The organism is Streptomyces mangrovisoli (assembly GCF_000974985.2).
GTDB classification, from domain to species: domain Bacteria; phylum Actinomycetota; class Actinomycetes; order Streptomycetales; family Streptomycetaceae; genus Streptomyces; species Streptomyces mangrovisoli.
This window is the reverse complement of record NZ_LAVA02000010.1, coordinates 57,672-155,172: the sequence shown is the minus strand read 5'-3', so window position 1 is coordinate 155,172 and position 97,501 is coordinate 57,672. Positions and strand designations below refer to the sequence as shown.

Here is a 97,501-nt window from a genome sequence, read left to right as displayed (position 1 = left end):
GGCGAGATCTTCGGCCTGCTCGGCCCGAACGGCGCAGGCAAGTCCACCCTGGTCCGCCAGCTGACCGGCCTGATGCGCCCCGATCGCGGCAGCGTGGAGATCCTCGGCCACGACATCGTGCGCCACCCCGAGCGCGCCGCCCGCCTCCTCGCCTACCTCGGCCAGGAGTCCAGCGCCCTCGACGAGCTGACCGTCTCCCTCGCCGCCGAGACGACCGGGCGGCTGCGCGGCCTGCACGCCCGGCAGGCGCGCGCCGAGCGCGACGCCGTACTCGACGAGCTGGGCCTCGCCCCGATCGCCGCCCGCCCCCTGCGCAAGCTCTCCGGCGGCCAGCGCCGGCTGGCCTGCCTCGCCGCCGCGCTGGTCGGCGAGCGGCCGCTGCTGGTCCTCGACGAGCCCACCACCGGCATGGACCCCGTGGCCCGCCGCGCGGTGTGGTCCGCCGTCGACCGGCGCCGGGCCGAGCGCGGCACCACCGTGCTGCTCGTCACCCACAACGTCATCGAGGCCGAGACCGTCCTCGACCGGGTCGCCGTCCTCGACCGCGGCCGGGTGATCGCCTGCGACACCCCGGCCGGCCTCAAGGAACGGGTGGCCGGCGAGGTCCGCGTCGAGCTGGTGTGGCGCGAGCGGCCCCCGCTGGAGGTGCCCGAGGTCGCCGTGCTGCGCGAGCGGGCCGTGGAGTCCGGCCGCCGCTGGACGCTGCGGCTCGCGCCCGAGGAGGCCCGCGCGGCCGTCGCCACGGTCACCGGCGGCGCCGCCTTCGCCGCCCTCGACGACTTCACGCTCGCCACCCCCAGCCTGGAGGACGTCTATCTGGCGCTCGGCGGCGACGGACGCGGACTGGTGAAGGCATGAGCGCAGACCCCGTCCGGTACGTACAGGAATCCGTAGGGCACGAGACCGCTGCCGGAGCGAGAAGGAGCAGCCCGAGGTGAGTGTCGTATCCGCCGATGCCCGGCCGGGCGGCGCGCCGGCCACCGCGCCGGTGCGCGCGCAGGCCGCGCCGCTCGCGCCACGCGCCCGGCTGTGGCCCTCGCTGGCCGCGGTCTACCGCGCCCAGCTCTCCCGCGCCCGGGTGGCCCGCATCCCGCTGCTGTTCGTCGCGACCTTCCAGTCCGTCGGCATCCTGATCATGATGCGTGGCGTGGTGGACGCGGGCGGCGACGACGCCCGCTACGTCGTGGCCGGCTCGTCGGTGCTCGTGGTGGCCTACGTCGGCCTGAACCTGCTGGCCCAGTACTTCGGCCAGCTGCGCGGCAGCGGCGGCCTCGACCACTACGCGACGCTGCCCGTGCCGCCGGCCGCCGTGGTGCTCGGCGCGGCGGGGGCCTACGCCTCCTTCACCGTGCCCGGCACCCTGGTGACCGCCGCGTTCGGCGGGATCCTGTTCGGGCTGCCGCTGGCGAACCTGTGGGTGCTCGCCGCGGTGATCCCGCTGGCCGGCGCCGCGCTCGCCGGGCTCGGCGCCGCGCTCGGCCTGCTCGCGCCGCGCCCCGAGCTCGCCACCCTGCTGGGCCAGCTGGGCATGTCGGCGGCGCTGCTGCTCGGCGTGCTGCCCGCCGACCGGATGCCCGGCGTCGTACGGCTGCTGCGCGACCTGCTGCCGTCGACGTACGGCGTGGAGGCGTTCGCGCGGACCTTCGGGTCGCACCCGGACTGGGCGCTGGTCGCCGGTGACCTGGCCGTCTGCGCCGGGGTCGGGGTGGTCTCGCTGGCCGTGGCGGCGTGGGCGTACCGCCGGGCCGCGGTCCGGTGACGCGCCGCACAGACACGCCTGGCACGATGTCAGGGTGACCGCTCCGCTGACTCCGCCCCCGCCGCCGCACGAATCGTCCGAGAACGACGCCAAGGCGTGGCCGACCGCACCCGCCGGGTACGCGTACCCGGCCGCCGCCCACGACGCCGTGCACGAACAGGACGGTCCCGGGATGAAGACCGAAGTGCGGGAGGCCGTCGTCGTCACGGTGGCGCTGGCGCTGTGCGGGGTGCTGCTCGGGCTGCTGTGGCAGTGGCTGGCGCCGCAGGTGCCGCTGGTCGGCGACGTCTCCGGCAAGAACTGGGTCGTCTACCTCAAGGACAGCGAGGGCGAGCAGGCGATCGGTGTGGACGGCACGTTCACGCTGCTGGCGCTGGCCTTCGGCGCGGTGAGCGCCGTGGTGGTGTTCCTGGTGCGCCGGCGCGGCGGTGTGCCGCTCGCGGTCGCGCTGGCGGTCGGCGGCCTGCTCGGCTCGCTGGTGGCGTGGAAGCTCGGGGTGTCGCTCGGCCCCGCCAAGGACGTCCTCGCGCACGCCAAGGAGGTCGGCAAGGGCGTGACCTTCGCGGCGCCGCTCAAGCTCGGCGCGAAGGGGGCGCTGCTGGCCTGGTCGGTGGCCGCGCTGCTGGTGCACCTCGGCCTGACCGCGCTGTTCGGCCCGCGGGACCCGGAACCGGCCTACGACTACGGCCCGCACGACTCGCACGGTCCGTACACCCCCCACGACGGCACCCAGGGCACCCACGGATCCGAGGGCCCGCAGGGCCCGCAGGGGCCGTACGGAGCGCCCCCGGCCTGACCGGGGACGCTCCCCCCGACGGGGTGTCGGTCACGCGGGACGGCGGCCGTGGTTGGAACGGCCCTTCCTGATGCGCCACTTGCGCTTGCGGGTTCGCTTCGACATGCCCCTTCTGCTTAGTCCAGGAAGGGCCACCCGTCGAGGGGTCGCGCAACAGAGCCGAGGCGTCGTCCGGCAGGGCCGAGGCGTCGTCCGGCAGGGCCGAGGCGTCGCCCGGCATGGCCGGGGCGGCACACGGCAGAGCCGGGGCGGCCCGCGGCGAAGGCGTCAGCCGCGCCCGATCGGCGCCCGTACCGCCCCCGTCAGCCGCGCCAGGTCGTCCGGGGCCAGTTCGACCTCCAGCCCCCGCCGCCCCGCCGAGACGCAGATCGTCGCGTGGGCGGCGGCCGAGGCGTCCAGGACCGTCGGCAGCTTCTTGCGCTGGCCGAGCGGGGAGATGCCACCGCGGACATAGCCCGTGGTGCGCTCCGCGAGCGCCGGGTCCGCCATGGCCGCCCGCTTGCCGCCGACCGCCGAGGCCAGCGCCTTCAGGTCCAGCGAACCCGCCACCGGGACCACCGCCACCGTCAGCGTGCCGTCCACGTCGGCCACCAGCGTCTTGAAGACGCGGTCCGGGGACACGCCCATCGCCTCGGCGGCCTCCTCGCCGTACGACGGATGCGCGGGATCGTGGTCGTAGGAGTGGACCGTGTACGTCACCCCCGCCGCGGTCAGCGCGACGGTGGCGGGCGTGCCGCCCTGCTGCTGTTGCTTCTTCTTCGCCATGCGGGCCGTTTCCCCCGGGATTTGCGTGGAGTGCGTGGGCGGCGCGAGGTGCGCCGGGCGGGTCAGTTGAGGCTCGTCGGGCCGCGGGTCAGATCCGGTGCGGGCAGCGAGGGCAGCCGGCGGATGACGGCGGCCTCGGAGCGCAGCAGCTTCAGCTCGTCGCGCAGCCGGGAGGCGGTGTCCGGGGCCTGGAGCAGCCGCTGCTTGGTCGGCGTGTCGAGCACCATCGCCGCGGCGACCAGGTACGACACCACGGACGGCTCGTCGGGCAGGTCCGCCGAGGTCGACAACGACCGCTCCCGGGCGCCCGCGAGGCGCTTCTGGTACTGCCGGAACGCCCGCAGCACGCCCTCCGCCAGCGCCCCGGCCTCGTCCCCGGGTTCCTCCGCCAGCTCCTCCAGTTCGGCCGTCAGGAAGGCACCGGTGGCGTCGACGGACAGCAGCCGCACCCGGGTCGTCCCGGTGGCCAGCACCTCGAAGGTGCCGTCGGAGCGCTCCCGGATGGTCGCCGCGTCGGCGATGCACCCCACGGAGTGGAACGTCTTGGCCGGGTCGGCGCCGAAGCCGGCCGCGGGGCCGCGCTGCGGCAGGGCCGTCTGGTCGGGCATCCCGGGCGCGCTGGGCGCGACCTCGTGGCCGTCGCGGATCGCCACGACGGCGAACCGCCGCGGCTCGTCCTCCGGGGCCTTCGCCAGGGTGCGCATCATCGCGCGGTAGCGCTCCTCGAAGACGTTCAGCGGCAGCACGAGCCCCGGGAACAGCACGGAGTTCAGCGGGAAGAGGGGGAGACGGACGGTGGTCACGGCGCAAAAGCCTAATGGTCCACGGAGCGTGCGCGTCCGGTCCGCCCGCCCCACGCCCCCGTCCGCACGCCCGGCGCACCGGTCGCGGTGGCCGCGCGGATCTGGTCGCGCACGTGCAGGAAGTGGGCGAGCGGGTCCGCCGCCAGCCGGTCCCACGGGAAGGAGGTGACGTACGGGCCGATGAGGTCGAGCTGCGCGAGCGCGTCGCTCCAGCGGCCCAGCCGTACGAGGACGTACATGAGCTCGTTCCTGGCCTCGGCGGGCCAGGGGGAGGCCGCGGCGAAGCGCGCGGAGAACGCGACGGCCCGGTCGGCGGCCGCGTCGAGCCGCTCCCGCGCCACTTCGGCGCCACAGCCGTCGGAGAGGTACCCGAAGGCCGCGTGCGCCGGGAGGGCCTGGACCAGGGAGTCGGCGGGGGCGTCCTGGGCGGCCCGCTCGGCGAAGTCGAAGCACTCGCGGTGGGAGCCCTGCCAGGAGGCGGCCAGGTAGTGCAGCGCGGCCGCGTGGCAGCCGTAGTGGTGCGGGGCGCGCCGTACGGCCGCCTCCCACAGCTCGCCGAAGTACTTGTGGCCGGCGCGCGCCCCGCGGGCGTGGGTGAGGGCGACCCGCCACGGCACCGGGTCGCGCGCGTCGAGCTGGGCCGCGGCCGTGATCAGCGGGCTGACGCCGCGCAGCAGTTCGGCGCGGGCCGGCGAGGTCCAGGCGTGGTCGACCGCCAGCTGCGCCTCGACGAGCAGTCCGTCGGGGTCGTGCGGGTCGGCGGCCCGCCAGGTCTCGAACCACTCGCCCCGCGACCGGGCGAACGCGGCGAGCCGGACCACGTACCGGTCGCGGTGTTCCCAGTCGGCGGTGGCCCGGGTGAGGGCCAGCAGGGCGGCGGCGGGCTCGAACTCGCCCCGTCCGGCCGCGACGAGCGCGGGGCCGAGACGGTCGTCGGGCGCGTCGAGCAGCACCTCGTCCGCCGGGGCTCCGGCGGCGGGGCGCGTAGGAGTGCTTCTCATCCGCGACGCGCGGATGAACGGGGGGAGCAGCGCCATGGTGCCGCTTATTGAAAGACCGCAGGTGGCGGCGGCGCTAGTGTCCCCGGGCAACGAATCGAAAGTTGTACGGCCGCGGGTCAAGGACCGGTAAAAGGTGATCGTTCAACAACTGTGTGTCGCCTCCGGTCTGCCACCCTGCGCCCCGCCCGGTCGGCCCCGCCCCGCCCGGTGGGCCCCGCTCACCCCCTCCGCAGCAGCCGTGTCGCCCCCGCCGCCACCGTCGTGGCCAGGATCCAGCCCAGCAGGACCATCGCCGCCGACAGCCACTGCCAGCCGCCGCGCAGCTGCCACTGGCCCACCTGGCCCAGGTCTATGACCGGCAGCAGCAGGTCCAGGGTGTAGAGCGCCGGGTTCCACACGGGGTGCACGGTGTTCACCGGGGGATGCCCGGCGTGCGCGAAGGCGAGCGAGCCCGCGGCCCACAGCACCGCCATCCACACGGCGGCGCGGCCCGGCCGGTAGCCGTACGCCACCGTCCAGTCCTGCACGTACCCCCACACCTTGGCGGCCGGCGGCAGGCTCTCCCGGCGGCGGCGCTGCTTGGCGAGCAGCACCTCGCGGGCGTCCTCGTCCTCGCCCGCGCCGCGCAGCACGGCGGCGAGGCGCTCGTACGGCTCCGGGTTGTACTCCGCGGTCGCGGCCGTCACCCAGCCCAGCCGTTCGGTCAGCGGGAACGGGCCCTGCGGCACGAGGTTCTCGTAGACGAAGCCGCCCATGTGCAGATTGCCCGGCGCCGGCCACGCGCTCGCCCGGTCGACCAGGTTGGCGATCCGCGCGCCCGAGAGCACCACCTTGCCGCGCAGCGGCCGGTCCCCGAGGAAGCGCAGCTCGGGAGCCTGCACCCGGCGCAGCGACAGCTCCTGCTCGTCGGTGAGCACGAACCGGGCCCGCTCCAGGTCCACCGCGTCCCCGAACCGGCCGTCGTCGAGGCGCACCCCGCCCTGCGCCTCGAACCGCTGCACCCGGGTCCCGCGGGCCGGCGTGGTCCCGCTCAGCCAGGGCCCGCCGACGCCCGCCGGGGTCAGGTACAGCGTGCGTTCCACGGTCAGCTGGGGCGCGTTCAGCGCGAGCCGCCCGGCCGGGTTGACCAGCCGGGCCCCGCGCAGGCTCAGCGACACGCCGACCTTCGCGCTGCGCAGGCTCAGCTCGCCGTACGACTCCAGCAGCTCCGCCTGGAGGTCCTGGCCGACCAGCATCCCGTCGGCGGCGATGGAGCGCCCGGTGCGGTCGCGGTGCACGACGGCCTCGTTCAGCATCAGGTCGGTGCCGATGTGCGCGTCGGTCAGCCGGACGCCGTTGTGGAACCGGCAGCGCGGCAGATGGAGATCGCCCTCGGTGTGCACGCGGGCGGCCTCCAGGCGCGGCACCGAGCAGTTCACCATCCGCATGGTCGCGAACCGGGCCTCCGGCACCAGCACCTCCTGCTCGAACCGGCAGGACTTCATCTCGACGTACGGCGCCACCGTGCCGCCCGCCACGTCCAGCGAGCCCATGACCTGCACACCGACCAGCTTCAGCGAGGCGACCCGGCCGGCCAGCGCGGGCGGCCCGTCCAGCAGCAGCCACGCGATGATCCGCGCCCGCACGGCCCGCTCGGGGCCCCAGGGGTGCCCGCCGTGCGGATCGTCCACCTCCGCGTCGCCGCAGCGCAGGTCGTACACGGTGCCGTTGCGGAACGCCTGCCACATCCCGGCCTCGGCGGCGGTCAGGTCGTCCGGCAGATCGCCGCCCCGTACGCCGGTCTCCTCGGTCACACCCGTGCCCCCTTCCCCGGTGTCCCCGGCTACTCGCCGGTCGCTCGCGCGTCCACCCGTTGATGCCCGCTGGGTGACGCCCGGAACACAGGACGTGAAGGGGATCTTCCGGGTTCCGGCCACGTTCTGTATCAGCCATTGATACGCGCGAACGGCGCCCGGCGCGGGTCTGAGAGAATTGGGTACGTGATCTCCCGAATCGATCTGCGCGGCGACGCCCTCCCGGAGGGTCCCGCCCTGCGCGACCTGCTGCCCCGAGCCGAGTTCGACGTACAGGCCGCACTGGAGAAGGTGCGTCCGATCTGCGAGGCCGTACATCATCGGGGAGACGCGGCACTGATCGACTTCGCGGAGAAGTTCGACGGCGTACGGCTGGAATCCGTGCGCGTCCCGGCCGAGGCGCTCGCCGACGCCCTGGAGCGGCTCGACCCGGCCGTGCGCGCGGCCCTGGAGGAGTCGATCCGCCGCGCCCGCCTGGTCCACCGCGCCCAGCGCCGCAGCGACCACACCACGCAGGTGGTGCCCGGCGGCACGGTCACCGAGAAGTGGGTCCCGGTCGAGCGCGTCGGGCTGTACGCGCCGGGCGGTCGCTCGGTCTACCCGTCCTCCGTGATCATGAACGTGGTGCCCGCGCAGGAGGCCGGCGTCGGCTCGATCGCGCTCGCCTCCCCGGCCCAGGCCGCGTTCGACGGCCTGCCGCACCCGACGATCCTCGCCGCCTGCGCCCTGCTCGGCGTCGACGAGGTGTACGCGGCGGGCGGCGCGACCGCCGTCGCGATGTTCGCCTACGGCACCGAGTCCTGCGCCCCCGCCAACATGGTCACCGGCCCCGGCAACATCTGGGTCGCGGCCGCCAAGCGCTACTTCACCGGCCGGATCGGCATCGACGCCGAGGCGGGCCCGACCGAGATCGCGGTCCTCGCCGACGACACGGCCGACCCGGTGCACGTCGCCGCCGACCTGATCAGCCAGGCCGAGCACGACCCGCTGGCGGCGGCCGTGCTGGTCACCGACTCGGTCGCGCTGGCCGACGCGGTCGAGAAGGAGCTGGAGCCGCAGATCACGGCCACCAAGCACATCGACGACCGGATCCGCCCGGCCCTGGCCGGCCGGCAGTCCGCGATCGTCCTCGTCGACGGCGTCGACGAGGGCCTCAGGGTGGTCGACGCGTACGGCGCCGAGCACCTGGAGATCCAGACCGCCGACGCGGCCGCGGTCGCGGACCGGGTGCGGAACGCGGGCGCGATCTTCATCGGCCCCTGGGCGCCGGTCTCCCTCGGCGACTACGCGGCGGGCTCCAACCACGTGCTGCCCACCGGCGGTTGCGCCTGCCACTCCTCGGGCCTGTCGGTCCAGTCCTTCCTGCGCGGCATCCACGTCGTCGACTACACGAAGGACGCGCTGGCCGAGGTCGCGCACCACGTGGTCACGCTGGCCGAGGCGGAGGACCTGCCCGCGCACGGCGCGGCGATCAAGGCGAGGTTCGGGTGGAAGGTGCCGGCGAGCAAGTGAACTTCGGAATCGACGACCTGCCCGTCCGGGACGAACTGCGCGGCAAGTCCCCATACGGTGCCCCCCAGTTGGACGTGCCCGTCCGGCTGAACACCAACGAGAACCCCTACCCGCTGCCGGAACCGCTCGTCGAGCGGATCGCCGAGCGGGTCCGCGAGGCGGCCCGGAACCTCAACCGCTACCCGGACCGCGACGCGGTCGAGCTGCGCACCCGGCTCGCCGAGTACCTGACGGACACCTCCGGGTACGAGGTCGGCGTCGCCAACGTGTGGGCGGCCAACGGCTCCAACGAGGTCCTCCAGCAGCTGCTCCAGACCTTCGGCGGTCCCGGCCGCACCGCGATCGGCTTCGAGCCGTCGTACTCGATGCACGCGCTCATCGCGCGCGGCACCGGCACCGGGTGGATCTCGGGGCCGCGGCACGAGGACTTCACGATCGACCTCGCGGCCGCCGAGCGCGCGATCGCCGAGAACCGGCCCGACGTCGTCTTCGTGACGACCCCCAACAACCCCACGGGCAACGCGGTCCCGCCCGAGACGGTGCTCGCGCTGTACGAGGCGGCGCAGGCGGCGGGCCCCTCGATGGTGATCGTGGACGAGGCCTACATCGAGTTCAGCCACGGCGACTCGCTGCTGCCGCTGCTCGACGGCCGCCCGAACCTGGTGATCTCCCGCACCATGTCCAAGGCGTTCGGCGCCGCCGGCCTCCGGCTCGGCTACCTCGCCGCGCACCCGGCCGTGGTGGACGCCGTACAGCTGGTGCGGCTGCCGTACCACCTGTCGGCCGTGACCCAGGCGACCGCCCTGGCCGCCCTGGAGCACACCGGCACGCTGCTCGGCTATGTCGAGCAGCTGAAGGCCGAGCGGGACCGCCTGGTGAGCGAACTGCGCGCGGGCGGCTTCGAGGTCGTCGAGTCCGACGCGAACTTCGTGCAGTTCGGCCGCTTCGACGACGCCCACAAGGCCTGGCAGCGGATCCTCGACCGGGGCGTCCTGGTCCGGGACAACGGCATCCCGGGGTGGCTGCGCGTCAGCGCCGGCACCCCCGAGGAGAACGACGCGTTCCTCGACGCGGTACGTGACGTGAAGTGTTTCGTGGGGGACGGCCCCACACCCCCGAAGGAGCAGAGCGCATGAACCGCGTGGGACGCGTGGAGCGGGTGACCAAGGAGACGTCGGTGCTCGTCGAGATCGATCTCGACGGCAGCGGCAAGGTCGACGTGTCGACCGGGGTCGGTTTCTACGACCACATGCTCGACCAGCTCGGCCGGCACGGTCTGTTCGACCTGACCGTGAAGACCGAGGGCGATCTCCACATCGACTCGCACCACACCATCGAGGACACCGCCCTCGCCCTCGGCGCCGCCTTCAAGCAGGCGCTCGGCGACAAGGTCGGCATCTACCGCTTCGGCAACTGCACCGTCCCGCTGGACGAGTCGCTCGCCCAGGTGACCGTCGACCTCTCCGGCCGCCCCTACCTCGTGCACACCGAGCCCGAGAACATGGCGCCGATGATCGGCGAGTACGACACCACCATGACCCGGCACATCCTGGAGTCGTTCGTCGCCCAGGCCCAGATCGCGCTGCACGTCCACGTGCCCTACGGCCGCAACGCGCACCACATCGTGGAGTGCCAGTTCAAGGCGCTGGCCCGAGCGCTCCGTTACGCCAGCGAGCGGGACCCGCGCGCCGCCGGCATCCTCCCCTCCACGAAGGGCGCGCTGTAACCCCATGAACGGACTGTCCACCGTCCTCATCGTCGTCGGGCTCTTCCTCCTCGGCGGCATCATCTCCTTCGTCAAGCAGAAGATGCCCCGCGGCCTCATCGTGCTGCTCTCGCTCAGCGCCGCGTTCTGCCTCGTGGCCGGCGTGATGCGGCTGCAGGTGTGGAGTTGACCGCGCGCAAGCGCGTGGTCGTCTTCGACTACGGCTTCGGGAACGTCCGTTCCGCCGAGCGCGCCCTCGCGCGCACGGGAGCCGAGGTCGAGATCACCCGCGACTTCGACACCGCGATGAACGCCGACGGGCTGCTCGTGCCCGGCGTGGGCGCGTTCGCCGCCTGCATGACCGGGCTGCGCGAGGCCCGCGGCGACTGGATCATCGACCGTCGGCTCTCCGGCGGCCGCCCCGTGATGGGCATCTGCGTCGGCATGCAGATCCTCTTCGCCCGCGGCATCGAGCACGGCGTGGAGAGCGAGGGCCTCGACGAGTGGCCCGGCTCGGTCGAGCCGCTCCAGGCCGAGATCGTGCCCCACATGGGCTGGAACACCGTGGACGCCCCCGCCGACTCGGAGCTGTTCGCCGGCCTCGACGCCGACGCGCGGTTCTACTTCGTGCACTCCTACGCCGTCCACGAGTGGGCCCTTCAGACGCTGAACCCCGTGATCGCGGCCCCCAAGGTGACCTGGGCGACGCACGGCAAGCCCTTCGTCGCCGCGGTGGAGAACGGCGCCCTGTGCGCCACCCAGTTCCACCCCGAGAAGTCCGGCGACGCCGGTGCCCAGCTCCTGACCAACTGGATCGGAACCCTGTAGACCATGGCCAAGCTCGAACTGCTCCCCGCCGTCGACGTCCGAGACGGCCAGGCCGTACGCCTCGTGCACGGCGAGTCCGGCACCGAGACCTCCTACGGCTCCCCGCTGGAGGCCGCGCTCGCCTGGCAGCGCTCCGGCGCCGAGTGGCTGCACCTGGTCGACCTCGACGCCGCGTTCGGCACCGGCGACAACCGCGACCTGATCGCCGAGGTCGCCGGCGCGATGGACATCAAGGTCGAGCTGTCCGGCGGCATCCGCGACGACGAGACCCTCGCCGCCGCCCTCGCCACCGGCTGCACCCGCGTCAACCTCGGCACCGCCGCCCTGGAGACCCCCGAGTGGGTCGCCAAGGTCATCGCCGAGCACGGTGACAAGATCGCCGTCGGTCTCGACGTCCGCGGCACCACCCTGCGCGGCCGCGGCTGGACCCGGGACGGCGGCGACCTCTACGAGACGCTGGACCGCCTGAACAAGGAGGGCTGCGCCCGCTACGTCGTCACCGACATCGCCAAGGACGGCACCCTCCAGGGCCCCAACCTGGAGCTGCTGCGCGGCGTCTGCGCGGCCACCGACCGCCCGGTCGTGGCCTCCGGCGGCGTCTCCTCGCTCGACGACCTGCGCGCCATCGCCGAGCTGGTCCCGCTCGGTGTCGAGGGCTCGATCGTCGGGAAGGCCCTGTACGCCAAGGCGTTCACCCTGGAAGAGGCACTGGAGGCTGTGGCCCGGTGAGCGGCGTACGACGTGTGAGTACGGGCGCGCCCTGGGAGGAGCAGTTCGGCTACTCCCGCGCGGTGGAACTGCCCAGCGGGCTGGTGCTGGTCTCGGGCTGCACCTCCGTCGTGGACGGAGAGATCGTCGGGGGCGGCCCGTACGAGCAGGCGGTGAACTCCTTCAACGTCGCGCTGGGCGCGCTCGGACAACTGGGCCTCGGCCGCGACGACGTCGTGCGGACCCGCATGTACATCACCCACGCACGGGACGTGGAGGAGGTCGGGCGCGCCCACAAGGAGCTGTTCGACACCGTCCGGCCCGCCGCAACCATGATCATCGTCTCCGGTTTCGTCGACCCCAGCCTGGTCGTCGAGATCGAGGTGGAGGCGTTCCGAGGAGTGCCCGCATGACCCTGGCCGTACGAGTCATCCCCTGCCTGGACGTGGACAACGGGCGGGTCGTCAAGGGCGTCAACTTCCAGAACCTGCGCGACGCGGGCGACCCCGTCGAGATGGCCAAGGTCTACGACGCCGAGGGCGCCGACGAGTTGACGTTCCTCGACATCACGGCGTCCTCCGGCGACCGCGAGACGACCTACGACGTGGTGCGCCGCACCGCCGAGCAGGTCTTCATCCCGCTGACCGTCGGCGGCGGCGTCCGTACCGCCGAGGACGTGGACAAGCTGCTGCGGGCCGGCGCGGACAAGGTCGGCGTGAACACGGCGGCGATCGCCCGCCCCGAGCTGATCCAGGAGATCGCCGAGCGCTTCGGCCGGCAGGTGCTGGTGCTGTCCGTGGACGCGCGGCGCACGCCGGCCGGGAGCTTCGAGGTGACCACCCACGGCGGCCGCCGCGGCACCGGCATCGACGCCGTCGAGTGGGCGCACCGGGCCGCCGAACTGGGCGCGGGCGAGATCCTGCTCAACTCGATGGACGCGGACGGCACCAAGGACGGCTACGACCTGGAGATGATCGCGGCCGTCCGCAAGCACGTCACGGTCCCCGTCATCGCCTCCGGCGGCGCGGGCAGCCTGGCGCACTTCCCCCCGGCGGTGGCGGCGGGCGCGGACGCGGTCCTCGCCGCGTCGGTCTTCCACTTCGGCGACCTGCGCATCGGCGAGGTCAAGCAGACGCTGCGGGGGGCCGGCCACCCGGTCAGGTGACGGGCGCCCTTTCAGGGGCGCAACGACCATCGCGCAACGAATCTTGCGCAACGAATATTGCGCAATTTTTCTTGCGCATCTAGGGTCGGCGTGTGACCCCACCCGTGCCCCCGGACGAGATGCGCATCACCGACCTCGGAACGCTGAAGGCGTTCGCGCACCCACTGCGCCTCACGCTGTACCGGGCCCTGCACGTGGCCCGCACGGCGACCGCCTCCCAGCTCGCCGGACAGGTCGGCGAGGCGGTGTCGCTGGTCAGCTACCACCTGCGCAAGCTCGCCGAGCACGGCCTGATCGAGGAGGCCGCACCGCAGAGCGGCGACGGCCGCGAGCGCTGGTGGCGGCCCGCCGCCGAGGGCCTCACCGTGCGCTACGAGGACCTCAAGGGCGCCCCCGAACTGGTCGCCGCCCAGGGCGCGCTCACCCGCATCCTGCTGGAGCAGCGGGCCGCGCTCTACCGCCGTCACCTCGACGAGTCCGCGACCTGGAGCGACGACTGGCGCTCGGCCGGCTTCGACGCCGAGTACCTGCCGCGCCTGACCGCGCCCGAACTCGCCGACCTCCAGCGCGAGCTGGACGCACTGATCAGGAAGTACCAGGCCCTGGGCCGGTCCGCCGAGGCCGCGGGCGACACCCGGGGCCGCGAGAACGTCGCGATCCACCTGTACGGATTCCCGTTCCGCACCCGAGAGGACCGACAGCCGTGACCGCCACGCTCATACCCTCCGCCGCCACGGCCGACCGCCCCGCCCACCGCGACGGCAACGTCCTGCGCTGGCTCGCCGCCTACACCTCCTCGATGATCGGCGACAACGTCTACTACATCGCCCTCTCCTGGGCGGCCGTCCAGGCGGGCACGCCCTCCCAGGCCGGTCTCGTCCTGTCCGTCAGCGCCGTGCCGCGGGCCGTGCTGCTGCTCGGCGGGGGAGTGGTCGCCGACCGCTTCGGGCCACGCCGGGTCGTCATCGGCAGCGACACCGTGCGCTGCGCCGCCGTCCTCGCCGTCGCCGCGCTGCTCTTCACCACCCGGCCCGGCCTGTGGCCGCTGGCCCTGCTCGCCCTCGTCTTCGGCACCGTCGACGCCGTCTTCCTGCCCGCCGTCGGCGCCCTGCCCCCGCGGATCACCGGCAAGACGCAGCTGGCCCGCGTCCAGGGGATGCGCGGCCTCGCGATCCGCGCCGCCAACGTGATCGGCGCGCCGCTGGGCGGCCTGGCCGTCGCCCTGGGCGGCGCCGCGTCCGCCTTCGCCGCGGCCGGCCTGCTGATCGCGGTGTCGGTGCCACTGCTGGTGTCCGTACGGATGCGCGACCTGCCCGCGGACCCGGCCCCCGTGCGGATGCGCGACCTGCCTGCCGAGGACCCGGCCCCCGCGTGCGTGCGTGACCTGCCCGACGAGGACACCGCCTCCGGCGCAGCGGGCGGGCGCAGCGCCTGGCAGGACCTCAAGGACGGGCTGCGCCACATCCGCGCCCATCGCGTGCTCGCCCCGCTCATGCTCGTCATCGCCCTCGGCGACCTCGGCTTCGTCGGCCCGCTCAACGTCGGGCTGACCCTGCTGGCCGACGAACGGGGCTGGGGCGCGGCCGGCATGGGCTGGGTGCTCGCCGGGTTCGGGACGGGCGCCGGCCTCGCCGCGCTGCTGCTCACCGTCCGCGGCCGGCTGCCGCACGCCGGACGGGTGGCCGGCTGCGCCATCGTCGCCGGCTGTATGGCCATCGCCGCCCTCGCCCGGGTGCCCGCGCTGACCGCCGCCGTCGGTGTCGCGGTCCTCGTCGGCCTGCTCGCCGGACTCAGCGGCGTGCTCTGCGGGGCGCTGCTCCAGACCCTGACCGAGCCCGCCTACCTCGGCCGGGTCACCGCCGTCTCCAGCCTGGTCAGCCTCGGCCTGACCCCGCTGAGCATGCCGCTGTGCGCCGCCGCGATCGGCGCGTGGGGCACCGGGCCGGTCTTCGCGGTCAGCGCGGCGGTGTGCGGCCTCGGCGGTGTCGTGGCGCTCGCCGTACCGGGACTCCGGCAGGCGGAGCTGCCCACCTGAGAACGGCCCGGCCGGGGCCCGCGGACACCGCCCTCAGATCCCCAGCTGCTTCGCCTCGTGCAGCTTCGCGATGGCGGTCTCGTCGCCGTCCAGATGCACCTTCGCGGCGCTCTGCCGGCCGTGGACGAAGACCAGCAGCTCGGACGGCTCGCCCGTCACGGTGACGACCGGGGCCCCGCGATGGGCCACCGCCGTCTGGCCGTCGGGACGGCGCAGCACCATGCCCGTCGGCGCGCCCCGGCCCATCAGCTTCGCGGTGCGCTCCAGCCGCGACCACAGGGCGTCCTGGAACACCGGGTCGAGCTCGCGCGGCGTCCACTCCGGCTGCGCGCGGCGGACGTCCTCGGTGTGGACGTAGAACTCCACCGTGTTGGACATCTCGTCCACCTGCTTGAGGTTGAACGGCGAGAAGCGCGGCGGCCCCGTCCGGATCAGCTGCACGAGCTCCTCGTACGGCTTCGCGGCGAACTCCGCCAGGACCCGGTCGAGCCGGGACGCCAGCTGCTTGATCAGGATGCCGCCGGCCGCGTCGGGCCGCCGTTCGCGCACCACCACGTGCGCCGCGAGCTGGCGGGTCTGCCAGCCGTCGCAGAGGGTCGGGGCGTCGGGGCCCGCGGTCTCCAAGATGTCGGCGAGCAGAAGCCGTTCACGCTGGGCGAAGGTCGACATGCGTGAAGCCTACGACCGTCGCGCCGGGTCCGGACAGTGGACGTGGCCCGGGCGTGCCGCCCGCGCGCGGCACAATGGCGCCATGACCCGTACGCCCCCGCCCAGCGCCCTCGCCCCCGAGATCGCCGCGCGCCTCAAGCGCAGCCCCGACGGACTCGTCCCCGCGATCGCCCAGCAGTACGACACCGGTGAGGTGCTGATGCTGGGCTGGATGGACGACGAGGCGCTGCACCGCACGCTGACGACCGGCCGCTGCACCTACTGGTCGCGCAGCCGCCGGGAGTACTGGGTCAAGGGCGACACATCCGGCCACTTCCAGTGGGTGAAGTCCGTCGCCCTCGACTGCGACGCGGACACCGTGCTCGTCAAGGTCGACCAGGTCGGCGCCGCGTGCCACACCGGCGCCCGCACCTGCTTCGACGAGGACGTGCTGCTGAAGGACGGCGCCGATTCGGGCGCGCCGCACCAGGATCAGTAGGGTCAGCGGCCATGGACCTCGAGACGTTCCGCAAGCTGGCCACCGACCGGCGGGTCATCCCGGTCACCCGCAAGCTCCTCGCCGACGGCGACACCCCGGTCGCCCTCTACCGCAAGCTCGCCGCCGAGCGCCCCGGCACCTTCCTGCTGGAGTCCGCGGAGAACGGACGCTCCTGGTCCCGCTACTCGTTCGTCGGGGTCCGCTCCGCCGCGACCCTCACCGAGCGCGACGGCGCCGCCCACTGGCTGGGCACCCCGCCGGTCGGCGTCCCCGTGGAGGGCGATCCGCTGGCCGCCCTGCGGGCCACCATCGAGGCCCTGCACACCCCGCACCAGGAGGGCCTGCCGCCGTTCACCGGCGGCATGGTCGGCTACCTCGGCTACGACATCGTGCGCCGCCTGGAGAAGATCGGCCCGGGCGAGCGCGACGACCTGCGGCTGCCCGAGCTGACCATGCTCCTCACCAGCGACCTCGCCGTGATGGACCACTGGGAGGGCTCCGTCCTGCTGATCGCCAACGCGATCAACCACAACGACCTGGAGACCGGCGTCGACGAGGCCCACGCCGACGCCGTGGCCCGGCTCGACGCGATGGAGGCCGACCTCACCCGGCCGGTCGCCCAGCCGCCCGCCCACCTGCCGCCGTCCGAGCTGCCCGCGTACACCGCGCTGTGGGGCGGCCCCGACTACCAGGCGGCCGTCGAGGACGTGAAGGAGCGCATCCGGGCCGGCGAGGCGTTCCAGGTCGTGCCCTCCCAGCGGTTCGAGACGCCGTGCACCGCGAGCGCGCTGGACGTCTACCGGGTGCTGCGGGCCACCAACCCGTCGCCGTACATGTACCTCTTCCGCTTCGACGGGTTCGACGTCGTCGGCTCCAGCCCCGAGGCGCTGGTGAAGGTCGAGGACGGGCGGGCGATGGTCCACCCCATCGCGGGCACCCGGCACCGCGGGGCGACCCCGCAGGAGGACCAGGCCCTCGCCGACGAGCTGCTCGCCGACCCCAAGGAGCGCGCCGAGCACCTCATGCTGGTCGACCTCGGCCGCAACGACCTGGGCCGGGTCTGCGAGCCGGGCTCCGTCGAGGTCGTCGACTTCATGTCCGTCGAGCGCTACTCGCACGTGATGCACATCGTCTCGACCGTGACCGGCCGGGTCGCCGCCGGCCGCACCGCCTTCGACGTGCTGACCGCCTGCTTCCCGGCCGGCACCCTCTCCGGCGCCCCGAAGCCCCGCGCGATGCAGATCATCGACGAGCTGGAGCCCTCCCGCCGCGGCCTGTACGGCGGCTGCGTCGGCTACCTCGACTTCGCGGGCGACTCCGACACCGCCATCGCCATCCGCACCGCCCTGCTGCGCGACGGCACGGCCTACGTGCAGGCCGGCGCGGGCGTGGTCGCCGACTCCGACCCGGTCGCCGAGGACAACGAGTGCCGCAACAAGGCCGCCGCCGTCCTGCGCGCGGTGCACACCGCGAACCGGCTCAACTCCTAGCCACTCTCAGGGATCTCCCAGGATTCCCCCAGGGCGCGGCCAGGGCACTCCCAGGGTTCGCCCCGGTGAGTGCCCGGCGGCCCGGCGGTGAACGGGCGGCGCGGCGGGCGTGACCAGATGGAGACATGCCCCGATTGACGTTTCACCGCTCGCGCAAGCGATAGTGGAGTACGTGACTGCTGTTCCTCACCCCCGTTCCGAAGCCGCGGACCCCGCCCGGTCCGGCCGCCGGAGTCTCGCCGTAGCCCTGCTCTTCGGGGCGCTCGGCGCGGCCGTCGCGCTGCTGGCGACCCGGCAGCGCTGGTCCGCCGGCACCGCGACGGTGGCCGGCGGCGCGTTCCCCCTCACCGCCAAGGGCAGCGACGTCACCGGCGTCCCCGCGGCCCTCGCGATAGTGGGCCTCGCCGCGCTGGTCGCCGTCTTCGCCGTCCGCCGCGCCGGGCGCTTCCTCGTCGCCGCGCTGCTCGCGCTCTCCGGCGCGGGCACCGTCGCCGCCGCGCTGCTCGGCGCCTCCGACAGTTCCGCGCTCGACGACCAGGCCGCCAAGGCCACCGGCGACACCTCCGCGAGCGTCGAGTCGCTCACCCACACCGGCTGGCCGTACGTCGCCGCCGTGGGCGGGCTGCTGCTCCTCCTCGCCGGACTGCTCGCCCTGCGCTACGGCCGCCTGTGGCCCGCCATGTCCGGCCGCTACGAGCGCGACGGCACCCCCCGCCCGCGCCGCCGCCCGCAGCCCGCCGACCCCGACCGGCCCGAGGAGATGTGGAAGGCCATGGACCGCGGCGAGGACCCCACGAGCTCCGGCACGGCGTAGCCCGACCCCTGCCGCGCGGCCCGGCGGGGACCTTCGGTCCGGGCCGAAGGTCCCGGTGTGGCGAACGAGACGCCCCCAGGGGGCCACCCCGTGCCCCGCCGCGCCCGCGCGTACGGGACAATGAAGGACGAGCGTCGGCTCGGACGCGTACAAGACGTACCCAGCAACGAGGAGCAAGTCATGGCGGGCAGCAGCCACGGTCACACCCCGGCCGCCTGGACCGGTGTCACGATCGCCTTCATCGGTTTCTGCGTCTCGGGCGCCTTCATGGTGATGGCGAACCCGGCCGGTTTCTGGGGAGGCCTCGCGATCGTGGCGCTCGGCGGCGTGATCGGCTGGGTCATGAGCAACATGGGCCTCGGCCAGCCGAAGGACCTCCCCACCGACCTGCGGACGAAGCTCGCCCCGGCCCCCGCGAAGCGCGAGCCGGTCGGCGTCGAGAGCTGATCCGCCGCCCCCCGGGGCAGCGCGAGGGAGCCCACCCAGGGGTGGCGAGCACCCGGCGCACCTCGGGGCGGCGCTGAGCACCACGTGGAGGGGCGCCCCGACGCCGTAGCAGGCACGGGGCGCCCCTCACGCGTGTCACCGGCCCGCGACCCCCCTCCGCCCCGCGCGCCGACCCGCGGCGGGGCACAATACGGGCGTGAACGCCGACGCCCACGGGGCTCCCAGGACGACGCCGCCGGCCGGTACCGCGCTGAGCAGGCTGGCCGTGCCCGCCGGGATGCTGGCGGCCGTCGCCGCCGCGTTCGCCTACGTCGGGACGGTGGACCCCAACCACCCCGGCCACTACCCGCCCTGCCCCCTGTACCGCTTCACGGGCCTGTACTGCCCCGGCTGCGGCGGGCTGCGCAGCGCGCACGCCTTCATCCACGGCGACCTCGCCGGGGCGCTGCACGACAACGCCGTCGCCGTGCTCGGCTACGGCGTCTTCGCCGTGCTGTGGGCCGTCTGGGCGATTCGCGCGGCGCGCGGGCTGCCCTTCAGGATCGACCCCGGCCGGGGCCGGATGTGGGCGCTGGGCGCGCTGGTCGCGGTCTTCACCGTGGTCCGCAACCTGCCGTTCGGGGGCTGGCTGCACCCCTGACGGCGCGGCCCTGCCGCCGGATTCCCGCCGTCCGGTCGACCCGCGAGCGGGCGTCCGCGCACCGGGCCCCGTACCCGGCCCCGGAGAACGTCCAGGTAGTGGGACCGCCGTCAACCGGATGTGAGGCTTACCCCGTCCTCCGGATACCATCGCAGTGACCATCCGTTTCGCCCCGTAAGGCGGAGCCCGGCCGGGGAACCGGCCACTCGACAAGTCAACCGTTCGAAAGGGGGCCGCTCGCGTGAGTGTGCTCGACGAGATCATCGACGGAGTCCGTGCCGACCTTGCGGAGCGGCAGGCGCGCGTCAGCCTCGACGAGCTCAAGGAGCGCGCGGCGAAGGCCCCGGCCGCCAAGGACGGCGTCGCCGCCCTGCGCGGCGAGGGCGTGAAGGTGATCTGCGAGGTCAAGCGCTCCAGCCCCTCCAAGGGCGCGCTGGCCGCGATCGCCGACCCCGCCGGACTCGCCGCGGACTACGAGGCGGGCGGCGCGGCCGTCATCTCCGTGCTGACCGAGCAGCGCCGCTTCGGGGGCTCGCTCGCCGACCTGGAGGCGGTCCGCGCCCGCGTGGACATCCCGGTCCTGCGCAAGGACTTCATCGTCACGTCGTACCAGCTGTGGGAGGCCCGCGCGTACGGCGCCGACGTCGCCCTGCTGATCGTCGCCGCCCTCGACCAGCCGGCCCTGGAGTCGCTGATCGAGCGCGCCGAGTCCATCGGCCTGACCGCGCTCGTCGAGGTGCACGACGAGGACGAGGTGGAGCGCGCGGTGGACGCGGGCGCCAAGATCATCGGCGTCAACGCCCGCAACCTGAAGACCCTCGAGGTCGACCGCGGCACCTTCGAGCGCGTCGCGCCCGAGATCCCCGACCACATCGTCAAGATCGCCGAGTCGGGCGTCCGCGGCCCGCACGACCTCATCGCGTACGCCAACGCCGGCGCCGACGCGGTCCTGGTCGGCGAGTCCCTGGTCACCGGCCGCGACCCGCGCACCGCGGTCTCCGACCTGGTCGCCGCCGGCGCCCACCCGGCGCTCCGGCACGGCCGCGGCTGACCACCCGCTAGGCTTTCCCCGATGACTTCCGAAGCGACACCCCCGGACCGGTACGCCCGCCTCGCGCGCGGCTGCCGCCCGAGGGGCTGCCGCGCCCCGGCCCGCCGCATCCACGGCCGCCGGGTCAGGTACGTCATCGGCGACGAACCGGGCCAGGTCAACGGCATGCGATGGCACCGCGCCCCCGTCGGGGCGCGGGGCTCCGTCTGATCCGCGGTCACCGCCGCGCCCCTGAGGGGCGCGGGGAACTGCGCGAGCAACCCCGGACGGCAGTCGGCCGAAAGACAGCCCCACGTGCCCCTCAGGGGCGCAGGGCTGTGTCTGACGTGCGGCTCCTGCCGCGCCTTTCAGGGGCGCGAGGAACTGCGCGATCGGCCACTGACGGCAGTCGGTCGACAGACACCCCCCGCCCCACGGCGAGCAGTGATCTCCCACCGCAGACACACCGTGAGGTACACGCATGTCCAGTGACTTCTTCATTCCCGACCCCGAGGGTCAGGTTCCCAGCGCCGAGGGCTACTTCGGCGCCTTCGGCGGCAAGTTCATCCCGGAGGCCCTGGTGGCCGCCGTCGACGAGGTCGCCGTCGAGTACGACAAGGCCAAGCACGACCCCGAGTTCGCCCGCGAGCTCGACGACCTGCTCGTGCACTACACCGGCCGCCCCAGCTCCCTGACCGAGGTGCCGCGGTTCGCCGCCGAGGCCGGTGGCGCACGGATCTTCCTCAAGCGCGAGGACCTCAACCACACCGGCTCGCACAAGATCAACAACGTGCTCGGGCAGGCCCTGCTCACCAAGCGCATGGGCAAGACCCGGGTGATCGCGGAGACCGGCGCCGGCCAGCACGGCGTCGCCACCGCCACCGCCTGCGCGCTGTTCGGGCTCGACTGCACCATCTACATGGGCGAGATCGACACCCGGCGCCAGGCCCTCAACGTGGCCCGGATGCGGATGCTCGGCGCCGAGGTCGTCGCCGTGAAGTCCGGCAGCCGCACCCTCAAGGACGCCATCAACGAGGCGTTCCGCGACTGGGTCGCCAACGTCGACCGCACCCACTACCTGTTCGGCACCGTCGCGGGACCGCACCCCTTCCCCGCCATGGTCCGCGACTTCCACCGGGTCATCGGCGTCGAGGCCCGCCGCCAGCTGCTGGAGCGTGCGGGCCGGCTGCCCGACGCCGCGGTCGCCTGCGTCGGCGGCGGCTCCAACGCCATCGGCCTCTTCCACGCCTTCATCCCCGACGCGGACGTACGCCTCATCGGCTGCGAGCCCGCGGGCCACGGCGTGGAGACGGGCGAGCACGCGGCGACGCTGACCGCGGGCGAGCCCGGCATCCTGCACGGCTCCCGGTCCTACGTCCTCCAGGACGAGGAGGGCCAGATCACCGAGCCGTACTCGATCTCGGCGGGGCTCGACTACCCCGGCATCGGGCCCGAGCACTCGTACCTCAAGGACAGCGGCCGCGCCGAGTACCGGGCCGTCACCGACGACGCCGCGATGCAGGCCCTGCGGCTGCTGTCGCGCACCGAGGGAATCATCCCGGCGATCGAGAGCGCCCACGCCCTCGCGGGCGCCCTGGAGGTGGGCCGGGAGCTCGGCCCGGACGGGCTGATCGTCGTCAACCTCTCCGGCCGCGGCGACAAGGACATGGACACCGCCGCCCGCTACTTCGGCCTCTACGACACCGACGCAGAGGTCGCCGCGGACGCCGCCGACACCGCCGAGATCGAGGGAGACGCCAAGTGAGCGGAAACATCCAGCTGCTGACCGACACCCTCGCCGCCGCGAAGGCCGAGGACCGGGCCGCGCTCATCGCCTACCTGCCGGCCGGGTTCCCGACCGTCGACGGCGGCATCGCGGCGGTCAAGGCCGTGCTCGAGAGCGGTGCGGACGTCGTCGAGGTCGGCTTCCCGCACAGCGACCCGGTCCTCGACGGCCCGGTCATCCAGACCGCCGACGACATCGCCCTGCGCGGCGGGGTGAAGATCGCGGACGCGCTGCGGACCGTCCGCGAGGCGCACGAGGCGACCGGCAAGCCGATCCTCGTGATGACCTACTGGAACCCCATCGACCGCTACGGCGTCGAGCGCTTCACCGCCGAGCTCGCCGAGGCCGGCGGCGCGGGCTGCATCCTGCCGGACCTGCCGGTCCAGGAGTCGGCCCTGTGGCGCGAGCACGCCGAGAAGCACGGCCTCGCGACGATCTTCGTCGTGGCGCCCAGCAGCAAGGACGCGCGGCTCGCCGAGATCACCGCGGCGGGCAGCGGCTTCGTCTACGCCGCCTCGCTCATGGGCGTCACCGGCACCCGCGAGTCGGTCGGCGCACAGGCGCAGGACCTGGTGGAGCGCACCCGGGCGACCGGCAGCGGCCTGCCCGTCTGCGTCGGCCTCGGCGTCTCCGACGCCAGGCAGGCCGCCGAGGTGGCCGGGTTCGCCGACGGGGTGATCGTCGGCTCCGCGTTCGTCAAGCGGATGCTCGACGCGCCGGACGAGGCGGCCGGCCTCGACGCGGTGCGGGCCCTGGCGGGCGACCTCGCGAAGGGCGTCCGCCGGCAGGCGTGACGGGCGGAGTCCGCCGCTCGGCCGGCAGGCCTGACGAGCGGAGTCCGCCGCTCCCGGTATGACGGTGTGACCAGGACATTCGGTCACTCGAACGGGTGGAGCTGGGACCGGGGAGGCGCGTTGCGCCTCCCCGGTTCGTTTGCCGGGTGTGAGCGAGAAGAACCGTGACGGAAAGCGCAACGCCAGGGACCGGCTGGCGGTCGAGCGCGAGAAGCAGAGGGCCGCGGACCGGCGCCGCCGCACGCTGATCGTGGGTGCGAGCGTGGTCTGCGTCCTCGGACTGGCGGCGGTGATCGGCATCGTCGCCGCGAACTCCGGCAAGGACAGCGGCAGCACGGCGTCCGGGCCCGTGGTGGCGCCCTCCGGCGCGCAGGGCAAGGACAGCCTCGCGATCCCCGTCGGCAAGGACAGCGCGAAGTCGACGCTCACCGTCTGGGAGGACTTCCGCTGCCCGGCCTGCAAGGCCTTCGAGACGACGTACCGGCCGACGATCCACGAACTGACCGACTCCGGGCAGATGAGAGTCGAGTACCACCTGGTCACGCTGATCGACGGCAACCTCGGCGGCAGCGGCTCCAAGCGCGCGGCCAACGCGGCGGCCTGCGCCCAGGACGCCGGGAAGTTCCGCGACTACCACGACGTGCTCTACGAGAACCAGCCCGAGGAGACGGACGACGCCTACTCCAGCAACGCCAAGCTGATCGAGCTGGCGGGCAAGGTCCCGGGCCTGGTCACGCCCACGTTCCGCGCCTGTGTCAACGACGGCACCCACGACAGCTGGGTGGCGAAGTCCAACAAGGCCTTCCAGTCGGGCGGCTTCTCCGGCACGCCGACGGTCCTGCTGAACGGCAAGAACATCTACCAGGACTCCACATTGACCCCGGCCAAGCTGAAGCAGATGGTGGAAGAGGCGAACAAGAAGTGAGGGGCTTTCCCTCCCTCCCGTTATGGAGCCGTAGCCGGGCTGCCTGCCGAGCGCCCCGCCCGGCACGGTAGCGTCGACCCTGCCATGGAACTTGCCTACATCCCCAGCCCGTCGCGCGGGGTCCTCCACCTCGGACCCATCCCGCTGCGCGGCTACGCGTTCTGCATCATCATCGGCGTCTTCATCGCCGTCTGGCTCGGCAACAAGCGCTGGATCGCCCGGGGTGGGCGGGCCGGCACGGTGGCCGACATCGCGGTCTGGGCCGTGCCGTTCGGCCTGGTCGGCGGCCGGCTCTACCACGTGATCACGGACTACGAGCTGTACTTCAGCGAGGGCCGTGACTGGGTGGACGCGTTCAAGGTCTGGCAGGGCGGCCTGGGGATCTGGGGCGCGATCACGCTCGGCGCGGTCGGCGCGTGGATCGGCTGCCGCCGCCGGGGCATCGCGCTGCCGGCCTACGCGGACGCCGTCGCGCCCGGCATCGCCTTCGCCCAGGCGATGGGCCGCTGGGGCAACTGGTTCAACCAGGAGCTGTACGGCCGTGAGACGCATGTCCCGTGGGCGCTGCACATCACGTCGTCGGCGGACGGCCGGGTGCCCGGCTACTACCACCCGACGTTCCTGTACGAGTCCCTGTGGTGCATCGGCGTCGGCTTCCTGGTGATCTGGGCCGACCGCCGCTTCAAGCTCGGGCACGGGCGGGCGTTCGCGCTGTATGTCGCCGCGTACTGCGTGGGCCGCGGCTGGATCGAGTACATGCGCGTCGACGACGCCCACCACATCCTCGGTCTGCGGCTGAACGACTGGACCGCGATGATCGTGTTCGTCCTCGCGGTGACCTACATGGTGCTGTCGTCGCGGCTGCGCCCCGGCCGCGAGACGGTGGTGGAACCCGGCGCGGAGACCGTTGCCGCGGAGGCCGCTGCCGCGGAGGAGAGCACGGAGGGGTCCGAGGACCCGGCGGCCGACGAGGAGCCCCCGGCCGAGGACGCCACCGCGAAGCAGGAACCCGCGGAGGACTCCGCCCCCGCTCCGGCCCCCGAGGCGGAGACCGAGGACGAACCGGAGTCGGCAGCCAAGAAGAGCTGACCCCACACCCCCACCACGCCGAGGGCGCCCGGACCTACTCCGGCCGCCCTCGCCGCGTATGGGCCCGCCCCATCAGGGGCGCGGGGAACTGCGCGAGCGACCACGACGCACCCGCAGGTGCGAGGGACGGTCACCGGGCCGCCACCCCGTCAGGGGGCGCGGGGAACTGCGCGAAGACCCCGACGCACCCGCGCCGTACTCACCCCGCCCCCCGCGGAGCGGCCCGGCTCAGGGTCCGGCGCGCCGCCGCCACCACCGCCGCGTCGATGAACTGACCGTTCGGCAGCGCCTGCGCCCCCTGCCCCGCCGCGGCCACCCGGACCACGGTCTCGGCCTCCTCGATCTCCCGGTCGGTCGGCAGATAGGCCCGCTCGATGATCGGAAGCTGCCGGGGATGGATCGCCGCCCGCCCCACGAACCCGAGGGCCCGCCCGTGCGCACAGGACGCGGCCAGGCCCTCCAGGTCACGGATGTCCGGATGGACCGACTGCGGCGGAGGGGCGAGCCCCGCCGCCCGCGCCGCGACCACCACCCGCGAGCGGGACCAGTCGAGCCCCGCATCCTCACGCACGCCCAGGTCCGCGCGCAGGTCCGCCTCGCCGAGCGCGATGCCGCGCAGCGCGGGGTGCGCCGAGGCGATCGCGTACGCCTGCTCGATGCCCAGGGCCGTCTCCAGCAGGGCGTACAGCGGCAGCCGCCCCTCCGTGGCCGCCGCGACCCGGGTGATGTCGGCGGGGTAGCACACCTTCGGCAGCCGCAGCCCGGACAGGCCCGGCGCGTCGAGCAGCGCCTTGAGGTCCGCGTCGGACCACGGCCCGTCCAGCGCGTTCACCCGCACGTGGACCGGAACCGGCTGCGGTTCGCTCAGCAGCTCCGCCGTGGCGTCACGGGCGTAGTCCTTGCGGTCGGGCGTGACCGCGTCCTCCAGGTCCACCACGACCACGTCCGCGCCCGCCAGAAGCGCCTTGGCCACCACCTTCGGGCGGTCCCCGGGGGCGTACAGCCAGGTCAGCGCGGTCCCGCTCATACGGCGCCCTCCGCGCGCAGGGCCGCCAGCTCGGCCTCGGTCACCCCCAGCTCCGCCAGGACCGCCTCCGTGTCCGCGCCGTGCGGGCGCCCCGTCCAGCGGATCGCGCCGGGCGTGGCCGAGAGCCGGAACAGGACGTTCTGCATCCGGACGGGCCCCAGCTCGGGGTCGTCGACGGTGGTCACGGAGTCCAGCGCCCGGTACTGCGGGTCGGTCATCACGTCCCGCACGTCCTGCACCGGCGCCACCGCCGCCTCCGCCTTCTCGAAGGCGGCCAGCACATCGGCGCGGTCGCGCTCCGCGATCCAGCCGCCGACCGCCGCGTCGAGGACGTCGGCGTGGAGGGCACGGTCCGCGCCGGTGGCGAACCACGGTTCGTCGATCAGCTCGGGCCGCCCCACCAGCCGCATCACCCGCTCCGCGACGGACTGCGCCGACGTCGAGACGGCGACCCAGCCGCCGTCCGCCGTCCGGTAGACATTGCGCGGGGCGTTGTTCTGCGAGCGGTTGCCGGTCCGCGGCTGGACATGGCCGAGCTGGTCGTACCAGATGGGCTGGGGGCCGAGGACGGTCAGGATCGGCTCGATGATCGCCATGTCGACGACCTGCCCCGCGCCCGTGCGCTCCCGGGCGGCCAGCGCGGTCATCACCGCGTACGCGGTGGCGAGCCCGGCGATCGAGTCGGCGAGGCCGAACGGCGGCAGGGTCGGCGGCGTGTCCGGCTCCCCGGTGATCGCGGCGAAGCCGCTCATCGCCTCGGCGAGGGTGCCGAAGCCGGGCCGGTGGGCGTAAGGCCCGAACTGCCCGAAGGCCGTCACCCGGGCCAGCACCAGCCGGGGGTTGGCCGCGGACAGCTCGTCCCAGCCGAGGTCCCACTTCTCCAGCGTGCCGGGCCGGAAGTTCTCCACGATCACGTCCGCGGTCGCCGCCAGCCTCAGCAGGGTGGCGCGGCCGCCGGGCCTGGACAGGTTCAGGGTCACCGTGCGCTTGTTGCGGCCGAGCAGTTTCCACCACAGGCCGGTGCCGTTCTTGGCGGGCCCGTGGCCGCGGGACGGGTCGGGTCTGTCGGGGTGCTCGACCTTGATCACCTCGGCGCCGAAGTCGCCGAGCATGGTGGCGGCGAGCGGACCCGCGAACAGGGTGGCGAGGTCGAGGACGCGCAGGCCGCTCAGCGGCGCGCTGCCGGTGCGGGCGCTCATGACGCGTACAGGGCGTCGATCTCGGAGCGGTACGGCATCGACGCCGTCGCGCCCGCCCGCTGCACCGACAGCGCCGCCGCGGCCGCGGCCCAGCGCAGCGCCTCCGGCATGGGCCGGCCCTCGCCGACCGCGACCGCGAGGCAGCCGACGAATGTGTCGCCCGCGCCGGTGGAGTCCACGGCGGTCACCGGCGGCGCGGGCACGGTCAGCGGCTCCGCGTCCCGGGCCGCGTACAGGCTGCCCTCGGCGCCCAGGGTGACCACCACCTCCGGCACCTGCTCCAGCAGCGCGACGGCCGCGGCGCGCGGGTCGGTCAGGCCGGTGAGCGTGGCCGCCTCGTGCTGGTTGGGCACGAGCAGGTCGATCACGGCGAGCAGTTCGGGCGGCAGCGTCCGGGCGGGCGACGGCGTCAGCACCGTGCGCACCCCGTGCCGCCGGGCCGCCTCCGCGCCCGCGACGACGGCGGCGAGCGGGATCTCCAGCTGGAGCAGCAGGGTGTCCGCGGCGGCGATGACGCCCTCGTCGCCGGGGGAGAGGTGGTCGAGGGTGCCGTTCGCGCCGGGGATCACCACGATCGCGTTGCCGCCCTCGTCGTCGACGACGATGTGCGCGGTGCCGGAGGGGCCCTCGACCGTGCGCAGGTCGTCGGTGTCCACCCCGGAGTGCTCCAGGGTGTCGCGCAGCCGCAGGCCGAAGGCGTCGTTGCCCACCGCGCCGATCATCGTGACCTCGGCGCCGGCCCGGGCCGCCGAGATCGCCTGGTTGGCGCCCTTGCCGCCGGGGATCGTACGGAACTCGCGTCCCGTCACGGTCTCTCCGCGCTGCGGGGCCTTCTCGACGTAGGCGACGAGATCCATGTTCGTGCTGCCCAGCACGGCGATGGTGGTCATGGGCGGGAAGCCTCCAGGTGCGTCAGATGGGCGAGGGTGTCGAAGCCGACGCCGTCGAAGTCGGCGACGGAGCTGGCGAGCCGGTTCTTCAGGGGCGCCGTCCACCGCTCGGGCAGCGCCGCGGGCGAACCCGCGAGCAGCCCGGCGATCGATCCGGCGGTGGCGCCGTTGGAGTCGGTGTCCCAGCCGCCCGACACGGCCCGGCGGATCGACCCGTCGAAGTCGCCGTCCGCGTGGGTGAGGGCGGCGGCGATCAGCGCGGCGTTGGGAATCGCGTGCACCCAGTGGTAGGTGCCCGCGTGGCGGGCGTGCAGCGCGTCGACGACGTCGTCGAAGTCGTCGTGCGCCCGTGCGAGCCGGATCGCCTCCCGCACGGCCCGCGCGAGCCGCGACCCGTTCGGCACAACGGCGAGCCCGGCCCGCAGACAGTCGTGCACGGCGCTGCCCCCGCGGCCCCCCGCGCCCGCACCGGTGGCGGGGCTCGGGACGCCCGCACCGGTGGCGGGGCCCGGGACGCCCGCACCGGCGGTGGGGCCCGCTGGGCCCACCCGGCCGGCGGCCCCGGTGCCGCCCGCCGAACCGGCGTCGCGCGGGGCGCCCGCAAGCGCCGTAGTGCCTGCGGGCCCCGCGCCGCCGTCCGCGGCGATGGCGCCCGCGGGGGCGGGAGGGCCCGCGAGGCCCGCGTCGACCGAGGTGCCGGTGCTGCCCGCAGGGGACCTGGTGCCGTCGGCAGGGACGGTGCTGCTGTCTGCGGGGGATCCGGTGCCGCGCGCAGAGACCGCCATGCCGACCGCGGGGCCGCCCGCCGCTGCCGCGATCACCGCCGCGATGAACATCGCCGCGTAGACGCCGTTGGCGGTGTGGGTGAGGGTGGCGTCGCGGTGGGCCTGGGCTGCGGCGGCCGCGGGGTCGCCGGGGTTGGTCCAGCCGTGGACGTCGGCGCGGATCAGGGCGCCGATCCATTCGCGGAACGGGTTGCGCAGGCGGGCGGTGCGCGGGGGTTCGACGCCCGAGAGCAGGTTGCGGTAGGCGACCCGCTCGGCGGTGAAGGTACGGCCCGCGGGAAGTTCGTCGAGCCAGAGCGCGGCCACGTCACGGGTGGTGAAGTCCCGGCCGTGCCGCCTCAGCAGCAGCAGGTTGAGCAGCGGGTAGTTGAGGTCGTCGTCCTCGGGCATCCCGTCGATGTTCTCGGCGAGCGAGGTGGTTGCCGAGCGTCGGTTCCAGGGGTGGGCGGCGAGGAGTTCCGCGGGGACGCCCCGGGCGGTGAAGTATCCGGCCGGCGGCCACGCGCCGCTCGCCCGGCCGAGCAGCCGGATCGCGTCCAGCGGCAGCTTCTCCACCGGCTTGCCCAGCAGACATCCGGCGGCCCGGCCGAGCCAGGCGGCCTCCAGGGCGGCGGCCGGGGGAACGGCCGAACCCCCCGTCGGCGGGGCGGGCCAGTCCGGGCAGCTCGCCCTGATCCGCGCCAGGTCGGTCGGCTCGCTGTCCGCCAACCGGCCGGGCAGATCGGCGAGTTCGTCCAGCAGGTCCTCCGCGAGCTGCCGCAGATAGCGGGAGGCGGGGCGCGGCGAGGCCCCCGCGCGGTCCGGGGCCGGTGCGCCGCCCGCCGCCCGCCAGCGCGCGGCGATCGCCCCGGCCTCGCGGCCGTCCTGGGCGGCCTGACGCAGCTCGTGCCCGAGCAGGTCCTCGGGCTGTACCCAGGTCAGCCGGAGCATCCCGGCTCCCCGAGTTCCGTGAACGCGGCCTCGTGGGCCCGGCGCCTGCGCACGTCCCGCTGGAAGACCTCCCGGGTCACGCCGGTCAGGGTGCGGCCCGGCTCCCACAGGTCGAGGCGGCTGGCCTCGGCGACCGTCTTGGCCCACTCCTCGGGCACCGGCGAGCCGAGCGCGCCGGCCAGCGCGCCCGCCATCGTGGCGATCGAGTCGCAGTCGCGGCCGTAGTTGACCGCGCCGAGCACCGCGTGCCGGAAGTCGCCCCGGGCCACCGTCAACATGCCGAGCGCGACCGGGAGTTCCTCGATGGCGTGCAGCCGCGAGGGGCGGCGGGCGCCGAGCGAGGGCGAGCGGTAGTCGGGTCCGACGGTGTCGTACGGCGCCACCGCCTCGCGCAGCGGGCCGAGCGCCGACTCGAAGTCGCTGTGGCGGGCGGCCACTTCGCAGACCTTCTCGATCGCGGTGCGCGTGCCGTCCTTCGCGAGCGCGAGGCAGGCCGCCACGACCGAGTCGGCCGTGGCGTCCGGCGCGCTCGCCGCGGCGACGGCCGCCGCGAACACCCCCGCCGCCTCACGGCCGTACGACGACTGGTGCGCGCCCGCGATGTCGAGCGCCTCGGCGTAGGCGCCCGCGGGATGGGCCGCGTTGACCAGGCCGACCGGCGCCATGTACATCGCCGCACCGCAGTTGACGATGTTGCCCGAGCCGGCCTCGCGGGGGTCGACATGGCCGTAGTGCAGCCGCGCCACGAGCCACTTCTCGGCGAGGAAGATCCGCTGCAGGGGCAGCGCGTCCGCCTCCAGCTCGGGGATCCAGCGCGGGTTGGACATCAGGTCCGGCACCAGGTGCCCGGCGACGGCGTACGCGTCGAGGTGGTCGCGGACCTCGGCGTAGACCCGTACCAGCGCATGGGTCATCAAGGTGTCGTCGGTGACGTGGCCGTCACCCTTGTGGTACGGGGCGATGGGGCGGGCCGTGCGCCAGGCGTCGCCGTTCCAGGGGCCGACGACGCCGTGCACGCGGCCGCCGTGGCGTTCCAGGATCTGGTCGGGGGAGTAGCCCTCGACCGGGCCGCCGAGGGCGTCGCCGACCGCCGCGCCGACCAGGGCACCGGTGATCCGCTCCTCGAGACCGGCATCCCGGTTTTCTGCTTTTTCGGGCGTCATGCCCCGAATCATCCTCCTGGTGGGGCCGGTTGCGCGGCTTCCAGGAGTTCGGCGAGTTCCACGAGGTCGGTGCCGGTGAGACGGGGCAGCGTGCAGCCGGAGAGGGTGCGGCACGCCTTGCGCCAGGAGGCGGGGATCGCGGCGGCGCCGCCCAGCGCGCCGGTCAGGGCGCCGGCGAGGGCGGGCGCGGAGTCCGCGACCCGGGACAGGCAGGCCGCGGCCGGCACCGCCTCGGCGATCCGGCCGCGGGCGGCGGTGGCCAGGGCGAGCGCGACCGGCACGGTCTCGGCGGCGGCGATGCCGTAGCTGTAGACGTGGTCGACGATCTGATGCTCCAGCAGCGGTACGAGGGCGAAGGCGCCGTCGCTCTCCCCGGCGAGGCGCAGCGCGTGCCGGGCGTTGCGGCCGATCTCCGTACCCTCGGGCAGTTCGGCGAGCGCGGCCGCCACGCAGGCGGTCACGTCCGCGCCGGTGAGCGCGAGCGCGAGGGCGGCCGCCATCGCGCGGGCGCCGTGCACGCCGTCGCCGTCCTGGGTGTAGCGGGCGTCGAACTCGGCGAGGGCGGCGGCGGCCGCGGGGTCGCCGGGGTGCGCGATGGCCAGCGCGCAGGCGCGTACGCAGGCCGCGTCGTCGAAGTAGTGCGGGTTGTCGTGGCCGGTGGCGGGCGGGCGCAGGCCGGCGGCTAGGTTGCCGAGGCCGGCGCGGACGGAGATGCGGGCGCGCAGCGGGATCACGGCCGACTCGATCTCGGGGGCGCGCTCGGCCGCGGCGGCGACCTCCGCGGCGATCGCGTTCCAGGTCAGATCGATGGCGGCCCGGGTACGGCGGTCCCGTCCCAGGTCGCCGAGGGCGGTGTCGTCGCCCGCCCGCAGCACGGCCTCCGCGGCGAAGGCCGCCCATTCGGCGTCGTCGGAGGGGCCGAGGAGCAGTGGCTCGGGCGGCTGGTTGAGCGCGATCGGGACCGGCAGGGTGGTGGTGGCGTTCAGCTCGGCGAAGGTGTCCAGCTCGCGGGTCAGCCGCCGCGTCCAGTCCGGCATCCGCGCGGCGCGGTGCCGTGCGGCGGGCCACCCGGCGGCGTCCCCGACGGCCAGCCCGAGCAGCAGCCCCGCGACCCGCCCCGGACGCCCGCCGTCCACGACGGCAACGGGCGGACACCCCGGCGCACTCTCCACCACGGCAACCCCGGCACCCCGCACGTCCCGCCCCCGACGTCCCGCGCTCCCAGCGGACGCCCCGTCCAGCGCCACCGCCGCCTCGCCCGGCCGGACACCGGACGGGACGTCCGCCGGGGCGCCGGGCGCGGGGCCCTCGGCCGCCGTCCACAGGGGCGCCGCCTCCCCACCGGGCGCCCATGCCGCCTGTGCGCCGGACGCGGCCGGGTCCGCAGCGGCACGGCCCGGGCTGGCGCCCGTGCCTGGGCTGGCGCCCGTGCCTGGGCTGGCGCCGGTGCCCGGGCTCGCGCCCGCACCTGGACCTGCGCCGGTGCCCGGGCCCGGGGCTGCGCCCCCTCCCATACCCGCGCCCGCTCCCATACCCGCGCCCGGGCCTGCGTCCATACCCGGGCCCGCAGGGCCTGCGCCCGCTCCGGGGACCAGGCTCGCGCCCGCTCCCGGGCCCGTACCCGCTCCCGGGCCCGTACCCGCTCCCGGGCCCGTACCCGCTCCCGGGCCCGCGCCCATGCCTGCGCCCGAAGGGCCCGCGCCCGCCCCGGGGACCGGCCCCGTGCCCGCGCCCTCCTCCTCCGGCCCCGCCGCATCCCCCGCGGCCAGCGGACCCCGTGTCGGGCCCCCGTCCCAGGGTCCCGGCCCCGGGGGCCTCATCGTGGGGCTCCCTCGGTGACCGGTACCGGTACGGGTGCCTTTCCCGCCTCCGCGACATGGGCGGCCGCCGCCCTGGCAGCGGCAGCCGCTGCCGCGCCCCGGCCTGGCGCGAGCCCCGCCGCCTCCTCGCCCGCCACAGGCGCGGCGCCGGCCGAGGGCGAACCCGCCACTTCCCGAGCCGCCCGGGGCGAACCTGCCCCCGCCAACTCCTCGCCCGCCGCAGGCGCGGTACCGGCCGAGGGCGAACCCGCCACTTCCCGAGCCGCCGCAGGCGAATGCGCAGCATCGGCCGAGGGCGAATCGCCCGCCGCCTCCTCGCCCGCCGCAGGCGAACCCCCCGCTCCCCGAGCCGCCGCAGGCGCTGCCGCAGGGTCCCACTTGCCGTCCTCGCCCGGTGTCAGCAGGTCCGCGATGTCGCGGATGTGGTGGCCCGCCATCGACGGGAGGCAGCTGCCGCGGGCCGGGCCGATCGGCGTGGTCCATTCCTCCGGGATCGCGGACGCGCCCTGCGTCGCGCCGGCCAGGGCGCCCGCGACCGCCGCCGTGGTGTCGGCGTCGCGGCCCATGTTCACGGCCGTGAGGACCGCCTCGCGGAAGTCGCCGTCGGCCGCCGCGTACGCCCCGAAGGCCAGGGCCACCGCCTCGGGGGCGAGGTCGGTCCACGGGTAGCCGCCGATCACCACCGCCGAGCGCACGGCGCGTTCGCCGCGGTGGGCGACGGCCGCCGCCCGGCGCAGCGAGCGGGCCGTCCAGGAGTCGTCGGGGACGACCGCGAGGGCGGAGGCCACGACCACGGCCGGCGGGGCGCCCGCCATCGCCGCCGCGACGCCCGCCGCGACCGCCTGGCCGCCGTAGATGCCCTCGCCCTCGTGGCTGACCGAGCCGTCGATGGCCACCAGCCGGGCCGCCTCGGCGGGGCGGCCCGCCGCGAACACCCCGAAGGGCGCCGCCCGCATGGCGAGCCCGTCGCTCCAGGCGTGCCGGTGCTGTGCCGAGATGGGCGCGGCCAGTCCCCGCCGCAGGTTCTCCAGGGTGCCGCGCTCGCTGAACCCCGCGCCCCGGAAGGGACCTTCGTGCCGGTCGGCGATCCACGCGTGCCAGGCGGCCTCGACATGCGCCGCGGTCAGGGCCGAGCCGTGCCGGGCCAGCAGCAGGCCGGAGAAGATCGCGTACTCGGTGTCGTCCGTGCCCGCGGGCCGGTCGACGACGTATCCGGTGATCCGGCCCCAGCGGGCGCGGATCTCGGAGGGCTTCATGTTCTCGGCGGGGGCCCCGAGGGCGTCCCCGACGGCCAGGCCGAGCAGTGCGCCACGGCCTCGCTCGCGAAGTCCCGCCGCGTCCACGTGGGCCGTGGGGACGGCGGCCGTGGCGGGGCGGGTGCAGGCGGTCTGTGCCATGCGGGATGTGTGCCACCCCGCGGGCCCGGCGGAGCCTGCGGCACCTCAGCGTCACCCGGTCGACATGTGTGCGTAAGGAAACTCGAATGAGCGCGCGAGTGCAAAAGCCCTGGTTAGCCCAGCCTTTCCTTGCTGGCGGAAGGGAATGCGAGGGCGTACGTTCGGGGTTGTCGAAAAGTAGAACCTGTCCAAACTTAGCTTTGCCTTAGCTTCCTGACTGCCCGGCCTTCCGGCCGGTCGCCGAGCCTTCGGACCGGCCTTCCGGCCGGTCGCCGAGCCTTCGGACCGGCCTCCCGCCGGTCGCCGAGCCTTCGGACCGGCCTCCCGGCCGGCCGTCGAGCTTCCTGAACTCCCTGGGGGACCCGTGGCCATCATCGACATCGAAGCCCCACTGCACGAGGCGCACCGCGACAACCACACCCACCGCGACGTCAACGGCGGCTGGCTGCGCCCGGCCGTGTTCGGCGCGATGGACGGCCTGGTGTCCAACCTCGCCTTGATCACCGGTGTCGCGGGCGGCGCGGTCAGTCATCAGACGATCGTGATCACCGGGCTCGCGGGCCTCGCCGCCGGTGCCTTCTCGATGGCGGCCGGCGAGTACACCTCCGTCGCCTCGCAGCGCGAACTCGTCGAGGCCGAGCTCGACGTGGAGCGCCGCGAGCTGCGCAAGCATCCCGAGGACGAGGAGCGGGAGCTCGCCGCGCTGTACGCGGCCCGGGGCGTGGAGCCCGAACTCGCCCGTGAGGTGGCCCGCCAGCTGTCCCGCGACCCCGAACAGGCGCTGGAGATACACGCCCGCGAGGAACTCGGCGTCGACCCCGGCGACCTGCCCTCGCCGCTGGTGGCCGCCGTGTCGTCGTTCGGCTCCTTCGCGCTGGGCGCCCTGCTCCCGGTGCTGCCGTTCCTGCTGGGCGCGACCGCCCTGTGGCCCGCGCTGCTGCTCGCGCTCGTCGGCCTGTTCGGCTGCGGCGCGGTCGTCGCCCGGGTCACCGCGCGCACCTGGTGGTACAGCGGCCTGCGCCAGCTCGCCCTCGGTGGCGCGGCCGCCGGTGTGACGTACGCCCTCGGCGCTTTGTTCGGAACGGCCGTAGGATAGGGCCCCACTGGTACCTATGCGATGGGCCGCATAAGTAGCCGGTTACCCGCGGGTTTCGAACGAGGGACCGCGGGGCATGAGCCGTAAGCATTGCGGGCAATGACGCCCGCCCCCTACTCGCGGGGTGAGCGCCACAGCTCCCCCCGCCTCGGTCTGCCGGACATCGATCTGTCCGGATCGGCCCCCTTGATCTCCCACCGGGCGCGGCACCCCCGCCATGGACTCTCGGTGTCCGCATGTTGGAACGCAGTATCCGGTTCACGAGAACCAATCCATCATGTAACCTGCACGAAATTTTGCACTCCACGCAGAGGGCCAACGTCGTCCCTCGGCACTGCATATGCCACTTGACGACGACGGGAGAGCCGATGCGTACGCCGCGCCAGCCGTCCCAGCACTCCGCGAACGGCCGAAACTGGTCCTTCATGGATGCTCGCCCTGCTGCGCAGGGTATGTACGACCCCCGCAACGAAAAGGACGCCTGCGGCGTCGGTTTCGTGGCCACCCTCACCGGCGAGGCGAGCCATGCGCTGGTCGAGCAGGCGCTCACCGTTCTGCGCAACCTCGAACACCGCGGCGCCACCGGCTCCGAGCCCGACTCGGGCGACGGTGCCGGCCTGCTCTCCCAGGTGCCGGACGCCTTCTTCCGCGAGGTGGCCGGATTCGAGCTCCCCGCGGCCGGCCGCTACGCCGTCGGCATCGCCTTCCTGCCCGAGCAGGACACCGACGAGGCCGTCTCACGGATCGAGACGATCGCCGGCGAGGAGGGCCTGACCGTCCTCGGCTGGCGCGAGGTCCCCGTCGCCCCCGAACTCCTCGGCGCCACCGCCCGTTCGACGATGCCCGCCTTCCGGCAGATCTTCGTCGGCGCCGGCGAGCTGGAGGGCATCGCCCTCGACCGCAAGGCCTTCGTGCTGCGCAAGCGCGCCGAGCGCGAGGCCGGGGTCTACTTCCCGTCGCTGTCCGCGCGGACCATCGTCTACAAGGGCATGCTCACCACCGGTCAGCTGGAGCCCTTCTTCCCGGACCTGTCCGACCGCCGCTTCGCCTCCGCGATCGCGCTCGTGCACTCCCGGTTCTCCACGAACACCTTCCCGTCGTGGCCGCTCGCGCACCCCTACCGGTTCGTCGCGCACAACGGTGAGATCAACACCGTCAAGGGCAACCGCAACTGGATGCAGGCCCGCGAGTCGCAGCTGGTCTCCGACCTGTTCGGCGACCGCGCGCCCGAGCGCGTCTTCCCGGTCTGCACCCCCGACGCCTCCGACTCCGCGTCCTTCGACGAGGTCCTCGAACTCCTGCACCTCGGCGGCCGTTCGCTGCCCCACTCGGTGCTGATGATGATCCCGGAGGCGTGGGAGAACCACGACTCCATGGACCCGGCCCGGCGCGCCTTCTACCAGTTCCACTCCACGATGATGGAGCCCTGGGACGGCCCGGCCTGCGTCACCTTCACCGACGGCACCCAGGTCGGCGCCGTGCTCGACCGCAACGGCCTGCGCCCCGGCCGCTACTGGGTCACCGACGAGGGCCTCGTCGTCCTCGGCTCCGAGGTCGGCGTCCTCGACATCGACCCCGCGAAGGTCGTCCGCAAGGGCCGCCTCCAGCCCGGCCGGATGTTCCTCGTGGACACCGCCGAGCACCGCATCATCGAGGACGACGAGATCAAGGCCGGCCTCGCCGCCGAGCAGCCGTACGCCGAGTGGCTGGAGGCCGGTGAGATCGAGCTGGGCGACCTGCCCGAGCGCGAGCACATCGTCCACACCCACGCCTCGGTCACCCGCCGCCAGCAGACCTTCGGCTACACCGAGGAGGAGCTGCGCGTCATCCTCGCGCCGATGGCCAAGGCCGGTGCCGAGCCGATCGGTTCGATGGGCACCGACTCGCCGATCGCCGCGCTGAGCGAGCGCCCGCGCCTGCTCTTCGACTACTTCACCCAGCTGTTCGCGCAGGTCACCAACCCGCCGCTGGACGCCATCCGCGAGGAGCTCGTCACCTCGCTGCGCTCCTCCCTCGGCCCGTCCGGCAACCTGCTCGACCCGGTGGCCGCGTCCTGTCGCAGCGTCGTGCTGCCCTTCCCGGTCATCGACAACGACGAGCTGGCCAAGCTCATCCACATCAACGCCGACGGCGACCTGCCCGGCTTCAAGGCCGCGACGCTCTCCGGCCTGTACCGGGTCTCCGGCGGCGGCGAGGCCCTCGCCGCGCGCATCGACGAGATCTGCGCCGAGACCGACGCCGCCATCGAGAACGGCGCCGGCCTGATCGTCCTGTCCGACCGGCACTCCGACGCCGAGCACGCGCCGATCCCGTCGCTGCTGCTCACCGCGGCCGTCCACCACCACCTCATCCGCACCAAGCAGCGCACCCGCGTGGGCCTGCTGGTCGAGGCCGGCGACGTCCGCGAGGTCCACCACGTCGCCCTGCTCATCGGCTACGGCGCCGCCGCGGTCAACCCGTACCTGGCGATGGAGTCCGTCGAGGACCTGGTCCACGCGGGCACCTTCCTGCCCGGCATGGAGGCCGAGCAGGCCATCCGCAACCTGATCTACGCCCTCGGCAAGGGCGTCCTGAAGGTCATGTCCAAGATGGGCATCTCGACCGTCGCCTCCTACCGCGGCGCCCAGGTCTTCGAGGCCGTCGGCCTCGACACCGCCTTCGTCGAGAAGTACTTCAACGGCACCGCCACCAAGATCGGCGGCGTCGGCATCGACGTCGTCGCCAAGGAGGTCGCCGCCCGCCACGCCAAGGCCTACCCGGCCTCCGGCATCGCTCCCGCGCACCGCGCGCTGGACATCGGCGGCGAGTACCAGTGGCGCCGCGAGGGCGAGCCGCACCTGTTCGACCCGGAGACGGTCTTCCGCCTCCAGCACTCGACCCGTGCCAAGCGCTACGACATCTTCAAGAAGTACACGGACCGGGTGAACGAGCAGTCCGAGCGCCTCATGACGCTGCGCGGCCTGTTCGGCTTCGCCTCGGACCGCCCGTCGATCCCGATCGACGAGGTCGAGCCGGTCTCCGAGATCGTCAAGCGCTTCTCCACCGGCGCCATGTCCTACGGCTCCATCTCGCGCGAGGCGCACGAGACCCTCGCCATCGCCATGAACCAGCTGGGCGGCAAGTCCAACACCGGTGAGGGCGGCGAGGACCCGGAGCGCCTGTACGACCCGGCCCGCCGCTCCGCGATCAAGCAGGTCGCCTCCGGCCGCTTCGGCGTCACCTCCGAGTACCTGGTCAACGCCGACGACATCCAGATCAAGATGGCCCAGGGCGCCAAGCCCGGCGAGGGCGGCCAGCTGCCCGGCCACAAGGTCTACCCGTGGGTGGCCAAGACCCGGCACTCGACCCCGGGCGTCGGCCTGATCTCCCCGCCGCCGCACCACGACATCTACTCCATCGAGGACCTGGCCCAGCTGATCCACGACCTCAAGAACGCCAACCCGCAGGCCCGCATCCACGTGAAGCTGGTCTCCGAGGTCGGCGTCGGCACGGTCGCGGCCGGCGTGTCCAAGGCCCACGCGGACGTCGTGCTGATCTCCGGTCACGACGGCGGCACCGGCGCCTCCCCGCTGACCTCGCTCAAGCACGCGGGCGGCCCCTGGGAGCTCGGCCTCGCCGAGACCCAGCAGACCCTGCTGCTCAACGGCCTGCGCGACCGCATCGTCGTGCAGACCGACGGCCAGCTGAAGACCGGCCGTGACGTGGTCATCGCCGCGCTCCTCGGCGCCGAGGAGTTCGGCTTCGCCACCGCCCCGCTGGTGGTCTCCGGCTGCATCATGATGCGCGTCTGCCACCTGGACACCTGCCCGGTCGGCGTCGCCACCCAGAACCCGGTGCTGCGCGAGCGCTTCACCGGCAAGGCCGAGTACATCGTCAACTTCTTCCGGTTCATCGCGGAGGAGGTCCGCGAGATCCTCGCCGAGCTGGGCTTCCGCTCCATCGAGGAGGCCGTCGGCCACGCCGAGGCGCTCGACGTCACCCGCGCGGTCGACCACTGGAAGGCGCAGGGCCTGGACCTCGCCCCGCTGTTCTACGTGCCGGAGCTGCCCGAGGGCGCGGTCCTGCACCAGGTCGTCGCGCAGGACCACGGCCTGGAGAAGGCGCTCGACAACGAGCTGATCAAGCTCGCCTCCGACGCGCTGGCCGCCGACTCGGCGACCGACGCGCAGCCGGTGCGCGCCCAGGTCTCCATCCGCAACATCAACCGCACGGTCGGCACCATGCTCGGCCACGAGGTGACGAAGAAGTTCGGCGGCGCGGGCCTGCCCGACGACACCGTCGACATCACCTTCACCGGCTCCGCGGGCCAGTCCTTCGGCGCCTTCCTGCCGCGCGGTGTCACGCTGCGCCTGGAGGGCGACGCCAACGACTACGTCGGCAAGGGCCTCTCCGGCGGCCGGGTGATCGTCCGTCCCGACCGGGGCGCCGACCACCTCGCCGAGTACTCCACCATCGCGGGCAACACCATCGCCTACGGCGCCACCGGCGGCGAGCTGTTCCTGCGCGGCCGCACCGGCGAGCGCTTCTGCGTCCGCAACTCCGGTGCGCTGGTGGTCTCCGAGGGCGTGGGCGACCACGGCTGCGAGTACATGACCGGCGGTCACGCGGTCGTCCTCGGCGAGACCGGCCGCAACTTCGCGGCCGGCATGTCGGGCGGCGTCGCCTACGTGATCGACCTCGACCGCGACCACGTCAACGCCGGCAACCTCGGCGCCGTCGAGCAGCTCGACGACACCGACCGCCAGTGGCTGCACGACGTGGTGCGCCGCCACCAGGAGGAGACCGGCTCCACGGTCGCCGAGAAGCTGCTCGCCGAGTGGGACACCGCGGTGAACCGCTTCAGCAAGATCATCCCCAGCACGTACAAGGCAGTGCTCGCCGCCAAGGACGCCGCCGAGCGAGCCGGTCTCTCCGAGACCGAGATCACCGAGAAGATGATGGAGGCGGCGATCAATGGCTGACCCGAAGGGCTTCCTCAACCACGGGCGCGAAGTCGCCACCTCCCGCCCGGTCGCCGAGCGCGTCCGGGACTGGAACGAGGTCTACGTCCCCGGCTCGCTGCTGCCCATCATCAGCAAGCAGGCCAGCCGGTGCATGGACTGCGGCATCCCGTTCTGCCACAACGGCTGTCCGCTCGGGAACCTCATCCCCGAGTGGAACGACTACGCCTACCGCGAGGACTGGACCGCCGCGTCCGAGCGCCTGCACGCGACCAACAACTTCCCGGAGTTCACCGGTCGCCTGTGCCCCGCGCCGTGCGAGTCGGCCTGCGTCCTCGGCATCAACCAGCCGCCGGTGACGATCAAGAACGTCGAGGTCTCGATCATCGACAAGGCGTGGGACGCCGGCACCGTCGCCGCGCAGGCCCCCGAGCGCCTGTCCGGCAAGACGGTCGCCGTCATCGGCTCGGGCCCGGCGGGTCTCGCCGCCGCCCAGCAGCTGACCCGGGCCGGCCACACCGTCGCCGTCTACGAGCGCGCGGACCGCGTCGGAGGCCTCCTCCGCTACGGCATCCCCGAGTTCAAGATGGAGAAGCGGCACATCAACCGCCGTATCGAGCAGATGCGCGCGGAGGGCACCCGCTTCCGTACCGGCGTCGAGATCGGCCGGGACCTCAAGGCCACCGACCTCCGCAAGCGCTACGACGCCGTCGTCATCGCCGCCGGTGCCACCACCGCCCGCGACCTGCCCGTCCCCGGGCGGGAGCTGGCGGGCGTGTACCAGGCGATGGAGTACCTGCCGCTGGCCAACAAGGTCCAGGAGGGCGACTACGTCACCACCCCGATCTCGGCCGAGGGCAAGCACGTCGTGGTCATCGGCGGCGGCGACACCGGCGCGGACTGCGTGGGCACCGCCCACCGCCAGGGCGCGGCCTCCGTCACGCAGCTGGAGATCATGCCCCGCCCGGGCGAGGACCGGAACCCGGTCTCCCAGCCGTGGCCGACCTTCCCGATGCTCTACAAGGTCACCAGCGCGCACGAGGAGGGCGGCGAGCGGGTCTACTCCGTCTCCACCACCCACTTCGAGGGCGACGAGGACGGCAACGTCCAGTGGCTGCACCTCACCGAGGTCGAGTTCGTCGACGGCAGGCTGACCCCGAAGCCGGGCACGGAGCGCAAGATCCCCGCCCAGCTGGTCACCCTCGCCATGGGCTTCACCGGCACCGACCGTGAGAACGGCCTGGTCGACCAGTTCGCCCTGGAGCTCGACGAGCGGGGTAACATCGCTCGCGACGCCGACTTCCAGACCAATGTGCCGGGTGTGTTCGTCGCCGGTGACGCCGGTCGCGGCCAGTCGCTCATCGTCTGGGCCATCGCCGAGGGCCGCTCGGCCGCCCGCGGGGTGGACCGCTTCCTGACGGGCGCCAGCGAGCTGCCGGCCCCGATCCGCCCGACGGACCGTTCGCTGATGGTCTGATCGCGCGTTCACAAGACGTCCCGCACAAAGGCGTGCGGAACATTGATGGCGCCTGCCCACTGTCCCCGACCGGACTGGGCGGGCGCCGTCGCACATCCGGGGACGGGCGCGCGCGGCCCTCGGGCAACGGGCGACGGGGATGTCCGAAGACAGGCGCGGCCGTCAGGGAATCCGGTACGTCTCCCCGTACATCCGCCAGGTGAGCGGGGTGCGCAGGCCGAGGTTGCCCTCATCCAGGAAGCCGCGCTGCGCGGTGACCCGGCTGGTGTCCACACCCGGGTGCATCGACAGCATCGCCTGACGGCGGGCGTCGAGGAAGGCGTTCAGCCAGGCCCGCTCGCTGCCGCCCCGGGCGGGCGTGCGGGCGTGGCGCAGCGCCGTGGCCCGGATCGCCCCGAAGCTGTTCGGGACCGTGCCCTGGCCGTGGTAGACCATCGCGTCGTAGTAGATGAACTGGCCCAGCGTGCCGAGCCCGTCCTGCTCGGCGGTGTGCACCGCCGGGTCGAAGTAGAGCCGGTCGCGCTCGGCGTCCTGCGCCGCGCGGAAGGCGGGGACCTTGGCCTCCGCCCGCCAGGCCGTGGTGAAACCGGGGTCCAGTCCCTCGTGCGAATCGCTTCCGTCGACCCGGCGCAGGGCGGGCAGATAGCGGGCGAGCCCGTTGTCCGGGTGCTGGGCGGTGTACCCCTCGACCAGCTCCAGCAGGTCGTGGGTGCCGGTGCAGAAACCGATGAGCCCGGCCGTGTAGCCCTGCCCGTCGCCGATGTCCTCGATGTAGGCGTACGCGCTGCGCCAGTTCAGGGTGCTGTTCTCGGCGCTCGCCACGATCTCCTGCGCGATCTCCTTCTCGGCCGGCGCGGACAGGCCGGCCGGCCGGGAGGTGGCGGCCGCCAGGGTCGGCGAGCCGCTCGGCGAGGGGGAGGCCGAGGCGGACGGTGAGGGTGAGGCGCTCGGCGAGGGCGTGCCGTCCGCCGTGGCGGGGCCGGCCGTGATCTCGTCGAGCACCGGACCGTGGGCTTCCGCGTCGGCCGGCCCGAGGCCGTAGAGCGTCGCGGCGATCAGGACGGGGACGCCCGCGAGGAGCAGGACACCGGCGGGTCTCATAGCGGACAGCCTAGGGCGTTCAGGCCGTGAGTCGGGCAACCTTCACGATCGTCGGGCCGATCAGGGCCACCGGCACCACGGCGCGGGCGCCCGCCCGGAGCGCCGCGGGCCGCGGGGCGCGTTAGCGCACGCGAGCGTCACCCTGCCGCCGGCACGGAGGGGGCCGAGCCGGTGGTGGTGCGGCATCGAAGGGCATGGCCAACGCCGGTGGCAGGAGGGAGAGTAGGGGCCATGGTTGCGATCACTCTGAAGAAGGTCGAGGAGTCGGCGCCCGCGCTGGTCGACCTGTACAAGAGCGCGGGCGCGTCGCTCGCCCGGCACGGCCTGGAGGGGCAGCGGGTCGCCGTCTACCTCGTGGTCGACTACTCGGGCTCGATGCGGCCGTACTACCAGGACGGCAGTGTGCAGGCGCTGGCCGACCGGGTGCTCGGGCTCTCCGCGCACCTCGACGACGACGGCCGCGTCCCCGTCGTGTTCTTCTCCACGGACGTCGACGCCGTCACCGACATCGCCCTCGCCGACCACCACGGCCGCGTCGACCGGATCGTGGCGGGGCTCGGGCACATGGGGAAGACCAGCTACCACCTGGCGATGGACGCCGTCATCGACCACTACCTGGACAGCGGCTCCACCGCCCCCGCCCTCGTCGTCTTCCAGACCGACGGCGGGCCGATCAACAAGCTCGCCGCGGAGCGCTACCTGTGCAAGGCGGCCGAACTGCCGCTGTTCTGGCAGTTCATCGGCTTCGGCGACCCGGAGAGCCGTCAGTTCGACTTTCTGCGCAAGCTCGACGAACTGGCCGTGCCGGCCCGCCGGGTGGTCGACAACGCGGGCTTCTTCCACGCGGGTTCGCAGCCCGGCCGGATGTCCGAGGCCGAGCTGTACGACCGGCTGGTGGCGGAGTTCCCGCAGTGGCTCGCGGCGGCACGGGCCCGGGGCATCCTGCGGGCCGACTGAACCCCGGGACCCTCACGGCCGGCCCGCGTCCCCGTCGAGGACGGCGTCGCGGCACTCCTCGGGCGTGCCCCACGCCGTGCGCAGGGCACGGGCCTTGCCCAGCCACAGCGACAGGTCGTACTCCGCCGTGTAGCCGATCGCGCCGTGCAGATGCAGCGCCGTGACGGCCGTCCGGTACGCCGCCTCGCAGGCCGTGACCTTGGCGGCGGCGACATCGGCCGGATCCATGGTGACCGCCGCGCCGAACACCAGCGGACGCGCGAACTCCAGCGCGATCCGCGCGTCGGCCAGCCGGTGCTTGACGGCCTGGAAGGAGCCGACGGGAACGCCGAACTGGGTGCGCCTGCGGACATGGTCGACCGTGCGGTCGAGCAGCGCGAGGCCCACCCCGAGCGCCTGCGCCGCGGTCGCCAGCCGGGCCCAGCCGAGGGCGTCCTTCGGCGGGTCGCGGGTCAGCAGTTCGCCGCCCGGGGACAGTTCGGTGAGGCGGCGCGCGGGATCCAGCGAGCGGCGGACCGGACCGTGGCCGGGCGCCAGCCACAGCCCGTCCGCGGCGCGCACCAGACGCACCCCCGCCACCTCCCCGTCGAGGGCCCGTCCGGCGCCCGGACTCCCCTCGGGCCCGCGCTCCCGGTCGGCGACCGTGGCCAGGGTGTGCCCCGCCGCGATCGACGGCAGGAACCGTTCGGCGAGGGCGGGTCCGGCCAGCAGCACCGCCGCGGCGACCGTCTCCACCAGCGGTCCCGGCACCGCGTGCCGGCCCAACTCGACGAAGGCCACCGCGAGGTCCACCGGGCGGGGTCCCGCACCGCCGTACTTCTCGTCGACCGCGAGCGCGAACACCCCCGCCGCGCCGATACGGCCCCACAGCGCACGCCCGCGCGCCGGGTCGCCGCGGGCCCAGTCCCGGATCACCGAGGGCGTGTCCGCGGCGGTGAGCATCGCGTGCAACGAGGCCGCGAACGCGCGCTGTTCGGTGTCGAGGGCGAAACGCATCAGCGGCGTCCTCTCGGCAGGCCGAGCAGCCGCTCGGCGACGATGTCGCGCTGGATCTCGTTCGTCCCCGCGTAGATGGGACCGGCGAGGGAGAAGACCCAGCCCTCGGCCCAGTCGCCGTCCGCCGCCTCGCCGTCCGCGCCCAGCAGGTCGAGCGCCGTCTCGTGCAGCGCGATGTCGTACTCGGACCAGAACACCTTGTTCAGGCTGGACTCCGGGCCGGGCGGGGAGCACTCCAGGGGGCGCGAGGCGCTCGCGTAGGTGAACAGCTGATACGCGCGGGCGCCCATCACCGCGTCGGCGACCCGCCGCCGGGCCCACGCCGGGCTGCCCCGCTCCCGCCACAGGGCGCGCAGCCGGTCCGCGGCGGCGAGATAGCGGCCGGGCGAGCGCAGCGTGAGCCCGCGCTCGTCGCCCGTCGTCGACATCGCGATCCGCCAGCCCTCGCCGGGCGCGCCGATCACGTCCGCGTCGGGCACGAACACCCCGTCCAGGAACAGCTCCGCGAACGCGGGTCTGCCGTCCAGGCGGTCGATCGGGCGCACGGTGACGCCGGGCGCGCGCAGGTCGAACATCAGATAGGTCAGGCCCTCGTGGCGGCGGGGCGCGTCCGGACGGCTGCGGAACAGCCCGAACGCCCGGTCCGCGAACGCGGCCCGCGAGGACCACGTCTTGTGTCCGGTCAACCGCCAGCCCCCGGGCGCCCGTTCGGCGCGCGAGGTGAGCGAGGCCAGGTCCGAACCGGCCTCCGGCTCCGACCACGCCTGCGCCCAGACCTCCTCGCCGGACGCCATCGGCGGCAGCACGCGCGCCCGTTGCTCCGCGGTGCCGTGGTGCAGCAGCGTCGGGGCGAGCAGGCCGACCCCGTTCTGTCCGACCCGGGCCGGCGCGCCCGCCGCCCAGTACTCCTCCTCGAACAGCAGCCACCGTACGAGCCCCGCGTCCCGGCCGCCGTACTCCCGCGGCCAGGACACCACCGACCAGCGGTCCGCGGCCAGTTCGGCCTCCCAGGCGCGGTGCGCGGCGAAGCCGTCCGCGGTCTCCAGCGAGGGCAGCGGGGCCGCGGGCACATGCGCGGCGAGCCACGCGCGGGCCTCGGCGCGGAACTCCTCGTCGGCGGGGGAGAGAGTGAGATCCACCGCGTCCTCCTTCCGCAGCCGTCCCGGCGGCCGGGGCGTCCCCAATCTTCCCTAACAAGTGTTTGGTAGGTTAGCGTGCTGCCATGACAGGCGTCGAGAGGCCGCCCCGACGGCCCGCGGACCCGCCGGAGTACGTCGCCGGGCACGGGCTGCTGCGCGGCCGCAGCGCCGTCGTCACCGCCGCCGCCGGCACCGGCATCGGCGGCGCGACCGCCCGCCGCTTCCTGGAGGAGGGCGCGCGGGTGCTGCTCAGCGACGCCCACCCGCGCCGCCTGAAGGAGCACGAGGCCGCGCTGGCCGCCGAGTTCGGCGCGGACGCGGTGGCCGCGGCCCCCTGCGACGTGACCGACGAGAACCAGGTCCAAGCCCTGTTCGACACCGCCGTACGTCTGCACGGCCGACTGGACGTGGTGGTCAACAACGCCGGTCTCGGCGGCACTTCGAACCTGGCCGACATGACCGACGAGCAGTGGTCGAAGGTCCTGGACGTCACCCTGAACGGCACCTTCCGCTGCACCCGCGCCGCGCTGCGCCGCTTCCGCGCCCAGGGCTCGGGCGGCACGATCGTGAACAACGCCTCCGTCGTCGGCTGGCGCGCCCAGGCCGGGCAGGCGCACTACGCGGCGGCCAAGGCGGGCGTGATGGCGCTGACCCGCTGCGCGGCGGTCGAGGCCGCCGCGTTCGGCGTCCGGGTCAACGCGGTCTCCCCGAGCCTCGCTGTCCACCCCCACCTCGCGAAGGTCACCACCCCTGAGCTGCTCGCCGACCTGACCGCCCGCGAGGCGCTCGGACGGTCCGCGCAGCCCTGGGAGGTGGCCAACACGATCGTCTTCCTGGCCTCCCCCTACGCCTCCTACCTGACCGGGGAGGTCCTCTCCGTCAGCAGCCAGCACCCCTGAGCCGCGACAGCCGCAACAGCCCCGTACCGCTAGGACCACAATGGGACCGTGCCGACCAAGAAGAAGCCCCAGGTGACCGCCGTGAAGAAGCCCGCGGCGGCCGCCCAGGCCCGGCGTCGCGAACTCCTCGACACCGCCGCCGAGGTGTTCGCCGAACAGGGCTACAACGCCACCACCGTCCGCAAGATCGCCGACCACGCGGGGATGCTCGCGGGCAGCCTCTACTACCACTTCGACTCCAAGGAGTCGATGCTGGAGGAGATCCTGCGCGGCTTCCTCGACGAGCTCTGGGACGGCTACGACACCGTCCTGGGCGCCGAGCTGGGACCCCGCGAGACGCTGGAGGCCCTGGTCACCGAGTCGTTCCGGGAGATCGACCGGCACCGCGCCGCCGTCGCGATCTACCAGAAGGAGAGCAGGCAGCTGGCCGCGCAGGAGCGCTTCACCTTCCTCGCCGCGTCCCAGCGCAAGTTCGAGACCGCGTGGCTGTCGACGCTGGAGCGCGGGGTCGCGGCCCGGGTCTTCCGCGCCGACCTCGACGTCCGGCTCACCTACCGGTTCGTGCGCGACACCGTCTGGGTCGCCGCGTCCTGGTACCGGCCCGGCGGACAGCACAGCCCCGAGGAGATCGCCCGGCAGTACCTGTCGATGGTGCTGGACGGGATCGCCGTACGCACCTGAGCCGTTCTTCCACTCGTCCCAGCGAGGAGTCGCCATGCCGGCCGAGGCCTACATCGTCGAAGCGGTCCGTACGCCCGTGGGGCGGCGCGGGGGAGGGCTCGGCGCGGTCCACCCCGCCGACCTCGGCGCCCATGTGCTGAAGGAACTCGTCGCGCGGGCCGGGGTGGACCCGGCCGCCGTCGAGGACGTCGTCTTCGGCTGCCTGGACGCCGTGGGCCCACAGGCCGGGGACATCGCCCGCACCTGCTGGCTGGCCGCCGGGCTGCCCGAGGAGGTGCCGGGCGTCACCGTCGACCGGCAGTGCGGATCCTCGCAGCAGGCCGTGCACTTCGCCGCGCAGGGCGTGCTCTCCGGCACCCAGGACGTCGTCGTCGCCGGAGGCGTGCAGAACATGACGATGATCCCCATCGCCTTCGCCACCCGCCAGGCCGCCGAGCCGCTCGGCCTCACCCAGGGCCCCTTCGCGGGCAGCGAGGGCTGGCGGGCCCGCTACGGCAACCTGCCCGTCAACCAGTTCGCCGGCGCCGAGATGATCGCCGCGAAGTGGGGCATCACCCGGGCCGACCAGGAGGAGTTCGCGCTGCGCTCGCACCGGCGGGCGGTGCGCGCCGCCGACGAGGGCCGCTTCGACCGGGAGATCACGGCCTACGGCGACGTCGTGGCCGACGAGGGGCCGCGCCGGGACACCTCCCCGGAGAAGATGGCCGCGCTGAAGCCGGTCGTGGACGGCGGCTCCGTCACCGCGGCCACCTCCTCGCAGGTCTCGGACGGCGCGGCCGCGCTGCTGCTGGCCTCCGAGCGGGCGGTGCGCGAGCACGGCCTGCGCCCGCGCGCCCGCGTGCACCACCTCTCGGTGCGCGGCGAGGACCCCATCCGGATGCTCACCGCGCCGATCCCGGCCACCGCGCACGCCCTGAAGAAGACCGGGCTGACCATCGGCGACCTCGACCTCGTCGAGATCAACGAGGCGTTCGCGCCGGTCGTCCTCGCCTGGCTGAAGGAGACCGGCGCCGACCCGGAGAGGATCAACGTCAACGGCGGCGCGATCGCCCTCGGCCACCCCCTCGGCGCGACCGGCGCCCGCCTCATGACCACCCTCCTGCACGAACTGGAGCGCACCGGCGGCCGCTACGGCCTCCAGACCATGTGCGAGGGCGGCGGCCAGGCCAACGTGACGATCATCGAACGGCTCTGAGGGACGGGCCGCTCAGCCGGCCTGGGGGTCGGGGGCGGGGGCGGAGGCCGAGGCGGGCGTGGGTGCGGGAGCCGGGGCGGAGGTGGGTGAGGGAGCCGAGGCGGGCGCGGGTGCCGGCAAGGGGGCGGTCAGCGCCGCCAGGGTCGCCTCCGCCTCCGCCATCACCCGGGCCACCAGATCCGCGCACGACGGCAGGTCCGTGATCACCCCCGCCACCTGCCCCGCGGCCATCACCCCCGCGTCCGTACGCCCGTCCACCATTGCCGACTTCAGCAGCATGGGGGTGTTCGCGGCCAGCAGCACCTGGCTCCAGGTCAGTTCCTTCGCGCGCTTCAGGGCGAGCCCGTCACGCACCAGCCGCATCCCGCCGATCCCGGAGACCCGGCGGAAGGCCACCGCGTGGCGCACGGCCCGCAGCAGCGACCGCGCCGGTCCGGACCGCTCCAGCGCGGCCACCAGATCGCTGCGCAGCATCCGGTGCGGCAGGCCGTCCACCGCCGTGGTGACGGTGACGTCGTGCACCGTCGCCGCCAGATAGCGCGCCTTCACGGCCTCCGGCACCGCCGAGTCCGACGTCAGCAGGAACCGCGTGCCCATCGCGACGCCCGCCGCGCCGTACGCCAGCGCCGCCACCAGCCCGCGCCCGTCGAAGAACCCGCCCGCGGCCACGACGGGTATCCGCACCGCGTCGACCACCTGCGGCAGCAGCACGCTCGTCGCGACCGGGCCGGTGTGTCCGCCGCCCTCCCCGCCCTGCACGATCACCGCGTCCGCGCCCCACGCGGCGACCTTCTCCGCGTGCCGTCGCGCCCCGACCGAGGGGACGACCACCACCCCCGCCTCCTTGAGCCGGCCGATCAGCGCGGCCGAGGGGGCGAGCGCGAAGGACGCCACCCGCACGCCCTCCTCGATCAGGATCTCGGCCCGCTCGACGGCGTCCGACGCGTCGGCCCGCAGATTGACCCCGAAGGGCGCCGCGGTCCGCGCCGCGACCTCGCGTATCGCCGCGCGCAGCCGGTCCGGTGTCATCGTCGCCGAGGCGAGGACGCCGAGCGCGCCCGCGTTCGCCGCCGCCGAGACCAGCCGGGGGCCCGCCACCCAGCCCATGCCCGCCTGCACGATCGGATGGCGCACCCCGGTCAGCCGGGTCAGCGCGGTCTCCATCAGGCCCCCGCCCCCGTTCCCGCTGCCGCCGGCCCCGTTCCCGCCGCCGCCGTCCCCGTCCCGGCCGCCGCCCCCGTCGCCGGGCCGGGCTCGGGGACCTCCCGGGCGCGGGTGCCGCCCGGGTCCAGGACCTCGCGGATCAGCCGCAGCTCCGCGCCGGTCGGCTCCCGGGTCGTGGGCACCTCGTCCGGCACGGCCGGCGCGAACCCGGTGGCCGCCAAGACCTGTTCGACGTCGACCCCCGGATGCAGCGAGGCCAGCCGCATCGAGCGGTCGGGTGTGGCGAAGTCGAACACGCCGAGGTCGGAGACGACCCGCGCGATCCGGTGGAAGCGTGCCGCGCCCGGATGGGCCGCCGCCCGGTCGTACCCCACCCCGCACACCATGTCGACGCGCTCCACGAACACCCGCCGGGAGTGCCGGGGGACCCAGTAACTGGTCGGATTGTTGAGGGTGTTGACCGGCGCCCCGCGCACCCCGAGCAGCTGCCTGCGCGGTCTTTCCCAGTCGCCGACGCAGGAGATGTTCTGGTTGCCGAACCGGTCGAGCTGGCTCGCCCCCATCATCACGTGCCGCCGCCCGCCGGTGACCAGATCCAGATGCCTGCGGTACGGCAGCCAGCCCTCCGTCGTGCCGTCGGCGCCCACCAGCAGCGCCTCGCCGTCGGTCAGCAGCAGGTCCGGCGCGAACGTCAGCCGGGCCAGCCGGGCGCCGAGGGAGGGGATCAGCCCCATGGGGCTCGCCAGGATCTCGCCCGCGCCCCGCCAGGTCTCGGCGCACGCGATCACGCAGTACTCGGCGCGCGTCGGCGGAGCGGGCGGGGGCGGGGGCGGAGGCCCGTTCAGATCGTTCACGACCGCTCCTCCTGCCAGGCGCGGACGGCCGCGCGGTAGGCCTGTTCGTCGCCGCCCAGGAACCGCTGCGCGAATTGGGGCCAGGGCGTCGACGCGTACTCCCGCTGGAACGGCTCGTCCCGGCCGTAGTCCGGGGCGCAGGACGTGAAGTGCGCGCCGTTCGGCGCCTCCACCACCCCGGTCACCGTGTGCCGTCCGACGAGCAGGGTCTGCGGGGCGGCCGCCTTGGTCAGCTCCGCCGTGTCCACGATCCGTTCGCACGAGACGTACGCCGCCTTTGCCGCCGCGCAGAACAGGTCGTCGAAGTACGGGTCCGGGCCCAGGTACTGCCCGTTGCCCTGCCGGTCCGCGCGGTTGACGTGGACCAGGGCCGCGTCCAGCCGCAGGGCGGGCACGGCGACGAACGTCTCTCCGTCGTCGTAGGGCGAAGTGACCGTGCGCAGGCCGGGGTTGACCCGCATGACGTCCGAGCCGATCCCCGCCCGGACCGGCAGGAACGGCAGCCGGTGCGCGGCCGCGCGCAGCCCCCACAGGAACATCGCCTCGTCGAGTTCCGTCAGCTCCAGCGCCCCGCTCTCCCGCGCCGCCCGGTAGTGCGGCTCCAGGGGGACGGAGTCGAGGGTGACGAACGCGGCGACCAGTCGGCGCACCCGGCCCGCGGCGGCGAGCATCCCGACGTCCGGGCCGCCGCACGACACCACGGTGAGATCACCGATCCCGGCCCGGAGCACCGCTCTGACCAGTGCCATCGGCTTGCGCCGGGAGCCCCAGCCGCCGATGCCGAGGGTCATCCCGCTCTCCAGCCGGGAGACGGCCTCGTCGGCGGTCATCGTCTTGTCGGCCATCTATCCGCCCTCCTTCCCGAACGTGACGTGCTCTCCGGACGTGTCGTGCTTCCCGGACGTGTCCTGCTCGCTGTGCTCCCCGGACGTGTCGTGCTTGCCGAACGTGTCGCGGACCCGGTCGGCGAGTCCGCTGAGGTTCGCCTCGAAGGTGAAGCCCTGCTCGAAGCGGTAGCTGCGGCGGACGTCGACCGGATCGATGCCGTTGATCGCCGCCTTGGCCATGCGCAGCAGCCGCCCGTCCTTCGCGGCGATCTCCCGCGCCAGCTCCAGCGCCGCCGCCCGCAGCCCGGCGCGCGGTGCCACCCGCCACACCGATCCGTGCGCGTGCAACTCGGCCGCGGTCGCCGTGCGCGCCGTGTAGTACAGGGCGCGCATCAGGTGCTGCGGCACCAGCCGGGCCAGATGCGTCGCCGCGCCGAGCGCGCCCCGGTCCAGCTCGGGCAGCCCGAAGCGGGCGTCGTCACTCGCCACGATCGCGTCCGCGTTGCCCACCAGGCCGATCCCGCCGCCCAGGCAGAACCCCTGCACCGCCGCCACGACCGGCGTCTCGCACTCGTACACCGCGGCGAACGCCGCCGCGCAGCCGTGGTTGGCGCCGATCAGCGCCTGCTGACCGCCCGCCTGTATCTCCTTGATGTCCACGCCCGCGTTGAACCCGCGGCCCTCCGCCGCCAGCAGCACGCACCGGACGTCCGGGTCGCGGCCCGCCGCCCGCACGGCGTCGGCCAGGGCGAACCAGCCGCGCACCGGCAGCGCGTTCACCGGCGGGAAGTCGACCGTGACGACGGAAATCCCCTTTTCCGGGGCCGAGGTGGAGACACCCATGGGCGCATCAGCTACCTTCGCACTCGGCTTCCTTTCCACCAAACGTTTGTTAGGTGTGACTCGAAGCTAGCAGCAGCCGGATCGCAGCGGGAGGGCCTGTGGACAACTCGCACGCACCGCGGCCGGGCGGCCGGACCGTGCTCGTCACCGGCGGCACCCGGGGGGTCGGCGCGGGCATCGCGCGGGCCTTCGCGGAGACCGGCGCGCGGGTGCTCGTCTGCGCCCGCAGGCCACCTGAGCAGCCGCTTCCCGGCGTGGAGTTCGCGCCCCTCGATCTGCGCGTCCGGGCCGACGTGGACGCCTTCTTCGGCGCCCTGCCACGGCTCGACGTGCTCGTCAACAACGCGGGCGGGGGGCCGTACCGGCCGCTGGCCGAGGGGGACGCGGAGCGGCACGCCCGGGTCGTCGAGCTGAACCTGCTCGCCCCGCTGACCGCCTCCCTCGCCGCGTATCCGCTGCTGAAGCGGGCCCGGGGCAGCGTCGTGATGATCGGCAGCGTGAGTGGCAGCCGCCCCTCGCCCGGCACGGCGGCGTACGGCGCGGCCAAGGCCGGACTGGAGAACCTCGCCCGCACGATGGCGGTGGAGTGGGCGCCGGACGTCCGCGTCAACACGCTCGTCGTCGGCATGGTCCGCACCGAACGCGCCGCCGCGCACTACGGCGACGAGAGCGGTGTCGCGGCCGTCGCGCGGACGGTCCCCCTCGGCCGCCTCGCCGAACCCGCCGACATCGGCGCCGCGGCCGTCTTCCTCGCCTCGGCCGAAGCCGCCTACATCAGCGGCGCGAGCCTCCTGCTCCACGGCGGCGGGGAACGTCCGGCGTTCCTGTCCGCATCCCCCGTGAACCACCCGCAGAGGAGTTGAGATGGACCGCAGTTGTGAGGGCCGGGTCGTCGTGGTGACGGGGGCCGGGCGCGGGCTGGGCCGGGCCCATGCCCTCGCCTTCGCCGCCGAGGGCGCGCGCGTCGTCGTCAACGACCTCGGCGTCGGCCTCGACGGCACCCCCGGCCCCGGCTGCCCGGCCGCCCAGGTCGCCGAGGAGATCCGCGCGGCGGGCGGCGAGGCGGTCGCGCACGGCGGCGACATCGCCACCACCGAGGGCGCCCGCTCCCTGGTGCGGACGGCCGTGGAGGCGTACGGCGGGCTCGACACGCTCGTCAACAACGCCGGGTTCCTGCGCGACCGGATGCTCGTCAACCTCGGCGAGGACGACTGGGACGCGGTGCTGCGGGTGCATCTGACGGGCCATTTCCTGCCGCTGAAGCACGCCGCCGCGCACTGGCGCGCCGAGGCCAGGGCGGGGCGCGCCCCGGACGCCCGGATCGTCAACACCGGCAGCGGCGCCGGACTGCTGGGGTCGGTCGGGCAGGGCAACTACAGCGCCGCGAAGGCGGGGATCGTGGGGCTGACCCTGGTCGCCGCCGCCGAACTGGCGCGGTACGGCGTCCAGGTCAACGCGATCGCCCCGGCCGCCCGCACCCGGATGACCGAGCGGACCTTCGCCGAGACCATGGCCGCGCCCGCCTCCGGCTTCGACGCGATGGCCCCGGAGAACGTCTCCCCGCTCGTGGTCTGGCTCGGCTCCGCCGCGAGCGCGGGCGTGAGCGGGCGCGTCTTCGAGACGGAGGGCGGCCGGATCACGGTCATGGAGGGCTGGCGGGCCGGCCCCACGGCCGACCGCACCTCCCGCTGGACCTCTGCCGAGGTGGGGCCGGCGGTTCGGGAACTCCTGTCCCACGCAGAGGCCCCGGGCCGCGTCTACGGCAGCTGACACCCCCGTCTGTGTCGCCGTGCGGGCCGGTGGGGGCCGTTCGCGCAGTTCCCCGCGCCCCTCAGGGGCGCGGGGAACTGCGCGAACGGCCACGAGGGACCCGCACGATCACACGCACCCCCGCCGGAGGCGTCACGTGTCGCATTCCAGGACCGTCCCGCACAGCCCGCACCGCGCCCGCACCCGCCCCCGGACCGGCACGCGGATGCGCTGGTGGCAGGTGGGGCACGGGAAGGACACCCGCAGGGGGCCCGGCGTCGCGGGCGTGAAGGCGTACGGGACGTCCGCCGGCGCCGTGCCGTGGTCCTGGGCGTGGCGCCGATCGCGCGCGTAGCGGCGGCGGCCCGCCCAGCCGGCCGCCGTCAGCGGCGGCTGCTGCTCGTCCCGCCGGGCCAGCGCCAGCCCCTTCTCGTACGCCGTGTACGCCTGCGGGCTGGTGAACCAGATCGACGGGTCCTCGTCGAAGGCCAGCGCCCGCTTGGCGAGCACGTACCCGAACTCCTCCGGCGTGAGATAGCCGAGCTTCTGCGAGGACGCCTGGTCCTCCCGGTAGGCGTCGAGCAGCAGCCAGCCCGCGCCCAGATACGTCGTCGCCGTGTCGGTCAGGATCTCGTTCTGCGCGGTCGTGGGGAAGGAGAGATCCAGCCGGTGCAGGTAGACGTGCATCACCTCGTGGGCCAGCGCCGCGCCGATGTCCCGGCGATGGGTGCGGAACCGGTCGTTCAGCTCGACGAAGTACTCGGGCCCCGAGGTGAGTTCGACGTTCGCGGCGTGGGTCATCTCGCGGAAGCTGACGATCAGCCGGGCGTCCGGCAGCCGGAAGTGCCGCACGATCTCCCGGGCCACCCGCTGCGCCCCCAGATGCAGGTCGTCGGTGTCGCAGAAGGCCACGTCGGCCGGGGCCACGCTGGTCGAGAAGGTCCGCACGGTGGGCTGCGTCAGCCGCTTGTAGAGGGCGGTGACGGCGGCCCGCACCGTCTCCAGATGTGGGTAGCCGTGCACGACCGGCCCGTCGTTCGCCACGTCCGTACCCCCAAAGACGCCCTGAACTCCATCCCACTGTAGGCGGACGTGAACAAAACGCCTGCCCCCGGCCGCGAGTTCCCGCCCCGCGCGGGCGGCCCCGGCGATGATCGGGGCGCCGCCCAGCGCATAGGGTGGGCGCCCATGACCACCAGCAACACCGGCACCGGTGACGTCGGCCCCGTCGACCCGCTCGTCCTCGAGGAGCTGGCGCGACTGCGCGACAGCATCGACAACATCGACGCGGCCGTCGTCCACATGCTCGCCGAACGCTTCAAGTGCACGCAGCAGGTCGGCCATCTCAAGGCCGCGCACCAGCTGCCGCCCGCCGACCAGGCCCGCGAGGCCCGGCAGATCGAGCGGCTGCGCGCCCTCGCCGAGAGCGCCAAGCTCGACCCGGCCTTCGCTGAGAAGTTCCTGAATTTCATCATCGCCGAGGTCATCCGGCACCACGAGCGGATCGCCGAGAGCACCGTCGGCGGCGAGCGGCCCGTCACCGGCTGACCTCGCCCGACGCGCGGCGGGCCGGACGGCGGGCCCGGCGCCGGATGTCCTGAACCGTGCACTCATCGTCAGCCGGTGAGCACTGACTGTCAGGGTCCGGACGTAAGCTGGTGGTCCCACCGCGGGAGGGACGTCAGGCCATGCCAGCGGACGACCAGATCCTCATCGTCGACGACCACCAGGACACGCTCTACGCCCTGGAGAGCGCCCTGTCCCCGCTCGGCTACCGGCTCGGCCGTGCCACCAGCGGCGACGAGGCCCTCAAGCAGGTGCTGCGCGGCCGGGTCGGCCTCCTGCTGCTGGACGTGCGGCTGCCGGGGGCCGACGGGCTGGACGTGGTGCGCTATCTGCGCCGGCTGGAGCAGACGCAGCACATACCGGTCGTCCTGCTCACCGGTTTCGGCGCCGACCACGACCTCATCTCCGCCGCGTTCGCGCTCGGCGTCGCCGACCTGCTGCCCAAGCCGGTCGACCCCTGGGCCCTGCGCACCAAGATCCGCTACCTCTACGACGCCCATCAGCACCGGCTCGCCCTGGAGGCGGAGCTCCGCGCGCTCCGCGAGCTGGTCGCGAAGGGCGGCGCGGACGGCTGCGGCGACGCGATCCGTGAGCTGGTCGAGGACGGTCCCGCGCGCGTGCAGCCCCACCGGCACCCGGCGCTCACCCCGCCGGACGCCGGGGTTCCGCCTCCGCGGCAGGTCACCCGGGCGGCGCCGGCGCGCGAGCGGACGTGAGGCGCGGACGCGGGGCGCGGACATAAGGCGCGTAACGGACCTCCTCTGTGCGTTGTCGGTGTCATCAGGCAGCATGTCGTTCATGTCCGTACTGACGCGCAACGAAGCGCAGACCCGTGCACAGCTCCTCGACGTCCACCGGTACACGATCGCCCTCGATCTGACCACCGGCGACGAGACCTTCGACTCGCGCACCGTGATCCGGTTCAGCGCGCGTACGGACGCGGACACGTTCGTGGAGCTGCGCCCCGCCGAACTGCGCTCCGCCACCCTCGACGGACAGCCGCTCGACATCACGACGCTGGACGGCAACCGGCTGCCGCTGACGAACCTCACCGCGGGCGAGCACGAGCTGCACGTGGACGCCGCCATGCGCTACTCGCGCACCGGTGAGGGCATGCACCGCTTCACCGACCCCACCGACGGCGAGGCGTACGTCTACACCCAGCTGTTCATGGAGGACGTCCAGCGCGTCTTCGCCGCCTTCGACCAGCCCGACCTCAAGTCCGTCTTCGAGCTGACCGTCACCGCCCCCGACGGCTGGTCCGTGCTGTCCAACGGCATCACCGAGGACCTGGGCGAGGGCCGCTGGCAGGCCGCGGCCACGCCGCTGATCTCCACCTACCTGGTCGCCGTCGCCGCCGGCCCCTGGCACTCCGTGCGCACCGAGCACCGCGGCCTGCCCTTCGGCCTGCACTGCCGCCGCTCCCTCGCCCCCTACCTCGACGCCGACGCCGACGAACTCTTCGACATCACGCGCGCGTGCTTCGACCGCTACCACGAGAAGTTCGAGGAGCCGTACCCCTTCGACTCCTACGACCAGGCGTTCGTCCCCGAGTTCAACGCCGGCGCCATGGAGAACCCGGGCCTGGTCACCTTCCGCGACGAGTTCGTCTACCGCTCCGCGGTCACCGACACCGAGCGCCAGGTCCGCGCCATGGTCGTCGCGCACGAGATGGCCCACATGTGGTTCGGCGACCTCGTCACCCTCAAGTGGTGGGACGACATCTGGCTGAACGAGTCGTTCGCCGAGTACATGGGCTACCAGACCCTCATCGAGGCGACCCGCTTCACCGACACCTGGGTCGACTTCGGGGTGGCCCGCAAGTCGTGGGGGTACGACGCCGACCAGCGCCCCTCCACCCACCCCGTCGCCCCCGAGGCCGTCGACGACACCGCCTCCGCGCTGCTCAACTTCGACGGGATCTCCTACGCCAAGGGCGCCTCCGCGCTGCGCCAGCTCGTCGCCTGGCTCGGCGAGAAGGACTTCCTGGCCGGCATCAACACGCACTTCGCCCGGCACCGCTTCGGCAACGCCACGCTCGCCGACTTCATCGACTCCCTCGCCGGGGCCACCGAGCGCGACGTGCACGCCTGGGCCGACACCTGGCTGCGCACCACCGGCGTCGACACCCTCACCCCGCGCATCGCCGCCGGCCCCGAGGGCGGCCACACGCTGACCGTGGAGCGCGCGGGCAGCCGCCCGCACCGCATCGCCGTCGGCCTGTACGACCTGGACGGCCCGGGCGGGCGCCGCCTGGTGCTGCGCGAGCGGCTCGACGTCGACGTGCCGCAGTCCGCCCCGCTGCCGATCGGCAAGCGCCCCGCGCTGCTGCTGCTCAACGACGGCGACCTGACCTACGCCAAGGTCCGCTTCGACGAGCAGTCCTTCGACACCGTCCGCACCTCGCTGTCCGGTCTGCCCGACGCCCTCACCCGCGCGGTCGTGTGGAACGCGCTGCGGGACGCCGTCCGCGACGGCGAACTGCCGCCCGCCGCCTACCTGGACGCCGCCCGCGCCCACCTGCCGTACGAGACCGACCTCGCCCTCGTCCAGGGCGTGCTCGCCTTCGCCGCCACCCATGTCGCCGGCCGCTACCTGGGCGCCGAGGACCGGCCGGCCGCGCTCGCCACCCTGACCTCGCTCTGCCGCGACCTGATCCGGCGCACCGAGGACGGCGACAACCCCGGCCTGCGGCTGATCGCCGTACGCCACTTCATCGACGTCGCCGCGCACCCCGACACCATCGCCGCGTGGCTCACCGACGGCACCGTGCCGGGCGGCCCGGAGCTCGACCCCGAACTGCGCTGGCGCATCCTCGGCCGGCTCGCCGTGCTCGGCGCCACCGACGAGGCCGCGATCGCCGCCGAGCTGGCCCAGGACCCGAGCGCGACCGGCCAGGAGGGCGCCGCCCGTTGCCGCGCCGCCCTGCCCGACCCGGAGACCAAGCGGCGCGCCTGGGACTCCATGTTCGCCTCCGACGACCTCTCCAACTATCTGTTCACCGCGACCGCGCAGGGCTTCTGGCAGCCCGAACAGGCGGAGCTGGTGCGGGAGTACGTCGCCCGCTACTACGACGACGCGGTCGCCGTGGCCGCCCGCCGCGGCCCCGCCATCGCGGACGCCGCCGGCCGGTACGCCTTCCCCGCCCACGCGGTCGCCCCCGAGACCCTCCGCCTCGGCGAACGGACCCTCCAGGACGCCGACCCCATCCCGGCCCTGCGCCGCAAGCTCGTCGACCAGCTCGACGACCTCGCCCGCGCGTTGCGCGTCCGCGAGGCCTAGCCACCAGGACGTAGAAGGGCACCTGGACGTACAGCGCACCAGGACGTCACCGGCTCTCCACGGCGCCATCCCGCACCCGGGGTGGCGCCGTCGCCGTACGGGCGAAGGGCCCTCCGGCACGCACCACCCGGCCCCCCGCACCCGGCACCCCGGGCCAGCCACACCGGCCCCCGCCACCCGGCACGATTTCCCGATTACCCCGAACGGGAGTACCTCCGTACGGGTCTCGGTCGTTGGGTTCTTCGGGGGAACAGGTGTCCTTGTTCTGGGACGCCGTGGTGGCCGGTTCCGGACTCGGAGGTGTGCATGGGCGTGCCGGCTCTCGCCTCGGGTGCGGACGGCCCCGGGGCCCTGCGGCCGCTGCTGGAGACCGTTCTCGGGGCGCTGGACGACGGCGCACGCGCGCGGGGCGGGCCGCTGCCCGCCGGCGGACCGGAGGCGGTCGCCGGGCGGGTGCGGGCGGCCGTGGGCGACGTACTGCCCGACAAGGGCGACCCGGACGCCCTGCGCACGCTCGTGCGCGCCCTCGCCGAGGGCGCCGCCGACCCCGCCGACCCGCTCTGCGCCGCCCATCTGCACTGCCCGCCGCTCGCCGTCGCCACCGCCGCCGACCTCGCCGCGAGCGTCCTCAACCCGTCCCTCGACTCCTGGGACCAGGCCCCCGCGGCGTCCGAGCTGGAGGCGCTGGTCACCCGCGCGCTCGCCGCCGAGATCCACCGGCCCGCCGCGGGCGCCGACGCCGTCGTCACCACCGGCGGCACCGAGTCCAACCAGCTCGCCCTGCTGCTGGCCCGCGAGGCCCACGGCGGCAGCGTGCGGCTGGTCTGCGGGGCCAACGCGCACCACTCGCTGCCCCGCGCCGCCTGGCTGCTCGGCCTGCCCGACCCCGTCGTCGTCCCGGCGCCCGCCGGCACCCTCGACCCGGCCGCCCTCGACGACGCCCTCACCGACCTCACCGGCCCGCTGCTGGTCGCCGCCACCGCCGGCACCACCGACGCGGGCCTCGTCGACCCGCTGCCCGAGATCGTCCGCCTGTGCGCCGCGCACGGCGCCCGGCTGCACGTCGACGCGGCCTACGGCGGCCCCCTCGTGTTCAGCGACCGCCACCGCGCCCTGCTCACCGGCATCGAGGCCGCCCACTCCGTCACCCTCGACCTGCACAAGCTCGGTTGGCAGCCGGTCGCCGCGGGCCTCCTCGCCGTGCGCGACGGCCGCGACCTCGCCGTACTGCACCAGCGCGCCGACTACCTCAACGCCGACGACGACACCGAGGCGGGCCTGCCCGACCTCCTCGGCCGCTCCCTGCGCACCAGCCGCCGCCCCGACGTCCTCAAGACCGCCGTCACCCTGAAGACCCTCGGCCGTCGGGGACTCGGCGCGCTCGTCGACCAGGTCTGCGCCCACGCACGGGAGTTCGCCCGCCGCGTCGAGAACGACCCGCGCTTCGACCTCTACGACCAGCCCACGATCAGCACCGTGCTGTTCCGGCCCGCGGACGCCGACGACGACACCGTCGCCGCCGTCCGCCGCACGCTGCTGACCGGCGGCCGCGCCGTCCTCGGCCGGGCCCGGCTCGACGGCCGCCTCTGGCTCAAGGCCACCCTTCTCAACCCCCACATCCGGCCCGAGGAGTCGGCCGCACTCCTCGAACTCGCCGCAGACGCCGTGGAAGGACACCCCCGCGCATGAGCACCGCACCCCACTCCCCGCGCCCCGAGCCCGCGACCCCCCGCGACCTGGTCGGCATCGGCATCGGCCCGTGCAACCTCTCGCTCGCCGCGCTCGCCCAGCCGCTCGCCGAACTCGACGCCGTCTTCTACGAGCAGCGCCCCGCCTTCTCCTGGCACCCCGGCCTGCTGCTCGACGGCGCCACCGTCCAAGTGCCCTTCCTCGCCGACCTGGTGACGCTCGCCGACCCGTCGAGCCCCTGGTCCTTCCTCAGCCATCTCAGGGCCCGCGACCGCCTCTTCCCCTTCTACTTCGCCGAGCGCTTCCACATCCAGCGCACCGAGTACGACGCCTACTGCCGCTGGGTCTGCGAGAACCTCCCCGGACTGCACTTCTCCCACCAGGTCGACGCCGTCCGCTGGAACCCCGAACGCGACCTGTTCGAGGTCGACTTCACCCGCCCCGCCGCCGACGGCCGGCCCGGCACCCCCGGCCGGACGTACACCAGGAACGTCGTGCTCGGCCTCGGCACCGCCCCCCACGTGCCGGACCCGCTGCGGCCGCTCGTCGACGCCCCCGGCGTCCGCGTCGTGCACGCCGCCGACTACCTCGCGCACCGCGACGCCTTCCTCGCCGCCGGACACGTCACCGTCGTCGGCTCCGGACAGTCCGGCGCCGAGGTCTTCCTCGACCTGCTGCGCCACCGCCCTCCGGGCCACGAGCGCCTGCACTGGATCGGCCGCACCGAGGCGTTCGCGCCCATGGAGTACTCCAAGCTCGGCCTGGAGCACTTCACCCCCGACTACACGCGCTACTTCCACGCGCTCGCCGAACCCGTGCGCGACCGGCTCCTCGCCGACCAGTGGCAGCTGCACAAGGGCATCGCCGCGGACACCGCCGCCGCCATCCACGACGAGCTGTACCGGCGCACCGTGCACGGCGGCTGGCCGGACGCCGTCCTCACCCCGGGCGTCCGCGTCCGCACGGCGGGCCGCCTGTCCACCACCAAGCTCGAACTGCACCTGGAACACCTCCAGCAGGGCAGCCGCTCGCGGCTGACGACCGACGCCGTCGTCCTCGCCACCGGTTACCGCGAGCGCCCGCTCGACCGCATCCTCGCCGGACTCGACCCCTATCTGCGCCGCGACGCCTCCGAACGGCCGCGCATCGACGAGCAGTTCAGACTCGTCCTCGACCCGTCCGTCACCGGCTCCGTCTTCGTCCAGAACGCCGAACGGCACAGCCACGGCGTCGGCGCCCCCGACCTCGGCCTCGCCGCCGTCCGCAGCGCCACCATCCTCAACACCCTGACCGGCAAGGGGATCTACCCGCTGCCGTCGCGCACCGCCTTCACCACCTTCGGACTCGACCCGGAGCCGCGCATCCCGCAGGCCCGGCAGGCGACGGCCGCCCGGTCCGCGGCCGTGGTCCATGACAGAGTGGGCACATGAGCCTGGACGAACCGCAGACGCCCAACGGTCCGCACGGCACCCCGGACGCCCCGCGCGTCGCCGTCCGCGGCGAGGCCCGCCTGGAGGTCGACCCGGAGATCGCCCGGATCGGCATCACGGTCGCCGCCCGCGGCAAGGACCGCCGCGCCGCCCTGGACGACCTCACCCGGCGCAACGCGACCGTCCTCGACCTCGTCAAGTCCTACGGCGACGCCGTCGAGCGCCTGGAGACCGGCCGCTTCTCCCTCACCCCGGTGCTCGGCGCGCGCGGCCGGGGCGAGAAGGTCCGCACCTACCAGGGCAGCGTGCAGCTCTCCGCCGAGCTCACCGACTTCACCGTCCTCGGCGAACTCACCACCCGGCTCGCCGACTCGGAGCTCACCGCGGTCGAGGGCCCGTGGTGGGCGCTGCGCCCCGACTCGCCCGTGCACGGCCGGGCCCGCCGCCAGGCCGTGCGGGACGCCGTCCAGCGGGCCACGGAGTACGCGCAGGCGCTCGGCACCTCGCTCGCCGCGCTCGTCGAGCTCGCGGACATCGGCGCGGAGTACGGCGGCCGGCCGGCGCCGTCCGGCGGCCGGATGCGCTCCATGAGCCTGGGCGGCGGCGCGGAGGAGGCCGCCCCGCCCCTCGATCTCGAACCGCAGCGACAGCGCGTGCACGCCGCGGTGAACGCGCGCTTCACGATGGTGCCGCCGCGGCTCGGAATTCCGTTCCCGGACGAAAACCCGTCCGGATGAATATGCTCATCGGAGCGGGGCTCCGCACAATTCAACAGTTGTCAAGAGTGCTTCACCCAACGGTTGTTGAGTAGTCATGTGCGGCCAATTCTCTACCCGCCGGTAAGGCATAGGCTCGAATCATGCGCCGAGCAAAGATCGTCTGTACTCTGGGCCCCGCCACCGATGCATACGACCAGATCAAGGCCCTGGTCGAGGCCGGAATGGACGTTGCCCGATTCAACCTCAGCCACGGCGGCTACGCCGAGCACGAAGAGCGTTACCGGCATGTGCGCAAGGCCGCCGACGAGACCGGGCGCAGCGTCGGCACCCTTGCCGACCTTCAAGGCCCGAAGATCCGGCTCGGCCACTTCGCCGAAGGGCCCGTACTCCTTGAACGGGGCGACACCTTCACCATCACCGTCGAGGAGGGCGCGGAGGGCGACCGCAACGGCTGCGGAACGACGTACTCCGGCCTGGCGGGCGATGTCACTCCGGGTGAGCGCGTCCTCGTCGACGACGGCAAGGTGTGCCTGGAGGTCACCGCGGTCGACGGCCCCCGGGTCCGCACCACGGTCGTGGAGGGCGGCTTCGTCTCCGACCACAAGGGCCTGAACCTGCCCGGCGTCGCGGTCTCCGTGCCCGCCCTCTCCGAGAAGGACGAGGCCGACCTGCGCTGGGCGCTGCGCGCCGGCTTCGACGTCATCGCGCTGTCCTTCGTGCGCAGCGGCCGGGACATCGAGCCCGTGCACCGGATCATGGACGAGGAGGGCCGCCGCCTCCCGGTGATCGCCAAGGTGGAGAAGCCGCAGGCGGTGGAGGCGATCGACGACATCGTCGCCGCGTTCGACGGCGTCATGGTGGCCCGTGGCGACCTGGGCGTGGAGATGCCCCTGGAGCAGGTGCCCATCGTGCAGAAGCGGGCCGTCAAGCTCGCCAAGCGCAACGCCAAGCCGGCCATCGTCGCCACCCAGATGCTCGACTCGATGATCGAGAACTCGCGGCCGACCCGGGCCGAGGCCTCCGACGTCGCCAACGCCGTGCTCGACGGCGCGGACGCGGTGATGCTGTCCGGCGAGACCAGCGTCGGCAAGTACGCCATCGAGACCGTACGGACGATGGCGAGGATCGTGGCGGCGGCCGAGGAGGACATGCTGGCCAAGGGCCTGCCGCCGCTGACGGAGAGCAACAAGCCCCGGACCCAGGGCGGCGCGGTCGCGCGGGCGGCCGCCGAGATGGGCGACTTCCTCGGTGCCCGGTTCCTGGTCGCCTTCACCGAGTCCGGGGACACCGTGCGGCGGCTGTCCCGCTATCGCTCGCCGATCCCGGTGCTGGCGTTCACCCCGGAACCGGCGACCCGTTCGCAGCTCAGCCTGACCTGGGGGGTGGAGACCTTCCTCGGTCCCCAGGTCGACTCCACCGACGCGATGGTGGACCAGGTCGACGAACTGCTGCTGAAATACGGCCGTTGCCAGAAGGGCGACGTCGTCGTCATCACGGCCGGTTCCCCGCCCGGTGTCTCGGGTGCGACGAACATGGTCCGCGTGCATCACATCGGCGAGGACGACAGCCCGAAGTGACGAACTGAGGGGACGTAAAAAAGGGGCCCCTGGCGAGGGGCCCTTGCGTCATTCGGAATTCCATCCGATTCCACCGGCGCATATGCCGACCTTGGAAACGAAGGAAAAGTGCCCCGGGTCGGACTCGAACCGACACTGTACGGGTTTTGAATCCGTTGCCTGCTGCCAATTGGGCTACCGGGGCTCGCAGAATCCAAGGTTTCCCCTGACCCTCCGCGCGTCCACCATACCGTAGCTAGGTAGGCTCTTGGGAGCAGCACCCCTGCCCCGAACGGAGAGCTCCTGTGACCCCCGAGTCGCCCCAGCCCGTAGACGTGCCCGACGACGACAAGTCGCACGTGCCTCCGCTGACGACCCGTGTCGTCATCGCCGAGGACGAGGCGCTGATCCGGCTCGACCTCAAAGAGATGCTCGAGGAGGAGGGGTACTCGGTCGTCGGCGAGGCCGGCGACGGCGAGCAGGCGATCGAACTGGCCCGCGAGCACCGCCCCGACCTCGTGATCCTCGACGTGAAGATGCCCAAGCTCGACGGCATCTCGGCCGCCGAGAAGATCGCCGAGGAGCGCATCGCGCCGGTGCTCATGCTCACCGCGTTCTCCCAGCGCGACCTCGTCGAGCGGGCCCGGGACGCGGGCGCGATGGCGTATCTGGTCAAGCCGTTCAGCAAGAGCGACGTGGTGCCCGCCATCGAGATGGCGGTCTCCCGGTTCACCGAGCTGAAGGAGCTGGAGAACGAGGTCGCCGACCTCACCCAGCGCCTGGAGACCCGCAAGCTGGTCGACCGCGCCAAGTCGGTCCTCCAGACGGAGTACGGCCTGACCGAGCCGGCCGCGTTCCGCTGGATCCAGAAGACCTCGATGGACCGCCGCATGTCGATGCAGCAGGTCGCCGAGGCCGTGATCCAGGACAGCGAGGAGAAGAAGTCGGCCGCCAAGAGCGACAAGGGCTGACACCGCAGCCAGGAACAGCCGCCGGTCCTACGACGAGGCCCGCGCCCCCGGAACAGGGGCGCGGGCCGTTGCCGTGCTGCGGGCGGGGAGTGTCAGTCCTCGCCCAGGTAGGCCTTGCGCACCGACTCGTCGTGCAGCAGGTCCTGGCCGGAGCCCGACAGCACGATGGAGCCGACCTCCATGACGTGCCCCTGGTCGGCGAGCGAGAGCGCCGCCTGGGCGTTCTGCTCGACCAGCAGGATCGTCGTGCCCTGGGACTTCAGCTCGGCGATGGTCGCCATGATCTTCTGCATCATGATCGGCGACAGACCCATGGAGGGCTCGTCGAGCATCAGCAGCTTGGGCTGGGACATGAGCGCGCGGCCCATGGCGAGCATCTGCTGCTCACCGCCCGAGAGGGTGCCCGCGGCCTGCTTGCGCCGCTCACCCAGGATGGGGAAGAGGTCGTAGGCGCGCTGGATGTCCTTCTCGATGCCCGGCTTGTCGTTGCGCAGGAACGCGCCGAGGCGCAGGTTGTCCTCGATCGTCATGCGCGGGAAGATGTGCCGCCCCTCGGGGGAGTGGGCGAGCCCCAGCGACACGATCTGGTGCGCCGGGGTCTTCTTCAGCGACTTGCCGTCGAACTTGATCTGGCCGCCGACCGGCTTGAGCAGGCCGGAGAGGGTGCGCAGGGTCGTCGTCTTGCCGGCGCCGTTGGTGCCGATCAGGGTGACGACCTCGCCGGCCTCGACCTTGAACGAGATGCCCTTGACGGCCTCGATCTTGCCGTAGGCGACGCGCAGGTCCTCGACTTCGAGCAGTGCGGTCATCGGTCGTTCTCCTTGCCGGGCACGGCGTCCGTCACGGTGTCGGCCGGGGCCTCCGCCTCGGCCGGAGCCTCGTCGGCCTGCGCCTGCGAGGTCTCGGCGTCCGAGGCCTGAGCCTCCGGCTCCGAAGGCTCCACGGGCTCCGCCTCCGGAGCCTCGGCGGCAGCGGCCGCGGACGCCTCCGCGGCCTCCGTGGTCACGGCCTCCGCCTGCGAGCCCTCCGCAGGAGCCGCCGCGGGGGCCTCCTCGCCCGGTGCGCCCTCGAAGGGCTCGCCGAGGTAGGCGGCGACCACGCGCTCGTCGCCCTGGACGGTGGCGCTGTCGCCCTCGATGAGCTTCTCGCCCTGCACCAGGACGGCCACGCGGTCGCACAGGTTGAAGATGAACCGCATGTCGTGCTCGATGACGAGGACGGCGATGCCCTTGTCGCGGATGGCGAAGACGAGTTCCTCGGTGGCGCGCGTCTCCTGCGGGTTCATGCCGGCCGTCGGCTCGTCGAGGAGCAGCAGACCCGGCTCGCTGGCCAGCGCGCGGGCGATCTCCAGCTTGCGCTGCTCGCCGTAGGGCAGGTTGCGGGCCAGGTGCTCGGCCTTCGCCTCCAGGCCGACGAACTCCAGGAGTTCCATCGCCCGTTCGCGGGAGGCCTTCTCCGCGCGGTGGAAGCCGGGGCCGCGCAGGATGGCCGACCAGAAGCCCTCCTTGGTGCGGGTGTGACGTCCCACGAGGACGTTCTCCAGCACCGTCATGTTGGCGAACAGCCGGATGTTCTGGAACGTCCGGGCGATGCCCGCGGCCGTGACCTTGAAGGACTTCGGCGGCAGCACCTCGCCGCGGAAGCGGACCTCGCCCTCGGTGGGCACGTACAGACCCGTCAGGCAGTTGAAGAACGTCGTCTTGCCGGCGCCGTTGGGGCCGATCAGACCGACGATCTCACCGCTGTTGACGGTCAGGTCCACATTGCGTACGGCGGTCAGGCCACCGAAGCGCATCGTGACGCCACGGGCGTCGAGCACGGTCTCGCCGGGGGCGACGGCGCCCTCGGCGGCGCCCTGGGTGGTGGTGTCGGTGGTCATCGTGGTCAGGCCCCTGCCTTGCTGAGCACTGTGGGAGCCTCGGCGTCCTCGTGGAACTCCAGCTGGCGGCGCCGGTTGGGGATCATGCCCTCCGGACGGAAGCGCATCAGCAGGATGAGTGCCACGCCGAAGGCGAAGAGCTGGTAGTCACCGAGGAACTGAAGCTTGTTCGGGATGAGGAAGAGCAGCGAGGCGCCGATGAGCGGACCGCTGATCGTGCCCATGCCGCCGAGCACGACGGCCGCGAGCAGGAACGCCGAGTTGGGCGGGATCGGGCCGGCGAAGAGGTACTGCTCGGGCGTCACCGTGTAGGTGACGTGCGCCTGCACGGTGCCCGCGAGGCCCGCGAGGGACGCGCCGACGGCGAACGCGATGAGCTTGACCCGGAAGCCGTTGATGCCCATGGCGAGCGCGGCCGTCTCGTCCTCCCGGATGGCGACCCAGGCACGGCCGATGCGGGAGTCGCCCGACCGCCGGAAGACCAGCACCACGATGGCGGTGATGATCAGCATCAGGAAGAAGTAGTTGGCGAACCGGCCGATGGTGAACCCGAGGATGGTGTGCTGGGCGCCGAAGTCGAAGCCGAGGATGTTCAGGTTCGGGATCGACGAGATGCCGTTGGAGCCGTTGGTGATGTCCGGGCCCGAGGTGCCGTCGAGGTTGTTGGCGGTGATCCGGAAGATCTCACCGAAGCCGAGCGTCACGATGGCGAGGTAGTCGCCGCGCAGCCGCAGGGTCGGGGCGCCGATCAGGACGCCGAAGGTGAGCGAGGCCGCCGCGCCGACCAGGGCGGCCGCCCAGAACGGCCAGTGCACGTGGAACGGCGAGCTCGGGGAGCCCGAGACCAGCGCCGCCGCGTAGGCGCCGACGCCGAGGAAGGCGACGTAACCGAGGTCGAGCAGACCGGCGAGGCCGACGACGATGTTCAGGCCGAGCGCGACGGTGGCGAAGATGAGGATGTAGACGCCGAGGGTCGCGTACTGGTCGTCCGTCTGGGTGAACGGGAACATCGCGGCGGCGATGAACGCGCCGCAGGTGGTGATGTTCTTGTGCCGCGCGGTGATCTGCGAGGCCTGGGAGATCAGGCCGGCCTTGTTGACGGCGGCGAAGCCGAGGCCCGCGGTGATCAGGAAGCCGATGAACAGCTCGTCGTACTGCGTGCCGATGCCGTAGGTGAAGACCGTGAGGCCGATGGCGAGGACCGCGACGATGATCAGGATCTCGAGGTAGTCCGGCAGCTTGGGCACGGGGCGCGCGGAGCCGCCGGAGAAGGCCGCCTTGACGGTCTCCCAGCGGTGGCCGGCCCGGTGCTTGAACTGGTCCCAGGACCCGTCCTCGGGATCGATGGGGTCGGGCTCGGGCTGCTGGAACGGCAGGGCCAGGGCGCCGACGAGGGCGGCCAGGCTGCCCGCGGCCACGACATAGCCGCCCGGGTCCAGGTTGACCACGCCGCCGAGCTCGTCGCTGATCGCGATGACGGTGTACCAGGCGGTGGCGAAGGTGGCGAGCGCCGCGAACTTGATGGCCGCGTCCGCGCCGGCCGGGGTTAGCCAGCCGAGGCCCTTGACGCCGTAGGACGCCAGGCAGAACAGGGTGGTGAGCAGGCCGCCGATCAGCACCAGGATCTGGAGGCCGCCCGGGTAGCCGTAGACGGTCAGGTCACCGGGGAACTCCGAGGTCCAGGTCCAGGACATGAACGTCGACAGGATGGAGACGACGCCGCCGGCGGTGGCGAGCGTGCGGGCGACCGGCTCGGAGAGACCGATGAGGCCCTTGGGGGCGGCGGCCGCCGGGACGTCGGCGGCGTCGGGTGCGGTGGTCTGTGTGGTCATCGTTGTCACGCCCTGTCCGCGACGCGCTCGCCGAGCAGACCCTGGGGCCTAAACAGCAGCACGAGGATGAGGAGTACGAAGGCCCAGACGTCGGCCCAGGCGTTGCTGCCGAACTTGTCCATACCGGGGATGTCGGCGATGTACGCGGTGGCCAGGGTCTCCGCGACACCGAGGACGATGCCACCGATCATGGCGCCGTAGATGTTGCCGATGCCGCCGAGGACGGCGGCGGTGAACGCCTTCAGACCGAGCAGGAAGCCCATCTTGAAGTCGATCTGGCCGTACTTCAGGCCGTAGGCGACCGCTCCGACGGCGGCGAAGACGGCACCGAGGGCGAACGCGATCACGATGATGCGGTCGGTGTTGACGCCCATCAGCTTCGCGGTGTCCGGGTCCTGGGCGGTGGCCTGCATACCGCGGCCGGTGCGGGTCTTCATCACGAAGTACCCGAGGATGGCCATGGAGACCGGGGCCGCGATCAGCAGGAAGATGTCACCGGTCTGGATGGTGACGCTGCCGATGTGGAAGGGTCCGCCGTCGATCTGCGGGAAGGTGCGGGCGGACTTGGCGTCCGGGTACCAGGCCCAGACCGCCTGCTGGAGGGCGAGCGACAGACCGATGGCCGTGATCAGGGGCGCCAGACGGGGCGCGTTGCGCAGAGGGCGGTAGGCGAACCGTTCCGCTCCCACGGCGATCGTGGTGGAGACCAGCATGGCGCCGATGAGCATCAGCGGCAGCGCGATCCACATCGAGGTGCCGTTCGGCAGGATGTAGACGTAGACCGTGAGTGCGCCGAAGGCCCCGGTCATGAAGATCTCGCCGTGGGCGAAGTTGATGAGCTGGACGATGCCATAGACCATCGTGTAGCCGATGGCGACCAGCCCGTACATGGATCCAAGTAGCAGGCCGTTGACCAGCTGCTGCGGCAGTTCGTTCACCGCATGTCCTCCGAGGTTTCGGATGTTCGACGATTGTGGCCGGATGTGAGTCCGCGCGGGGCGCCTGTGGTGCAGCGCCCCGCGCGGATCAGGAGAGGTGCCGGTGGCGTCAGCCGGTGTACGTACCCGACTTGACGGCCTTCCAGGCGCCGTTCTCCACGGAGTAGACGGTGAGCTGCTTGTTGGTGGCGTCACCGTACTCGTCGAACGAGACCTTGCCGGTCACGCCGTCGAACGAGACGTTCTGCATGGCGGCGGTGACCTTCGCGCGGGCGTCGGACGGCAGCTTGCCGCCGTTGTCGTCGACGACCTTCTTGACGGCCTCGATGATCGCCCAGGCGGAGTCGTAGGAGTAGCCGCCGTACGCCGCGTACTCGTCCTTGTAGCCCGCCGCCTTGTAGTTCTTGACGAACGTCTTGGCGGAGTCCAGGTCCTCGACCGGGGCGCCGACCGAGGTGGCCAGGTCACCGGTGGCGTTGGAGCCGGCCAGCTTGATGAAGGTCGGGTCGAAGATGCCGTCGCCGCCGACGACCGGGATCTTGGCGCCGGTGGCCTTGATCTGCTTGCTCAGCGGACCGGCCTGCGGGTACTCGCCGCCGTAGTAGACGACGTCCGCGCCCGAGTTCTTCACCTGGGTCGCGACCGCGGAGAAGTCCTTGGAGTCCGGGTTGATGTGCTGGGTGCCGACGACCTTGCCACCGAGCTTCTTGAACTCCGTGGTGAAGGTCGCGGCGAGGCCGGCGCCGTAGGTCTTCTTGTCGTCGATGACGAAGACCTTGGTCTTCTTCGCGTCGTTGTAGACGTACTGCGCGGCGAACGGGCCCTGGATGGCGTCCGTGGTCGCGGTGCGGAAGTACGACTTGTACGGACGCGTCTTCGTGTTCTGCCAGTCGTCGCCCTGGGTCAGCGCCGGGTTGGTGTTGGCCGGGGAGACCTCGACCAGCTTCGCGTCGTCGAAGACCTTCTGCATCGACTGGGCGACGGAGGAGTTCAGCGGGCCGACCACGCCGAGGACGCTGTTGTCGGCGACCAGGGAGGTGGCGTTCTGCTGGCCCGCGGAGGGCTGCGCCTGGTCGTCCTTGGCCACGATCTTGAACGTGACGCCCTTGACGTAGTTCTGCTTGTTGGCGGTCTTGGCGGCGAGGTCCACGGAGTTCTTGATACCCAGGCCCAGCGCGGACAGGTCGCCGGTCAGCGGGGCGTCGATGCCGATGGTGACCGTGGTGCCGCCACTGCCGGAATCCGAGCTCTTGCCGTTGTCGCGCGAGCCGCAGGCGGTGAGGGTGAGCGCACCCGCCGCCAGCGCGGCGGTGATGGCGATGAGCGAACGTTGACGCACGATCAGTCCTTTCCCTGGCACGGCACTCCCCCCTGGAAGTTGCCGAGTCACGCGGGCCCGAAGTGCATTCCGTTCTCGCGGTGACTGGCCGTGACTCTAAGCCGGTGCAGGGAACGGCGAGGAGGGTCTGACGAATGCTGTGACGCTCTTGTTATGACACGAGGTAATGCAGAGCGGTACTCAGCGGGTCGAAGAGCGGAATTCAGCCTGATTCGCCCAGTCCACATTCTGAGAACCCGCAGGACGGGCCCGAGAGCGATCAGGTGTGTCAAGCGTTTTGGTGATGACGGGTTTCGTTGCTACAGGCTACTTGTAGGGCCGTGGAGAGGTCATGGGCATAGCGTGACCCGGGGATGAAACTGTGTTCCTCCATTGCACGCGTATTACGCAGAGTTACGTCCACGAAAGGGAGTCCGGCGTTCTTCGGAACTTTTCCGCAATCGGTCACATGCATCGTGATCACGATCTTGCGGACGGAACCCGCCTTCGTGCGAAATGGCGGCGCGGGTGTCGAACTCATGGTGATCCCGGCGGACGGCTGTCCGATCCGCGTCACCGTGACCGGCGGGCCGTGCGACACGCTCAGCCGCATCGCGAAGCGGGGCGCGCGCGGGGACGAGCCGCCGGCGGGCGTCACCTGCCCCAGGTACGTCAGATCCACGACCTGGGAGGGGAACGGCGGCGGTGCCGGCGCCGGCTTCTGCGGGCGCGTGGCGTAGAGGTAGCCGCCGCCCGCGAGGAGTGCGCACGCGGTGGCGGCCGCCAGCGCGATGCGACGGTGGCGCCGGGGCCAACTCTCCTTCCGCGGCGGGGAGTCGGACGGCCGTACGCCCCGGGGGTCCAGGGCCCCGCCGTCGCTGTGGGTGTCCCGGGCGTGGGTGCCCTCGCCCGGCTCGACCGGGCCGATGCCGCTCACTGCCACGGCCCGTCGCTCGGGCCGCCGGTGCGGTACCAGGCGGCGCAGCCGCTGCGCGCGCGGCGGTCGATCAGCAGATCGGCGGCGCGGGCCCCGGCCCGTCTCTTCTCGGCGCGGGCGGCGTCGACGACGCGGCGCAGGATGTCGTACTGCCCGTTCGACAGGCCCATCGTCTGGTAGTCGCCGTAGGTGTCGCTGTCCAGCACCTCGCGCGACCAGTGGGCGACGACCCGGGCGCAGAGGTCCTCGGGGGAGGTGGTGCGGGGGGCGGGGGAGGAGGCGGCGGTCCGGCCGCCGGCCGTGGCGTCCGCGGGGTGCGTGCCGGTGCAGCCGGTGGCGGCCGCCAGGACCGCCGCCAAGGCCGCCGCCAGAGCCGCGCCGACGGGCCCCGGCCGGAACCCGAGCGCCGACGCCCCCGGAGAGGGGGCTCCTCCCGTTCCCATGCCACGACGCTACGGGGCCGGGTGCGCGGGATCAACGGGGGCGCGGGGGCCGAGCGGCGGAGGGGTGTCCTCCGCTCGCTTCGGCGCGTGCGGGCGGGGTGAGGGTGGGGGTACGGGCGGGGTGAGGGGGCGTCAGGCCCCGTTCGGGGTCGGCCCTGTGCCGTCCTCGTCCGGGGCGGGCCCCGTGCGGGTCAGTCCGTCACGCGGGCGTGCGCCTCGTCGCCGGGCCGCGCGTCGCGCAGCAGGCAGGTGAGGCGGGCGGAGCAGACCCGCTTGCCGGACTCGTCGGTGATCACGATCTCGTACGTCGCCGTGGAGCGGCCCCGGTGCACGGGCGTGGCGACGCCGGTGACCAGGCCGGAGCGCACCCCGCGGTGATGCGTGCAATTGAGGTCGACGCCGACGGCCACCTTGTCGATGCCGCCGTGCAGCATGGAGCCGACCGAGCCGAGCGTCTCCGCGAGCACCGCCGAGGCCCCGCCGTGCAGCAGTCCGTACGGCTGCGTGTTGCCCTCGACCGGCATCGTGCCGACGACGCGCTCCGCGGACGCCTCCACGATCTGCACGCCCATCCGCGCGCCGAGGTGCCCGGCGGAGAAGAGGGCGGGCAGGTCGATCCCGAGCGCCGCGTACTCGTCGAGAACCTCTTGAGGGAACTTCACTTGCTGCTGCTCGCCCATGGGGCCCGGCTCCGTTCGTCGCGATCCGTCGTTCTCTACCTCTGAGCGAACGCTCAGTCGGTTGTCGATTGTTCCAGACGCACGACGACGGACTTGCTGGCCGGGGTGTTGCTGGTGTCCGCCGTGGCGTCCAGCGGGATCAGCACGTTCGTCTCCGGGTAGTAGGCGGCCGCGCAGCCGCGCGCGGTCGGATAGTGCACCACCCGGAAGCCCGGCGCGCGCCGCTCCACGCCGTCCCGCCACTCGCTCACCAGGTCGACGTACGACCCGTCGGCGACGCCCAGCTCGCGCGCGTCCTCGGCGTTGACCAGGACCACCCGGCGCCCGTTCTTTATGCCCCGGTAGCGGTCGTCGAGGCCGTAGATCGTGGTGTTGTACTGGTCGTGCGAGCGCAGGGTCTGGAGCAGCAGGCGGCCCGCCGGGAGCGCGGGGTACTCGACCGGCGCGGCCGTGAAGTTGGCCTTGCCGGTGGTGGTCGGGAAGCGGCGCTCGTCGCGCGGGGCGTGCGGCAGCGCGAAGCCGCCGGGGCGGGCCACGCGCGCGTTGAAGTCCTGGAAACCGGGGATCACCCGCGCGATGCGGTCGCGGACCGTCGCGTAGTCCTTCTCGAACTCCTCCCACGGCACCGTGTCGGACTCGCCGAGCACCCGGCGGGCCAGCCGGCACACGATGGCCGGCTCGGACAGCAGCTGCGGGCTCGCGGGCGCCAGGCGGCCCCGGGAGGCGTGCACCATGCCCATGGAGTCCTCGACGGTGACGAACTGCTCGCCGCCGTCCTGGAGATCGCGCTCGGTGCGGCCCAGTGTGGGCAGGATCAGCGCCCGCGCGCCGGTCACGACGTGCGAGCGGTTCAGCTTGGTCGACACGTGCACGGTCAGCCGGGCGCGGCGCATGGCCGCCTCGGTGACGTCGGTGTCCGGCGAGGCCGCCACGAAGTTGCCGCCCATCGCGAAGAAGACCTTCGCCTCTCCGTCGCGCAGCGCCTCGATCGCGCGCACCACGTCGAAGCCGTGCTCGCGCGGCGGGGCGAAGCCGAACTCCTTCTCCAGGGCGTCCAGGAAGGCGGGCGCGGGCCGCTCGAAGATGCCCATGGTGCGGTCGCCCTGCACGTTGGAGTGGCCGCGCACCGGGCACACGCCCGCGCCCGTGCGGCCGATGTTGCCGCGCAGCAGCAGGAAGTTGACGACCTCGCGGATCGTGGGCACGGAGTGCTTGTGCTGGGTGAGGCCCATCGCCCAGCAGACGATGGTGCGCTTCGAGGCGAGCACCATCGGCAGCGCCTCCTCGATCTGCGGGCGGGTCAGCCCCGTGGCGGCCAGCGTCTCGTCCCAGTCGGCGGCGCGCGCCGCCGTCGCGAACTCCTCGAAGCCGTGCGTGTGTTCGCCGATGAACTCCTCGTCGACCGCGCCCTGCGTGTCGAGGATCAGCTTGTTGAGGAGGCGGAACAGCGCCTGGTCGCCGCCGATGCGGATCTGGAGGAACAGATCGGTCAGCGCGGCGCCCTTGAGCATGCCCTGCGGGGTCTGCGGGTTCTTGAAGCGCTCCAGGCCGGCCTCGGGCAGCGGGTTGACGCTGATCACCTTCGCGCCGCCGGCCTTGGCCTTCTCCAGCGCGGAGAGCATGCGCGGGTGGTTCGTGCCCGGGTTCTGGCCGGCGACGATGATCAGGTCCGCCTGGTACAGGTCCTCCAGGAGGACGCTGCCCTTGCCGATGCCGATGGTCTCCGTCAGCGCCGAGCCGGACGACTCGTGGCACATGTTCGAGCAGTCCGGCAGGTTGTTCGTGCCGAGCCGGCGCGCGAAGAGCTGGTAGAGGAACGCGGCCTCGTTGCTGGTGCGGCCCGACGTGTAGAAGACGGCCTCGTCGGGCGAGCCGAGAGCGGCGATCTCCTCCCCGATGATGTCGAACGCGCGCTCCCAGCCGACCGGCTCGTAGTGCGTGCCGCCCTCGGGCAGGTACATGGGGTGGGTGAGGCGGCCCTGCTGCCCCAGCCAGTAGCCGCTGCGGCCGGCCAGGTCGGCCACCGGGTGGGCGGCGAAGAACTCGGGGGTGACCCGGCGCAGCGTCGCCTCCTCGGCGACGGCCTTCGCGCCGTTCTCGCAGAACTCGGCGGCGTGCCGGTGGTCCGGCTCGGGCCAGGCGCAGCCCGGGCAGTCGAAGCCGTTCTTCTGGTTCACCCGCAGCAGGGTCAGCGCGGTGCGCCGGACCCCCATCTGCTGCTGGGCGATGCGCAGCGTGTGCCCGATGGCGGGCAGCCCCGCCGCGGCGTGCGCGGGCTCCGCGACCTGCGGCGCGTCCTGAACCGGGTCAGCCTTCGGCGGCCTCGTTGCCATCGCGCGCTCTCCTTCACCCGCAGCCGTGCGAAACGCGTTCGATCCTCGCATAAGACACCGACAGTGAAGTCCGGCGGGCGCGGTCGAGGGCGTGAGCAATGGTTGCGCGGGGCGGCGCGGGGCTCGTGCGGGCGGCTGTCGGGGAGGGGCGGCGGGTGATCGTGCGGGTCGGCGGGGGCTTGTCGCGCCGTTCCCCGCGCCCCTTCAGGGGGTGGTGGGTTGCGCGTGTCCGGTGTCGTGCGGGTGCGTCGTGGTTGCTCGCGCAGTTCCCCGCGCCCCTCGAAGGGGCGCGGGGAACTGCGCGAGACGCCCCCACCGGGCCGCAGAGTGACGGAGGGGCGCGGGAACCGGGCGAGGAGCTCCCGCCGGGGCGTGCGTGGGCACGACTGTCAGTGGGGCGTGGCAGGATCGGGGGCGTGGCAGACACAGCATCGAAGACGACCGACAAGACCTCCGGCGGCGGCCGCCCCCGGCTGATGCTCATGGACGGGCACTCGCTGGCGTACCGCGCGTTCTTCGCGCTGCCCGCGGAGAACTTCACGACCGCCCAGGGCCAGCCGACGAACGCGATCTACGGCTTCGCGTCGATGCTGGCGAACACGTTGCGCGACGAGGCGCCCACGCACTTCGCGGTGGCCTTCGACGTCTCCCGCAAGACGTGGCGCTCGGAGGAGTTCACCGAGTACAAGGCGAACCGGTCCAAGACCCCCGACGAGTTCAAGGGCCAGGTCGAGCTGATCGGCGAGCTGCTCGACGCGATGCACGTGTCGCGGTTCGCGGTGGACGGCTTCGAGGCCGACGACGTCATCGCCACGCTCGCCACCCAGGCCGAGGCCGAGGGCTTCGAGGTGCTCATCGTCACCGGCGACCGCGACTCCTTCCAGCTGGTCACCGACAGCACCACCGTGCTCTACCCCACCAAGGGCGTCTCGGAGCTGACCCGCTTCACCCCGGAGAAGGTCGTCGAGAAGTACGGCCTGACGCCCGCCCAGTACCCCGACTTCGCGGCGCTGCGCGGCGACCCGTCCGACAACCTGCCCGGCATCCCCGGCGTCGGCGAGAAGACCGCCGCGAAGTGGATCAACCAGTTCGGCTCCTTCGCGGAGCTGGTCGAGCGGGTCGAGGAGGTCAAGGGCAAGGCCGGGCAGAACCTGCGCGACCACCTGGAGGCGGTCAAGCTCAACCGCCGCCTCACCGAGATGGTCCGCACCGTCGAGCTGCCGAAGACCGTCGTCGACCTGGAGCGCGCGCCCTACGACCGCAAGGCCGTCGCGTTCGTCCTCGACACCCTGGAGATCCGCAACCCCTCGCTGCGGGAGCGGCTGCTCGCCGTCGACCCGGGCTCCGAGGAGGCCGAGGCCACGCAGGTCGTCGCGGAGGGCGTCGAGGTGGACGGCACGGTCCTCGCCACGGGCGAGCTGACTGGCTGGCTCGCCGAGCACGGCGGCGAGGTGCTCGGCGTCGCCACCGTCGACACCTGGGCGCTGGGCACCGGTTCGGTCGCCGAGGTCGCGCTCGCCGCGCCGGACGGAGCGGCCGCCTGGTTCGACCCGTCCGAACTGGACGAGGCCGACGAGAACGCCTGGGCGGCCTGGCTCGCGGCCGAGGACCGCCCCAAGGTCCTGCACAACGCCAAGGGCGCGATGCGGGTCTTCGCCGAGCACGGCTGGTCCGTCGCGGGCGTCGGCATGGACACCGCGCTCGCCGCCTACCTGGTCAAGCCCGGCCGGCGCACCTTCGACCTGGACGCGCTCTCCCTGGAGTACCTCGGCCGGGAGCTGGCCCCCGCCGCGGCCGCCGACGGCCAGCTGGCGTTCGGCGCCGACGAGGGCGCCGAGGCGGAGTCGCTGATGATCCAGGCCCGCGCGGTCCTGGACCTCGGCGAGGCCTTCGCCGGCCGCCTGGCGGAGGTTGGCGCGGCCGACCTGCTGCGCGACATGGAACTGCCCACCTCCACCCTGCTGGCCCGCATGGAGCGCCACGGCATCGCGGCCGACCGGGCCCATCTGGAGGCCATGGAGCAGATGTTCGCGGGCGCCGTGCAGCAGGCGGTGAAGGAGGCGCACGCGGCGGCGGGCCACGAGTTCAACCTGGGCTCGCCCAAGCAGCTCCAGGAGGTCCTCTTCGGCGAACTGGGCCTGCCGAGGACGAAGAAGACCAAGACGGGCTACACCACCGACGCCGACGCCCTCGCGTGGCTCGCCGGGCAGACGGACAACGAGCTGCCGGTGATCATGCTGCGCCACCGGGAACAGGCGAAGCTGCGCGTCACCGTCGAGGGCCTGATCAAGACGATCGCGTCGGACGGCCGCATCCACACCACCTTCAACCAGACGGTGGCCGCGACCGGCCGTCTCTCCTCCACGGACCCGAACCTCCAGAACATCCCGGTCCGCACCGACGAGGGCCGCGCCATCCGCCGCGGGTTCGTCGTCGGCGAGGGCTTCGAGTCCCTGATGACGGCGGACTACAGCCAGATCGAGCTGCGCGTGATGGCCCACCTCTCCGAGGACGAGGGCCTGATCCGGGCGTTCACCTCAGGCGAGGACCTGCACACCACCGCGGCCTCCCAGGTGTTCGGCGTCGAGCCCACGCAGGTCGACGCGGAGATGCGCCGCAAGATCAAGGCGATGTCGTACGGCCTCGCGTACGGGCTGTCGGCCTTCGGCCTCTCCCAGCAGCTGAACATCGAGGCGGGCGAGGCACGCGCCCTGATGGACGCCTACTTCGAGCGGTTCGGCGGGGTGCGGGACTATCTGCGCCGGGCCGTGGACGAGGCGCGGGCGACGGGGTACACGGCGACGCTGTTCGGGCGGCGCCGCTATCTCCCCGATCTCAACAGCGACAACCGCCAGCGCCGCGAGGCCGCCGAGCGGATGGCGCTCAACGCGCCCATCCAGGGCACGGCGGCCGACATCGTCAAGATCGCCATGCTGAAGGTGGACGACGCCCTGCGCGAGGCCGGTCTCACCTCCCGGATGCTGCTCCAGGTCCACGACGAAATCGTCCTGGAGATCGCCCCCGGCGAAGCCGAGGCCGCGGAGGAGATCGTCCGCCGGGAAATGACCAACGCGGTCAGCCTGCACGCTCCGCTGGACGTGTCGGTGGGCGTGGGCCACGACTGGGAGTCGGCGGCCCACTGACGCCCTGCGCCCGCCCAGGGGCGCGGGGAACTGCGCGATCAGGCCCCACCGGGCCGCAGTCGCGGATTCGGCATGGTGTCCCCGTGCGGGCGCGTCGTGGCTGATCGCGCAGTTCCCCGCGCCCCCGAAGGGGCAGCCCCCGCAGGACGCGTCCCGTCACCCGGGTGGCCCACGGGAAGGGCGTCCGAGGGGCCGGGGGCCGAGGATGCGGGCATGGGTATACGTACGCTTCATCGCCGAGGTCCGGGCGCTCAGGTGCGGGGGAGGGCGGCGGCAGGCGGCGTACCGGCCGTGTCGGTGCCGGCGTTCTCGGCTCGCGCGAGCTCCGCACGCATCCCGGCCGACCTGCGGGTCACGCTCCGCACCACGCTGCGCCATGTCGTGGCCGGCGGCCGGTGCCTGCTCGCGCGGCGGCTCCCCGACGGGTGGGGCGACCGGGGCCGCGGCGCCCTCGCCCGGGCGGTCTCCTGGCTCCCCAGACCCCGCCCGGTGCGGGTGCTGACCGTGTTCGTGGCGGCCCTGACCAACGCGCGGGCCACCCCGGCGCCGGTGCCGCTCCCGCCGAACGTGCGCCCGCTGTTCAGCGCACCGTCCGCGCCTCCGGCTCGGCCGCGTCCGGAGCCCCGCCGTCCCGGGCCGGACGCCACAGCCTGACCCCGGCCGCGTACAGCAGCAGCCCCGGCACCAGACCCGCGCCCGCGCCGAAGCAGAGCGTGGGGATCAGTTCGTAGGGCGTCGCCGAGGTGCCCCGGTACATCCACCACCGGGACGCCCGCTCCACCGCCCCCACCAGGGCGCAGCCCCCGATCACCGCGGCGGCCAGCCCGCGGTCCCGAGCGGACAGCCGTACGACACCGGCAGGTTCGGAGGTCGGTCCAGCGGTCGGTTCGCCGGTCGCCTCAGCGGTCGGCTCGGCGGTCGGTCCGGCGCCGGGCCCGGCGCTCGGATCGGCGGCCGGCGTCCGGCGCACCGCCGAGACCGACCATGCGGCGATCACGGCCGCGCCGGCCAGCGAACTGCCGTACTGCAGCCAGGAGTACAGCGGAGAGCCGCCGAACGACCGGCCGAGGGCGGGAACCAGCCGCATTCCCCAGCGGTCGTGATGCGTGAACGCGTCCCACGCCACGTGGGTGAGCGCGCCGAGCACCGCCGAGCCGTACCACCGCCCCACCAGCGCGGCCGACGGGCGGGACCGGGGCGCCCCGCAGCGCAGCAGTCGCGCCGGCCGCCCCTGCCGGGCCCGCGGCAGCAGCGCGACCAGCGGCTCGCGCAGCACCAGCCACGAACCCACCGACGCCCCCGCGATGAGCACGTCCACGGTGAACACGCCCAAAAGCGAGTGCGTGACGGCGCCGAACCGCATTCCCCCGGACAGCACGCTCGCCGCGTAATAGGGCATGTCCGGCGCGAAGGAACCCGCGACGAGCACCGCCGGCACCAGGCCGCCCCTGCCGGAACCGTCCCGGCGGATCGCCGGCAGCACGGCCGCGGCATGGCTCAAAGTGAACGGCACGTCGTACCCCCGCGCGGGTCGTCGGACCGGCTTTCGGTCCGGTGATCAGGCCCGTTCAGTATGCGGCAGAAAGCGATACGCCCTGGTCGGACAACACCGTATGGCCAACTGGTGAAAACCGGGCAGCAACGGGTGCCCATGCCAAACAAGTTGTCGTAGGGTCACCTGGGTTGCCGTCCGGGAACGCACGGTGCGGCTACAGGACAGAACGGCGTCACCAGGAATCGGTCACCGTCACGGGGGCAACCAGAGCCACAGGTCGATCGTCACAACAGTGCGAGCGGTCAACGCGTACGGCGCGGTCGTGACCGTACGACGGAAGCCGCATACCGCGGACAGACGCAGACGAGGGCGCTCGGCGCCCATGGGAGGGGTTCACTCTATGGCGGCGCATTTCGGCAGGAGGCTGCGCAAGGGAGCGGCGACCACCGCCGTGGCAGCGGCGGCGGTCGCCGCGCTGTCGGCGTCCCAGGCGCCGGGGGTGGCGTCCGAGGAGCACCCGAGACAGGCCACCGCCGGTCAGGCCACGCCGGAGAACGACGGCAGCGCCACCGGCGACTCGCCGTACTACACGGACCTCCCGCCGCTCGACAGCCCCGACCCGAGCCCGTCCGCGACCCCCTCCGCCGGCGGCACCCCCGTCGTCACGGGAGCCGCCGAGGCGGGCATCCCCGCGACCGTTCTCGACGCCTACAAGAAGGCCGCCGACGAGCTGAGCGGGTCCAAGCCGGGCTGCAACCTGCCCTGGCAACTCCTCGCCGCCATCGGCAAGGTGGAGTCCGGCCAGGCCCGCGGCGGCCGCGTCTCCGCCGACGGCACCACCCTCAGCCCCATCCTGGGCCCGGTCCTGAACGGCAACGGCTTCGCCAGCATCACGGACACCGACAACGGCGCGTACGACGGGGACTCCACGTACGACCGCGCGGTCGGCCCGATGCAGTTCATCCCGTCGACCTGGGCCTGGGCGGGCCGTGACGGCAACGGTGACGGCAAGAAGGACCCCAACAACGTCTACGACGCCGCCCTCGCGGCCGGCCACTACCTGTGCCGCAACGGCTGGGACCTCTCCACCGCGTCCGGCCTGCACAGCGCGATCCTCAGCTACAACAACTCGACGGCGTACCTGAACACCGTCCTGTCGTGGCTGGAGTACTACCGCAAGGGCACCCACTCGGTCCCCGACGGCACCGGCACCCTGCCCTCCGGCCGCAGCGACGGCGGCAGCGACGACTCCGGGTCGAGCGCGTCCCCGAGCGAGCCCGCCGGGTCGAGCCCGTCGCCGTCCACGCCGTCGAGTCCCTCGGCCCCGTCGACACCGAGCACCCCGGCGACGCCCTCCTCGCCGAGCAGCCCGACCCCCACGCCGCCCACGCCCACCGAGACGGTGGACCATCTCGCGGACGCCGACACCGCCAAGCTCACCGCGACGGCGGGCGACGCGTTCACCGAGAAGATCGGCACCCGCGCCGAGACCGCGGCGGACAAGGGCGTCGGCACGGTGCGGGTCCGGTTCACGATCATCGGCGACACCGACGCGACCTTCACCGGCGGCGAGACCGTCGCCACCGTGCAGACCGACAAGTCCGGCGTGGCCGTGGCGCCCGCACTCCAGGCGGGCGAGAAGACCGGCGACTTCACCGTCCGCGCGGTCGTCGTCGGCCGTACGCTCCCGGGCCTCGACTACACCGCCACGGTGACCGCGCGCGCCGCCGACACCCTCGCCACCACCGCCGACACGAAGTTCACGTGCGTCGCGGGCGGCGAGTTCGCCGACCAGGTCGAGGTGAAGGCCACCTACAAGGGCGCCGTCGCCGGCAAGGTCGCCGCCACCGCGACCCTGATCACGTCCGCGGACGACACCACCGAGAACGACAAGGGCCCCTACTTCAAGGACGCCGACGGCAAGGCCGTACGCACCCTCACGGACCTCGTGACGGACGCCGACGGCCTGCTGAAGCTGCCTCAGCTGTACGCGGACGACACCACCGGGACCTTCCTGCTGCGCATCACCACCACCGGCGGCGCGACCCTCACGGTCGAGCTGACGGTGACCGCGGCGGACGCCGGTTCGGATGCGGGTTCGGCGGACGGCACCGACGCGTCGGCCTCGCCGTCGCCGAGCCCGAGCGCGTAGGCGGGCCGGGACCGGTCGGAACGAACAGGTGAGGGGCGCCCCCGCTTCGGCGGTGCGGTGCCCCTCGCGTGTGCCGGGTGGCGCCCTTCGCCGTGCGCTGTGCGGGGCCCCTCGCGTGTGCCGTGCGGTGCCCTTCGCGCGTAGCGTGCGGTGCCCTTCGCGCGTAGCGTGCGGTGCCCTTCGCGCGTGGCGGGCGGCCCGGTCGAGACGGGCCTGTGAAACGTGTTCTCATCTCGGCCGCCCGTTGCTACGGTGCCCGACCTGACGCTGTATCAGTTCCGTGCGCGGGAGGCCGTATGCGCGCCCTGATCGCGGCCGCGGCCGGTCTCGCCGTCGCGTTCGCCCTGGTCCTCACCATCACCACGCTGGGCACGTCCGACGGCGGTACGTCCCCGAAGCCGCTGCTGACCACGGTGCCCGCGCACCCGTAACCACCCGGCAGGGAGGCCGAGATGCGCCGCAAGGCCAGTCTGATCCTGCTCGCCCTCGCCGTGTTCCTCACGGCGCTGGCCCCGCTGCTGCGCTGGTACGCCTTCCCGCGCCTGGCCAAGATCCCCGCGAACCAGTACCAGGACATGGTGCTGGAGGCCAAGGGCGCCACCCTCCTCGACTACGGCACCATGAAGGCCCGCAAGGTCTCCAAGGTCACCATCGTGCAGACCCTCAAGGGCGATGTCGCCGCCGCGCGGCGCATCGAGCGGACCGCGGGCCGCGACGTCGTCGTCTGGGACGGCCTCTCCTATGTCCAGGGCCCCGACGGCAAGATGGTCTCCGAGATCCCCGAGCGCTACATCTTCGACGCCCACAGCCAGGAACCCGTCCACGCCACCGGGGAGATGGTCGACGGCGACCCGGTGTCGCGCACCGGCATCGAGTTCAAGTGGCCCTTCCTGACCGAGAAGCGGGACTACGAGTACTTCGACGCGCAGACCCGCACGACCAACCCGATCCACTACAAGGGCACCCGCACCTTCCGCGGCGTGAAGGTCTACTACTTCGAGCAGACCATCCCCTGGACCAAGGTCGCGTTCCCGAAGAAGATGCCGGTCCAGGGCATCACCGCGGAGTCCGTCGCGAAGACCGGCACCACCCGCTGGTACACCACCGTCCGCAAGTTCTGGGTCGAACCCGTCACCGGCGCGCCCGTCTACGGCGAGGAGATCCACAAGGAGGAGCTGCGCGGCGGCACCCTCCTCGGCGGCCGCGCCAAGGTGACGGCCTTCGCCGGGGACGTGAAGATGCGCGAGGACTACGTCCGCCACACCGTGGCCCTCGTCAAGCACAACCGCACCCTGGTCCTGCTGATGACGTCGTACCTGCCCTGGGGCTCCCTCGTCCTCGGGGTGCTCGTGCTCGGCCTCTCCCTCTGGCTGGAGGCCCGCGCCCGGCGCCCGGCCGACCCCGGACCGGCCCGGGCCGAGGAGCCGGAGCCGGTGAGCGCGTGAGCCCTGCCTCCGCCTGTGCCTCGGTGGCGCGGGTCGGTCCGGGTCAGCGCGTGAGCCGCACGTCGGTGGGCCCGGTCGGGTCGTGTCAGCGTGCCTGCCGGGCCTTGGTGTGCCGGGTCGGCTCCGCCGTCGCCGGGTCCTCGGGCCAGGGGTGCTTCGGGTACCGGCCGCGCAGCTCCGCCCGTACGTCCTTGTAGCCGCCCCGCCAGAAGGAGGCGAGGTCGGCCGTGACGGCGGCCGGGCGGCCGGCGGGGGAGAGCAGGTGCACCAGCAGCGGCACCCCGGCGACGGCCGGGGACTCCTGGAGCCCGAACATCTCCTGGAGCTTCACGGCGAGCACCGGCCGCTCCGGGTTCGCGTAGTCGATCCGGATCCGGGACCCGCTCGGTACGGCGATCCGCTCCGGGGCGAGCTCGTCGAGCCGCCCCGCCTGCCCGGACGCCCAGGGCAGCAGCCGGGCCAGCGCCTGCCCCGCGTCGAGGCGCGCGAGGTCGGCGCGGCGCCGGGCCCGGCCCAGCTCGGGCTCCAGCCACTCGTCCACGCGCGCGTGGAGCGCTTCGTCGGCCACGTCGGGCCAGGGGTCGCCGACACACGCCCGAAGGAACGCGAGCCGCTGCCGCAGGACGACGGCGTCCGGCGTCCAGCGCAGCAGCCCGAACCCCTCCTGCCGCAGCCCGTCCAGCAGGGCGTCGCGCACCAGCGCCGGATCGGGGTCCGCGAGCGGCCGTACGGCCAGCTCGACCGCGCCCAGGCGCTCGACCCGGCGCGCCACGACGTCGCCGCCGCTCCACCCCACCTCGTCGCCCTCCCGGAGCAGGGCGCCCGCCGCGAGCCGCGCGACGTCCTCGTCGACGGCCGCCGCGAGCTGCACGCGCGCGTGCCCCCTGCCGATCGGCCGGTCGGCCACCGCGACGGCGATCCACTCCGCCCCGCGCAGCGCGGACCCCTCGGCGAGCTCCGCCCGCGTCCCGGACACCATGAGATACGACCCGCCGACCATCCGCCCGACCCGCTCGGGAAACGCGAACGCGGCGACGAGGGCGGCGGTGCGGTCGGGGGTCAGGGTGGGGGTGAGGGCGGGCGCGCGGTCGGACGCGGGGGCGGTCGTGGGGCGCGCGGTGGCGGACCCGTCCGTGGAGTCGTGCGTGGAGCGGTCCGTGGAGTCGTGGGGACGCGCGCCGGGGGAACCCTCCGCCACGGCGCGCAGCCGCCGGACCTCGGCGCGCCACCGCGCCGCGTAGGCGTCCCCCGAGCGCCCCGCGCTCCCGTGGCCACCTGTGTGCCCCGCGCCCTCCTGCCCACCTGCGCGCCCGGCGCCGCCCTCGCGCCTCCCGCGTCCGGTCTCGCTCCCGCCGCCCCCGCGCCGAACGGCCCGCAGGGCCGCCGCCAGGTCGTCGCCGTACGCCCGGGGCACCTCCTCGCTCAGCAGGGCCACCGCCTCCGCCGCGTCGCCCGGGGTGTCCAGCAGGGCCCGGCCGAGGCGGGGGTGCAGGCCCAGGCGCGCCAGGGTGGTGCCGCGGGCCGTGGCGCGGCCGGCCGCGTCCACCGCGCCCACGGCCGTCAGCACGGACCGGGCCGCCGCCATCGCCCCGCCCGGCGGCGGGTCCAGCAGGGCGAGTCCGGACGCGTCCGGATCGCCCCAGCAGGCGGCCTGGAGCGCGAACGCCGTCAGGTCGGCCACCTGGATCTCCGGCGCCGGGAACCGCGGCAGCCGCGCGTCCTCGGCCTCCGCCCAGCACCGGTACACCCAGCCCGGCGCCTCACGTCCGGCCCGTCCCGCGCGCTGCCGCCCGGCCGCCTGCGAGGCCCGTACGGTGGCCAGCGCGCTCAGCCCGCGCGCGTGGTCCACCCGGGGCTCCCGCGCGAGACCGCTGTCGACGACCACCCGCACTCCGGGCACCGTGAGCGACGACTCGGCCACCGAGGTGGCGAGCACCACCCGGCGCCGCTCCGCCGGGGAGAGCACCGCGTCCTGCACGGCCGCGGGCGCCCGCCCGTGCACCTGGAGCACGTCCACGGCGCCCAGGTCGCCCAGCCCCGCCGCCACCCGCGCGATCTCGCCCACGCCGGGCAGGAAGCAGAGCACGTCGCCCGGCCGCTCGGCCAGCGCCCGCCGCACCACCGCGCCCACGTGCGCGAGCAGCGCGGGATCGACCCGCATCCCGTGCGGCGGCCGTACCGGGCGGGGCGGCGGCGCCCACACCACCTCCACGGGATGGCCGGTGCCCCGCGCCTCGACCACCGGCGCGCCGCCCAGCAGCCGGGCCCAGCCCTCCGCGTCCGTCGTCGCCGACGCCGCGAGCAGCCGCAGCTCGGGCCGGAGCGCCTGCCGTACGTCCCAGAGGAAGGCCGCGGCGGTGTCCGCGTCCAGATGCCGCTCGTGGCACTCGTCGAGTACGACGACGTCGACGCCGGCCAGTTCCTGGTCGCGCTGGAGCCGCTGGAGCAGCACACCCGTCGTCACGACCTCCACGCGCGCGTGCCGGCCGACGACCCGCTCGCCGCGGACGGTGAACCCGATGCTGCCGCCCACCTTCTCGCCGAGCAGCCACGCCATGCGGCGGGCCGCGGCGCGGGCCGCGATCCGGCGGGGTTCGGCGACGAGGACCCGCCGCGCGGGCCCGTGCCCGAGCAGCCCGGCGAGGGCGAGCGGCACCAGGGTCGTCTTGCCGGTGCCCGGGGGCGCGACCAGGACGGCGGTGCCGTGCGCCGCCAGGGCGTCCTCGAGACCGGGCAGGGCACCGCGCACGGGAAGCGCGTCCAAGGCGTCGTAACGGATCACGCCCTCAGTGTCGTACGCCGTGCGCGGCGCGGTCCCGGGTACGGGCCGCTCCCGGGTCCGGCCGGTCGCGGGTGTGGGCCGCCCCCGGGTGTGGCCGGTCGCGGGTGCGGGCTGCTCCCGGGTGCGGCGTCAGTCCCGCTCGCACACGAAGATCGCCGTCCCCGGGATCAGGTTGCCGCGCAGCGGGGACCAGCCGCCCCACTCGGCCGTGTTCCACGCGGGCCACTCCGGCTCCACCAGGTCCACCAGGCGCAGCCCCGCCGCGACGATGTCCCGGACGCGGTCGCCGAGGGTCCTGTGGTGTTCGACGTAGACCGCGTCGCCGTCGTCGCCCTGCTCGACGTAGGGGGTGCGGTCGAAGTAGGAGGAGGAGACGGTCAGGCCCTCGGGGCCCGGCTCGTCCGGCAGCGCCCAGCGCAGCGGATGCGTGACGGAGAAGACGAACCGCCCGCCCGGCCGCAGCACCCGCCGCACCTCGCGCAGCACCGTCACCGGGTCGGCGACGAAGGGCAGCGCGCCGTAGGCCGAGCACGCGAGGTCGAAGGAGCCGTCCGCGAACGGCAGCGCGGAGGCGTCGGCACAGACAAGGGGAAACGATCCGCCGATGCGCAGGGCGTGCTGGAGCTGCCGGTGCGAGAGGTCGAGCGCCACCGGGCGCGCCCCCTGCGCCGCCAGCCAGCGCGAGCACTGCGCCGCGCCGGCGCCGATCTCCAGGACGTCCCGGCCCTTCAGCTCCTCCGGCGGGCCGAGCAGCTCGGCCTCCACCTCGTCCAGGCCCTCGGGGCCCCACACGAAGCGGTCGTCGCCCAGGAACGTGCCGTGTTCGATCTGGTACTCGTCCGCGTTCCGGTCCCACCAGCCGCGGTTCGCCCGGGCGCTCTCGGCGGCGCCGGCCTGGCGCCGGGTGGCTTCGGGTTCGAACGGTTCGGGCTCTTGGATGATCGGCTCCCTCGTCGTACTCTTCCGTCCAACCCGTCGCGCGGGTGTCGCGACAGAGGTCCACGCGCGCCCGTGTGGCCTCGTGGGACGGCTTTTGTGCCGGGATTGCGGCGATCCGCCCCGGGTGTGCGCCTTCGCGCATTGACCCTGCCCGGCTGCCCCCGTATGCTACAAGTTGCGCTGCGGGCCTGCGCACCTCAGACGTAGCAGGCTGCGCTCGCATCTGTATGTATGTCCCCTCGGTTGTCGAGGCGCCATCGCCAGTTCCTGGTGAGGCGCTTCCTTGGCTGTCCGGTCTTCTGCAGAGCGAAACGGGCTCCCGGCGTAAGCAGTACCTACGACTCAATGTCCGTACCGGAGCCCTTTCCCACATGACGAGCAGCACCGAGACCACCGCCACCACCCCGCAGGTTGCGGTCAACGACATCGGTAACGAGGAAGCCTTCCTCGCCGCTATCGACGAGACGATCAAGTACTTCAACGATGGCGACATCGTCGACGGCGTCATCGTCAAGGTTGACCGGGACGAGGTTCTCCTCGACATCGGTTACAAGACCGAAGGTGTCATCCCGAGCCGCGAGCTCTCGATCAAGCACGACGTCGACCCCAACGAGGTCGTCGCCGTCGGTGACGAGATCGAAGCCCTTGTTCTCCAGAAGGAGGACAAGGAAGGCCGCCTGATCCTCTCGAAGAAGCGCGCGCAGTACGAGCGTGCCTGGGGCACCATCGAGAAGATCAAGGAAGAGGACGGCATCGTCACCGGTACCGTCATCGAGGTCGTCAAGGGTGGTCTCATCCTCGACATCGGCCTCCGTGGCTTCCTCCCGGCCTCCCTGGTCGAGATGCGCCGCGTTCGCGACCTCCAGCCGTACGTCGGCAAGGAGCTCGAGGCCAAGATCATCGAGCTGGACAAGAACCGCAACAACGTGGTCCTGTCCCGCCGTGCCTGGCTGGAGCAGACCCAGTCCGAGGTCCGCCAGACGTTCCTCACGACCCTCCAGAAGGGTCAGGTCCGTTCCGGCGTCGTCTCCTCGATCGTCAACTTCGGTGCCTTCGTGGACCTGGGTGGCGTCGACGGTCTGGTCCACGTCTCCGAGCTGTCCTGGAAGCACATCGACCACCCCTCCGAGGTCGTCGAGGTCGGCCAGGAGGTCACGGTCGAGGTCCTGGACGTCGACATGGACCGCGAGCGCGTCTCCCTGTCGCTGAAGGCGACCCAGGAAGACCCGTGGCAGCAGTTCGCCCGCACCCACCAGATCGGCCAGGTCGTGCCCGGCAAGGTCACGAAGCTGGTTCCGTTCGGTGCGTTCGTCCGCGTGGACGAGGGCATCGAGGGTCTGGTCCACATCTCCGAGCTGGCCGAGCGCCACGTGGAGATCCCGGAGCAGGTCGTCCAGGTCAACGACGAGATCTTCGTCAAGGTCATCGACATCGACCTCGAGCGCCGTCGCATCAGCCTCTCGCTGAAGCAGGCCAACGAGGCCTTCGGTGCCGACCCGGCCACGGTCGAGTTCGACCCGACCCTGTACGGCATGGCCGCGTCCTACGACGACCAGGGCAACTACATCTACCCCGAGGGCTTCGACCCCGAGACCAACGACTGGCTCGAGGGCTACGAGACCCAGCGCGAGGCGTGGGAGCACCAGTACGCCGAGGCGCAGACCCGCTTCGAGCAGCACCAGCAGCAGGTCATCAAGTCCCGCGAGGCCGACGCCGCTGCCGCGGCCGAGGGCGGCGAGGCTGCGGCTCCGGCCGCGTCCGGTGGCGGCTCGTACTCCTCCGAGGGTGCGGACAACTCCGGCGCGCTGGCGTCGGACGAGGCGCTCGCCGCGCTGCGCGAGAAGCTGGCGGGCGGCCAGAGCTGAGCGCTTCACCGCGCCGCAGCTGAGGCTTAGCTCCTGATCGAGGGACCGCACCTTCCGAGGTGCGGTCCTTCGGCGTTTTCCGGCCAGATGGCCTGGGCACCTCCTGGGACAACGGGTTCGACGGGTGACGGGCGTACGGTGCGGGTCGTCCTCGCCGCCGCGCGGCCGACCGACCGACCGACCCGCGGGCGGGCGAGGTGGGCGCGGCGCAGCTCAGCCGCCGCTCAGGGCATGGACGGCAGTATGGGAAGCGGTGGAAGCACTCCTGAGCGCAGGGGAGGCACTCCTGATCATGGGCGCGCGGCGGGAATGGCCGGGCGCCCTGGGACGTTGTGCAGTACGAACACGAGGAGGAGCGGTCATCGTGCCTGATCCGCAGGGTTTGTACACGTGGGAGCCGAAGGGGCTGGCGGTCGTCGACATGGCGCTGTCCCAGGAGTCGGCCGGCCTTGTCATGCTGTACCACTTCGACGGATACATCGACGCGGGCGATACCGGCGAGCAGATCGTCGACGGCATTCTCGACTCGCTGCCGCACCAGGTCGTGGCGCGCTTCGACCACGACCGGCTCGTGGACTACCGGGCCCGCCGCCCGCTGCTGACCTTCCAGCGCGACCGCTGGACGGAGTACGAGGAGCCCGCCATCGAGGTGCGGCTCGTCCAGGACGCCACCGGCGCGCCGTTCCTGATGCTCGCCGGCCCCGAGCCGGACGTCGAGTGGGAGCTGTTCGCGGCGGCCGTCCAGCAGATCGTGGAGCGGCTCGGCGTCCGCCTGGCCGTGAACTTCCACGGCATCCCCATGGGCGTCCCGCACACCCGCCCCGTGGGCCTCACCCCGCACGGCAACCGCAGCGACCTCGTGCCGGGACACCGCAGCCCCTTCGAGGAGGCCCAGGTGCCGGGCAGCGCCGAGGCGCTGGTCGAGTTCCGCCTCATGGAGGCCGGACACGACGTCCTCGGTGTCGCCGCGCACGTGCCGCACTACATCGCCCGCTCGCCGTACCCGGACGCGGCCCTGACCGTGCTCGAGGCCATCACCGCGGCGACCGGACTGGTCCTGCCCGGGGTCGCGCACACGCTGCGCACCGACGCCCACCGCACGCAGACCGAGATCGACCGGCAGATCCGCGAGGGCGACGAGGAACTCACGTCGCTCGTCCAGGGTCTGGAGCACCAGTACGACGCCGTGGCGGGCGCGGAGAGCCGGGGCAACATGCTCGCCGAGCCCGTCGACATCCCGTCCGCCGACGAGATCGGCCTCGAGTTCGAACGCTTCCTGGCGGAACGGGAGGGCGACGGCTGACGACGGGGCACCGCCCGGTTTGATCGGCCGGGCGGCCGGGCGGCCGGGCAGCCCGGCGGCGGGCCGATGTGACGGGCTCGTGAGTGTCGTGGTGGGCCGGTCGGCGGCCATGCGGTGGGCTGGCGAGTGCCGCGGTGGGCGTCCTGCCCGGTCCGCTGGGCCGGCCGCCCGATCCGCTAGGCTGCCGGACGGCCGTATCGGAGCCGACAAGTTCCCCCCGTGGCCACGGGGTTCGTGAGGTGGAGGGGCGACCATGCTGTCCGTGGGTCTGACCGGCGGCATCGGTGCCGGCAAGAGCGAGGTGTCGCGGCTGCTCGTCGAGCACGGCGCCGTACTGATCGACGCGGACCGTATCGCGCGCGAGGTCGTCGCGCCCGGCACCCCCGGTCTCGCGGCGGTCGTCGAGGCGTTCGGCGCGGACGTGCTCACCCCCGAGGGCGCCCTCGACCGGCCCGGACTCGGCGCGATCGTCTTCGCCGACGCCGAGAAGCTGGCCGTCCTGAACTCGATCGTCCACCCCCTGGTCGGCGCCCGCTCCCGCGAACTCGAGAACGCCGCCACCGAGGACGACGTCGTCGTCCATGACGTACCCCTGCTCGCCGAGAACGGGCTCGCGGGGCTCTACGACCTGGTGATCGTCGTGGACGCGCGCCCCGAGACCCAGCTCGACCGGCTGGTACGGCTGCGCGGAATGACCGAGGAGGACGCCCGCGCCCGCATGGCCGCGCAGGCCACCCGCGAGAAGCGCCGGGAGATCGCGGACGTCGTCATCGACAACGACGTACCGCTGGAGGCGCTGCGCAGCCGGGTGAGCGAGGTGTGGGCCGATCTGACGGCGCGCGCCCGGCGCACGTCGGCGCAGTAGGACCGCGGTAGGACTGCGGGATTCTGCGACCGGGTATCCGTATCGCACAGGGGGTACGGGATTCCGGGGCACTGGATTCCACGAGTACCGGAGCCAGGGGGCACCGGACGCCCGGGGGCACTGGAATAGGGCCCATGACACGGGCGTTGAACCGGTGCAGCGAGGGAAGGAAGTCGCCGTGCCCGACACCAGCGGAACCACCGGACCGAGTCCGGAGACGCATGTGATCGACTTCCGCGCCGCGGAGCAACTGCTCGCCGCGCGGGACCCACGGGGCGCGGTCAAGCTGCTCGACGGTGTCGTCGCCGCACACCCGGAGAACACGGCCGCGCGGCTGCTGCGCGCGCGGGCCTTCTTCGCGGCCGCCCAACTCCGGCCCGCCGAGCTCGAGTTCGCCATCGTGCTGGAGCGGGAGCCGGACAACGCGTTCGCCCACTTCGCCCTCGCCCGGACGTACGAGCGCCAGGGCCGGCACGACCAGGCCAAGCGCCACTTCCGGCTGGCCGCCGCGCTCGACCCGAACCCGCAGTACGTGAAGGCGGCCCGGTTCGAGGCCTGAACGGCGCCGTGACCGTGGCGACCGTGGCCCCTGGAGGCCACGCATCGGCCGGTGGCACCGGTCCTGTCGGGTCACCGGTCCTGTCGGGTCACCGGTCCTGCCAGGTCCCGCGGTGTTTCGGAGGGGTCCCGTCAGGTCCCGAGGTCGTCAGGTCCCGTGGTGCTCCGGAGGCCGGTACGGCGGGACGTCACGGCCCGGCTGAAAGTGCGGACCCTGCCGCATGTGCCGGAGGATCACGGTCATGTCCACGGTGACCACCAGCCACAGCACCCCGCAGGCGGCCGCCCAGCCGGGGCGTCCCACCAGCGCGAACAGCGCCGTCCCGGCGACGGCCCAGAACAGACCCCACACGCTCAGCCAGAAGCGCGCACGCAGTGCGCTGCGCGCGGTCACCGGCTCACTCCCCGTACGCATCGGGACCATCGCTCCTCATGTGCAACGTACTCTTCTCCGGAAGCGTTCTCCAAAGGGGTCCGAGCGGATCCCGACTGATCCCGACAGGGGTCCGAGCGGACCCCGACGGTTCCGACATGGGAGACCAGGCTGTGCTTCCCGACGCCGACGAGCTGCCCGAGACCCTTCTCGACCTCGCCGTACCGCACGAGGACATCAACGAACTGATCGCGCTGCGCCGGACCCTGGCCGCCGACCCCGGCGCGCTGCGGCTCCTGGAGGAGTGCGTCGGCGAGCTGGTGGCGGACATGGGGGAGGTGGGCGGGCGGCCGCAGCTCGCGGAGCGTCTCGCCGAGGTCCCGCCGGCCCTGGCCGCCCACTTCGCGGTGTACGTCCTGGTCGCCGCGCTGCCCCACACCCGCGCCCACCACCGTGCCCGCGGGGTCCCCGACGACGTCTCCCGGCACACCCTCGCCGACCTGGGCCGCCAGATGACCGTGCACCGACGGCGCCACGGCAGCGGCGGCCTCTCGGCCCTGTACTGGCTGATGCTCCACTTCCGCGGCGAGCTGTACCAACTGGGCCGGCTCCAGTTCCAGCGCACGGTCCTCGACGAGCGCATGGCGCGCGCGGTGAAGGACGCGGGCCGGGCGGCCGCCCCCGGCGACCCCTGCCTCGGCCTGCACATCCCCGACCACCTGGGACCGCTCACCCCGTCCGCCTGCGCCCGGTCCCTGCGCCTGGCGCGCCCGTTCTTCGCCCGGCACTTCCCCGGGGAGCGGTACGAGGCGGCGAAGTGCCACTCGTGGCTGCTCGACCCGCAGTTGCGGCGCCACCTGGCGCCGGAGTCCAACATCGTCCGCTTCCAGGAGCTGTTCGTCGTCCTCGGCGTGGACACCGAACCCTCGGACAAGGGGCCCGTCGGCTACGTCTTCGGCGACCCGGACCTGCCGGCGGCCGAGCTGCCCCGCACGACCTCGATGGAGCGGGCCGTGGGCGACCATCTGCGGTCCGGCGGGCACTGGTACCTCGGGCACGGATGGTTCCCGCTCGAAGGGTCCTGACGGGAGCGGGCGTTCCGCGCGGTGCCACGGTGCCGTACGGCGCGCCACTCGAAGGAGTGAATCCGTTCGGGGTGGGAACGGGCGTGCGGAGGCGGGCCGTTGTCCGGGCATGAAGCCGAACATGCGTGAGGGACACGAGGGTACGGGTCCGGGGGCCATCACCCCGGACGGCTGCGCGGTGGAGCTCTATGCGCGGCTGCGCGTACGGGACGAACCGGAGATCATCGCCGCGGCCGTGCCGCCGGGCGCCCACATCCTGGAGCTGGGCTGCGGCACCGGCCGCGTGACGCACGCGCTGCTGGAGCGCGGTTTCACGGTCACGGCGGTGGACGAGTCCGCGCAGATGCTGGAGCGCGTGCGCGGGGCGCGCACGATATGCGGCCCGATCGAGGAACTCGACCTGGACGAGACGTTCGACGTCGTGATGCTGGCGTCGTTCCTCGTGCACACCGGCGATCCCGAGGTGCGCCGCGCTCTGCTGCGCGCGTGTGCCCGGCATGTCGCGAAGGACGGGCAGGTGCTGATCCAGCGGGAGGGGGAGGACTGGCACACGAACGTCCCCCGCGAACGGGTCGACCCCGCGGGCTACACGGTACGGATCGTGTCGTCGGAGCCCGTCGGCCAGGGCGTCAACGCGGTCCACGCGGAGTATGTGTTCCCGGACGCGATATGGACGCAGACCTTCCGGTCCCGGCCGCTGACGAAGGAGGAGTTCGAGGCGGCGCTGGCGGAGGAGGGCCTGGCGGTGGACGAGTACCTGACGGAGGACCGGGTGTGGGTGCGGGTGGTACGGGAGGAGGCGGCGCGCACGCAGACCCCATGAGACGCCCGGCGCGAACTGGTGGGCCGGCGGACTGGCGCACAGGCGGACCGGCCCGCACGTACGGTGCGGCGCATACGTGCGGTGCGGCGCACGCGTGCGGTGCGGGCCGGTCCGGGTCGGCTCACCGGCCGGCGGGAGGCGGGCCGCCGAGTCCGCGCAGGCGCTCCATGTCGCGCCGGTCGCGCTTGGTGGGGCGGCCCGTGCCGCGGTCGCGGATGCCCGCCGGGGCGACGGCCTCGCGGGGCGGGGGCGGCGGGGAGTTGTCGATGTAGCACTGGACCGCGACGGGGGCGCCGACCCGCTTGCGGATGAGCCGCTTCACGATGACGACCCGTTCGTGCCCCTCGTGCCGCACGCGGACCTCGTCGCCGACGCGCAGGGAGTGGGCGGGCTTGACTCGGTCACCGTTCACCTGGACGTGTCCGCCGCGGCAGGCGGTGGCACCCAGGGAGCGGGTCTTGATCAGGCGGACGGCCCAGATCCAGCTGTCGACACGGACGCTCTCGCCGTGCGCGGGCGCGGCGGCCTCGGCGGCCGCCACGGCGGCGGCGACCGCCGGGTCGAGGCCGGGGGGCGTCCCGCCGGGGGAGGCCGCCGTACCGGCACCGCCGGACGTTTCCGACACGCCCGCCGTGCCTGACCTGCCTGTCCTGCCCGCCGCGCCTGTCCTGCCCGCCGTGTCGTCGGCGCGGGCCGCGCCTCCCGCGCCGGTCGTGTCCCTGTGCTCGTGGTGCTCGGAAGCCATGCACCGACCTTAACGCCGCCACCCGGCGGAACCGGCCGGCTTTTCCGCCCCGCGCCGGTGCCGCTCCCGCCCGTGGGGAGACCTCTGCCGAACCCCCGCCTCGCTCTACGGTGGAGGCATGGACGACGAAGGCCTGGCCCTGCTGGACGCGCGGGTGGCGGACTGCCGGGCCTGTCCGCGGCTGGTGGCCTGGCGGGAGGAGGTGGCGCGCACCAAGCGCGCGGCCTTCGCCGACTGGACGTACTGGGGGCGGCCGGTGCCGGGGTTCGGGCCGCCGGACGCCCGGCTGCTCGTCATCGGGCTCGCGCCCGCCGCGCACGGCGGGAACCGCACCGGACGCATGTTCACCGGCGACCGCTCCGGGGACGTGCTGTACCAGGCGCTGTACGACGTGGGCCTGGCGTCGCAGCCCACCTCGGAGCGGGCGGACGACGGCCTGGAGCTGTACGGCGTACGGATCACCGCCCCGGTGCACTGCGCGCCGCCCGCGAACAAGCCGACGCCGGGGGAGCGGGACGCCTGCCGGCCCTGGCTGGTGCGGGAGTTGCGGCTGCTGCGGCCGACGCTGCGGGCGGTGGTCGTGCTCGGGGCCTTCGGCTGGCAGGCGGCGCTGCCCGCGTTCGCCGAGGCGGGCTGGGCCGTGCCCCGGCCCCGCCCGGCGTTCGCGCACGCCGCCCGGGTGCCGCTGGACGGGCTGCACCTCTTCGGCTGCTACCACGTCAGCCAGCGCAACACCTTCACCGGCAAGCTCACACCGGACATGCTTCGCCAGGTCCTGCGCACGGCCGCCGACTCAGCAGGGCTGCCCGTCCGGAATTGACACGACAGGTCCGCCGTGGCGGCGTTACGGTGCGGCGATGGGTCGGCACGGACAAGTGCGCGCGCCGGTGCGGGAGTTCGTGATGGTGTGGTCAGGGTTGCCACATGTAGTGGACGTCCGGTTCGCGTTCCTCGTTGCCGCTGCCGTCGGTGCGCTCGGTGGCGACGAAGCCGTGGCGTTCGTAGAAGCGGTGGGCGGGCGTGTTGACCTGGAAGGTCCACAGATGGAGGCCGTCCGGGCGCAGTTCCTTGGCCATGGTCACGAACCGGTCGCCGATGCCGCGGCCGCGCCAGTCCGGGTCGAGGTACAGCTGGGACAGCAGGTCTTCGTTGAGCACCATCATCCCGACGATCCCGGCCTCGTCGGCGGCCTCCGCGACCCAGGTTTCGCGCAGCGGTACCACGACGTCGCGGATGTGGTTCCGCACGTCGTCGTCGGAGCGCGGCCGTACGACGGTGGGCAGCGCGGCGGCGAAGGACCGCAGCCAGACGTCGGCGACCGCGGCGGCGTCGGGGCCGACTGCGCGGCGCAGCACGATCTTCATGAGCCCGCTCCCTCCGGTACGACGGCCGTGGCCGTGATCTCCACCAGCTGGCCCGTGTACCCGAGGCAGGCCACGCCGATCAGCGTCGAGGAGTGCGGCCCGGTGCTGAGCCCGGACGCCTCGACGACCTCCCACACGGCGGAGAGCACCGAGGGCTCGCTGCCGACGACGTACACGTCCGTGGCCACGACATGCGCCAGGTCGCTGCCGACGGCGCCGAGCTGTTCGCGCAGGTTGGCGATGACCTGCTCCGCCTGGCGCACCGGGTCGCCCTCGCCCACGATGGCGCCCTTCTCGTCGAGCGGCACGGCCCCCGCGAGGAAGGCGAGCTTGGTACCGGCTTCCACGACGGAGGCGTGGGAGTAGGTCGGGGGTGGGAAGAGTGCGGGGACGTTCACTCGCTGGATCACTGCGACTCCCGGAAGACAGACAGAGGACCCCCTGATCATCCGGACCCCGGCCGCCTCCCGCACGCGAATATCGGCCGCGCGTCCGGTCCCGCCCGCGAGTAAGGAGCATCTGTGCCGCCCCTGCCCCCGACCGATCGTTCGCTATCGCCATCGCCATCGGATTCGCCTTCGTCCTCACCCCCGCCCTCGCTCTCCGACGACGACTTCCTGGCGGTCACCGTCGACCGCCTGGCCGGGCTGCCCACCGTGCGCGCCGTGGCGCTCGGCGGCTCGCGTGCCCAGGGCACGCACCACGACGGCAGCGACTGGGACCTCGCGGTCTACTACCGCGGCGCCTTCGACCCCGACGACCTGCGCACCCTCGGCTGGCCCGGTGAGGTGTCGGACGTGGGCGGCTGGGGCGGTGGGGTGTTCAACGGC

89 protein-coding genes and 1 tRNA gene (1 of these 90 running past the window's edge) are annotated in these 97,501 nt (G+C 73.4%); 53 read left to right on the top strand and 37 right to left on the bottom strand.

The genetic code is table 11. The features are described 5' to 3' along the window. From WN71_RS04945 to WN71_RS04935, 3 genes are all read left to right on the top strand, one after another. The coding region (locus tag WN71_RS04945) for an ABC transporter ATP-binding protein (protein WP_046592689.1) at window positions 1-858 on the top strand (858 nt) is incomplete at its 5' end. 76 nt (window positions 859-934) lie between these two features. After that, the gene (locus tag WN71_RS04940) at window positions 935-1,759 is read left to right on the top strand and encodes an ABC transporter permease (RefSeq protein WP_046592690.1); all 825 of its coding nucleotides are present in this window, start codon (window positions 935-937) and stop codon (window positions 1,757-1,759) included. A gap of 34 nt (window positions 1,760-1,793) precedes the next feature. Continuing rightward, window positions 1,794-2,555 carry a DUF2567 domain-containing protein gene (locus tag WN71_RS04935; protein WP_240529560.1) on the top strand — a complete coding sequence of 254 codons (762 nt, stop codon included), beginning with the start codon at window positions 1,794-1,796 and terminating at the stop codon, window positions 2,553-2,555. A 267-nt stretch (window positions 2,556-2,822) separates the two neighbouring features. Here the strand turns inward: WN71_RS04935 and ybaK are convergent, their stop codons facing one another. The 4 genes from ybaK to WN71_RS04915 all read right to left on the bottom strand — a co-directional run bounded on the left by ybaK (window position 2,823) and on the right by WN71_RS04915 (window position 6,917). Next, window positions 2,823-3,320 (bottom strand): Cys-tRNA(Pro) deacylase, encoded by a 498-nt coding sequence (gene ybaK, locus WN71_RS04930; RefSeq protein ID WP_046592691.1) that lies wholly within the window; start codon window positions 3,318-3,320, stop codon window positions 2,823-2,825. Between the two features lie 62 nt (window positions 3,321-3,382). Further along, window positions 3,383-4,123: an LON peptidase substrate-binding domain-containing protein gene (locus WN71_RS04925; protein ID WP_046592692.1), complete on the bottom strand. Its 741-nt coding sequence runs from the start codon at window positions 4,121-4,123 to the stop codon at window positions 3,383-3,385. A gap of 11 nt (window positions 4,124-4,134) precedes the next feature. Then, window positions 4,135-5,160: a hypothetical protein gene (locus WN71_RS04920; RefSeq protein WP_046592693.1), complete on the bottom strand. Its 1,026-nt coding sequence runs from the start codon at window positions 5,158-5,160 to the stop codon at window positions 4,135-4,137. A gap of 182 nt (window positions 5,161-5,342) precedes the next feature. Further along, window positions 5,343-6,917 carry an oxidoreductase gene (locus WN71_RS04915; RefSeq protein ID WP_046592694.1) on the bottom strand — a complete coding sequence of 525 codons (1,575 nt, stop codon included), beginning with the start codon at window positions 6,915-6,917 and terminating at the stop codon, window positions 5,343-5,345. 186 nt (window positions 6,918-7,103) lie between these two features. Between WN71_RS04915 and hisD the strand changes: the two genes are divergently transcribed. The 10 genes from hisD (at window position 7,104) to WN71_RS04870 (ending at window position 14,870) form a co-directional block, all read left to right on the top strand. Beyond that, window positions 7,104-8,429, top strand: a complete 1,326-nt coding sequence (gene hisD, locus WN71_RS04910; protein ID WP_046592695.1) for a histidinol dehydrogenase — start codon at window positions 7,104-7,106, stop codon at window positions 8,427-8,429. Next, complete coding sequence (locus WN71_RS04905; protein WP_046592696.1) at window positions 8,426-9,565, top strand: histidinol-phosphate transaminase; 1,140 nt, start codon at window positions 8,426-8,428, stop codon at window positions 9,563-9,565. The genes hisD and WN71_RS04905 overlap by 4 nt, the downstream gene beginning before the upstream one ends. Beyond that, entirely contained in the window at window positions 9,562-10,155 is a 594-nt protein-coding gene (hisB, locus tag WN71_RS04900; RefSeq protein ID WP_015661105.1) for an imidazoleglycerol-phosphate dehydratase HisB, read from the top strand. Before WN71_RS04905 ends, hisB begins: the two co-directional genes overlap by 4 nt. Before the next feature lie 4 nt (window positions 10,156-10,159). Beyond that, window positions 10,160-10,324 carry a hypothetical protein gene (locus WN71_RS41750; RefSeq protein WP_046592697.1) on the top strand — a complete coding sequence of 55 codons (165 nt, stop codon included), beginning with the start codon at window positions 10,160-10,162 and terminating at the stop codon, window positions 10,322-10,324. After that, window positions 10,321-10,962 carry an imidazole glycerol phosphate synthase subunit HisH gene (hisH, locus tag WN71_RS04895; RefSeq protein WP_046592698.1) on the top strand — a complete coding sequence of 214 codons (642 nt, stop codon included), beginning with the start codon at window positions 10,321-10,323 and terminating at the stop codon, window positions 10,960-10,962. Before WN71_RS41750 ends, hisH begins: the two co-directional genes overlap by 4 nt. 3 nt (window positions 10,963-10,965) lie before the next feature. Beyond that, window positions 10,966-11,691: a bifunctional 1-(5-phosphoribosyl)-5-((5-phosphoribosylamino)methylideneamino)imidazole-4-carboxamide isomerase/phosphoribosylanthranilate isomerase PriA gene (priA, locus tag WN71_RS04890; protein WP_046592699.1), complete on the top strand. Its 726-nt coding sequence runs from the start codon at window positions 10,966-10,968 to the stop codon at window positions 11,689-11,691. Then, window positions 11,688-12,083: a Rid family hydrolase gene (locus tag WN71_RS04885; RefSeq protein ID WP_046592700.1), complete on the top strand. Its 396-nt coding sequence runs from the start codon at window positions 11,688-11,690 to the stop codon at window positions 12,081-12,083. The genes priA and WN71_RS04885 overlap by 4 nt, the downstream gene beginning before the upstream one ends. Next, window positions 12,080-12,835: an imidazole glycerol phosphate synthase subunit HisF gene (hisF, locus tag WN71_RS04880; protein ID WP_046592701.1), complete on the top strand. Its 756-nt coding sequence runs from the start codon at window positions 12,080-12,082 to the stop codon at window positions 12,833-12,835. The genes WN71_RS04885 and hisF overlap by 4 nt, the downstream gene beginning before the upstream one ends. A 119-nt stretch (window positions 12,836-12,954) precedes the next feature. After that, window positions 12,955-13,542, top strand: a complete 588-nt coding sequence (locus tag WN71_RS04875; protein WP_206300016.1) for a transcriptional regulator — start codon at window positions 12,955-12,957, stop codon at window positions 13,540-13,542. Next, a complete protein-coding gene (locus tag WN71_RS04870; RefSeq protein WP_046592703.1) occupies window positions 13,539-14,870 on the top strand; it encodes an MFS transporter in 1,332 nt (443 codons plus the stop codon). The genes WN71_RS04875 and WN71_RS04870 overlap by 4 nt, the downstream gene beginning before the upstream one ends. Window positions 14,871-14,903: 33 nt before the next feature. Here the strand turns inward: WN71_RS04870 and WN71_RS04865 are convergent, their stop codons facing one another. Continuing rightward, entirely contained in the window at window positions 14,904-15,539 is a 636-nt protein-coding gene (locus WN71_RS04865) for a TIGR03085 family metal-binding protein (RefSeq protein ID WP_046592704.1), read from the bottom strand. A gap of 82 nt (window positions 15,540-15,621) precedes the next feature. Here WN71_RS04865 and hisI point away from each other — a divergent pair, with 82 nt between their 5' ends. From hisI to lgt, 11 genes are all read left to right on the top strand, one after another. Further along, window positions 15,622-16,017, top strand: coding sequence for a phosphoribosyl-AMP cyclohydrolase (hisI, locus tag WN71_RS04860; RefSeq protein WP_046592705.1), 396 nt, complete (start codon window positions 15,622-15,624; stop codon window positions 16,015-16,017). 11 nt (window positions 16,018-16,028) lie between these two features. Beyond that, window positions 16,029-17,507, top strand: coding sequence for an anthranilate synthase component I (locus tag WN71_RS04855; RefSeq protein WP_046592706.1), 1,479 nt, complete (start codon window positions 16,029-16,031; stop codon window positions 17,505-17,507). Window positions 17,508-17,670: 163 nt separating this feature from the next. Then, window positions 17,671-18,321 carry a TIGR02234 family membrane protein gene (locus WN71_RS04850; RefSeq protein WP_046592707.1) on the top strand — a complete coding sequence of 217 codons (651 nt, stop codon included), beginning with the start codon at window positions 17,671-17,673 and terminating at the stop codon, window positions 18,319-18,321. Between the two features lie 180 nt (window positions 18,322-18,501). After that, complete coding sequence (locus tag WN71_RS04845) at window positions 18,502-18,768, top strand: HGxxPAAW family protein (RefSeq protein ID WP_046592708.1); 267 nt, start codon at window positions 18,502-18,504, stop codon at window positions 18,766-18,768. Window positions 18,769-19,045: 277 nt separating this feature from the next. Next, window positions 19,046-19,408: a DUF2752 domain-containing protein gene (locus tag WN71_RS04840; RefSeq protein WP_079177657.1), complete on the top strand. Its 363-nt coding sequence runs from the start codon at window positions 19,046-19,048 to the stop codon at window positions 19,406-19,408. A gap of 241 nt (window positions 19,409-19,649) precedes the next feature. Next, window positions 19,650-20,459: an indole-3-glycerol phosphate synthase TrpC gene (gene trpC, locus WN71_RS04835; RefSeq protein ID WP_046592710.1), complete on the top strand. Its 810-nt coding sequence runs from the start codon at window positions 19,650-19,652 to the stop codon at window positions 20,457-20,459. 21 nt (window positions 20,460-20,480) lie between these two features. Next, complete coding sequence (trpM, locus tag WN71_RS39555) at window positions 20,481-20,669, top strand: tryptophan biosynthesis modulator TrpM (RefSeq protein ID WP_079177654.1); 189 nt, start codon at window positions 20,481-20,483, stop codon at window positions 20,667-20,669. A 250-nt stretch (window positions 20,670-20,919) separates the two neighbouring features. Then, window positions 20,920-22,203 carry a tryptophan synthase subunit beta gene (trpB, locus tag WN71_RS04830; protein WP_046592711.1) on the top strand — a complete coding sequence of 428 codons (1,284 nt, stop codon included), beginning with the start codon at window positions 20,920-20,922 and terminating at the stop codon, window positions 22,201-22,203. After that, on the top strand, window positions 22,200-23,018 hold the full coding sequence (trpA, locus tag WN71_RS04825; protein WP_046592712.1) for a tryptophan synthase subunit alpha: 819 nt from the start codon (window positions 22,200-22,202) through the stop codon (window positions 23,016-23,018). Before trpB ends, trpA begins: the two co-directional genes overlap by 4 nt. 148 nt (window positions 23,019-23,166) lie before the next feature. Further along, window positions 23,167-23,943 carry a DsbA family protein gene (locus tag WN71_RS04820; RefSeq protein WP_046592713.1) on the top strand — a complete coding sequence of 259 codons (777 nt, stop codon included), beginning with the start codon at window positions 23,167-23,169 and terminating at the stop codon, window positions 23,941-23,943. Between the two features lie 84 nt (window positions 23,944-24,027). Continuing rightward, on the top strand, window positions 24,028-25,032 hold the full coding sequence (gene lgt, locus WN71_RS04815) for a prolipoprotein diacylglyceryl transferase (RefSeq protein ID WP_046592714.1): 1,005 nt from the start codon (window positions 24,028-24,030) through the stop codon (window positions 25,030-25,032). 199 nt (window positions 25,033-25,231) lie between these two features. Here lgt and WN71_RS04810 read toward each other — a convergent pair whose 3' ends face one another. From WN71_RS04810 to WN71_RS04780, 7 genes are all read right to left on the bottom strand, one after another. Next, window positions 25,232-26,059: an HpcH/HpaI aldolase/citrate lyase family protein gene (locus WN71_RS04810; RefSeq protein WP_046592715.1), complete on the bottom strand. Its 828-nt coding sequence runs from the start codon at window positions 26,057-26,059 to the stop codon at window positions 25,232-25,234. Beyond that, window positions 26,056-27,258 (bottom strand): CaiB/BaiF CoA transferase family protein, encoded by a 1,203-nt coding sequence (locus tag WN71_RS04805; protein ID WP_046592716.1) that lies wholly within the window; start codon window positions 27,256-27,258, stop codon window positions 26,056-26,058. Before WN71_RS04805 ends, WN71_RS04810 begins: the two co-directional genes overlap by 4 nt. After that, the gene (gene rbsK, locus WN71_RS04800; protein WP_046592717.1) at window positions 27,255-28,148 is read right to left on the bottom strand and encodes a ribokinase; all 894 of its coding nucleotides are present in this window, start codon (window positions 28,146-28,148) and stop codon (window positions 27,255-27,257) included. The genes WN71_RS04805 and rbsK overlap by 4 nt, the downstream gene beginning before the upstream one ends. After that, on the bottom strand, window positions 28,145-29,863 hold the full coding sequence (locus WN71_RS39550; RefSeq protein WP_079177653.1) for an ADP-ribosylglycohydrolase family protein: 1,719 nt from the start codon (window positions 29,861-29,863) through the stop codon (window positions 28,145-28,147). Before WN71_RS39550 ends, rbsK begins: the two co-directional genes overlap by 4 nt. Next, entirely contained in the window at window positions 29,851-31,026 is a 1,176-nt protein-coding gene (locus WN71_RS04790) for an ADP-ribosylglycohydrolase family protein (RefSeq protein WP_046588965.1), read from the bottom strand. The genes WN71_RS39550 and WN71_RS04790 overlap by 13 nt, the downstream gene beginning before the upstream one ends. Before the next feature lie 8 nt (window positions 31,027-31,034). Then, window positions 31,035-32,540 carry an ADP-ribosylglycohydrolase family protein gene (locus tag WN71_RS04785; RefSeq protein ID WP_420856449.1) on the bottom strand — a complete coding sequence of 502 codons (1,506 nt, stop codon included), beginning with the start codon at window positions 32,538-32,540 and terminating at the stop codon, window positions 31,035-31,037. 302 nt (window positions 32,541-32,842) lie between these two features. Next, a complete protein-coding gene (locus tag WN71_RS04780) occupies window positions 32,843-34,243 on the bottom strand; it encodes an ADP-ribosylglycohydrolase family protein (protein ID WP_240529559.1) in 1,401 nt (466 codons plus the stop codon). A gap of 364 nt (window positions 34,244-34,607) precedes the next feature. On the opposite strand from WN71_RS04780, the gene WN71_RS04775 reads away from it, so the two are divergent. From WN71_RS04775 to WN71_RS04765, 3 genes are all read left to right on the top strand, one after another. Next, on the top strand, window positions 34,608-35,339 hold the full coding sequence (locus WN71_RS04775) for a VIT1/CCC1 transporter family protein (protein WP_046588960.1): 732 nt from the start codon (window positions 34,608-34,610) through the stop codon (window positions 35,337-35,339). A 368-nt stretch (window positions 35,340-35,707) separates the two neighbouring features. Further along, on the top strand, window positions 35,708-40,300 hold the full coding sequence (gene gltB, locus WN71_RS04770) for a glutamate synthase large subunit (RefSeq protein WP_079177651.1): 4,593 nt from the start codon (window positions 35,708-35,710) through the stop codon (window positions 40,298-40,300). After that, window positions 40,293-41,756: a glutamate synthase subunit beta gene (locus WN71_RS04765; RefSeq protein WP_046588956.1), complete on the top strand. Its 1,464-nt coding sequence runs from the start codon at window positions 40,293-40,295 to the stop codon at window positions 41,754-41,756. Before gltB ends, WN71_RS04765 begins: the two co-directional genes overlap by 8 nt. Window positions 41,757-41,918: 162 nt before the next feature. Here WN71_RS04765 and WN71_RS04760 read toward each other — a convergent pair whose 3' ends face one another. Then, a complete protein-coding gene (locus WN71_RS04760) occupies window positions 41,919-42,857 on the bottom strand; it encodes a chitosanase (protein WP_046588954.1) in 939 nt (312 codons plus the stop codon). Window positions 42,858-43,088: 231 nt separating this feature from the next. On the opposite strand from WN71_RS04760, the gene WN71_RS04755 reads away from it, so the two are divergent. Beyond that, complete coding sequence (locus WN71_RS04755; RefSeq protein ID WP_046588952.1) at window positions 43,089-43,814, top strand: vWA domain-containing protein; 726 nt, start codon at window positions 43,089-43,091, stop codon at window positions 43,812-43,814. Window positions 43,815-43,826: 12 nt separating this feature from the next. On the opposite strand, the gene WN71_RS04750 is transcribed toward WN71_RS04755, so the two are convergent. Both WN71_RS04750 and WN71_RS04745 read right to left on the bottom strand, forming a co-directional pair. Next, on the bottom strand, window positions 43,827-44,810 hold the full coding sequence (locus tag WN71_RS04750; protein WP_046588949.1) for an acyl-CoA dehydrogenase family protein: 984 nt from the start codon (window positions 44,808-44,810) through the stop codon (window positions 43,827-43,829). After that, window positions 44,810-45,949 (bottom strand): acyl-CoA dehydrogenase family protein, encoded by a 1,140-nt coding sequence (locus WN71_RS04745; protein WP_046588947.1) that lies wholly within the window; start codon window positions 45,947-45,949, stop codon window positions 44,810-44,812. The genes WN71_RS04750 and WN71_RS04745 overlap by 1 nt, the downstream gene beginning before the upstream one ends. A gap of 83 nt (window positions 45,950-46,032) precedes the next feature. Between WN71_RS04745 and WN71_RS04740 the strand changes: the two genes are divergently transcribed. The 3 genes from WN71_RS04740 to WN71_RS04730 are packed head-to-tail and all read left to right on the top strand — an operon-like array spanning window position 46,033 to window position 48,724. After that, window positions 46,033-46,848: an SDR family oxidoreductase gene (locus tag WN71_RS04740; protein WP_046588945.1), complete on the top strand. Its 816-nt coding sequence runs from the start codon at window positions 46,033-46,035 to the stop codon at window positions 46,846-46,848. Window positions 46,849-46,896: 48 nt separating this feature from the next. Further along, window positions 46,897-47,529, top strand: coding sequence for a TetR/AcrR family transcriptional regulator (locus tag WN71_RS04735; RefSeq protein WP_046588944.1), 633 nt, complete (start codon window positions 46,897-46,899; stop codon window positions 47,527-47,529). 34 nt (window positions 47,530-47,563) lie between these two features. Further along, window positions 47,564-48,724 carry an acetyl-CoA C-acetyltransferase gene (locus WN71_RS04730; protein WP_046588943.1) on the top strand — a complete coding sequence of 387 codons (1,161 nt, stop codon included), beginning with the start codon at window positions 47,564-47,566 and terminating at the stop codon, window positions 48,722-48,724. Window positions 48,725-48,736: 12 nt separating this feature from the next. On the opposite strand, the gene WN71_RS04725 is transcribed toward WN71_RS04730, so the two are convergent. The 4 genes from WN71_RS04725 to WN71_RS04710 are packed head-to-tail and all read right to left on the bottom strand — an operon-like array spanning window position 48,737 to window position 52,412. Beyond that, complete coding sequence (locus tag WN71_RS04725) at window positions 48,737-49,888, bottom strand: NAD(P)H-dependent flavin oxidoreductase (protein ID WP_079177650.1); 1,152 nt, start codon at window positions 49,886-49,888, stop codon at window positions 48,737-48,739. Continuing rightward, window positions 49,888-50,742 (bottom strand): CoA-transferase subunit beta, encoded by an 855-nt coding sequence (locus WN71_RS04720; RefSeq protein WP_240529558.1) that lies wholly within the window; start codon window positions 50,740-50,742, stop codon window positions 49,888-49,890. The genes WN71_RS04725 and WN71_RS04720 overlap by 1 nt, the downstream gene beginning before the upstream one ends. Continuing rightward, the gene (locus WN71_RS04715; protein ID WP_046588941.1) at window positions 50,739-51,587 is read right to left on the bottom strand and encodes a CoA transferase subunit A; all 849 of its coding nucleotides are present in this window, start codon (window positions 51,585-51,587) and stop codon (window positions 50,739-50,741) included. The genes WN71_RS04720 and WN71_RS04715 overlap by 4 nt, the downstream gene beginning before the upstream one ends. Further along, the gene (locus tag WN71_RS04710; protein WP_046588938.1) at window positions 51,588-52,412 is read right to left on the bottom strand and encodes an enoyl-CoA hydratase family protein; all 825 of its coding nucleotides are present in this window, start codon (window positions 52,410-52,412) and stop codon (window positions 51,588-51,590) included. A 98-nt stretch (window positions 52,413-52,510) separates the two neighbouring features. Here WN71_RS04710 and WN71_RS04705 point away from each other — a divergent pair, with 98 nt between their 5' ends. Both WN71_RS04705 and WN71_RS04700 read left to right on the top strand, forming a co-directional pair. Next, window positions 52,511-53,275, top strand: coding sequence for an SDR family oxidoreductase (locus WN71_RS04705; protein ID WP_046588936.1), 765 nt, complete (start codon window positions 52,511-52,513; stop codon window positions 53,273-53,275). A gap of 1 nt (window position 53,276) precedes the next feature. Next, entirely contained in the window at window positions 53,277-54,182 is a 906-nt protein-coding gene (locus tag WN71_RS04700) for an SDR family oxidoreductase (RefSeq protein WP_046588935.1), read from the top strand. Between the two features lie 132 nt (window positions 54,183-54,314). On the opposite strand, the gene WN71_RS04695 is transcribed toward WN71_RS04700, so the two are convergent. Further along, window positions 54,315-55,205, bottom strand: a complete 891-nt coding sequence (locus WN71_RS04695; protein WP_046588933.1) for a hypothetical protein — start codon at window positions 55,203-55,205, stop codon at window positions 54,315-54,317. A gap of 144 nt (window positions 55,206-55,349) precedes the next feature. Between WN71_RS04695 and WN71_RS04690 the strand changes: the two genes are divergently transcribed. The 7 genes from WN71_RS04690 (at window position 55,350) to pyk (ending at window position 64,424) form a co-directional block, all read left to right on the top strand. Further along, on the top strand, window positions 55,350-55,709 hold the full coding sequence (locus tag WN71_RS04690) for a chorismate mutase (RefSeq protein WP_046588929.1): 360 nt from the start codon (window positions 55,350-55,352) through the stop codon (window positions 55,707-55,709). Window positions 55,710-55,849: 140 nt separating this feature from the next. Continuing rightward, entirely contained in the window at window positions 55,850-56,443 is a 594-nt protein-coding gene (locus tag WN71_RS04685; protein ID WP_046588927.1) for a response regulator, read from the top strand. Window positions 56,444-56,525: 82 nt separating this feature from the next. Continuing rightward, a complete protein-coding gene (gene pepN / locus WN71_RS04680) occupies window positions 56,526-59,009 on the top strand; it encodes an aminopeptidase N (RefSeq protein ID WP_046588967.1) in 2,484 nt (827 codons plus the stop codon). 306 nt (window positions 59,010-59,315) lie between these two features. After that, window positions 59,316-60,698, top strand: a complete 1,383-nt coding sequence (locus WN71_RS04675) for a pyridoxal phosphate-dependent decarboxylase family protein (protein ID WP_046588925.1) — start codon at window positions 59,316-59,318, stop codon at window positions 60,696-60,698. Further along, complete coding sequence (locus WN71_RS04670) at window positions 60,695-62,128, top strand: lysine N(6)-hydroxylase/L-ornithine N(5)-oxygenase family protein (RefSeq protein ID WP_046588922.1); 1,434 nt, start codon at window positions 60,695-60,697, stop codon at window positions 62,126-62,128. The genes WN71_RS04675 and WN71_RS04670 overlap by 4 nt, the downstream gene beginning before the upstream one ends. Then, window positions 62,125-62,865 (top strand): SIMPL domain-containing protein, encoded by a 741-nt coding sequence (locus WN71_RS04665; protein ID WP_046588920.1) that lies wholly within the window; start codon window positions 62,125-62,127, stop codon window positions 62,863-62,865. The genes WN71_RS04670 and WN71_RS04665 overlap by 4 nt, the downstream gene beginning before the upstream one ends. A 122-nt stretch (window positions 62,866-62,987) precedes the next feature. Beyond that, complete coding sequence (pyk, locus tag WN71_RS04660; protein ID WP_046588917.1) at window positions 62,988-64,424, top strand: pyruvate kinase; 1,437 nt, start codon at window positions 62,988-62,990, stop codon at window positions 64,422-64,424. Between the two features lie 109 nt (window positions 64,425-64,533). On the opposite strand, the gene WN71_RS04655 is transcribed toward pyk, so the two are convergent. Continuing rightward, window positions 64,534-64,608, bottom strand: a tRNA-Leu gene (locus WN71_RS04655). Window positions 64,609-64,708: 100 nt separating this feature from the next. Here WN71_RS04655 and WN71_RS04650 point away from each other — a divergent pair. After that, complete coding sequence (locus WN71_RS04650) at window positions 64,709-65,374, top strand: ANTAR domain-containing response regulator (protein WP_046588916.1); 666 nt, start codon at window positions 64,709-64,711, stop codon at window positions 65,372-65,374. 92 nt (window positions 65,375-65,466) lie between these two features. Here WN71_RS04650 and WN71_RS04645 read toward each other — a convergent pair whose 3' ends face one another. The 9 genes from WN71_RS04645 to WN71_RS04605 form a co-directional block, all read right to left on the bottom strand. Continuing rightward, window positions 65,467-66,183, bottom strand: a complete 717-nt coding sequence (locus WN71_RS04645; RefSeq protein WP_046588913.1) for an ABC transporter ATP-binding protein — start codon at window positions 66,181-66,183, stop codon at window positions 65,467-65,469. After that, window positions 66,180-67,253, bottom strand: a complete 1,074-nt coding sequence (locus WN71_RS04640) for an ABC transporter ATP-binding protein (RefSeq protein WP_046588911.1) — start codon at window positions 67,251-67,253, stop codon at window positions 66,180-66,182. Before WN71_RS04640 ends, WN71_RS04645 begins: the two co-directional genes overlap by 4 nt. Window positions 67,254-67,258: 5 nt before the next feature. After that, window positions 67,259-69,085 (bottom strand): branched-chain amino acid ABC transporter permease, encoded by a 1,827-nt coding sequence (locus tag WN71_RS04635; RefSeq protein WP_046588910.1) that lies wholly within the window; start codon window positions 69,083-69,085, stop codon window positions 67,259-67,261. A 5-nt stretch (window positions 69,086-69,090) separates the two neighbouring features. After that, entirely contained in the window at window positions 69,091-70,023 is a 933-nt protein-coding gene (locus WN71_RS04630) for a branched-chain amino acid ABC transporter permease (protein WP_046588908.1), read from the bottom strand. A 109-nt stretch (window positions 70,024-70,132) separates the two neighbouring features. Next, on the bottom strand, window positions 70,133-71,362 hold the full coding sequence (locus WN71_RS04625; RefSeq protein ID WP_046588906.1) for a branched-chain amino acid ABC transporter substrate-binding protein: 1,230 nt from the start codon (window positions 71,360-71,362) through the stop codon (window positions 70,133-70,135). Between the two features lie 268 nt (window positions 71,363-71,630). Then, window positions 71,631-72,023, bottom strand: a complete 393-nt coding sequence (locus tag WN71_RS43395; protein WP_420856448.1) for a hypothetical protein — start codon at window positions 72,021-72,023, stop codon at window positions 71,631-71,633. A 251-nt stretch (window positions 72,024-72,274) separates the two neighbouring features. After that, entirely contained in the window at window positions 72,275-72,721 is a 447-nt protein-coding gene (locus WN71_RS04615) for a hypothetical protein (protein WP_046588903.1), read from the bottom strand. Between the two features lie 191 nt (window positions 72,722-72,912). Then, the gene (locus tag WN71_RS04610; protein WP_046588901.1) at window positions 72,913-73,401 is read right to left on the bottom strand and encodes a PaaI family thioesterase; all 489 of its coding nucleotides are present in this window, start codon (window positions 73,399-73,401) and stop codon (window positions 72,913-72,915) included. Between the two features lie 53 nt (window positions 73,402-73,454). Continuing rightward, window positions 73,455-75,734 carry an FdhF/YdeP family oxidoreductase gene (locus WN71_RS04605; protein WP_046588900.1) on the bottom strand — a complete coding sequence of 760 codons (2,280 nt, stop codon included), beginning with the start codon at window positions 75,732-75,734 and terminating at the stop codon, window positions 73,455-73,457. 416 nt (window positions 75,735-76,150) lie between these two features. On the opposite strand from WN71_RS04605, the gene polA reads away from it, so the two are divergent. Further along, window positions 76,151-78,877 carry a DNA polymerase I gene (polA, locus tag WN71_RS04600; RefSeq protein WP_046588898.1) on the top strand — a complete coding sequence of 909 codons (2,727 nt, stop codon included), beginning with the start codon at window positions 76,151-76,153 and terminating at the stop codon, window positions 78,875-78,877. 580 nt (window positions 78,878-79,457) lie between these two features. Here polA and WN71_RS04590 read toward each other — a convergent pair. Further along, window positions 79,458-80,390: a DUF4184 family protein gene (locus WN71_RS04590; protein WP_046584649.1), complete on the bottom strand. Its 933-nt coding sequence runs from the start codon at window positions 80,388-80,390 to the stop codon at window positions 79,458-79,460. A 382-nt stretch (window positions 80,391-80,772) separates the two neighbouring features. On the opposite strand from WN71_RS04590, the gene WN71_RS04585 reads away from it, so the two are divergent. The 3 genes from WN71_RS04585 (at window position 80,773) to pgfA (ending at window position 83,969) form a co-directional block, all read left to right on the top strand. After that, window positions 80,773-82,524 (top strand): lytic transglycosylase domain-containing protein, encoded by a 1,752-nt coding sequence (locus tag WN71_RS04585; RefSeq protein WP_046584650.1) that lies wholly within the window; start codon window positions 80,773-80,775, stop codon window positions 82,522-82,524. A gap of 296 nt (window positions 82,525-82,820) precedes the next feature. Beyond that, entirely contained in the window at window positions 82,821-82,955 is a 135-nt protein-coding gene (locus tag WN71_RS40720; protein WP_107469558.1) for an SPW_0924 family protein, read from the top strand. Between the two features lie 21 nt (window positions 82,956-82,976). Beyond that, window positions 82,977-83,969 carry a cell envelope lipid trafficking protein PgfA gene (gene pgfA, locus WN71_RS04580; RefSeq protein WP_046584651.1) on the top strand — a complete coding sequence of 331 codons (993 nt, stop codon included), beginning with the start codon at window positions 82,977-82,979 and terminating at the stop codon, window positions 83,967-83,969. Between the two features lie 85 nt (window positions 83,970-84,054). Here the strand turns inward: pgfA and WN71_RS04575 are convergent, their stop codons facing one another. Next, the gene (locus WN71_RS04575) at window positions 84,055-86,751 is read right to left on the bottom strand and encodes an ATP-dependent RNA helicase (protein ID WP_046584652.1); all 2,697 of its coding nucleotides are present in this window, start codon (window positions 86,749-86,751) and stop codon (window positions 84,055-84,057) included. A 129-nt stretch (window positions 86,752-86,880) separates the two neighbouring features. Next, entirely contained in the window at window positions 86,881-87,693 is an 813-nt protein-coding gene (locus WN71_RS04570) for a class I SAM-dependent methyltransferase (RefSeq protein ID WP_079177647.1), read from the bottom strand. Between the two features lie 368 nt (window positions 87,694-88,061). On the opposite strand from WN71_RS04570, the gene rpsA reads away from it, so the two are divergent. From rpsA to WN71_RS04550, 4 genes are all read left to right on the top strand, one after another. Next, window positions 88,062-89,555, top strand: coding sequence for a 30S ribosomal protein S1 (rpsA, locus tag WN71_RS04565; RefSeq protein WP_046584654.1), 1,494 nt, complete (start codon window positions 88,062-88,064; stop codon window positions 89,553-89,555). 364 nt (window positions 89,556-89,919) lie between these two features. Further along, window positions 89,920-90,858, top strand: coding sequence for a PAC2 family protein (locus tag WN71_RS04560; protein WP_046584655.1), 939 nt, complete (start codon window positions 89,920-89,922; stop codon window positions 90,856-90,858). Window positions 90,859-91,111: 253 nt separating this feature from the next. After that, entirely contained in the window at window positions 91,112-91,723 is a 612-nt protein-coding gene (gene coaE, locus WN71_RS04555) for a dephospho-CoA kinase (protein WP_046584656.1), read from the top strand. Window positions 91,724-91,901: 178 nt separating this feature from the next. Further along, on the top strand, window positions 91,902-92,282 hold the full coding sequence (locus WN71_RS04550; RefSeq protein ID WP_046584657.1) for a tetratricopeptide repeat protein: 381 nt from the start codon (window positions 91,902-91,904) through the stop codon (window positions 92,280-92,282). 147 nt (window positions 92,283-92,429) lie between these two features. Here WN71_RS04550 and WN71_RS04545 read toward each other — a convergent pair whose 3' ends face one another. Then, entirely contained in the window at window positions 92,430-92,705 is a 276-nt protein-coding gene (locus WN71_RS04545) for a DUF6343 family protein (RefSeq protein ID WP_046584658.1), read from the bottom strand. Between the two features lie 107 nt (window positions 92,706-92,812). Here WN71_RS04545 and WN71_RS04540 point away from each other — a divergent pair, with 107 nt between their 5' ends. Beyond that, complete coding sequence (locus WN71_RS04540) at window positions 92,813-93,739, top strand: acyltransferase domain-containing protein (protein WP_240529557.1); 927 nt, start codon at window positions 92,813-92,815, stop codon at window positions 93,737-93,739. Between the two features lie 109 nt (window positions 93,740-93,848). After that, window positions 93,849-94,562 carry a class I SAM-dependent methyltransferase gene (locus WN71_RS04535; RefSeq protein WP_046584660.1) on the top strand — a complete coding sequence of 238 codons (714 nt, stop codon included), beginning with the start codon at window positions 93,849-93,851 and terminating at the stop codon, window positions 94,560-94,562. Between the two features lie 121 nt (window positions 94,563-94,683). Here the strand turns inward: WN71_RS04535 and WN71_RS04530 are convergent, their stop codons facing one another. Further along, window positions 94,684-95,307 (bottom strand): RNA-binding S4 domain-containing protein, encoded by a 624-nt coding sequence (locus WN71_RS04530; protein WP_079177646.1) that lies wholly within the window; start codon window positions 95,305-95,307, stop codon window positions 94,684-94,686. Window positions 95,308-95,425: 118 nt separating this feature from the next. Between WN71_RS04530 and WN71_RS04525 the strand changes: the two genes are divergently transcribed. After that, entirely contained in the window at window positions 95,426-96,127 is a 702-nt protein-coding gene (locus tag WN71_RS04525; protein ID WP_046584662.1) for a uracil-DNA glycosylase, read from the top strand. 91 nt (window positions 96,128-96,218) lie between these two features. On the opposite strand, the gene WN71_RS04520 is transcribed toward WN71_RS04525, so the two are convergent. Both WN71_RS04520 and WN71_RS04515 read right to left on the bottom strand, forming a co-directional pair. After that, complete coding sequence (locus WN71_RS04520; protein WP_046584663.1) at window positions 96,219-96,671, bottom strand: GNAT family N-acetyltransferase; 453 nt, start codon at window positions 96,669-96,671, stop codon at window positions 96,219-96,221. After that, complete coding sequence (locus tag WN71_RS04515; RefSeq protein ID WP_046584664.1) at window positions 96,668-97,081, bottom strand: RidA family protein; 414 nt, start codon at window positions 97,079-97,081, stop codon at window positions 96,668-96,670. Before WN71_RS04515 ends, WN71_RS04520 begins: the two co-directional genes overlap by 4 nt. A gap of 207 nt (window positions 97,082-97,288) precedes the next feature. Here WN71_RS04515 and WN71_RS04510 point away from each other — a divergent pair, with 207 nt between their 5' ends. Then, a protein-coding gene (locus tag WN71_RS04510; protein WP_046584708.1) for a nucleotidyltransferase domain-containing protein crosses the window boundary here: on the top strand, window positions 97,289-97,501 show its start. Its footprint extends 543 nt past the window's final position; 213 of the gene's 756 nt are visible here — the first part of the coding sequence; its start codon is at window positions 97,289-97,291; its stop codon lies off the right edge, out of view.

Excerpts from the sequence above, each read along its gene's own strand:
- ybaK (WP_046592691.1), bottom strand. The coding sequence starts at position 3,320 with ATGGCGAAGAAGAAGCAACAGCAGCAGGGCGGCACGCCCGCCACCGTC.
- WN71_RS04920 (WP_046592693.1), bottom strand. The coding sequence starts at position 5,160 with ATGGCGCTGCTCCCCCCGTTCATCCGCGCGTCGCGGATGAGAAGCACT.
- hisB (WP_015661105.1), top strand. The coding sequence starts at position 9,562 with ATGAACCGCGTGGGACGCGTGGAGCGGGTGACCAAGGAGACGTCGGTG.
- WN71_RS41750 (WP_046592697.1), top strand. The coding sequence starts at position 10,160 with ATGAACGGACTGTCCACCGTCCTCATCGTCGTCGGGCTCTTCCTCCTC.
- priA (WP_046592699.1), top strand. The coding sequence starts at position 10,966 with ATGGCCAAGCTCGAACTGCTCCCCGCCGTCGACGTCCGAGACGGCCAG.
- hisF (WP_046592701.1), top strand. The coding sequence starts at position 12,080 with ATGACCCTGGCCGTACGAGTCATCCCCTGCCTGGACGTGGACAACGGG.
- WN71_RS04875 (WP_206300016.1), top strand. The coding sequence starts at position 12,955 with ATGCGCATCACCGACCTCGGAACGCTGAAGGCGTTCGCGCACCCACTG.
- WN71_RS04865 (WP_046592704.1), bottom strand. The coding sequence starts at position 15,539 with ATGTCGACCTTCGCCCAGCGTGAACGGCTTCTGCTCGCCGACATCTTG.
- hisI (WP_046592705.1), top strand. The coding sequence starts at position 15,622 with ATGACCCGTACGCCCCCGCCCAGCGCCCTCGCCCCCGAGATCGCCGCG.
- WN71_RS04855 (WP_046592706.1), top strand. The coding sequence starts at position 16,029 with ATGGACCTCGAGACGTTCCGCAAGCTGGCCACCGACCGGCGGGTCATC.
- WN71_RS04845 (WP_046592708.1), top strand. The coding sequence starts at position 18,502 with ATGGCGGGCAGCAGCCACGGTCACACCCCGGCCGCCTGGACCGGTGTC.
- WN71_RS04840 (WP_079177657.1), top strand. The coding sequence starts at position 19,046 with ATGCTGGCGGCCGTCGCCGCCGCGTTCGCCTACGTCGGGACGGTGGAC.
- trpM (WP_079177654.1), top strand. The coding sequence starts at position 20,481 with ATGACTTCCGAAGCGACACCCCCGGACCGGTACGCCCGCCTCGCGCGC.
- trpB (WP_046592711.1), top strand. The coding sequence starts at position 20,920 with ATGTCCAGTGACTTCTTCATTCCCGACCCCGAGGGTCAGGTTCCCAGC.
- lgt (WP_046592714.1), top strand. The coding sequence starts at position 24,028 with ATGGAACTTGCCTACATCCCCAGCCCGTCGCGCGGGGTCCTCCACCTC.
- WN71_RS04810 (WP_046592715.1), bottom strand. The coding sequence starts at position 26,059 with ATGAGCGGGACCGCGCTGACCTGGCTGTACGCCCCCGGGGACCGCCCG.
- WN71_RS04805 (WP_046592716.1), bottom strand. The coding sequence starts at position 27,258 with ATGAGCGCCCGCACCGGCAGCGCGCCGCTGAGCGGCCTGCGCGTCCTC.
- rbsK (WP_046592717.1), bottom strand. The coding sequence starts at position 28,148 with ATGACCACCATCGCCGTGCTGGGCAGCACGAACATGGATCTCGTCGCC.
- WN71_RS39550 (WP_079177653.1), bottom strand. The coding sequence starts at position 29,863 with ATGCTCCGGCTGACCTGGGTACAGCCCGAGGACCTGCTCGGGCACGAG.
- WN71_RS04790 (WP_046588965.1), bottom strand. The coding sequence starts at position 31,026 with ATGACGCCCGAAAAAGCAGAAAACCGGGATGCCGGTCTCGAGGAGCGG.
- WN71_RS04785 (WP_420856449.1), bottom strand. The coding sequence starts at position 32,540 with ATGGGAGGGGGCGCAGCCCCGGGCCCGGGCACCGGCGCAGGTCCAGGT.
- WN71_RS04780 (WP_240529559.1), bottom strand. The coding sequence starts at position 34,243 with ATGGCACAGACCGCCTGCACCCGCCCCGCCACGGCCGCCGTCCCCACG.
- gltB (WP_079177651.1), top strand. The coding sequence starts at position 35,708 with ATGCGTACGCCGCGCCAGCCGTCCCAGCACTCCGCGAACGGCCGAAAC.
- WN71_RS04765 (WP_046588956.1), top strand. The coding sequence starts at position 40,293 with ATGGCTGACCCGAAGGGCTTCCTCAACCACGGGCGCGAAGTCGCCACC.
- WN71_RS04760 (WP_046588954.1), bottom strand. The coding sequence starts at position 42,857 with ATGAGACCCGCCGGTGTCCTGCTCCTCGCGGGCGTCCCCGTCCTGATC.
- WN71_RS04755 (WP_046588952.1), top strand. The coding sequence starts at position 43,089 with ATGGTTGCGATCACTCTGAAGAAGGTCGAGGAGTCGGCGCCCGCGCTG.
- WN71_RS04750 (WP_046588949.1), bottom strand. The coding sequence starts at position 44,810 with ATGCGTTTCGCCCTCGACACCGAACAGCGCGCGTTCGCGGCCTCGTTG.
- WN71_RS04740 (WP_046588945.1), top strand. The coding sequence starts at position 46,033 with ATGACAGGCGTCGAGAGGCCGCCCCGACGGCCCGCGGACCCGCCGGAG.
- WN71_RS04730 (WP_046588943.1), top strand. The coding sequence starts at position 47,564 with ATGCCGGCCGAGGCCTACATCGTCGAAGCGGTCCGTACGCCCGTGGGG.
- WN71_RS04725 (WP_079177650.1), bottom strand. The coding sequence starts at position 49,888 with ATGGAGACCGCGCTGACCCGGCTGACCGGGGTGCGCCATCCGATCGTG.
- WN71_RS04715 (WP_046588941.1), bottom strand. The coding sequence starts at position 51,587 with ATGGCCGACAAGACGATGACCGCCGACGAGGCCGTCTCCCGGCTGGAG.
- WN71_RS04710 (WP_046588938.1), bottom strand. The coding sequence starts at position 52,412 with ATGGGTGTCTCCACCTCGGCCCCGGAAAAGGGGATTTCCGTCGTCACG.
- WN71_RS04700 (WP_046588935.1), top strand. The coding sequence starts at position 53,277 with ATGGACCGCAGTTGTGAGGGCCGGGTCGTCGTGGTGACGGGGGCCGGG.
- WN71_RS04690 (WP_046588929.1), top strand. The coding sequence starts at position 55,350 with ATGACCACCAGCAACACCGGCACCGGTGACGTCGGCCCCGTCGACCCG.
- WN71_RS04685 (WP_046588927.1), top strand. The coding sequence starts at position 55,850 with ATGCCAGCGGACGACCAGATCCTCATCGTCGACGACCACCAGGACACG.
- pepN (WP_046588967.1), top strand. The coding sequence starts at position 56,526 with ATGTCCGTACTGACGCGCAACGAAGCGCAGACCCGTGCACAGCTCCTC.
- WN71_RS04675 (WP_046588925.1), top strand. The coding sequence starts at position 59,316 with ATGGGCGTGCCGGCTCTCGCCTCGGGTGCGGACGGCCCCGGGGCCCTG.
- WN71_RS04670 (WP_046588922.1), top strand. The coding sequence starts at position 60,695 with ATGAGCACCGCACCCCACTCCCCGCGCCCCGAGCCCGCGACCCCCCGC.
- WN71_RS04665 (WP_046588920.1), top strand. The coding sequence starts at position 62,125 with ATGAGCCTGGACGAACCGCAGACGCCCAACGGTCCGCACGGCACCCCG.
- pyk (WP_046588917.1), top strand. The coding sequence starts at position 62,988 with ATGCGCCGAGCAAAGATCGTCTGTACTCTGGGCCCCGCCACCGATGCA.
- WN71_RS04645 (WP_046588913.1), bottom strand. The coding sequence starts at position 66,183 with ATGACCGCACTGCTCGAAGTCGAGGACCTGCGCGTCGCCTACGGCAAG.
- WN71_RS04640 (WP_046588911.1), bottom strand. The coding sequence starts at position 67,253 with ATGACCACCGACACCACCACCCAGGGCGCCGCCGAGGGCGCCGTCGCC.
- WN71_RS04635 (WP_046588910.1), bottom strand. The coding sequence starts at position 69,085 with ATGACCACACAGACCACCGCACCCGACGCCGCCGACGTCCCGGCGGCC.
- WN71_RS04615 (WP_046588903.1), bottom strand. The coding sequence starts at position 72,721 with ATGGGAACGGGAGGAGCCCCCTCTCCGGGGGCGTCGGCGCTCGGGTTC.
- WN71_RS04610 (WP_046588901.1), bottom strand. The coding sequence starts at position 73,401 with ATGGGCGAGCAGCAGCAAGTGAAGTTCCCTCAAGAGGTTCTCGACGAG.
- WN71_RS04605 (WP_046588900.1), bottom strand. The coding sequence starts at position 75,734 with ATGGCAACGAGGCCGCCGAAGGCTGACCCGGTTCAGGACGCGCCGCAG.
- WN71_RS04585 (WP_046584650.1), top strand. The coding sequence starts at position 80,773 with ATGGCGGCGCATTTCGGCAGGAGGCTGCGCAAGGGAGCGGCGACCACC.
- WN71_RS40720 (WP_107469558.1), top strand. The coding sequence starts at position 82,821 with ATGCGCGCCCTGATCGCGGCCGCGGCCGGTCTCGCCGTCGCGTTCGCC.
- pgfA (WP_046584651.1), top strand. The coding sequence starts at position 82,977 with ATGCGCCGCAAGGCCAGTCTGATCCTGCTCGCCCTCGCCGTGTTCCTC.
- rpsA (WP_046584654.1), top strand. The coding sequence starts at position 88,062 with ATGACGAGCAGCACCGAGACCACCGCCACCACCCCGCAGGTTGCGGTC.
- coaE (WP_046584656.1), top strand. The coding sequence starts at position 91,112 with ATGCTGTCCGTGGGTCTGACCGGCGGCATCGGTGCCGGCAAGAGCGAG.
- WN71_RS04545 (WP_046584658.1), bottom strand. The coding sequence starts at position 92,705 with ATGGTCCCGATGCGTACGGGGAGTGAGCCGGTGACCGCGCGCAGCGCA.
- WN71_RS04540 (WP_240529557.1), top strand. The coding sequence starts at position 92,813 with ATGGGAGACCAGGCTGTGCTTCCCGACGCCGACGAGCTGCCCGAGACC.
- WN71_RS04535 (WP_046584660.1), top strand. The coding sequence starts at position 93,849 with ATGAAGCCGAACATGCGTGAGGGACACGAGGGTACGGGTCCGGGGGCC.
- WN71_RS04530 (WP_079177646.1), bottom strand. The coding sequence starts at position 95,307 with ATGGCTTCCGAGCACCACGAGCACAGGGACACGACCGGCGCGGGAGGC.
- WN71_RS04525 (WP_046584662.1), top strand. The coding sequence starts at position 95,426 with ATGGACGACGAAGGCCTGGCCCTGCTGGACGCGCGGGTGGCGGACTGC.
- WN71_RS04520 (WP_046584663.1), bottom strand. The coding sequence starts at position 96,671 with ATGAAGATCGTGCTGCGCCGCGCAGTCGGCCCCGACGCCGCCGCGGTC.